This window comes from Pseudomonas sp. D1HM (assembly GCF_019266105.1).
Taxonomy (GTDB): Bacteria; Pseudomonadota; Gammaproteobacteria; order Pseudomonadales; family Pseudomonadaceae; genus Aquipseudomonas; species Aquipseudomonas taetrolens.
On the sequence record NZ_LRMN01000003.1, the window covers coordinates 172,616 to 286,805 of the forward strand.

At 57.8% G+C, this 114,190-nt stretch carries 108 protein-coding genes, 4 tRNA genes, 2 pseudogenes and 1 riboswitch (2 of these 115 cut by a window edge); of the genes and pseudogenes, 47 read left to right on the forward strand and 67 right to left on the reverse strand.

The window, feature by feature from the left end; translation table 11 throughout:
* Positions 1-162 carry the 3' end of a FecR domain-containing protein gene (locus tag AWM69_RS03900; RefSeq protein ID WP_218725816.1) on the forward strand. The gene continues 783 nt to the left of window position 1, outside the view, so only the last 162 of its 945 coding nucleotides appear in the window; its start codon lies beyond the left edge, outside the window; the stop codon is at positions 160-162.
* Positions 163-282: 120 nt separating this feature from the next.
* A complete protein-coding gene (locus AWM69_RS03905) occupies positions 283-2,835 on the forward strand; it encodes a TonB-dependent receptor (protein ID WP_131652787.1) in 2,553 nt (850 codons plus the stop codon).
* A 57-nt stretch (positions 2,836-2,892) separates the two neighbouring features.
* On the opposite strand, the gene AWM69_RS03910 is transcribed toward AWM69_RS03905, so the two are convergent.
* The 10 genes from AWM69_RS03910 to AWM69_RS03955 form a co-directional block, all read right to left on the reverse strand.
* A complete protein-coding gene (locus AWM69_RS03910; protein WP_048379223.1) occupies positions 2,893-3,213 on the reverse strand; it encodes a ribbon-helix-helix domain-containing protein in 321 nt (106 codons plus the stop codon).
* Between the two features lie 15 nt (positions 3,214-3,228).
* Positions 3,229-3,810, reverse strand: a complete 582-nt coding sequence (locus AWM69_RS03915) for a DJ-1/PfpI family protein (RefSeq protein ID WP_048379221.1) — start codon at positions 3,808-3,810, stop codon at positions 3,229-3,231.
* Positions 3,811-3,924: 114 nt separating this feature from the next.
* Complete coding sequence (locus AWM69_RS03920) at positions 3,925-5,142, reverse strand: SAM-dependent methyltransferase (RefSeq protein ID WP_218725817.1); 1,218 nt, start codon at positions 5,140-5,142, stop codon at positions 3,925-3,927.
* Between the two features lie 261 nt (positions 5,143-5,403).
* Positions 5,404-6,255 (reverse strand): hypothetical protein, encoded by an 852-nt coding sequence (locus tag AWM69_RS03925; RefSeq protein ID WP_218725818.1) that lies wholly within the window; start codon positions 6,253-6,255, stop codon positions 5,404-5,406.
* Between the two features lie 2 nt (positions 6,256-6,257).
* A complete protein-coding gene (locus AWM69_RS03930) occupies positions 6,258-6,842 on the reverse strand; it encodes a 2OG-Fe(II) oxygenase (RefSeq protein WP_218725819.1) in 585 nt (194 codons plus the stop codon).
* Positions 6,839-7,339, reverse strand: a complete 501-nt coding sequence (locus AWM69_RS03935; RefSeq protein WP_218725820.1) for a hypothetical protein — start codon at positions 7,337-7,339, stop codon at positions 6,839-6,841. The genes AWM69_RS03930 and AWM69_RS03935 overlap by 4 nt, the downstream gene beginning before the upstream one ends.
* 110 nt (positions 7,340-7,449) lie before the next feature.
* A complete protein-coding gene (locus AWM69_RS03940; RefSeq protein WP_131652782.1) occupies positions 7,450-7,653 on the reverse strand; it encodes a helix-turn-helix transcriptional regulator in 204 nt (67 codons plus the stop codon).
* Positions 7,654-7,916: 263 nt separating this feature from the next.
* Complete coding sequence (locus tag AWM69_RS03945; protein WP_048379213.1) at positions 7,917-8,528, reverse strand: TPM domain-containing protein; 612 nt, start codon at positions 8,526-8,528, stop codon at positions 7,917-7,919.
* 29 nt (positions 8,529-8,557) lie between these two features.
* Complete coding sequence (locus AWM69_RS23010; protein WP_131652781.1) at positions 8,558-9,301, reverse strand: YgcG family protein; 744 nt, start codon at positions 9,299-9,301, stop codon at positions 8,558-8,560.
* 83 nt (positions 9,302-9,384) lie between these two features.
* On the reverse strand, positions 9,385-9,993 hold the full coding sequence (locus tag AWM69_RS03955; RefSeq protein ID WP_131652780.1) for a LemA family protein: 609 nt from the start codon (positions 9,991-9,993) through the stop codon (positions 9,385-9,387).
* Positions 9,994-10,237: 244 nt separating this feature from the next.
* Here AWM69_RS03955 and bglX point away from each other — a divergent pair, with 244 nt between their 5' ends.
* The 6 genes and pseudogenes from bglX to AWM69_RS03985 all read left to right on the forward strand — a co-directional run bounded on the left by bglX (position 10,238) and on the right by AWM69_RS03985 (position 20,429).
* Positions 10,238-12,529 (forward strand): beta-glucosidase BglX, encoded by a 2,292-nt coding sequence (bglX, locus tag AWM69_RS03960; protein ID WP_218725821.1) that lies wholly within the window; start codon positions 10,238-10,240, stop codon positions 12,527-12,529.
* 692 nt (positions 12,530-13,221) lie between these two features.
* Positions 13,222-16,110, forward strand: a complete 2,889-nt coding sequence (locus tag AWM69_RS03965; protein ID WP_218725822.1) for a ribonucleoside-diphosphate reductase subunit alpha — start codon at positions 13,222-13,224, stop codon at positions 16,108-16,110.
* Between the two features lie 357 nt (positions 16,111-16,467).
* Complete coding sequence (gene codB, locus AWM69_RS03970) at positions 16,468-17,730, forward strand: cytosine permease (RefSeq protein WP_131652778.1); 1,263 nt, start codon at positions 16,468-16,470, stop codon at positions 17,728-17,730.
* Positions 17,731-17,768: 38 nt separating this feature from the next.
* Positions 17,769-17,996 (forward strand): annotated as a pseudogene (locus tag AWM69_RS03975) (helix-turn-helix domain-containing protein); the annotation flags it as partial.
* Complete coding sequence (gene codA / locus AWM69_RS03980; RefSeq protein WP_131652777.1) at positions 17,993-19,231, forward strand: cytosine deaminase; 1,239 nt, start codon at positions 17,993-17,995, stop codon at positions 19,229-19,231. The pseudogene AWM69_RS03975 and the gene codA, both read left to right, overlap by 4 nt.
* A 283-nt stretch (positions 19,232-19,514) precedes the next feature.
* Positions 19,515-20,429 carry a hypothetical protein gene (locus AWM69_RS03985; protein ID WP_218725823.1) on the forward strand — a complete coding sequence of 305 codons (915 nt, stop codon included), beginning with the start codon at positions 19,515-19,517 and terminating at the stop codon, positions 20,427-20,429.
* Between the two features lie 109 nt (positions 20,430-20,538).
* Here AWM69_RS03985 and flgE read toward each other — a convergent pair whose 3' ends face one another.
* The 6 genes from flgE to AWM69_RS04015 all read right to left on the reverse strand — a co-directional run bounded on the left by flgE (position 20,539) and on the right by AWM69_RS04015 (position 25,540).
* On the reverse strand, positions 20,539-21,867 hold the full coding sequence (flgE, locus tag AWM69_RS03990; protein ID WP_218725824.1) for a flagellar hook protein FlgE: 1,329 nt from the start codon (positions 21,865-21,867) through the stop codon (positions 20,539-20,541).
* 29 nt (positions 21,868-21,896) lie between these two features.
* On the reverse strand, positions 21,897-22,625 hold the full coding sequence (locus tag AWM69_RS03995; RefSeq protein WP_218725825.1) for a flagellar hook assembly protein FlgD: 729 nt from the start codon (positions 22,623-22,625) through the stop codon (positions 21,897-21,899).
* Positions 22,626-22,640: 15 nt separating this feature from the next.
* Entirely contained in the window at positions 22,641-23,084 is a 444-nt protein-coding gene (flgC, locus tag AWM69_RS04000; protein WP_048379194.1) for a flagellar basal body rod protein FlgC, read from the reverse strand.
* A 3-nt stretch (positions 23,085-23,087) separates the two neighbouring features.
* Positions 23,088-23,495: a flagellar basal body rod protein FlgB gene (gene flgB, locus AWM69_RS04005; RefSeq protein ID WP_048379192.1), complete on the reverse strand. Its 408-nt coding sequence runs from the start codon at positions 23,493-23,495 to the stop codon at positions 23,088-23,090.
* A 239-nt stretch (positions 23,496-23,734) separates the two neighbouring features.
* Positions 23,735-24,562: a protein-glutamate O-methyltransferase CheR gene (gene cheR, locus AWM69_RS04010; protein ID WP_131652773.1), complete on the reverse strand. Its 828-nt coding sequence runs from the start codon at positions 24,560-24,562 to the stop codon at positions 23,735-23,737.
* 45 nt (positions 24,563-24,607) lie between these two features.
* Entirely contained in the window at positions 24,608-25,540 is a 933-nt protein-coding gene (locus AWM69_RS04015; protein ID WP_218725826.1) for a chemotaxis protein CheV, read from the reverse strand.
* Positions 25,541-25,614: 74 nt separating this feature from the next.
* On the opposite strand from AWM69_RS04015, the gene flgA reads away from it, so the two are divergent.
* The 3 genes from flgA (at position 25,615) to AWM69_RS04030 (ending at position 27,370) form a co-directional block, all read left to right on the forward strand.
* Positions 25,615-26,382 (forward strand): flagellar basal body P-ring formation chaperone FlgA, encoded by a 768-nt coding sequence (gene flgA / locus AWM69_RS04020; protein ID WP_218725827.1) that lies wholly within the window; start codon positions 25,615-25,617, stop codon positions 26,380-26,382.
* A gap of 151 nt (positions 26,383-26,533) precedes the next feature.
* On the forward strand, positions 26,534-26,854 hold the full coding sequence (flgM, locus tag AWM69_RS04025) for a flagellar biosynthesis anti-sigma factor FlgM (RefSeq protein WP_048379185.1): 321 nt from the start codon (positions 26,534-26,536) through the stop codon (positions 26,852-26,854).
* Between the two features lie 48 nt (positions 26,855-26,902).
* Complete coding sequence (locus AWM69_RS04030) at positions 26,903-27,370, forward strand: flagella synthesis protein FlgN (RefSeq protein WP_048379183.1); 468 nt, start codon at positions 26,903-26,905, stop codon at positions 27,368-27,370.
* Between the two features lie 8 nt (positions 27,371-27,378).
* On the opposite strand, the gene AWM69_RS04035 is transcribed toward AWM69_RS04030, so the two are convergent.
* Complete coding sequence (locus AWM69_RS04035; protein WP_131652770.1) at positions 27,379-28,722, reverse strand: MFS transporter; 1,344 nt, start codon at positions 28,720-28,722, stop codon at positions 27,379-27,381.
* A gap of 101 nt (positions 28,723-28,823) precedes the next feature.
* Positions 28,824-30,065, reverse strand: a complete 1,242-nt coding sequence (locus AWM69_RS04040; RefSeq protein ID WP_218726006.1) for a glutamine synthetase family protein — start codon at positions 30,063-30,065, stop codon at positions 28,824-28,826.
* 430 nt (positions 30,066-30,495) lie between these two features.
* Between AWM69_RS04040 and AWM69_RS04045 the strand changes: the two genes are divergently transcribed.
* Positions 30,496-31,806, forward strand: a complete 1,311-nt coding sequence (locus tag AWM69_RS04045; protein ID WP_131652768.1) for a histidine-type phosphatase — start codon at positions 30,496-30,498, stop codon at positions 31,804-31,806.
* Positions 31,807-31,937: 131 nt separating this feature from the next.
* Positions 31,938-32,189, forward strand: coding sequence for a hypothetical protein (locus AWM69_RS04050; RefSeq protein WP_048379177.1), 252 nt, complete (start codon positions 31,938-31,940; stop codon positions 32,187-32,189).
* 43 nt (positions 32,190-32,232) lie between these two features.
* Here the strand turns inward: AWM69_RS04050 and AWM69_RS04055 are convergent, their stop codons facing one another.
* Positions 32,233-32,994 (reverse strand): FadR/GntR family transcriptional regulator, encoded by a 762-nt coding sequence (locus AWM69_RS04055; protein WP_131652767.1) that lies wholly within the window; start codon positions 32,992-32,994, stop codon positions 32,233-32,235.
* A 237-nt stretch (positions 32,995-33,231) separates the two neighbouring features.
* Here AWM69_RS04055 and AWM69_RS04060 point away from each other — a divergent pair, with 237 nt between their 5' ends.
* From AWM69_RS04060 to AWM69_RS04095, 8 genes are all read left to right on the forward strand, one after another.
* A complete protein-coding gene (locus tag AWM69_RS04060; protein ID WP_131652766.1) occupies positions 33,232-33,972 on the forward strand; it encodes an SDR family oxidoreductase in 741 nt (246 codons plus the stop codon).
* 52 nt (positions 33,973-34,024) lie between these two features.
* Complete coding sequence (locus AWM69_RS04065) at positions 34,025-34,873, forward strand: fumarylacetoacetate hydrolase family protein (protein WP_131652765.1); 849 nt, start codon at positions 34,025-34,027, stop codon at positions 34,871-34,873.
* Between the two features lie 14 nt (positions 34,874-34,887).
* Positions 34,888-36,165, forward strand: coding sequence for an L-fuconate dehydratase (locus tag AWM69_RS04070; RefSeq protein WP_218725828.1), 1,278 nt, complete (start codon positions 34,888-34,890; stop codon positions 36,163-36,165).
* Between the two features lie 33 nt (positions 36,166-36,198).
* Positions 36,199-37,044 carry an amidohydrolase gene (locus AWM69_RS04075; protein WP_218725829.1) on the forward strand — a complete coding sequence of 282 codons (846 nt, stop codon included), beginning with the start codon at positions 36,199-36,201 and terminating at the stop codon, positions 37,042-37,044.
* A complete protein-coding gene (locus tag AWM69_RS04080; RefSeq protein WP_131652763.1) occupies positions 37,041-37,817 on the forward strand; it encodes an SDR family oxidoreductase in 777 nt (258 codons plus the stop codon). Before AWM69_RS04075 ends, AWM69_RS04080 begins: the two co-directional genes overlap by 4 nt.
* Positions 37,814-38,161 carry an L-rhamnose mutarotase gene (locus AWM69_RS04085; protein WP_218725830.1) on the forward strand — a complete coding sequence of 116 codons (348 nt, stop codon included), beginning with the start codon at positions 37,814-37,816 and terminating at the stop codon, positions 38,159-38,161. The genes AWM69_RS04080 and AWM69_RS04085 overlap by 4 nt, the downstream gene beginning before the upstream one ends.
* Before the next feature lie 167 nt (positions 38,162-38,328).
* On the forward strand, positions 38,329-39,555 hold the full coding sequence (locus AWM69_RS04090; protein WP_218725831.1) for a sugar MFS transporter: 1,227 nt from the start codon (positions 38,329-38,331) through the stop codon (positions 39,553-39,555).
* A 37-nt stretch (positions 39,556-39,592) separates the two neighbouring features.
* Positions 39,593-40,912, forward strand: coding sequence for an MFS transporter (locus AWM69_RS04095; RefSeq protein ID WP_131652760.1), 1,320 nt, complete (start codon positions 39,593-39,595; stop codon positions 40,910-40,912).
* A 77-nt stretch (positions 40,913-40,989) separates the two neighbouring features.
* On the opposite strand, the gene AWM69_RS04100 is transcribed toward AWM69_RS04095, so the two are convergent.
* Positions 40,990-42,270, reverse strand: a complete 1,281-nt coding sequence (locus tag AWM69_RS04100; protein ID WP_131652759.1) for an MFS transporter — start codon at positions 42,268-42,270, stop codon at positions 40,990-40,992.
* A gap of 116 nt (positions 42,271-42,386) precedes the next feature.
* Positions 42,387-43,343 (reverse strand): LysR substrate-binding domain-containing protein, encoded by a 957-nt coding sequence (locus tag AWM69_RS04105; RefSeq protein WP_218725832.1) that lies wholly within the window; start codon positions 43,341-43,343, stop codon positions 42,387-42,389.
* Positions 43,344-43,449: 106 nt separating this feature from the next.
* Here AWM69_RS04105 and AWM69_RS04110 point away from each other — a divergent pair, with 106 nt between their 5' ends.
* From AWM69_RS04110 to AWM69_RS04140, 7 genes are all read left to right on the forward strand, one after another.
* Positions 43,450-44,190, forward strand: coding sequence for an SDR family oxidoreductase (locus AWM69_RS04110; protein WP_218725833.1), 741 nt, complete (start codon positions 43,450-43,452; stop codon positions 44,188-44,190).
* A 140-nt stretch (positions 44,191-44,330) separates the two neighbouring features.
* Positions 44,331-45,179, forward strand: coding sequence for an ureidoglycolate lyase (locus AWM69_RS04115; RefSeq protein WP_218725834.1), 849 nt, complete (start codon positions 44,331-44,333; stop codon positions 45,177-45,179).
* Positions 45,180-45,235: 56 nt separating this feature from the next.
* Positions 45,236-46,207: a D-erythronate dehydrogenase gene (gene denD, locus AWM69_RS04120; RefSeq protein ID WP_131652755.1), complete on the forward strand. Its 972-nt coding sequence runs from the start codon at positions 45,236-45,238 to the stop codon at positions 46,205-46,207.
* Positions 46,208-46,304: 97 nt separating this feature from the next.
* Positions 46,305-47,675, forward strand: coding sequence for an MFS transporter (locus AWM69_RS04125; RefSeq protein WP_131652754.1), 1,371 nt, complete (start codon positions 46,305-46,307; stop codon positions 47,673-47,675).
* Complete coding sequence (locus AWM69_RS04130; protein WP_218725835.1) at positions 47,672-48,556, forward strand: NAD(P)-dependent oxidoreductase; 885 nt, start codon at positions 47,672-47,674, stop codon at positions 48,554-48,556. Before AWM69_RS04125 ends, AWM69_RS04130 begins: the two co-directional genes overlap by 4 nt.
* A gap of 16 nt (positions 48,557-48,572) precedes the next feature.
* Positions 48,573-50,357, forward strand: a complete 1,785-nt coding sequence (locus AWM69_RS04135; protein WP_218725836.1) for an IlvD/Edd family dehydratase — start codon at positions 48,573-48,575, stop codon at positions 50,355-50,357.
* A 17-nt stretch (positions 50,358-50,374) separates the two neighbouring features.
* On the forward strand, positions 50,375-51,562 hold the full coding sequence (locus AWM69_RS04140) for a fumarylacetoacetate hydrolase family protein (RefSeq protein ID WP_218725837.1): 1,188 nt from the start codon (positions 50,375-50,377) through the stop codon (positions 51,560-51,562).
* A gap of 98 nt (positions 51,563-51,660) precedes the next feature.
* On the opposite strand, the gene chrA is transcribed toward AWM69_RS04140, so the two are convergent.
* From chrA to AWM69_RS04155, 3 genes are all read right to left on the reverse strand, one after another.
* Complete coding sequence (gene chrA / locus AWM69_RS04145; RefSeq protein ID WP_218725838.1) at positions 51,661-52,866, reverse strand: chromate efflux transporter; 1,206 nt, start codon at positions 52,864-52,866, stop codon at positions 51,661-51,663.
* Between the two features lie 188 nt (positions 52,867-53,054).
* Positions 53,055-53,432, reverse strand: coding sequence for a cytochrome c (locus tag AWM69_RS04150; RefSeq protein ID WP_218725839.1), 378 nt, complete (start codon positions 53,430-53,432; stop codon positions 53,055-53,057).
* A gap of 355 nt (positions 53,433-53,787) precedes the next feature.
* A tRNA-Arg gene (locus tag AWM69_RS04155) sits at positions 53,788-53,864 on the reverse strand.
* Between the two features lie 433 nt (positions 53,865-54,297).
* On the opposite strand from AWM69_RS04155, the gene AWM69_RS04160 reads away from it, so the two are divergent.
* The gene (locus AWM69_RS04160) at positions 54,298-54,537 is read left to right on the forward strand and encodes a hypothetical protein (RefSeq protein ID WP_218725840.1); all 240 of its coding nucleotides are present in this window, start codon (positions 54,298-54,300) and stop codon (positions 54,535-54,537) included.
* 44 nt (positions 54,538-54,581) lie between these two features.
* On the opposite strand, the gene phnN is transcribed toward AWM69_RS04160, so the two are convergent.
* On the reverse strand, positions 54,582-55,154 hold the full coding sequence (gene phnN, locus AWM69_RS04165; protein WP_218725841.1) for a phosphonate metabolism protein/1,5-bisphosphokinase (PRPP-forming) PhnN: 573 nt from the start codon (positions 55,152-55,154) through the stop codon (positions 54,582-54,584).
* 266 nt (positions 55,155-55,420) lie between these two features.
* Between phnN and AWM69_RS04170 the strand changes: the two genes are divergently transcribed.
* The gene (locus AWM69_RS04170) at positions 55,421-55,747 is read left to right on the forward strand and encodes an Arc family DNA-binding protein (protein WP_048379119.1); all 327 of its coding nucleotides are present in this window, start codon (positions 55,421-55,423) and stop codon (positions 55,745-55,747) included.
* 140 nt (positions 55,748-55,887) lie between these two features.
* Here the strand turns inward: AWM69_RS04170 and mgtE are convergent, their stop codons facing one another.
* The 8 genes from mgtE to ltaE all read right to left on the reverse strand — a co-directional run bounded on the left by mgtE (position 55,888) and on the right by ltaE (position 63,785).
* Positions 55,888-57,330 carry a magnesium transporter gene (gene mgtE, locus AWM69_RS04175; protein WP_131652746.1) on the reverse strand — a complete coding sequence of 481 codons (1,443 nt, stop codon included), beginning with the start codon at positions 57,328-57,330 and terminating at the stop codon, positions 55,888-55,890.
* A gap of 509 nt (positions 57,331-57,839) precedes the next feature.
* Positions 57,840-57,916, reverse strand: a tRNA-Arg gene (locus AWM69_RS04180).
* A gap of 71 nt (positions 57,917-57,987) precedes the next feature.
* A tRNA-Arg gene (locus tag AWM69_RS04185) sits at positions 57,988-58,064 on the reverse strand.
* Positions 58,065-58,171: 107 nt separating this feature from the next.
* A tRNA-Ser gene (locus AWM69_RS04190) sits at positions 58,172-58,262 on the reverse strand.
* A 61-nt stretch (positions 58,263-58,323) separates the two neighbouring features.
* Positions 58,324-58,512 (reverse strand): carbon storage regulator CsrA, encoded by a 189-nt coding sequence (gene csrA / locus AWM69_RS04195; RefSeq protein ID WP_003175645.1) that lies wholly within the window; start codon positions 58,510-58,512, stop codon positions 58,324-58,326.
* 187 nt (positions 58,513-58,699) lie between these two features.
* Entirely contained in the window at positions 58,700-59,935 is a 1,236-nt protein-coding gene (locus AWM69_RS04200; protein WP_131652745.1) for an aspartate kinase, read from the reverse strand.
* 80 nt (positions 59,936-60,015) lie between these two features.
* Positions 60,016-62,634: an alanine--tRNA ligase gene (gene alaS / locus AWM69_RS04205; protein WP_218725842.1), complete on the reverse strand. Its 2,619-nt coding sequence runs from the start codon at positions 62,632-62,634 to the stop codon at positions 60,016-60,018.
* A gap of 146 nt (positions 62,635-62,780) precedes the next feature.
* Positions 62,781-63,785 carry a low-specificity L-threonine aldolase gene (gene ltaE, locus AWM69_RS04210; protein ID WP_218725843.1) on the reverse strand — a complete coding sequence of 335 codons (1,005 nt, stop codon included), beginning with the start codon at positions 63,783-63,785 and terminating at the stop codon, positions 62,781-62,783.
* Positions 63,786-63,998: 213 nt separating this feature from the next.
* A riboswitch (FMN riboswitch) is annotated at positions 63,999-64,167 on the forward strand.
* A 131-nt stretch (positions 64,168-64,298) separates the two neighbouring features.
* Between ltaE and AWM69_RS04215 the strand changes: the two genes are divergently transcribed.
* Complete coding sequence (locus AWM69_RS04215; protein ID WP_048379112.1) at positions 64,299-64,811, forward strand: 6,7-dimethyl-8-ribityllumazine synthase; 513 nt, start codon at positions 64,299-64,301, stop codon at positions 64,809-64,811.
* Positions 64,812-64,887: 76 nt separating this feature from the next.
* Here the strand turns inward: AWM69_RS04215 and astE are convergent, their stop codons facing one another.
* The 14 genes from astE to acs form a co-directional block, all read right to left on the reverse strand.
* Positions 64,888-65,898, reverse strand: a complete 1,011-nt coding sequence (astE, locus tag AWM69_RS04220) for a succinylglutamate desuccinylase (protein WP_048379110.1) — start codon at positions 65,896-65,898, stop codon at positions 64,888-64,890.
* Positions 65,899-65,911: 13 nt separating this feature from the next.
* A complete protein-coding gene (locus AWM69_RS04225; RefSeq protein WP_048379564.1) occupies positions 65,912-66,199 on the reverse strand; it encodes a hypothetical protein in 288 nt (95 codons plus the stop codon).
* 64 nt (positions 66,200-66,263) lie between these two features.
* Complete coding sequence (gene astB, locus AWM69_RS04230; RefSeq protein ID WP_048379107.1) at positions 66,264-67,610, reverse strand: N-succinylarginine dihydrolase; 1,347 nt, start codon at positions 67,608-67,610, stop codon at positions 66,264-66,266.
* A 130-nt stretch (positions 67,611-67,740) separates the two neighbouring features.
* Positions 67,741-69,207, reverse strand: a complete 1,467-nt coding sequence (gene astD, locus AWM69_RS04235) for a succinylglutamate-semialdehyde dehydrogenase (RefSeq protein WP_218726007.1) — start codon at positions 69,205-69,207, stop codon at positions 67,741-67,743.
* Positions 69,204-70,241, reverse strand: a complete 1,038-nt coding sequence (gene astA, locus AWM69_RS04240) for an arginine N-succinyltransferase (RefSeq protein WP_131652741.1) — start codon at positions 70,239-70,241, stop codon at positions 69,204-69,206. The genes astD and astA overlap by 4 nt, the downstream gene beginning before the upstream one ends.
* 55 nt (positions 70,242-70,296) lie before the next feature.
* Positions 70,297-71,316 (reverse strand): arginine/ornithine succinyltransferase subunit alpha, encoded by a 1,020-nt coding sequence (aruF, locus tag AWM69_RS04245; RefSeq protein ID WP_131652740.1) that lies wholly within the window; start codon positions 71,314-71,316, stop codon positions 70,297-70,299.
* 213 nt (positions 71,317-71,529) lie between these two features.
* Positions 71,530-72,750 (reverse strand): aspartate aminotransferase family protein, encoded by a 1,221-nt coding sequence (locus AWM69_RS04250; protein WP_131652739.1) that lies wholly within the window; start codon positions 72,748-72,750, stop codon positions 71,530-71,532.
* A gap of 313 nt (positions 72,751-73,063) precedes the next feature.
* Positions 73,064-74,044, reverse strand: a complete 981-nt coding sequence (gene argR, locus AWM69_RS04255) for a transcriptional regulator ArgR (protein ID WP_131652738.1) — start codon at positions 74,042-74,044, stop codon at positions 73,064-73,066.
* A 126-nt stretch (positions 74,045-74,170) separates the two neighbouring features.
* Positions 74,171-74,935, reverse strand: a complete 765-nt coding sequence (locus AWM69_RS04260; protein WP_218725844.1) for an ABC transporter ATP-binding protein — start codon at positions 74,933-74,935, stop codon at positions 74,171-74,173.
* Positions 74,936-74,958: 23 nt separating this feature from the next.
* A complete protein-coding gene (locus AWM69_RS04265; RefSeq protein ID WP_218725845.1) occupies positions 74,959-76,071 on the reverse strand; it encodes a succinylglutamate desuccinylase/aspartoacylase family protein in 1,113 nt (370 codons plus the stop codon).
* Between the two features lie 3 nt (positions 76,072-76,074).
* The gene (locus AWM69_RS04270; RefSeq protein ID WP_131652736.1) at positions 76,075-76,773 is read right to left on the reverse strand and encodes an ABC transporter permease; all 699 of its coding nucleotides are present in this window, start codon (positions 76,771-76,773) and stop codon (positions 76,075-76,077) included.
* On the reverse strand, positions 76,770-77,459 hold the full coding sequence (locus AWM69_RS04275) for an ABC transporter permease (RefSeq protein ID WP_048379081.1): 690 nt from the start codon (positions 77,457-77,459) through the stop codon (positions 76,770-76,772). Before AWM69_RS04275 ends, AWM69_RS04270 begins: the two co-directional genes overlap by 4 nt.
* Before the next feature lie 91 nt (positions 77,460-77,550).
* Positions 77,551-78,324: an ABC transporter substrate-binding protein gene (locus AWM69_RS04280; RefSeq protein ID WP_048379079.1), complete on the reverse strand. Its 774-nt coding sequence runs from the start codon at positions 78,322-78,324 to the stop codon at positions 77,551-77,553.
* Between the two features lie 530 nt (positions 78,325-78,854).
* On the reverse strand, positions 78,855-80,810 hold the full coding sequence (gene acs / locus AWM69_RS04285; RefSeq protein WP_131652734.1) for an acetate--CoA ligase: 1,956 nt from the start codon (positions 80,808-80,810) through the stop codon (positions 78,855-78,857).
* A 418-nt stretch (positions 80,811-81,228) separates the two neighbouring features.
* Here acs and AWM69_RS04290 point away from each other — a divergent pair, with 418 nt between their 5' ends.
* From AWM69_RS04290 to AWM69_RS04305, 4 genes are all read left to right on the forward strand, one after another.
* Positions 81,229-81,492 carry a DUF2790 domain-containing protein gene (locus AWM69_RS04290; protein WP_048379075.1) on the forward strand — a complete coding sequence of 88 codons (264 nt, stop codon included), beginning with the start codon at positions 81,229-81,231 and terminating at the stop codon, positions 81,490-81,492.
* A gap of 132 nt (positions 81,493-81,624) precedes the next feature.
* A complete protein-coding gene (locus AWM69_RS04295) occupies positions 81,625-81,882 on the forward strand; it encodes a heme utilization protein (RefSeq protein ID WP_131652733.1) in 258 nt (85 codons plus the stop codon).
* A 508-nt stretch (positions 81,883-82,390) separates the two neighbouring features.
* On the forward strand, positions 82,391-83,641 hold the full coding sequence (locus tag AWM69_RS04300; protein WP_131652732.1) for a ribonucleotide-diphosphate reductase subunit beta: 1,251 nt from the start codon (positions 82,391-82,393) through the stop codon (positions 83,639-83,641).
* 244 nt (positions 83,642-83,885) lie between these two features.
* Complete coding sequence (locus AWM69_RS04305; protein ID WP_131652731.1) at positions 83,886-84,203, forward strand: helix-turn-helix transcriptional regulator; 318 nt, start codon at positions 83,886-83,888, stop codon at positions 84,201-84,203.
* Between the two features lie 105 nt (positions 84,204-84,308).
* Here the strand turns inward: AWM69_RS04305 and AWM69_RS04310 are convergent, their stop codons facing one another.
* Positions 84,309-84,632, reverse strand: coding sequence for a DUF2025 family protein (locus tag AWM69_RS04310; RefSeq protein ID WP_048379067.1), 324 nt, complete (start codon positions 84,630-84,632; stop codon positions 84,309-84,311).
* A gap of 230 nt (positions 84,633-84,862) precedes the next feature.
* Here AWM69_RS04310 and AWM69_RS04315 point away from each other — a divergent pair, with 230 nt between their 5' ends.
* The 3 genes from AWM69_RS04315 to AWM69_RS04325 all read left to right on the forward strand — a co-directional run bounded on the left by AWM69_RS04315 (position 84,863) and on the right by AWM69_RS04325 (position 87,370).
* Positions 84,863-85,996, forward strand: coding sequence for a glycerophosphodiester phosphodiesterase (locus tag AWM69_RS04315; protein ID WP_218725846.1), 1,134 nt, complete (start codon positions 84,863-84,865; stop codon positions 85,994-85,996).
* A gap of 106 nt (positions 85,997-86,102) precedes the next feature.
* Complete coding sequence (locus tag AWM69_RS04320) at positions 86,103-86,408, forward strand: PepSY domain-containing protein (RefSeq protein ID WP_048379064.1); 306 nt, start codon at positions 86,103-86,105, stop codon at positions 86,406-86,408.
* Between the two features lie 455 nt (positions 86,409-86,863).
* Positions 86,864-87,370: an N-acetyltransferase gene (locus AWM69_RS04325; RefSeq protein ID WP_218725847.1), complete on the forward strand. Its 507-nt coding sequence runs from the start codon at positions 86,864-86,866 to the stop codon at positions 87,368-87,370.
* A gap of 6 nt (positions 87,371-87,376) precedes the next feature.
* Here the strand turns inward: AWM69_RS04325 and AWM69_RS04330 are convergent, their stop codons facing one another.
* A complete protein-coding gene (locus AWM69_RS04330) occupies positions 87,377-87,868 on the reverse strand; it encodes a GyrI-like domain-containing protein (protein WP_131652728.1) in 492 nt (163 codons plus the stop codon).
* Between the two features lie 193 nt (positions 87,869-88,061).
* On the opposite strand from AWM69_RS04330, the gene alaC reads away from it, so the two are divergent.
* Positions 88,062-89,270, forward strand: a complete 1,209-nt coding sequence (gene alaC, locus AWM69_RS04335; protein WP_218725848.1) for an alanine transaminase — start codon at positions 88,062-88,064, stop codon at positions 89,268-89,270.
* Positions 89,271-89,371: 101 nt separating this feature from the next.
* Here alaC and AWM69_RS04340 read toward each other — a convergent pair whose 3' ends face one another.
* Together AWM69_RS04340 and AWM69_RS04345 are read right to left on the reverse strand one after the other, a co-directional pair.
* Complete coding sequence (locus AWM69_RS04340) at positions 89,372-90,724, reverse strand: GntP family permease (RefSeq protein WP_218725849.1); 1,353 nt, start codon at positions 90,722-90,724, stop codon at positions 89,372-89,374.
* Between the two features lie 85 nt (positions 90,725-90,809).
* Positions 90,810-91,343 (reverse strand): gluconokinase, encoded by a 534-nt coding sequence (locus tag AWM69_RS04345; RefSeq protein ID WP_131652725.1) that lies wholly within the window; start codon positions 91,341-91,343, stop codon positions 90,810-90,812.
* A gap of 229 nt (positions 91,344-91,572) precedes the next feature.
* Between AWM69_RS04345 and AWM69_RS04350 the strand changes: the two genes are divergently transcribed.
* Entirely contained in the window at positions 91,573-92,604 is a 1,032-nt protein-coding gene (locus AWM69_RS04350; RefSeq protein ID WP_048379052.1) for a LacI family DNA-binding transcriptional regulator, read from the forward strand.
* An 83-nt stretch (positions 92,605-92,687) separates the two neighbouring features.
* On the opposite strand, the gene AWM69_RS23075 is transcribed toward AWM69_RS04350, so the two are convergent.
* Positions 92,688-93,260 carry a methyl-accepting chemotaxis protein gene (locus AWM69_RS23075; protein ID WP_373274290.1) on the reverse strand — a complete coding sequence of 191 codons (573 nt, stop codon included), beginning with the start codon at positions 93,258-93,260 and terminating at the stop codon, positions 92,688-92,690.
* Positions 93,237-94,007: pseudogene (locus AWM69_RS23080) on the reverse strand (PAS domain-containing protein); the annotation flags it as partial. The pseudogene AWM69_RS23080 and the gene AWM69_RS23075, both read right to left, overlap by 24 nt.
* 555 nt (positions 94,008-94,562) lie before the next feature.
* On the opposite strand from AWM69_RS23080, the gene AWM69_RS04360 reads away from it, so the two are divergent.
* On the forward strand, positions 94,563-94,979 hold the full coding sequence (locus tag AWM69_RS04360; protein ID WP_131652723.1) for a GNAT family N-acetyltransferase: 417 nt from the start codon (positions 94,563-94,565) through the stop codon (positions 94,977-94,979).
* Here the strand turns inward: AWM69_RS04360 and def are convergent.
* The 3 genes from def to AWM69_RS04375 all read right to left on the reverse strand — a co-directional run bounded on the left by def (position 94,969) and on the right by AWM69_RS04375 (position 96,816).
* Positions 94,969-95,508 carry a peptide deformylase gene (def, locus tag AWM69_RS04365; RefSeq protein ID WP_218725850.1) on the reverse strand — a complete coding sequence of 180 codons (540 nt, stop codon included), beginning with the start codon at positions 95,506-95,508 and terminating at the stop codon, positions 94,969-94,971. The two genes, AWM69_RS04360 and def, sit on opposite strands and share 11 nt — an antisense overlap.
* A 2-nt stretch (positions 95,509-95,510) precedes the next feature.
* Entirely contained in the window at positions 95,511-96,464 is a 954-nt protein-coding gene (locus AWM69_RS04370) for a YihY/virulence factor BrkB family protein (RefSeq protein ID WP_131652721.1), read from the reverse strand.
* 160 nt (positions 96,465-96,624) lie between these two features.
* Positions 96,625-96,816 (reverse strand): CsbD family protein, encoded by a 192-nt coding sequence (locus AWM69_RS04375; RefSeq protein ID WP_131652720.1) that lies wholly within the window; start codon positions 96,814-96,816, stop codon positions 96,625-96,627.
* Between the two features lie 199 nt (positions 96,817-97,015).
* Between AWM69_RS04375 and AWM69_RS04380 the strand changes: the two genes are divergently transcribed.
* Entirely contained in the window at positions 97,016-97,396 is a 381-nt protein-coding gene (locus AWM69_RS04380; RefSeq protein ID WP_131652719.1) for a hypothetical protein, read from the forward strand.
* 73 nt (positions 97,397-97,469) lie between these two features.
* Here AWM69_RS04380 and fadD1 read toward each other — a convergent pair whose 3' ends face one another.
* Complete coding sequence (gene fadD1 / locus AWM69_RS04385) at positions 97,470-99,161, reverse strand: long-chain-fatty-acid--CoA ligase FadD1 (protein ID WP_131652718.1); 1,692 nt, start codon at positions 99,159-99,161, stop codon at positions 97,470-97,472.
* A 353-nt stretch (positions 99,162-99,514) separates the two neighbouring features.
* Positions 99,515-101,206: a long-chain-fatty-acid--CoA ligase FadD2 gene (gene fadD2 / locus AWM69_RS04390; RefSeq protein ID WP_218725851.1), complete on the reverse strand. Its 1,692-nt coding sequence runs from the start codon at positions 101,204-101,206 to the stop codon at positions 99,515-99,517.
* Between the two features lie 209 nt (positions 101,207-101,415).
* Between fadD2 and AWM69_RS04395 the strand changes: the two genes are divergently transcribed.
* Positions 101,416-102,360, forward strand: a complete 945-nt coding sequence (locus tag AWM69_RS04395) for an alpha/beta hydrolase (RefSeq protein WP_218725852.1) — start codon at positions 101,416-101,418, stop codon at positions 102,358-102,360.
* 76 nt (positions 102,361-102,436) lie between these two features.
* Entirely contained in the window at positions 102,437-102,907 is a 471-nt protein-coding gene (locus AWM69_RS04400) for a MaoC family dehydratase (RefSeq protein ID WP_131652715.1), read from the forward strand.
* Between the two features lie 58 nt (positions 102,908-102,965).
* On the opposite strand, the gene AWM69_RS04405 is transcribed toward AWM69_RS04400, so the two are convergent.
* Positions 102,966-103,433, reverse strand: coding sequence for a PA2169 family four-helix-bundle protein (locus AWM69_RS04405; protein WP_131652714.1), 468 nt, complete (start codon positions 103,431-103,433; stop codon positions 102,966-102,968).
* Between the two features lie 207 nt (positions 103,434-103,640).
* Between AWM69_RS04405 and AWM69_RS04410 the strand changes: the two genes are divergently transcribed.
* A complete protein-coding gene (locus AWM69_RS04410; protein ID WP_048379563.1) occupies positions 103,641-103,877 on the forward strand; it encodes a DUF3820 family protein in 237 nt (78 codons plus the stop codon).
* Between the two features lie 12 nt (positions 103,878-103,889).
* Positions 103,890-105,086: an aminotransferase class V-fold PLP-dependent enzyme gene (locus AWM69_RS04415; protein ID WP_131652713.1), complete on the forward strand. Its 1,197-nt coding sequence runs from the start codon at positions 103,890-103,892 to the stop codon at positions 105,084-105,086.
* Positions 105,087-105,217: 131 nt separating this feature from the next.
* On the opposite strand, the gene AWM69_RS04420 is transcribed toward AWM69_RS04415, so the two are convergent.
* From AWM69_RS04420 to zwf, 3 genes are read right to left on the reverse strand one after another with little or no spacing between them, the layout of a single operon-like run.
* A complete protein-coding gene (locus AWM69_RS04420) occupies positions 105,218-105,904 on the reverse strand; it encodes a bifunctional 4-hydroxy-2-oxoglutarate aldolase/2-dehydro-3-deoxy-phosphogluconate aldolase (RefSeq protein ID WP_218725853.1) in 687 nt (228 codons plus the stop codon).
* A complete protein-coding gene (pgl, locus tag AWM69_RS04425) occupies positions 105,901-106,614 on the reverse strand; it encodes a 6-phosphogluconolactonase (protein ID WP_131652711.1) in 714 nt (237 codons plus the stop codon). Before pgl ends, AWM69_RS04420 begins: the two co-directional genes overlap by 4 nt.
* The gene (gene zwf, locus AWM69_RS04430) at positions 106,601-108,070 is read right to left on the reverse strand and encodes a glucose-6-phosphate dehydrogenase (protein ID WP_218725854.1); all 1,470 of its coding nucleotides are present in this window, start codon (positions 108,068-108,070) and stop codon (positions 106,601-106,603) included. Before zwf ends, pgl begins: the two co-directional genes overlap by 14 nt.
* A gap of 205 nt (positions 108,071-108,275) precedes the next feature.
* Here zwf and AWM69_RS04435 point away from each other — a divergent pair, with 205 nt between their 5' ends.
* On the forward strand, positions 108,276-109,136 hold the full coding sequence (locus AWM69_RS04435) for a MurR/RpiR family transcriptional regulator (RefSeq protein ID WP_172601062.1): 861 nt from the start codon (positions 108,276-108,278) through the stop codon (positions 109,134-109,136).
* A gap of 66 nt (positions 109,137-109,202) precedes the next feature.
* Here AWM69_RS04435 and AWM69_RS04440 read toward each other — a convergent pair whose 3' ends face one another.
* The 5 genes from AWM69_RS04440 to AWM69_RS04460 all read right to left on the reverse strand — a co-directional run.
* Positions 109,203-110,066, reverse strand: coding sequence for a D-hexose-6-phosphate mutarotase (locus AWM69_RS04440; RefSeq protein WP_048379024.1), 864 nt, complete (start codon positions 110,064-110,066; stop codon positions 109,203-109,205).
* A gap of 111 nt (positions 110,067-110,177) precedes the next feature.
* Positions 110,178-111,530, reverse strand: a complete 1,353-nt coding sequence (locus AWM69_RS04445) for a carbohydrate porin (protein WP_218725855.1) — start codon at positions 111,528-111,530, stop codon at positions 110,178-110,180.
* Positions 111,531-111,612: 82 nt separating this feature from the next.
* A complete protein-coding gene (locus tag AWM69_RS04450; protein WP_218725856.1) occupies positions 111,613-112,773 on the reverse strand; it encodes an ABC transporter ATP-binding protein in 1,161 nt (386 codons plus the stop codon).
* 3 nt (positions 112,774-112,776) lie between these two features.
* Entirely contained in the window at positions 112,777-113,613 is an 837-nt protein-coding gene (locus tag AWM69_RS04455; RefSeq protein WP_048379017.1) for a carbohydrate ABC transporter permease, read from the reverse strand.
* Positions 113,606-114,190 carry the 3' portion of a carbohydrate ABC transporter permease gene (locus AWM69_RS04460; protein ID WP_048379015.1) on the reverse strand. Its footprint extends 324 nt past the window's final position, so the window shows 585 of its 909 coding nt (coding positions 325-909); its start codon lies beyond the right edge, outside the window — the gene reads right to left on this strand; it ends in the stop codon at positions 113,606-113,608. Before AWM69_RS04460 ends, AWM69_RS04455 begins: the two co-directional genes overlap by 8 nt.

Sequence of the window (114,190 nt, forward strand, 5' to 3'; positions counted from 1 at the left end):
CCCGGCATCATTGAACTGGCTGGCGGCCCGCTCGGCCGTTACAAGGTCTCTGGCAATCTGGATGTCAGTGATCCAATGGCGCTGGTCAACGCTTTGCCCGCGCTTCTTCCGGTAAAAACCGTGCTGTTGAGCAGCGGAAAAATCCGGATTGAACCCCGCTAAAAAAACATATGCGAATATTTTTCATTCGCATATGTGGTTTTTTCAGCGCCCTGCGTCTTCCTTCGGTCTGCGTTGCTAACGCATGTCTTTTTGGCCTTTGTTGCCGCACTGGGGGATTTCATGTTTCGCGCACCACATCACTTCTCGCACGCCTGCATGCGCCCGACGCTGCTCGCGGCGTGCATGGCAATCAGCATTAACGCCCACGCCGAATCGATCCAGCTGCAACTGCCGGCGCAACCGCTGGCCAGTTCGTTGAGCGAGGTGGCGCAGCAGGGAAAAATCCAGCTGTTGTTCGACGAAGACGTGTTGCGCAACGTAAAAGCTCCCGCCCTCACAGGCACTTATACGCCGCAGGAGGCGATCAGCTACCTGCTCCGGGATACCGGTTTCAGCCTGATTCAGGTCGATCGCACCTATGTGGTTCGCCCCACGGAACACGGCACCACCACCAGCTCCCGCCTGGAGCTCGGGGCCGTCAGCGTGGTCGGCAACGGTAACGAGGTCGACTCAAGTAATGTCGGAAAGTCGACCATGGACCAGGCCGAAATCAATCGTTATCAGGCCAATAACATTCCGTCGCTGCTGTCCAGGTTACCGGGCATTAACCTCGGTGGCTCACTGAAACCAGGTGGCCAGACCATCAATATCTGGGGCCTGGGCGAGGCCGAAGACGTTCAGATCACCATGGACGGCGCAACCAAAAGCGGCTTTGAACGCTACAAGCAGGGCACGATTTTCATCGAGCCGGAATTGATCAAAAGCCTTGAAGTCGAGAAAGGCCCGCACGATGTACGCACCGGCAATGGTGGTTTTGCCGGGGTGGTACACATGGAAACCAAAGACGCACCGGACCTGCTCGAAGACGGCAAGAATACCGGGGGCATGCTCAAGTACGGCTACAGCAGCAATGACCACCAACAGGTGTACAGCGGCGCCGTGTATGGTCGCACCGACGACGGGCGCGCAGATGCCCTGCTGTTTTTGACCAAGCGCGACGGCGATGACATGAAGCTGGCCGATAACATGCCTGACCCCGACAATAGCTACCCGATCAACCCCAGACGCCTGCCCAACACCGCTCAGGACCTCGACGCACAGCTGTTCAAACTGAACCTGCAACTCAATGACGAGCACCGTGTCGGTTTCTCGTATTCGCGCTCCAACAACCAGTTGTGGGTGCCCTTCTCGGCCACCAGCTATCCCGCGCCGCCCAGCCAGCACAACATCGACAAGGTCGGCTATGACGCTGCCACCCAGCTGTATCTCTCTGACCGCGTGACCCGCGATACCACGTGGGTCACCCGGTACCAGTACCAGCCCATCGACAATCCATGGATCGATCTGGAGGTGAAGTATTCTTACTCCAACACCGAGCAGACCGACGAACGTGGTGAAAAAGCCTTTGTGCAGCCCACCAGCGGCGGGCGCAAGATGGACACCGGCTACACCGATAACATGTTGCAGCTCACTAACATCAGCCTGTTTGCCACCGGCCCGCTGGATCATGTGGTGACCACCGGCCTGCAAGTTCGCAAGCATGAACGTGATGTGCAAATGTGGATGCCGGGCAAAACCTACGAGGTTGAGAAATACAACTACGGCCACTACCAGCCGGGTTTCATGCCCCAGGGCAAGGTCGATACCAACAGTTTCTATGTTCAGGATGCCATGACCCTGGGCAACTTCACCCTGACGCCGTCCATGCGTTACGACCACGTGCGCAACCGGGGCCAGGCCAACGATGCATCGCTTTACAACCATCCGGAAATGGGCCACGACTACAGCAATAAAACCTACACCGGCTGGTCCCCGCGCCTGTCGGCATTCTGGAAGATAACGCCGCACACCGCCCTGTTTGCCGACTACAGCAAAACCTGGCGTGCCCCGGTGATTGACGAACAATACGAGGTGCAAGGTCTGGGCAGCCGCAGCGCGACCAGCCTCAATCTTGATCCGGAACGCATCACCGGCTGGCGCGCCGGGAACATCACCACCTTCAATGGTCTGTTCGGCGAAAATGACACCGCGCTGATCCGTACAACGCTGTTTCGTAACAAGATCGACAATGAGATTTTCAAAGCCACCGGCGTAGGTTGCGCAGCCCAGCAAGACGCCTCCAGCATGACTGAAGATTGTGGCGACATGATGCCGATGTCGGTGTATCGCAATATCGGCAGCCTCACCATCAAAGGCTTTGAGGTCGAGAGCTTCTACGACTCGACGTATACCTTCGGGTCGTTGTCTTATTCATGGATGACCGGAAAACACCAAGGGGCCTATACCAATCCTTGGGGGCCTGACGTGTGGGCACGGGACATCCCGCCCCCAAAATGGATTGCCGTGCTGGGTGTAAAAATTCCCGACTGGGATGCTCGCCTGGGATGGCAAGGTGAGTTCGTCCGTAAAACCGATCGCTTGCCGAGCGACAAATACGCGCAAGGCTACAACAGCAACTTCGGTGACACGTTCTATAACCATTACGACAATGACGGGTACAACGTGCAGGGCCTGTTCGCCAACTGGAAACCGCGACAGGCTTACCTCAAGGGTACTGAGGTCAACCTGACGGTGGACAACCTGTTCAACAAAAGTTATCGCCCAGCGCTCAGTGGCCTGAACGCCTACAGCCAGGGCCGTAACGCCAAGATCAGCGTGACACGGTTCTTCTAAGCGGGGTATCCAGCCCGTGCCCGGGGGTCGAGGAGACGGCCCGGGTCGGCTCTGGAGTCAGCGTCGGGCTTGCAGGCTGGTCAGGGTGGCAGCGTCCTTCAACGGCGCCGGTTGCACCCGGCGCTGGCTCAAGTAGCGGGTGCAACTCACCCGTAAAAACGAAGCGAAGTTGACCACTTCGCCGCGATAATCCATCACTTCCTCGTAAAGCTTGGCCACCAACTGATTGGTGGTCATGCCATCGGTTTCAGCAATGTCGCTGAGGATGTCCCAAAACTGGTTTTCCAGGCGCAAGGTGGTGACCACGCCGCAAATACGCAATGAACGCGAGCGCGACTCGTAAAGAATCGGATCGGCTTTGACATACAGCTCACACATGGTCGCTCCCCTCTCTTACAGCGTGATGGTCGTGCCCAGCAGACCCAGAAACGCCGCCAGCCACGCAGGGTGCGCAGGCCAGGCCGGTGCCGTGGCCAGATTGCCCTGTACATGGGCCTTGGTCACGTCGATATCGATATACGTGCCGCCCGCCAGACGAACTTCCGGGGCGCACGCCGGATAAGCACTGCACTCACGACCTTCGAGCGTACCGGCCGCGGCCAGCAATTGCGCACCGTGGCACACGGCAGCAATCGGCTTGCCTGCTTTGTCGAAGTCACGCACCAGCTCCAACACCTTTTCGTTCAATCGCAGGTATTCCGGCGCACGACCGCCTGGCACCAGCAGCGCGTCATAATCGCTGGCCTTGACCTTGTCGAAATCGAAGTTCAGTGCAAACAGATGGCCAGGCTTTTCGCTGTAGGTCTGGTCGCCTTCGAAGTCATGAATTGCCGTGCGCACCGTCTGACCCGAAGTTTTGCCAGGGCATACCGCGTGAACCTGATGCCCCACCATCAACAGCGCCTGAAACGGCACCATCACTTCGTAGTCTTCGACGTAATCGCCAACCAGCATCAGAATTTTTTTCGCTGCCATGGTAAATGCTCCTCAGGTAAGACCTTGGGCCAATAAGAGTAGCCAAGGTAACTGCTGAGCGCCCGCATGGGTAATAGCCAAATACTACGTACCCAGCACGGGCGTCTTACATGCTTACTTCAACAAACCATCGGCTCGCAGCAGCGTTTCGAGGCAGTGTTCCTGAATGTGATAGAACGCCTTGAGGGCCTCAATCTTCTCCAGTAATTGAGCCGGATCTACTGGTTCAGCGCGTTTGACCGCAAGGATCATTTTGTTTTTGTTGGTGTGTTCCAGTGAAATGAACTCAAACACCTTGGTTTCGTAACCGCAGGCTTCAAGAAACAGCGCGCGCAGGCTGTCAGTGACCATTTCTGCCTGCTGCCCCAAGTGCAGACCGTATTGCAGCATCGGCTTGAGCAACGCCGGGCTCTGGATTTGCAGGCGAATCTGCTTGTGGCAGCACGGCGAGCACATGATGATCGCCGCCCCTGAACGAATCCCCATATGAATCGCGTAATCGGTCGCGATGTCACAGGCATGCAGCGCAATCATGACGTCGATCGGCGTCGGGGCAAAACTGCGGACATCGCCATGCTGGAAACTCAGCCCCGGATGCTCCAGACGCTGGGCTGCGTTGTTGCACAGGGTGACCATGTCTTCGCGCAACTCGACGCCGGTCACCACGCCTTCGGCTTGCAGGCTGTGACGCAGATAGTCGTGAATGGCGAACGTCAGGTAGCCCTTGCCGGAACCAAAATCCGCCACCTTGACGGGCTGGTCGAGCTTGAGCGGTGAGTTGCTCAAGGCGTGGGAAAACACCTCGATAAATTTGTTGATCTGCTTCCACTTGCGCGACATCGCCGGAATCAGCTCTTGCTGCTTGTTGGTCACGCCCAGATCGACCAGAAACGGCCGTGACAGGTCCAGAAAGCGGTTCTTCTCACGGTTGTGCTCAGCCGACGGCACCTCCCGTTCTTGCTGGCTCTTACCTTTGAACAGCGAGCTTTTGCCCTTTTTGCTGTACTCCAACTGCACTTCGTCGGTCAGCGTCAGCAAATGTGCATTCTTGAATGCTTCCGGCAGCAGGCTTGCAATGATCGCCACACCTTCGTCCAGCGGGAAGTTCTTGGTGATGTCGCGGGTTTTGTAGCGATACACAAATGACAGGCAAGGCTGATCCTTGACCGTGACCTGCTTGATGATGACCCGTTGCAACTCGGCTTCAGCGCCAACGTACTTGGCCAGCACCAGCTTGATAAAAGAGTTCTGGGCCAGACCGGTTTCCAGCAGGCTCAAAAATTGCGCACGGTGATCCGGCACAGACGGGGCGGTGATAGCAGTCACTGACATTGAAAAAGGCGCCTCGGGGGTACAGGAGGGAAAATCAGAAAGGAATGACGGCTATTTTAGGCGTGTTCGCCGTTGAGGGCACGGGGTTATTTTGGGGACACGCTATCGGAGCGCTCGGTACAGGCTCAATGTATGCCTTCCCGAAAAAGCAAAAACGAACGATATGCCGGCCGGCAACAATCCAGACTGCCCCACTCGCGGGACGAAAACTTAACGATGAAAGGTCAGTAATTGAGCTGATTGCTCGCCCAGGTGAAACAACTACATATAACCGTCACTGGTGCCTGTGCAGCATCCATATTGATCACCGGCATCATATGTATGACCTCCAACGATAATACTGAGACCCACATTGCCGACATTATGAGGCGTTGGCGTTGGCGTTGGCGTTGGCGTTGGCGGTGGCGTTGGAATTGTCGGGCCAGGCAGATTGTAAGTACCACCGGACACTGAACCGCCAGCGCTACTGACACCCATGCTGCCAGTCTCATTCGGCACAACCACTGAGGATGACTGCAACTCACCTGTCTCCGATATCCAGTTACAGGACAACATCATGTTGGCATACGCCTGCCTGATGGTATTTCGATCAACAATCCTCATATCAGGCGCACACATATAGTCGAGGTAATTGTCGGAGGGGGTATTACTGAAGAAGTCCTTGGCGGCCACCATGATTTTTTTAAAGGTTTCCGTCTCTCTAATTGACAACAAACTCGCCGCCACGCTAGCACCTGCTAAAAAACCAACGACTAAAGCCCCTCCCCCCGTCAGAACAGCGAACGTAGCAATAATTCCAGCCACATTACCTACAAGGCTATAAATATCGCCAGCCTTTATCTCACGCCCCTCCTTAAGGTCCATGCCTATTTTTAGAAAAGTAATGGTTCCCGCCACTGCATTGCCCGGCATGCTTATTATTGGCACATACGGACCTGCCAACTTGGTGATCGATGTAATACTGGCTATAACAGCTCCCGTCTGGGCCGTCTGACTCAACAATACCATCCCCTGATTATTAGTTATAAACTGGTCTGATATTGCCGTCGCCCCCGAAGCTACGGTCGCCCCCTCATTTATGATACCTACTATTAATTCCACCTTCCCTGCCATCTCTACGCCTCAATGATTGTTTTAAACGCCAGGGTCATTCGAACCTGATCACATTTGACTGACGGTGATCGCGCGGCATGTGGTATTCGCCCATCGAATACCACCACACGCCTTGATTTAGGGAGCACCGCCTTTATAATATTTTCTTTTGAGTCATCGTAAAAAACCAGTTCACCTCCCCAGGAGGTGGGCCAATACTCATTACAAAACACAACGACCGTTAAACCAGGATGTACTTTATTATCCCGATGAATAATCGTGTCCTGACCGAATGTCTGCCCGTTTGCATACACGCCCAACAAGGTGATTTTAAAGCTATGCAATTGTAAAAAACGTGCCCATACACCACTCAAAAATTGCCACGGTTTATTTTCATTCAGTTCCTCCAGGCTTGACTGACCCTGTGGGCGCCCCTTACCTGCAATAAAAACGTGCCAACAGGGCCTGATAAACGGTAAGACCTCGTAGTTCGGCCAGTTATATCGCCAGACAGAACCTTTAAGTAGCACATTAATTTCACGCTCTTCCGCTTCCGTCAGAAAATCATCAATCACATAAATTGACTCATCAATCATCTCTATTTTCATTCGCCGTCCTTTTTATAGTAAAACCTGTTCCAGACCCCACACAAACCCATATTAAAAATGCCATATACGACAATTAGACACGAACAAAAAACCATAAGAAAAGCCACATCATTGCCCTGTTCCGCCCAGTCAACTATTTGCTGACGACTCATCATCAATTGAAACCGATCATCATAGACAGCCCACACAAATTTATTATCGCTGTCCGCATCTATTGCCACCCACAACTTCTTGAATTTATGAACACCCAACAGCCGAGCTTCTCCATTGGGAATGTCAAATGAGTGATCGTACCCCCCTCCCTGTCGTGCCACTTTTATATGCATCTGTGACGTTGACTTAGACACACCAAGTGAATGAGTGACATAGGCATTCCTCAACACTAATCTTTTCGGAACTGACGGGATATCAACCAAGGAGTCCCACATCATAGAACCAAGCCCCGCCATGACTAAAATACAAGCAAACAAAACTATCAACTCACCGATCCCAGCCACATAGCCTCGCGGCGGAATATATATCGATCGCTTTCTCACTTCACTCGTTCGACCTGACGACTTCAAACTAAACCTCCGCCTTCATACTCGCAACCCTACCGTTGTACCCCCTAACGACCATTGTCCAGTCGACCACACACCACCATGAGTGCCAGCCTGCTTTTTACTCCATGCTTAAACAACAAGGATGAAACATGATCACGCACCGTGAAACAACTGATGTTCAGACGCTGCGCTATTTCCTTGTTTGCGTAGCCTTGCATGAGCCAATCAAGCACATCCATTTCCCTGCGAGTCAGCTTCAATCCATTCATTCAAAACCACCTAACTCCATCCAGACAACAACCAACCAACATATTCCCTACGCAAACTAAAACACCAAGACACAATCTAACCTAGCCACCATTTAAATAAATGACAACAATAATTTTCATAAACCGAAAAGTCACAACAAGCAAGAATATATATTACATTCGATTAAGAACTTACTTACAAACAAAAGAGCACTAACAACACACCTTATAACCCGACACTTCTTAGCAAAGTGTCGGAAACATCCAAACCAAACAGCACGTAATTACAACATCACCAACCGATTGGGCAATTGATTGCGCGGCAGGGTTTTGGGCACGGGGTGTGCCAGCAATTCAGCACAGGCTTCGATGCAGGCAATAAAGCCTTCGGCGGTCTGGCCCAGACTGATGCGGCGGATGAAGTCACCGACGATGGTGTCCCAGGCGCCGTTGTCCAGGTGACGCGAAATGCCTTCATCTACCAGGATTTCCACGTAGCGCTCGGCTTCGCTGACAAAGATCAGCACACCGGTGCCGCCTTGGGTGTGGTGCAGGTTTTGTTCGAGAAACTGGCGGCGGGCAAGGTTGCCGGCGCGCCAGTGTCGAATACGGGCCGGTATCAATCGCGTGGTAATGGCCGGCAGGCGGAAGATCAGGCTGAGGAAGATGAAACTGGCCCACTGCACCATCAGCAGCGGGTAGATCTCCAGGCCGCCGATAAAGAAATGCACCAGGCCGGGCACCAGCAAGGCAATCAAGCTGGCCCACAGCAAGGGGATATAAGTGTAATCGTCGGCACGCGGAGCCAGCACGGTGACAATTTCGGCATCGGTGCGCTGTTCCGCCCGGGTGACGGCGTCTGCGACCTGTTGCTGTTGTTGCTGTGTCAATAACATGGGTCTCGATACTCGCTATGTGAGTTGATTTACCAACCGCCAGAGGCTCCGCCGCCGCCAAAGCTGCCGCCACCTCCGCCAAAACCGCCACCGCCTCCCCCGCCGAAACCACCCCCCATTCCGCCAAATCCGCCGGAGCGCGAACCGCCGCCGCCCGAGTTGCAAATGCCATAGAACTGGCACGCGCCGACCACCAGTATGAACAGCACAAACAGCAGCAAGACGAGGCCCGGGTGTTCAGCGACAAAATCGCTGCCATCACCCTGCCCGCTGGCATGGAGCGGTTCGGCCAAGGGATCACCGCCCAGCACTTGCAGTATCGCGGCAACGCCGTCACTGATGCCTTGACTGAAATTGCCGGCCTTGAAGGCCGGAGTAATGACCTGGTTGATAATGACTGAGGACTGCGCATCTGTAAGACGGCCTTCCAGACCGTAGCCGACCTCGATCCGCAGCTTGCGGTCATCTCGGGCAACGATCAGCAAGGCGCCGTTGTTTTTGTCCTTTTGCCCGATACCCCAGGCTCGTCCCAGTTGGTAGCCGAACTCATCAATCGGCGTGCCCTGTAAATCCGGCACGGTGACCACCACCACTTGCTCACCGGTGGCCTTTTCATGGGCCTCCAGGTTTTGCGCCAGTTGCTGGCGCGTGGCCGGGTCAAGCATCTGCCCCTCGTCCACCACCCGCCCGCTCAAGGCGGGAAAGGTCAGCGCTTGCGCGGTGGCTATAAATAGCCAGAGCAGCAAGCCAAACCCCAGTTTTGATACGCGCATCAGCACCTCGGTCAATCAGCGTGAGGGAGTCTGTAGCCGCTGCCGCAGGCTGCACCAGCGGCTACAGAGTCGTGCGTTGCGGTTTAAAACTTCACTTCAGGTGCTTTGTCGGCATCCGGCGTGGTGGCTTCGAAGGTAGGGCGTACCGGCAAATCGCTGTACATCACGGTGTGCCACAGACGCCCCGGAAAGGTGCGGATCTCGGTGTTGTAGCGTTCCACGGCGAGAATGAAATCGCGACGGGCGACACTGATGCGGTTTTCCGTGCCTTCGAGCTGAGACTGCAGCGAAAGGAAATTCTGGTTCGACTTGAGTTCCGGATAACGCTCAGACACCACCATCAAGCGACTCAAGGCCCCCGTCAGCTGGTTTTGCGCGTCCTGGAACTGCTTGAGTTTTTCCGGGTTGTCCAAGGTACTGGCATCGACCTGAATCGAAGTCGCCTTGGCCCGCGCCTCAATCACCGCGGTCAAGGTCGCCTGTTCCTGCTTGGCCGCCCCCTTGACTGTCTCGACCAGATTGGGAATCAGGTCCGCGCGACGTTGGTACTGGTTCTGTACTTGCGACCAGGCGGCCTTGACCTGCTCGTCGAGGGTGGGAATGGTGTTGATCCCGCACCCGGCCAGCATACTGCCGAGGGTTAACAGTACGATGGCTTTCCAGCCCATGATCCCTGCATTCTTGCTGTGCATACGCTTTGTACTCCGCATAACCCGATTAAGTTCATCGCCGCGTGCCGCCCGCAATATCGCAAGATGGCACTGGATTGCTCGTAGTGAATCAGCTAAAAGACTTGCCTTCCATGTATGAATACTGGCTTTAACGATAGGGTAATTTTCCGAGTTAAGCCGCACATACATTCCACACAGAACAATATCGTTTCGAAAGCGCGGCTTTGTCCCACGCTTTAAGCAAGCGACGCGCAGAAGAGTCCTAATGAAAAACATGTGTTTGCTGGGCATTGCCATCAGCCTTGCCAGTCACGCTGCATGGGGTCAGACCCCGTCGGCGCCGCTTCCGGCCAAAGAGGTGTTTGTCGCCGACCTGCTGAAGCAAATGACTGTCGATGAAAAAATCGGCCAGCTGCGCTTGATCAGTATCGGCCCGGAAATGCCCCGTGAGCTGATCCGCAAGGAAATCGCCGCAGGCCGTATCGGAGGCACCTTCAACTCCATCAGTCGCGCCGAAAACCGTCCAATGCAAGATGCGGCTCAACGCAGCCGGCTTAAAATCCCGATGTTCTTTGCCTATGACGTGATCCACGGTCACCGCACCATTTTCCCGATCAGCCTGGCGCTGGCTTCCAGCTGGGACATGGATGCCATTGGCCTCAGCGGCCGCATCGCCGCCAGAGAAGCCAGCGCCGACAGCATCGACATGACCTTCGCCCCCATGGTTGATATCGCCCGTGACCCGCGCTGGGGTCGTACCTCCGAAGGCTTTGGCGAAGACACCTATTTAGTGTCGCGAATCGCCAAGGTGATGGTGCAGGCGTATCAAGGGGCCTCCCCCGCGCTGCCGGGCAACATCATGGCCAGCGTCAAACACTTCGCCCTGTATGGTGCGGTAGAAGGCGGGCGGGACTACAACACCGTCGACATGAGCCCGGTCCGCATGTACCAGGATTATCTGCCGCCTTACCGTGCCGCCATTGATGCAGGCTCAGGCGGGGTCATGGTGGCGTTGAACTCCATCAACGGCGTCCCGGCGACCTCCAATATGTGGCTGATGCAGGACTTGCTGCGCAAGGACTGGGGCTTCAAAGGCGTGGCAATCAGCGACCACGGTGCAATTTTCGAACTGATTAAACACGGCGTCGCCAAAGACGGTCGCGAAGCAGCCAGGCTGGCGATCAAGGCCGGTATCGACATGAGCATGAACGACTCGCTGTACGGGGAAGAACTGCCTGGCCTGCTCAAGTCCGGCGAGGTCCCGCAAAGCGATCTGGACAACGCGGTGCGCGAAGTACTTGGCGCCAAATACGACATGGGCCTGTTTGCCGACCCCTATCTGCGGATCGGCAAGGCCGAGGATGACCCGGCCGAAACCAATGCCGAAAGCCGCCTGCACCGTGCCGAGGCCCGTGAAGTGGCACGCAAGAGCCTGGTGCTGTTGAAGAACCGGGCCGACACCCTGCCCCTGAACAAGCAAGCAAAAATTGCGCTGGTCGGCCCCCTGGCCAAAGCGCCGATCGACATGATGGGCAGCTGGGCAGCCAATGGGCAGCCGGCTCAGTCGGTCACCGTGTATGACGGCATGCGCAATGCGCTCGCCCGGCAGGGCACCTTGATCTATGCCCGCGGCGCCAACATCACCGACGACCCGGCCATTGTCGACTACCTCAACTTCCTCAACTTCGATGCGCCGGAAGTGACCAATGACCCGCGCCCGGCACAGGTGATGATCGATGAAGCGGTCAAGGCTGCCCGGCAAGCCGATGTGGTGGTGGCGGTGGTGGGCGAATCACGGGGCATGTCCCACGAATCGTCGAGCCGTACCAACCTCGACATTCCTGCCAGCCAACGCGCGCTGATCAGCGCCCTCAAAGCCACCGGCAAACCCTTGGTGCTGGTGTTGATGAACGGGCGTCCGCTGTCGATTGACGTGCAACAGCAACAGGCCGATGCCGTGCTGGAAACCTGGTTCAGCGGCACCGAGGGCGGCAATGCCATTGCTGATGTCCTGTTCGGTGATTACAACCCGTCAGGCAAGCTGCCAATCACCTTCCCACGCTCTGTAGGTCAGATTCCTACCTACTACAACCATCTAAGCATTGGTCGTCCTTTCACCCCGGGCAAACCGGGCAATTACACTTCGCAATACTTTGATGAGCCGAACACCCCGCTGTACCCGTTTGGCTATGGCCTGAGCTACACCGATTTCAGCCTGTCGGATGTCAGCCTCTCAGCCGGTACGTTGAAACCGGGCGCAACCCTGACTGCCAGCGTGACGGTAAAAAACACCGGCAAGCGCGCCGGTGAAACGGTCGTCCAGCTGTATATCCAGGACGTCACCGCATCCCTAAGCCGTCCGGTCAAGGAGTTGAAAAACTTCCAGAAGCTGATGCTGCAGCCCGGCGAAGAGAAAGTTGTGCAGTTCAAGATCGATGAGGACGCCCTGAAGTTTTATAACGCGCAACTGAAGTACGCCGCCGAACCCGGTGAATTCAAGGTGCAAATTGGCCTGGATTCACAAAACGTCCAGCAAAACAGCTTCCAGTTGCTCTAACTTCGCGCAATTGCCCGGAAGGTCCCAAGAGGCCTTCCGGGTACTTTCCCCCCCAATCTCCGCTTGACCTTTTCTATCTTTGCCGCCGCCCCAAAATGCGTTCGGACAGCGCTGTTTTTTGTGGTAGGGTTCGCGCCCTCAAAATTCAGTACGGGCAGTTGAATCCGGTAAAAATTGGTGACAAACGGTTCGCCCTAGCAGGTACGCGGCCTACGCAGTTTTTGTGGCTTTCATACACAAAGCGCACCACGTTTCAAGCCCGGATACTACGTTGCACATGCGTTGAAAAACGCATATCTTGTATAAATCCTGCTGAAATACACCACATATAGGGTTTCAGCAAAAAAACCAAACACAGCTCAGCTGAGAATTTCAAGTCCTTTTCTCGCGCCAGTTTGGTTGACAAAACCATTTTGAAACACACCAACCGCCCATGCGGATGGATTCCGTTTTCCAGCCAAAAAAGCCGGAAAGCGGCCTGGATGTTGCAGAGCCGAAGGCAGACTGTCATCCAGCTGGATTAAAGTTTCTGGCAGTACGTTGAGACTCAGGACTTCGCAAGGAAGCGGCCCAAACCCCTTTCTGTACCTTCGAGGTCTTTACACCGACTCAAACCCGGTTGTAGCGCTTCGGACGGAACGGTGGGCACCCATAAGGTGCCCAAACAAACATAGAGAATGTGGAGACACCCCATGCAAACCGACACAACTCGCGAGAACTCGCAGGGCACTGCGTCGCAGGCCGATGATTCCAATCTGGATCTGTCTGCAACTGCACCAGGCCAATTGCGCGTGATCAAGCGTAACGGAACGGTTGTTCCTTACACTGATGACAAGATCACCGTCGCCATCACCAAAGCGTTTCTCGCAGTTGAAGGCGGCAACGCTGCTGCCTCGTCGCGTATTCATGACACCGTAGCGCGCCTGACCGAACAAGTAACCGCGACCTTCAAGCGTCGCATGCCCTCGGGCGGCACGATCCACATCGAAGAAATCCAGGACCAGGTTGAGTTGGCCCTGATGCGCGCCGGCGAACAAAAAGTGGCTCGCGACTACGTGATCTACCGCGATTCGCGTGCCAAGGAACGCGCCATCCGCGCGCCGGCCGAAGACGCAGTCCAGGCTCACCCGTCAATCCGCATCACCCTTGCCGACGGCACTTTCGCGCCGCTCGACATGGGCCGCCTGAACACGATCGTCACCGAGGCCTGCGAAGGTCTGGCTGAAGTCGACGGCGACCTGATCCAGCGCGAAACTCTGAAGAACCTCTACGACGGCGTCGCCCTGACCGACGTCAACACCGCGCTGGTGATGACCGCCCGTACCCTGGTAGAGCGTGAGCCGAACTACTCGTTCGTGACCGCTCGCCTGCTGATGGACACCCTGCGTGCCGAAGGCCTGAGCTTCCTCGAAGTGGCCGACAGCGCCACTCACCACGAGATGGCCAGCCTGTACGCCAAGGCCCTGCCTGCCTACATCGCCAAGGGTATCGAGTTCGACCTGCTGAACCCGGTTCTGGCCACGTTTGACCTGGAAAAACTCGGCCAGGCGATCAACCACGAGCGTGACCAGCAGTTCACCTACCTGGGCCTGCAAACCCTGTACGACCGTTACTTCATCCACAAGGATGGCGTGCGTTTCGAACTGCCGCAGATCTTCTTTATGCGCGTGGCCATGGGCCTGGCGATCGAAGAGAAGCAAAAAGAAGACCGTGCCATCGAGTTCTACAACCTGTTGTCGTCCTTCGACTACATGTCATCGACCCCTACCCTGTTCAACGCCGGTACTCAGCGTCCGCAGCTGTCCAGCTGCTACCTGACCACCGTGCCGGACGATCTCTCGGGCATCTACCACGCGATCCACGACAACGCCATGTTGTCCAAATTCGCCGGTGGCCTGGGCAACGACTGGACGCCGGTACGTGCACTGGGTTCGTGGATCAAGGGCACCAACGGCAAATCCCAGGGCGTGGTTCCGTTCCTTAAAGTCGTGAACGACACCGCCGTGGCCGTTAACCAGGGTGGCAAGCGCAAAGGCGCTGTCTGTGCCTACCTGGAAACCTGGCACATGGACATCGAAGAGTTCATCGAGCTGCGCAAGAACACCGGTGATGATCGTCGTCGTACCCACGACATGAACACTGCCAACTGGATCCCTGACCTGTTCATGAAGCGCGTCTTCGATGACGGCCCGTGGACCCTGTTCTCGCCATCCGAAGTACCGGATCTGCACGACCTGACCGGCAAGGCTTTCGAAGAGCGTTACGAGTACTACGAAGCCCTGTCCCAGTACCCGGGCAAGATCAAGCTGTTCAAGACCATCCAGGCCAAAGACCTGTGGCGCAAAATGCTGTCCATGCTGTTTGAAACCGGCCACCCGTGGCTGACTTTCAAAGACCCGTGCAACCTGCGCAGCCCGCAGCAGCACGTGGGCGTGGTTCACAGCTCGAACCTGTGCACCGAGATCACCCTGAACACCAACAAGGATGAGATCGCGGTCTGCAACCTGGGCTCGATCAACCTGCCGAACCACATCGTCAACGGCAAGCTGGACACCGACAAGCTCAAGCGCACCATCGACGTTGCCGTGCGCATGCTCGACAACGTGATCGACATCAACTACTACTCGGTGCCACAAGCTCGCAACTCGAACTTCAAGCACCGTCCAGTGGGCCTGGGGATCATGGGTTTCCAGGACGCGCTGTACCTGCAGCACATTCCATACGCTTCGCAAGCAGCCGTGGAATTTGCCGACAAGTCGATGGAAGCCGTCAGCTACTACGCGATCCAGGCCTCCTGTGACCTGGCCGACGAGCGCGGCGCTTACGAGACGTTCCAGGGTTCGCTGTGGTCCAAAGGCATCCTGCCGCTGGATTCGCAACAGATCCTGATCGAACAGCGCGGCCAGAAATACATCGATGTTGACCTGAACGAATCCCTGGACTGGGCACCGGTTCGCGCCCGTGTACAAAAAGGCATTCGTAACTCCAACATCATGGCCATCGCACCGACCGCGACCATCGCCAACATCACCGGCGTATCGCAGTCGATCGAACCGACGTACCAGAACCTGTACGTGAAATCGAACCTCTCGGGCGAATTCACCGTGATCAACCCGTACCTGGTTCGCGACCTCAAGGCTCGCGACCTGTGGGACTCGGTCATGATCAACGACCTGAAGTACTACGACGGTTCCGTGCAGCAGATCGAACGCATCCCGCAAGAGCTCAAAGAGCTTTACGCCACCGCGTTCGAAGTCGACACCAAGTGGATCGTTGACGCTGCAAGCCGTCGTCAGAAGTGGATCGACCAGGCTCAGTCGCTGAACCTGTACATCGCTGGCGCTTCGGGCAAGAAGCTGGACGTGACTTACCGCATGGCCTGGTACCGTGGTCTGAAAACCACTTACTACCTCCGTGCCCTGGCTGCAACCAGCACCGAGAAGTCCACCGTCAACACCGGCAAGCTCAACGCCGTATCGAGCGGCAACAAGAGTGAAGACGTCGCCGCCGCACCTGCTGGCCCGGCTCCGGTGCCAAAGGCTTGTGCGATTGACGAGCCGGATTGCGAAGCTTGCCAATAAGCTGAGCTCCCCGGGCGGTTTAACCGCCTGACCAAACCCCCCGCACGACCCGGGCAACAATCGGGTCTGGCGGGGGTTTTGTTTTTTGGGGGGCAATACGTCCATAAGATGTGCACCGGACACTGCGACGGCGGCGACATGGCGTGCATCAACAGTGCAGCCACGCCTCAAAATGAATCACGCTGCCTACCCCGAATCATGCCATCACGCTGAAGATGTTCACTCTGCACAGGTACTTCTATGGCCTGTGCCCGCTTTTTCCTGTTTTAGGCACTACGCTGAACAGGCCCGCTTATTGCTCTAGCCCATGGGTGCCATTGATTACGGCGTCATCCATTCGAGGCGGAGAAATACACCATGAGTTCACCCGGCGACTTTCCTTTGAGCGAAGCCCCGCGTTCAGCACGCAAAGGGCTGCTGTCAATTTCGATGGTGTTGTTCAGCTTCACCTTCTTTACCGGAACCATGTTCGCCGGCGGCAAGCTGGGCATGGCGTTCAATTTCATCGACATGCTATGGATCGCCGCCATCGGTAATAGCCTGTTGGCGCTCTATGCCGCGGCCCTGGCGTTGATCGCCGCCCGCAGCGGCCTGAACACGGTACTGATGGGCCGCTTCTGCTTTGGCGAGGCCGGGAGTCGGCTTTCGGACTTTTTGCTCGGTTTCGCCGAACTGGGCTGGTATGCCTGGGGCACTGCGACGGTTGCGATCGTGCTGGTGAAAATACTGGGACTGGCCGAGGGCTTTACCTTGCCGTTGATGGTCCTGTTCGGCCTGGGCTTCAGTATCACCGCGATCATCGGCTACAAGGGGCTGGATGTTTTGTCGCGGGTGTCAGTGCCGTTGATGTGTGCTCTGCTGGTCATCTCCATGTACATCGCCACTCAACATGTCGGCGGCTTCAAAGGGCTCGCGGCGGTGATCCCGAATGAAACCATGAGTGTCTCTGCCGCTATCACCATGGTCTTCGGCACCTTCGCCAGCGGCGCGACCCAGGCCACCAACTGGACGCGACTGTCGCGCACCGGGCGCATTGCGGTCATCGCCAGCGTGGTCAGCTTCTTGCTCGGAAATGGCTTGATGATCGTTGCCGGTGCCTGGTGCGCCATGGTGTATCAACAAGCCGACATCGTTGAAGTGATGATGCTGCAAGGCTTGTCCTTCGCCGCTGTGGTCATGCTGTGCCTCAACCTGTGGACGATCCAGGGCCCGACGATCTACAACGTCGCGGCAGCGGCTTGCCACCTGGTGCGCAGCGAACGCCGTCGCACGATGACCTTGATCGCCGCCGCCATCGGAGTGGTGCTGGCGATGGGCGGCATGTACGAACTGCTGATCCCGTTCCTGGTATTGCTCGGCTCCATCATTCCACCGATTGGCGGTGTCATCATGGCTGACTTCTGGTATCGCCATCGCGGTCAGTACCCGGCGCTGGCCAGTGTTACGCTGCCGCGCTACAACCTGCTGGGTTTGACCGCTTATGCGCTGGGTGCGCTGCTGGCGTATTGCTCGGCATGGGTCGCGCCGCTGGTCGGGATCGTCGCCTCCGCCGTGAGCTACATCGTGCTGCTGGAAATCAGCCGTCGCTTTCAGTTACCCCGAGCTCAGGAGGAGCATTGACCCTGACTATCGAAGACATGCTCGCCCTGCCCGGCTTGCTAGGCATGTCATTGTGCGCCGGCGCCCGTAACCTGCTGCGTCTGGTAGCCGATGGCGAAACCCTTGACGCGCTGCTGCAGGAAAACGGCAATACCCTCAAGCAACGGATACAACGCATCGAGCACCACAGCGGGCAATCGCTCGACGATCCCCTTTTTCGCATGAACGCTTCGGTCGCCCTCCTCATGTGGCGCATGACCGAAGCCCAACGACAGGACCGAACATGAACATCATCAATGCCACCTTGCGTAAAACCCCAGGCCTGCACACCGTCACCTGCGAAGGTGAGCGCATCAGTGCGATCACCTTGCAATCGGGTACGGTGCTCGCCCGGGCGGGTGATATCGATGCCCGCGGGCAACTGCTGATCGCCCCCCTGGTTGAGCCGCATATCCACCTGGATGCGGCCCTGACCGCAGGTCAGCCCGAGTGGAATTTGAGCGGCACGTTGTTCGAAGGTATCGAGCGCTGGGCCCAGCGCAAGGAAACCATCACCCACGAAGACACCAAGCAACGTGCCCACACCACTCTCCGGATGCTGGCCGAGCACGGCATCCAGCACGTACGCACCCATGTCGACGTGACCGATCCGACGCTGGGGGCGCTCAAGGCTTTGCTTGAAGTCCGCGAAGAAACACGCCACCTCATCGACCTGCAAATTGTTGCCTTTCCCCAGGAAGGTATTGAGTCGTATGCCGGTGGGCGCGAGTTGATGACCCGTGCGGTGGAACTGGGGGCCGATGTGGTCGGCGGTATTCCTCACTTTGAAAACACCCGCGAACAGGGGGTCAGCTCCATCAAGTTCCTGATGGACCTTGCCGAGCGTACCGGCTGCCTAGTAGACGTGCACTGCGACGAAACCGATGACCCGAACTCACGCTTTCTTGAAGTACTGGCCGAAGAAGCACGGGTGCGTGGCATGGGCAGTCGGGTAACTGCCAGCCATACCACGGCCATGGGCTCTTACGACAACGCCTACTGTTTCAAACTGTTCCGCCTGCTCAAGGCATCGGGGATCAACTTCGTGTCATGCCCGACCGAAAGCATTCACTTGCAAGGCCGTTTCGACAGTTATCCCAAACGTCGGGGCGTCACCCGCGTTGCCGAACTGGATCGTGCCGGGATGAACGTCTGCTTTGGCCAGGACTCGATCAAGGATCCGTGGTATCCACTGGGCAACGGCAACATTCTGCGGGTGCTGGATGCCGGATTGCACATCTGCCACATGATGGGGTTTGACGACCTGGCGCGCAGCCTGGACCTGGTCACGGACAACAGCGCGCGAACCCTCAACCTCGGTGAACGCTACGGCATTGCCGTGGGCCGCCCGGCGAATCTGCTGGTGCTCGACGCCGAGAGCGACTACGAAGCGGTACGCCGCCAGGCCAAGGCACGGGTGTCGATCCGCGGGGGCAAAGTGTTGATGACGCGCATACCGGAACAGGTCGAATTCAATGGCTGATTGAATTGCTGCGAGACGACGCCCCGCCTCCCTCACCGGCTCATGACGGTCACCGGGAAGGCCATTGTGGTTGACGGCCAAGTGATACGGCATAATGCCCACCTGCCAAAAACCCGACTCGGGGCGCCCCTCGCACTCTATGGATAAGCATGCACGTATGGATAGCCATCAATTGTTGTATCTGCTCTACGGCGGGAATGAAGTGTACCGCCAGGAAGCCAGGTTCAGCATACTGACTGCGCTTCGAGAGCAGCGCATACCGGGTAGTTTCACGATCAGCGTAATGACTGACGAACCTCAGGCGTTTGATGGCTGGCCCGTCAATGTCATCCCCCTGACCGCCGCCATGCTGGCCGACTGGAAAGGCGTCAACGGCTACACCCACAGACGCAAGGCCTGCGCCATCGCTGCCGGGGTCAAGCTCGCGGACAAAACCATTTTCGTCGACACCGATACGGTCTTTTTTAAAGACCCGGCCACTCTCTTTGAGCGCATCAACGATCAGCAGTATTTGATGGATCAATTTGAGTGGACCTGGCGTGAAGCGGCCAAACGTCCCGTTTATCAGCGTTTTGCCGCTGATCTCGTGGCCCGGGGCAAAGCCCCCGCAGACACCCTGAAACTCTACAACAGCGGTATCTGCGGGATCACCCGCGCCAACGCCGGAATGATGGACGCCGTGATCGCCTTGATCGATGAATGGGCGGACCATGGCAGTACCCTGCATACCATCGAACAGATCGCAGTCTCGTTCATGATGGGAGACTCGAAGGTCGTCACCGCTCGTGACTGCGTGAATCACTACTACGCCAAAAAACGCTATCACCATGCGATGAACAAAGGCTTTTTCGAGACGTATGGCGAGCAGTACCGCACCGACCTGCCGCAACTGTCGGCAACAGTGCCGGTATTTTTCCCCGGGCCGGGACTGGTGACACGAACACTGGCCAAAGTCCGCCTTTTGTCAGTCGCCAAACCCCTGCGTCAGGCAGCCAAGATGATCATCTATGGCCAGGCCATCTCGACCCCCGATTACCTCGAAGCGTATTGCCGCCATGCCCTGTGGAACAGAGCGATCGAATTGATGCAGCAAAAAAACGCCACACCACCGGCCATCGAGCAGGTGATCAATGTCTGCGTCCCGACGGCCCGTCAACCCGAGTTCAAAGCATTGCTGGCGCAACGCACGGCCCTGTGAGGGGCTCCGGCTCACCCGGAGACCGGGCACATGATCGCCCTCGGTACTGCCTCAAAAACCACAAAGCCCCGACGTGTGAACGCCGGGGCTTTGTGCTGCAGCACCGCTATCAGGTCATCTGAATGATGGTCTGCATGATGGTGCTTTGGGTCGAAATGGTTTTGGCGTTGGCCTGGTAGTTGCTCTGCGCCTTGATCAGGTCAACCAGTTCGTTGGTCAGGTTGACGTTGGAGTCTTCCAGCGAGTTGGAGGCGATGGCACCCAGCGAGCCGATCTTGGGTTCGTCGTAACCCGCCTGGCCCGAGGCGTAGGTTTCTTTCCAGGCGGTGCCACCCGCCGGCTGCAGCCCTTGTTCGTTGGTGAAACTGGCCAGCGATATCTGGCCAATGGCGCGGCTCTGGTTGTTGCTGAAGTTGGCGAACATCACCCCTGAACCATCGATGGTCAGGTTGTTGATCTGGCCCGTGGCGTAGCCGTCCTGGGTCGGCGGGTTACGCGAAGTGTCGGTGTTGTACTGGGTGGTTTTGGCCATATTGATGCCAATCCCGGTCCCGTTGGCCGCCGCCCCGTTGGCGACCCACTGGCCGTTGACCGTTGCGCCCGGCATCCAGTCCGCCACGGTCAGGGTGCTGCTGACAATGGGGTCTTCGCCGGCAACCGGACTGGGCGTCGAAACGCTCGACAGCGCACCGGCCGAATCAAACTTCAGGATCGAAGCGATCGGAGCCTTGGCGTTTTCACCGGTCACCGGGGAGCCATCCGGGTTGCGGCCGTCGATCAGGGTGTAGGTTTTCCAGGTGTTGGAATCGGTTTTCACCATGTACTGATCCATCGGGTGCGGATTGCCCTGGGTGTCATAGACGATGGTGTTGAATTTTTTGCTGTAGCTGGAGAGCTCGGAAGGATTAAAAGGGTTGAGCGTCTGATCGATCACTTCAGCGTTGGAATTGAGGTTGATCGTCGAGTCCACCGAACTGCTCGCCTTGGGAGCGAGGTTGGAGGTGTCGATACGCAAGTCCGTCAGTTTGCCGGTGACGATCTTGCCGTCCGCGTCCACGCCGTAGCCCTGTAAGCGCGAAGTGCCGTCGGTGCTGGTCACATAGCCGTCTTTGTCAGGCTTGAACGTACCGGCGCGGGTGTAGCTGAGGGATCCGTTGTCGCTCAGGACGAAGAACCCGCTGCCTTGAATGCCCATGTCCAGCAGGTTGCCGGTGTTGTTGATCGCACCCTGACCAAAATTTTGCGACACGTTGGCCAGGTTGACGCCACTGCCAATGGTCTTGCTGCCCACGCCCAGCTTGCTGGCCGAGTAGACATCGGCGAACTCTGCGCGGGATGCCTTGAAGCCGGTGGTCGCGACGTTGGCGATGTTGTTGCCGGTAACGTCGAGTTGTTTGTTCGCCGCATAGAGGCCGCTAAGGCCGATATTGAATGACATGTTTCTCTCCTTGAGGCGTATGAGTCGGCTTAGAGGCCAATGGTCTGGACTTTGGAAATCCCAATGCTGCCCAGACCCGCGAGGTTGAGCATGATCTCGCCACCGGTCTTGCTCAGGGTCACACTGTTTACCGTGGCTGGCAGGTAAGTCGTCAGCGCCGTGGTGCCGGTGTCGGTTTTGCTCGAGGCGGTAAAGCTGTAGTTGCCCTTGTCCAGCAACAGGCCATCGTCGTCCTTGCCATCCCAGGTGAAGTCCACACTGCCGGCTTTTTGCGTGCCCAGCTCAAGGGTCCTGACCACTTCGCCGTCAGCGTTGGTAATGCTGATGACCGGCCTGGAGTCCGCGTCCGCTACCACGACCGTGCCATTGAAAGGCTTGTCGCTCGAGGGGTCGACGTAGGCTTCGCCGGTTTGAACGATCACCGAGCGGCCCACCAACGACGAGGCCTGCAAGGCCTGCGAAGACTGGAAGTTGCCGGAAATGGCGTTGACCGAATCGTTCAGCGTCGTGATCCCTTCCAGGCTGCTGAACTGTGCCAGCTGTGCCACGAATGCGGTGTTGTCCTGCGGATCCAGCGGGTTCTGGTTTTTCAGCTGGGTGACCAGCAATTGCAGGAACGCGTCCTTGCCCAGCGCCGAACTGCTGCCGGAAACTGCTTTGGAAGCAGCGGCCAGACTGTTGTCGGTGGTCTTGGCCTGGGCAGAGTTGGCGAGCACCTGGTTCAAGGTCGGGCCGCTGATGGAATCGGTCACACTCATTTGCGTCGCCCCTTATCACTGACCGAGGGTCAGGACCTTCTGCATCATGGTTTTGGCGGTGTTCATCATTTCAGCGTTGGTCTGGAACGAACGGCTGGCGGAAATCATGTCGGCCATTTCTTCCACCACATTGACGTTGGGGTAATACACATAGCCCTTGGCGTCAGCAGAAGGATGGTTAGGCTCGTAACGGGCTTCAAGGGTGCTCTGGTCTTCGACCACCCCCAGAACCTGCACGCCTTGGCCGGCAGCGTCCTGGTTCTGGAACAGCGACTCTCCGGTTGCGCTTTGCGCCCCCTGGAACATCGTGGCAAACACCGGGTGACGCGCACGGTACGTCTGGTCAATGCTCGACGATACGGTTTCGGCGTTAGCGATGTTGCTGGCAACGGTGTTCAGACGCGTGGTCTGAGCACTCATGGCGCTACCGGCAATATTGAACACACTGGCTAGAGACATGAATTACTCCCCGCGCAGGGCTGACATAAGCCCTTTGAATTTGCTGTTGAGCAGGGTGAAGCTGGCCTGGAAGTTGACCGCATTCTCTGCGTAACTGGATTGTTCCAGCTGGGCGTCCACGGTGTTTTGGTCAATCGACGGTTGCATCGGCGTGCGATACAGCAACGACTCATCGCTGCCGCTCAGGCCTTGGGCTTCGATATGGCGGGTATTGGTCTTGTTCAGGGCAAAACTGCCGTTCTGGTTTTTATCGTTCTGCGCGGCAAGCACGGAAGCAAAATCCAGATCCCGGGCTTTGTAGTTCGGGGTGTCGGCGTTGGCGATATTGTTCGCCAGCACTTCGGCGCGCTGGGCGCGAAAACCCAGGGCTTGCTCATGGATACCGAGCGCTTTATCGAAGCTGATGCTCATGTCGAAAAACCTTTGTGGGCTGACCTGAGAGATAGGTTCAGGTTTTACATAGGTTGATCAGAGCAAGTGCCGTGCCAGTTTCTACATCGCCGTATTTCAAGGCCTGGCCGGGGGAATTGAAGGCGGCAATGCCAGAAAAGCGGCAATGGCTGTCCGCTGACTGCCGCTTTTCTGCCGCTTTTAATCAGCCTTCTCTGTGCAGGAGCGAGCTTGCCCGCGCCTGCAAAGGATGGCGTTCATTACTTGGCCTGGTAAATAATCCCCGGACTGCACTGGATCATCTGGTAATGATCGGGCAAGCCGTTAAGCGCTTCTGAGGCACCCAAAAACAGATATCCCCCCGGTTTCAGGGTGCTGTGAATACGCAGCAGGATGTCTTTTTTGACCTCGGCCGAGAAGTAGATCAGGACGTTGCGGCAGAACACCACGTCAAATTTGCCAAAGCCGGCGTAGCTGTCCAGCAAGTTGAACGAGCGAAACTCGACACGGTTTTTGATCGGTGCCTTGAGCACCCAGCGCCCCGGTTCCTTGGGATCGAAATACCGCTGCAAACGCTCCTGAGACAAACCGCGACCAATCGCCAGGTTGTCGTACTCACCGGTTTTGCACGTCGAGAGCATCGAGGCCGAGAGGTCAGTGGCCATGATTTGCACCCCCGCCCGCAACTGCCCCAGATTGCTGCGCTCGAACTCGTCGATGGTCATCGACAGTGAAAACGGTTCCTGACCAGACGAACACGCCGCCGACCAGATACGCAAGCGTTGACCCGGGCTAGCCTTGATCAGCTCGGGCAGGACTTTGTTCTTCAGCACTTCGAAGGGATAGGTATCCCGAAACCACAGGGTTTCGTTGGTGGTCATGGCATCGACCACCTGCTCGCGCAGCCCGCTGCGCGGCTGGCTCTGGATCCGCTGAATCAGCTCACCCAGCGACTTGATACCTTGCTGCTCCATCATCTTGTTGAGACGGCTGGAGACCAGGTACTGCTTGTTTTCACCCAGCAAAATGCCACAGGCTTTTTCCAGGAAAACCCGGAACTGTTCAAAATCCAAATTAGCCGTCGACAAATGATCCCGCCTCTTAAATCGTGTTGACCGCCAGGGGCTGCGCCCCTAGCTAAGGTCTGCTGCTTTGATCCGGTCAACTACCCGGGATGCCAGGTCATCAGGTCGAAACTTGGCCAAAAAGTCATCGGCACCGACTTTTTTGACCATCGCCTGGTTGAAGACCCCGGACAACGAAGTATGCAGAATGATGTGCAGGTTGTGCATGCGCGGATCGTTGCGGATCTCGGCAGTCAAGGTATAGCCGTCCATTTCCGGCATTTCGATGTCCGAGATCATCATCAAGAATTCTTCAGACGGATCCTTGCCCTCTTCTACCAGCTTGCGCAAGTAGTTCAAGGCCTGGCGGCCGTCATTGAGCGACACCACCTCAACACCCACCGTTTGCAGGCAACGGCTCACCTGTTTGCGCGCCACCGACGAATCGTCGACCGTCAGTACCCGCAACGCGACCGCCTTGCTTTGGATGTCGACATCCACCACCCCCTGGGAAATGGTTTCAGACGTGGGTGAAACCTCGGCCAGAACCTTTTCGACATCGATGATCTCGACCAGTTGATCGTCCATCCGGGTCACCGCCGTCAGGTAATGGTCGCGCCCGGTGCCCTTGGGTGGCGGATGAATATCCTCCCAGTTCATATTGACGATCCGTTCGACTGATCGAACCAGAAACCCCTGGGTCCGGGTGTTGTACTCCGTGATGATAACGAACGGGTTGCTCTGGTCTTTCAACGCACCGAACCCGGTGGCCATGGCCAGATCAAGAATCGGAATGGTCGTTCCGCGAATACTCGCCACGCCACACACCACCGGATTGGACTTGGGCATGACCGTCAATTTCGGGCACTGCAGCACCTCCCGCACCTTGAATACGTTGATCCCGTAAAGCTGCGGCCCATCCAGACGAAACAACAACAGCTCCAGGCGGTTTTGACCCACCAGTTGAGTGCGCTGGTTAACCGCATCCATCACCCCAGCCATACTCAGATCCTCTTAAAACTTTAAGTTGCGGCGCAAGGCCCACGAAACGGCACGGGCTTTGCTATTTATCCGGCATGAACGCAAAAACGACAAAATCCTGCCACTGGCCACGCGCGCACTCTGTGTACCGTGGCTTGGGCATCGTGACGGCTGCGTGCCTGTTGGGTGCGGGCACTCAGGCCCGCGCCGACGCTTTTACATCGCCTGATCAGCTTATCGGCGTAACCCAGGGCTTTCTTGAATTTGCCGTCGAAGACTATCTCGCCACTCGTCAGACAGAAGGCCGTTACGAGATACAGGTCAACACACTGGACCCGCGCCTGCGCCTGGCCCACTGCGACAAGGAATTGACAGCCAGTCTCGAAAGTCCGGCGCAACCGATGGGTCGCGTGACCGTGCGCATCCGCTGTGACGGCCTCTCGCCCTGGACCATCTTCGTGCCGGCCCAGGTCAAACTGTTCCGCGAGGTGGTCACGGTGGCCCACCCGCTCAAGCGCGGCATGCTGATCGACTACGCCGATGTCACCCTGCGCGAGCGGGATATCAGCCAGATCAATCAGGGGTATTTGACTGCCGTCGAACTGGCGGTGGGGCAAAAACTGTTGCGGCCCATGGTGACCGATCAGGTCTTGACCCTCACCCACCTGGAACAGGCGGCGGCCGTGCGCAAGGGCGATCAGGTCGTGATCAATGCCCGCAGCGGCACGTTAAGTGTCAAAATGCCCGGCGAAGCCCTGTCCGATGGCGGCCTCAGCGAGCAAATCCGGGTTCGTAACCTGAACTCCAAACGCGTGATCCGGGCGCGAATCATCGCACCGGGGCAAGTTGAGGTAGCCTTGTAGGAAAGTTGGCGTCAGTCTCCCTGCTTTCCTACACTGTGACTTGACGCAGATCAGTACCCGTCGGCGCCGACCTATGATTAATCGAGCCTAAAGTTTTCCCGGGTATGGCCGAAAACATGGCAAGCGTCCAAATACCCAGAGGTTTTGCATCATGGTCATCGACTTCAGTCGTCTTAACAGCGCACCGCCCTTAACCGGCAGTACGCGCAGCAGCAACCATCAGGAAGCAGGCAGCGCCACGCAAGCGGCCCCTGCACCCAGCCCTGAGCAAGCCAGCGCTCCGAGCGGGGAATCGGTTCGACTGAGCCCCGAAGCTCAACAGTTGCAGAAAATCGGCGACGCGTTGCGTGAACAACCGGCAGTCGACAGCAGTCGTGTGGCCGAACTGAAACAAGCCATCGCCGATGGCAGCTATAAAGTCGACAGCCAACGGGTCGCCGGCAAATTGCTTGAAATGGAAGCCCAGCGCTAGCCCCACGGCCAGTGCAGGCTTTTGGACGCTTAACTCCCAGAGCCCAGCATGCACGACACCCAATTACTGCAATTGATCAACGACGACCTGGCACCGGCCGAGCAACTGCTTGGCCTGCTGCAGGACGAGCACATCGCCCTCAAGGGCCGCGACATGCAGGTGCTGGAAAAGATTCTGGCACGCAAACAATCGTTGATCATTTTGCTTGAGCAACATGGCCGCAGACGCAGCGAGATTCTGGCGGGCCTCGGCCTGACCACCAACCGCAGCGGCCTCGAAAGCCTTGCCAGCCACTCAAGCGTGGGTCAGCAGTTGCTCAGCCAGAGCGATGCCCTGAATCACCTGCTGGCTCAGTGCCAGGCCGCCAACGTGCTGAACGGGCAATCGATCCAGACCCAGCAGGCAATCACCGCCAATCAGTTGCGCATCCTGCATGGCGGCGAAGCCCCGACGCTGTATGACGCGCGGGGCTCGACGTCGATGCTTAGCAAACCTCGCGCCTACAGCCAGGTTTGAAGCCCGGCCTACACGCGCTCTGACGCGGCCGGATCGGACTCAGGCCCGACCGTTTCACTGTCCGGTTCCGGCTCTGGTTCCGGCTCGATGTTATCCACCATCTGGTCTTGCACCACTTGCTCATCCACACGCGGGTCGAGCGCGGCAACCAGCGGCGAGCTGGACATGCTGTCGGGCATGGCCACGTGATGCAGCGGAGCGTCGTCGACCTGGTGCAGGTTGGTGACTGCATTCGGGCGAATGCGCCACACCAGAATCAGGCTGGCCACGCTGAAAAACGCGTACAGCATCTGGCTGCCCCACACCTTCATCAATACGCCCGCGACCAATGGCCCGATGCTTGCGCCGATGCCGTAGGTCACCAGCAACATCGCGGTCAACGACACGCGGCGTTCCGGTTCGATGTGGTCATTGGCGAAAGCCACCGCCAGCGGATAGATGCAAAACTGCACCAGTGCGCTCAGGCCACCGGCCACGAACAGCACTTCAAGCGGTACCGCCGGCAAGATCGCCAGCGGCAATGAGGCTACCGCCAGCAGGAAGGCGAAGATACGAATCAGCAGCGGCCGGTCATAGCGGTCCGACAACCAGCCCAGCGGCCATTGAGCCACCAGCCCGGCGAAAATGCAGCAGCCCATGTACAAACCGACCAGCTCGGTAGAGAGCCCTTGCTGAGCGGCATACAGCGGTGCCAGACCGTAGAACGCACCGACCAGCAAGCCGGCACCCAGCACCGCAATCAGCGATTGCGGTACGCGCTTCATGAAGAACTTCGGGTCCATCGGCGCCGGGTGCAAGGGCGCCGGGTGAATGCGCCGGGTCATCGCCACAGGCACCAGGCACAGGGCAAAACACAGCGCCACCAGCATCAGCAGCTCAAGCCCCAGGGCCGGGTGAACCACCAGAATCAGTTGCCCCAGCACCAGGCCCAGGTAGGACGCAATCATGTACAGGCTGAAGACCACGCCACGCTGCTTGGCATCAGCCTGCTCATTGAGCCAGCTTTCGATAACCATGTACTGGCACATCATCCCCAGCCCCACGATCACCCGCAGCAGCAGCCATAAAGGCAACCAGTCGCTCAACCCGTGACACAGCACTGCGGCACCGACGATGCCGGCGCACGTGGCATAGGCGCGAATATGTCCGACCCGGGCAATCAGCCGATGGCCAATCTTGCCGCCCAGCACCAGACCAAAATAGTTGGCCGCCATCAAGGCACCGATCCACAGGCCATCGACATTGTCTGCCGCCAGCCGCAGTGCCAGATAGGTGCTCAGAAGCCCCGAGCCGATCAACATCATCAGCGAGGCAAAATATAACGCTCGAAAAGACTTCCAGATTTGGCGCATGGCTTTACGTGCGGCTCCTTGTGCGAGCAGTCAGCCAACAAACGATAGCTGACTGCCACGAGTTCAAACAGTAAAGCCTGAGCCGTTATCTGTCTGAGCGATTAAGCCTGAGCCGCCAGTACGCGACGCTCCCAGGGCGTGATTTCATCATAGAAGCTTGTGAGTTCAAGGGTTTTGGTCGCGACGTAACCTTCAATGAACTCTTTGCCGAACAACGCCTTTGCCAAGTCACTGCGTTTGAGACGCTCAAGGGCGGCATGCAACGTACATGGCAAGGACAACGCCTCGGGCACTTCGAACTGACCCTGAATGGCAGCGGTCGGTTCCAACTCATGTTCGATACCGTGCAAACCCGCCGCCAGACTGGCCGCAATTGCCAGGTACGGATTGGCGTCAGCGCCCGGCAAGCGGTTTTCGACCCGCCGCGCCACTGGCGAGCTGGCAGGTATGCGCAGACCGGCTGCGCGATTATCGTGGGACCAGCACGCATTGTTCGGTGATGCATAGGGGTGGCACAGGCGCTGGTAAGAATTGACGTTCGGTGCAAACAACGCGGTGAAGTCCGCCATGCCGGCCTGCTGCCCGCCGATAAAATGCCGGAACGTGGCCGTCGGCTGCCCCGCCTCGTCGCTGAAGACATTGCGTCCGCTGCCCAGTTCTACCACGCTTTGGTGAATGTGCATCGAACTGCCAGCCGTGTGTGCCAGCGGCTTGGCCATGCAGACCACGGTCAGGCCGTGCTTGAGGGCAACTTCCTTGAGCAGGTGCTTGAACAAAAAGGTCTGGTCGGCAATCAGCAGCGGATCGCCGTGCAACAGGTTGATCTCGAACTGGCTGACGCCCATCTCGTGCATGAAGGTGTCACGCGGCAAACCCAGTGCCGCCATGCCGGCATACACTTCGTTGAAAAATGGGCGCAGGCCGTTATTGGAGCTGATGCTGAAGGCCGAGAAACCGTCCTCACGACGACCGTCCAGGCCCAGGGGCGGACGGAACGGCTGGGTCGGGTCGGTGTTGGGCGCAAAGACAAAGAACTCAAGCTCGGTCGCCACGACCGGCGCCAGCCCGCGCGCCGCATAACGCGCGATCACGGCCTTCAATTGAGCGCGGGTCGACAGGCTCGAGCCCTCGCCAGTCAGTTCATCCGCATCACAGATCGCCAATGCCCGTGGCGGCTCGCTCCAGGGCAAGACATGAATGTGCGCCGGGTCTGGCACCAGAGCCAGGTCGCCATCATCGCTGCCGTAAAAACGTGATTCGGGATAGCCGCCCATGATGCATTGCAGCAATACGCCACGAGCCATCTGCAGGCGTCGCCCCTCGAGGAAGCCCTCGGCAGTCATCACCTTGCCCCGCGGGACGCCATTCAAATCGGGAGTCACGCATTCAATCTCATCAATGCCGGTCAGTCGCTGCGCGAGAGAGCCCTGGCCATCGGTCGTCATGACACTTTCCTTGTTGTTGTACAGGCCGCGAACGGCGACCCGTACAAAATACGCACCACCTGTTCGAGATTTCAAGCAAGTCCCGCACAAAATCCGTCTTTCCCTGATTTACCGGTGTCGATCAATACCCTCATGAGCATGTTATTTCCTCTCACCGGGCCCGACATGTCTGCATACGACACTCACTTGATCGCTGGCTCCACTGCCGTCCATTGAGCGAACAGCTGAAATCTTCGAGCGGTACAATTTGCCGTCTAGACTCAGCGACGCGTGTGTCCAGGAAGACCCGGCAGGCCAACCCTGCGCCGTGTTGCCAAAAGGAAAAACCATGAAGCGATCAGTGTTCCTAGTGCCCCGTCTTTGCGCCAGCCTGATCCTGGCCGGTATGTTCACCCCGATGACGTTTGCCCAAACCGCCAGCAACGAGGCTTACGTGCTGGATAAAGTGGTCCAGGTCAGCCGCCACGGGGTGCGACCGCCGACTGAGTCCAATGAAAAACTGCTGACAGCCGTGACACAACGACAATGGCCAACGTGGCTGGTGCCTTTTGGCAACCTCACGGGTCATGGCTACACCGGTGCGGTTGAAATGGGCCGCTACCGTGGCGACGTGCTGCGCAATGCCGGTCTCATCCCCCAAGGCTGCCCGGACGCCGGACAGCTACTGGCGCACTCCAGCCCCATGCAGCGCACCAAAGCCACTGCACAGGCCTTGCTGGATGGAATGTTCCCGGGCTGCGGCTTCCAGCCAACCTATGTCAGGGGTTCCCAGGACGCCTTGTTTCAGGCCAATGAAATGAAATTTGCCGCCCTTGATCCGGAAAAAGCCAAGGCGGGCATCCTCAAAGCACTGGGTGGCAGTGTCGAAGCCGCCCAGGCCCGCTATAAGCCCTACGAAGACAAGCTGAGGGCCGTGGCCTGCCTGCCCGACGCCGATTGTCCGTACGGTAAGCAAGCCTGGACACTGGAAGAAAACGCCAAGGGCCGTTTTTCGATCAAGGGCCTGAGCGCCGGTGCCAACATGGGCGAAGTGTTCCGCCTGGAATACAGCCAGGGCCTGCCGCTGGATAAAGTCGCGTTCGGCCATGCCCGTAGCGCAGCCGAAGTCTCTAGCCTGATGGTGCTGACCAAAGCCAAATATGATTTCGTTAACGACATCCCCTACATCGCCAGCCGCGGCGCGTCCGAGCTGATGAACCAGATCTCGCTGGAACTCAAGCAAGGCACCCCGCTGGCCAGCACGCGCACTGAAAACACCCCGCCCGATGTACCGCTGATGCTGCTGGTCGCCCACGACACCAACATCTCGTACCTGCGTACCATGCTCGGGTTCAACTGGAAGCAAGGGGATTACATCGACAACAACATCCCGCCCGTGGGGACGCTGCAGTTTGAACGTTACAAGGAAGTCAAAACCGGTGAATACTTTTTGCGCATCGGCTTTGAGGCCCAGTCGATGGATCAGATTCGCAACCTGACCACGCTGAGCGAAACCGCAAAACCCTACCGTACGGACTTCGCAAGCAGCAAGGACTGCCGCACGACGCGCCTCGGCCTGCTCTGCCCCCTCAAAGACGCGATCTCAACCGTTGATAAAAATATCGACCCGACAGCGCTGACGCCTTACACCTTTCAGTAAGCCAGTGCCCCATAAACGCCCTGCCCGCACCCGGCAGGCGTTTACACCAGTAGATACCCTGCAGCGACGTGAGATACATTGAAACGGCTTGTCATCAAAACAACAGCCCGTCATCTCACAAAGGGTGCCTCTTGAATACCAATCAAAAACTGAGAACGTTCGACCTGATTCGCGAAGCCGTACTGCCTGAGTATCGCGACCGCGTTAATGACTACCTGAGCCTCTACGAAGACGCGCTGCACGATGAGCCGGCACAGCCTGAACACGTGCATGCCATCGCCCATCAACTCAGAGGCTACTTGCGCGGCCTGAACACCACCCGGGTGCTGGGCATGGCCGACTGGGAAGAGCTGGACCGCCGCGTGACCGAGTCCTGGCTGTGACGCCAGCGCCCGCTCCGGTGAACGGCCTGACGCGCCGCAGGGTTTATTGAGCGTTACGGCTGAAGATCCGGATCACTTCATCCAGATGCTGGGCCATGGCCTGTCGCGCCGCTTCGGGGTCGTGCTGCTCAAGGGCCTGCAGCACACGCCGGTGCTCATCTTCGGAGCGATGGGGCATATCGCCCGAGGTGTAGTGACTTTGCAAACGCTGGAACATGCTGCCGTAACGATGCCCCAACAGGTGCTGAATCATCAGGGCGTACGCCGGGTTGTCCGATGCCTGCGCAATGCGGATATGGAACAGCCGATCACCGGGATGCGTGTGGGAGCCTTCGCGGTTGTCGCGGGTATTACGCTCGAACGCCTCGCGAATGCCTGCCAGTTCTTCGTCACTGGCATTCACCGCCGCCAATGCCGCGGCTTCAGGTTCGATCAGGCGACGGGCTTGAAGTAACGCAAAGGGCGGAATCTCGGCACTGAAGTCGACTTCAATGCCCAGCTCCGGGTCCAGCTCTTTCCACTGATCACGGGTGGCTTGGGCCATCACAGGCTCATCGGAAACTGCCCTCATGGGCGGTTCACACACCAAGACCCCGTTACCGACGCGCACATCCACCAGACCGATCACCTCCAGAGCAATCATGGCTTCTCGTACCGAGGCGCGACTCACTCCCAGCAACTTGGCCAACTCGCGTTCTGCGGGCAAGCGGCTGCCCGGCGGGAACTCGCCGCTGTCGATCAGTGCTCGCAGCTGATCAGCGATCTGCCGGTAAAGTCTTTGGTTATCAATAACTTGAAATGGCATTGTGGAATTAGCCCTGGTGTTGACAGCGGTCTACGAGCCGTTCTTGAGAAAAAAGACGCTTGTTGAGACGTGAGGTGCATGCTACAAAAGGTTCAATGGCCTGACCATTGAACGTCTAACGTAATGCGATCATAGCAAACCTTATCCCGTTCATTGCCTGGTTTTGCCATTCACTACGCCATTAATGGCCTGACCATTAGGCCAAATAACAATAATGAACACCGTCAGGGAGCACCCATGGATCTTTCCGGCAAACGCGTGCTGATCACCGCAGCCGCTCAAGGCATAGGTCAAGCCACTGTCCAGGCCTACCTCGCCGCAGGCGCCGAAGTCTTCGCCGCCGACATCAATGCAAGCGCACTCGAAGCCCTTGAAGGGGCGCACAAACATCGGCTGGACGTTACCGACGCAGCCGCCATCGAGCGCCTGGCCGCACAACTGGGCCCGCTGGATGTGCTGTTCAACTGCGCGGGTGTCGTACACAGCGGCAACATTCTCGAATGCAGCGAAACAGACTGGTCCTTTGCCCTGGACCTTAACGTCACCGCCATGTACCGCATGATTCGTGCGTTTCTACCGGGGATGCTGAGCAACGGCGGCGGCTCGATCATCAACATGGCCTCGGTCGCCTCCAGCGTCAAAGGCGTGCCCAACCGTTTTGCCTACTGCGCCAGCAAAGGTGCGGTGATCGGCCTGACTCGCTCGGTGGCCGCTGATTTTGTCAGCCAGAACATCCGCTGCAACGCCATATGCCCCGGCACGGTGGACTCCCCTTCTCTGCGTCAACGCATCAGCGAGCAAGCATTGCGCGAAGGTCGCCATGTCGATGAGGTGTATGCCGCCTTTGCCGCACGCCAGCCCATGGGCCGCATCGGTACCGCCGAGGAGATCGCGCAATTGGCGCTGTACCTGGGGTCGAGTGCCAGCGGTTTCACCACCGGCACGGCACAAATCATCGATGGCGGCTGGAGCAATTGATCCAGCAGCTACAGGTTTTTCTGCACTCTCATTATTTGACCAAGGAACACATATGAAACTGCTGCGCTACGGTGAAAAAGGCCAGGAACGTCCCGCCCTGCTCGATAACAACGGCCAACTACGTGATTTGTCCGCAGTGGTCACTGATATCGCAGGCGACACGTTAAGTCCGCAAAACATTGCCCGCCTGCAAGATATCGACCCCTCCACCTTGCCACTGGTTGAAGGTTCGCCACGTATCGGCGCCTGTGTCGGCCAGGTCGGCAAGTTCATTTGCATCGGCCTCAACTATGCCGATCACGCCGCTGAAACCGGCGCCGCCATTCCTGCCGAACCGGTGGTGTTCAACAAATGGACCAGCGCGATTGTCGGCCCGAACGACGACATCGAAATCCCGCGAAACTCCCGCAAAACCGACTGGGAAGTCGAGCTGGGCGTGGTGATCGGCAAAGGCGGCCGCTACATCAGTGAAAGCGATGCGCTTGAGCACGTGGCCGGTTATTGCGTGATCAACGACGTGTCCGAACGCGAATTCCAGCTGGAGCTGGGTGGCACCTGGGACAAGGGCAAAGGCTGCGACACCTTCGGCCCGCTCGGGCCATGGCTGGTGACCCGCGATGAAATCGCCGACCCGCACCAGCTCGACCTGTGGCTGGAAGTGGATGGCAAGCGTTACCAGAACGGCAACACGCGAACCATGATTTTCCAGATCCCGAAAATCGTCAGCTACCTCAGCCAGTTCATGAGCCTGCAACCCGGTGACGTGATCTCCACCGGCACACCGCCCGGCGTTGGCCTGGGTATCAAGCCCGAGCCGGTTTACCTGCGCGCCGGCCAGCACATCCGCCTGGGTATCAGCGGGCTGGGCGAACAACAGCAACGCACCGTAGATGCCGACTGACAGGGAGAGCCACCATGACCACCATTACTGCTGTTCGGGTTGAAGACATTCGCTTCCCCACCTCGCAATCCCTGGACGGTTCTGACGCGATGAACCCGGACCCGGATTATTCTGCGGCCTATGTCATCCTCGAAACCGATACCCCCGGCCTGCAAGGCCATGGCCTGACGTTCACCATCGGCCGCGGCAACGAGATCTGCTGCGCATCGATCAACGCACTGGCCGGCTTGCTGGTCGGGTTGAAGCTGGAGTGGATTGCCGAGGACATGGGGCGCTTCTGGCGCCATGTGACCAGCGACAGCCAACTGCGCTGGATCGGCCCGGACAAAGGGGCGATCCATTTGGCGACCGGCGCCGTGGTCAACGCCGCATGGGATCTGTGGGCCAAGGCCGAAGGCAAACCGGTGTGGCGCCTGGTGGCTGACATGAGCCCCGAGCAACTGGTGCGCTGCATTGATTTCCGCTACATCACCGATTGCATCACCCCGGATGAAGCCCTGCACTTGCTGCGCGAGCGTGCGAAGGGCAAGGCCGAACGCCTGGCTTTGCTCGAAGCCGAAGGTTACCCGTGCTACACCACTTCCGCCGGATGGCTGGGTTATGCCGATGAAAAACTCCGCCGGTTATGCCAGGAGGCCGTGGACGCGGGCTTCTCCCACGTCAAATTGAAGGTTGGCCATGACCTGCAGGATGACATCCGCCGCGTCCGGATCGCCCGCGAAGTGCTGGGCCCGGATCGCCAGTTGATGATCGACGCCAACCAGGTGTGGGAGGTGAACGCCGCCATCGATTGGGTGCGCGAACTGTCATTCGCCAACCCATGGTTCATCGAAGAACCCACCAGCCCCGACGATGTGGAAGGCCATCGCAAAATCCGTCTCGGTGTGGCTCCGGTCAAGGTCGCCACGGGCGAGATGTGCCAAAACCGCATCGTGTTCAAGCAACTGATCATGCGTGAAGCCATCGATGTCGTGCAGATCGATGCCTGTCGCCTGGGCGGGGTCAACGAAGTGCTCGCGGTGATGCTGATGGCCGCCAAATACAATTTGCCGGTGTGTCCGCATGCCGGTGGCGTTGGTTTGTGCGAGTACGTGCAGCACCTGTCGATGATCGACTACCTGTGCATCGCCGGTACTCACGAAGGCCGCGTGGTCGAGTTTGTCGACCATCTGCACGAGCATTTCGAGGACCCTTGCGTGATTCGCAATGCCGCGTACATGCCACCGCAAGCACCGGGGTTTTCGATCCAGATGAAAGCCGCGTCCCGCGAACAATACCGTTACCGGGGTTAAACCAGACGTTTCAGCGGACGGAGTACAACAATAATGTCGTCCCGACACTCACTTCGGCTGGATGCTCACCAGCATTTCTGGCGCTATGACACCGCCAGCTATCCCTGGATTGGCCAGGACATGCCCTGCTTGCGCCAGGATTTCCAGCCGGACGATCTGCGGCCGCTGCTGGATGCAGCCGGGTTTGACGGCTGTATTGCGGTGCAAGCCCGGGCCTGCGAAAGCGAAACCGATCAGTTGCTGCTGCTGGCTGAACGCTACCCGTGGATTCGCGCCGTGGTGGGTTGGGTCGACCTGTGTGCCAACGACCTTGAACAGTCACTGGAACGCTGGGCGCAAGCCCCGGCATTGCGGGGTTTTCGTCATCAACTGCAAGACGAGACCTCGCCCGCCGAGTTTATGCAAAAGGCCGAATTCCAGCGTGGCCTCGCCACGCTGCAACGTCAGGAGCTGGTCTATGAAGTGCTGGTCAAGGCAAAGGATCTGGGCGCGGTCACCGCGCTGTGCCACCAGCATGACCGGCACCATCTGGTGCTCGATCACCTGGGCAAGCCCGATGTTCAAGCCAACGATTTGAACGCCTGGGCCAAACAGCTCGCACCGCTGGCCGCCCTGCCCCATGTCAGTTGCAAGCTGTCAGGGCTGATCACCGAAGCCCATTGGCGGCATTGGCACAACGCGCAATTGACCCCCTACCTGGAAACCGCGCTGGAACTGTTCGGTCCTGAACGCCTGATGTTTGGATCGGACTGGCCGGTGTGCCTGTTGGCCAGCGACTACCAGGCCACCTGCAGCCTGGTCGGTAGCGTGTCACAACACGGGGCCATTTGGGGGGAGACGGCATGCCGCGTCTACAACATAGAAGGAACGACTCGATGAATCTGTATCTGCAAAACAAGGTTTTTATCGTGACCGGCGGCGGCTCGGGGATTGGCGCCGCCATCTCTTTGGGACTGGCCGACGAAGGCGCGATCCCGGTGATTTTCGGCCATAGCCCGCTGTCCGAAGAACTGGCCCGGGAGCTGGATCAGCGTGGTGGCCAAAGCCTGTTCGTGCAGGTCGAGTTGCGCGACGAAGACGCTTGTCGTGCCGCGGTCGCCACCGTGCTGCAACGTTTCGGACGGATCGATGGACTGGTCAATAACGCCGGCGCAAATGATGGTGTCGGGCTGGAGGCCGGGCGTTCAGCTTTTGTGGAGTCTCTGGAAAAAAACCTGATCCACTACTACCTCATGACCCATTTGTGCGTGGACGCACTCAAGGTGACCCGTGGATCCATCGTCAATATCAGCTCCAAAACCGCGCTCACCGGTCAAGGCGGCACCAGCGGCTACACCGCCGCCAAAGGCGCGCAACTGTCGCTGACGCGGGAGTGGGCCACTTCACTGCTGGGCGACGGAATCCGGGTCAATGCCGTGATCCCGGCGGAAGTCATGACCCCGTTGTACGAGCGATGGATCGACACCTTTGCCGACCCCAAGGCCAAACTGGCGAGCATCGTCGAAAAAATCCCTTTCGGCCAACGCATGACCACGGCTGAAGAAATTGCCGACAGCGTGCTGTTCCTGTTGTCGTCACGTGCATCCCACACCACCGGGCAATGGCTGGTGGTAGATGGCGGCTACACCCATCTGGACCGGGCGCTGACATGAACCGCCAATGCATGGCTCTGGACTTGAAGGACGACCCGGCGCTGATCGACGAGTACGAGCGCCTGCACCAGCACATCTGGCCGCAGATCAGCGCCCATCTGCGCCAGCACGGCGTGCTCGACATGCAGATCTGGCGCCTGGGCACGCGGTTGTTCATGGTCATGGACACCGCCCCCGACTTCAACGCCAAGGCCTTTGCCCGGATCAGCGCCAGCGACCCGCAGGTGCAGGAATGGGAAGCGCTGATGTGGCACTTCCAGCAGCCCACACCGTGGACCTTGCCCGATGAAAAATGGGCGCCGATGAGCCAGATTTTCAGCCTGTCGCAGCAGACGGACCCGTAGCCGCTGCCGGGGGCTGCGTCCGAGTGCGTAGCCAGCATAAACCTGAAAAAACGTTTTACCTGTAACACCGAAAATCCTGACTTTACGACGGCTCTGCCGCCGGATGCAGCCTTCGGCGGCGGCGACGGAGCGGTTGAGCACTCACAACAATAAAAAGGAGAGGCGTCATGTCAACCAAGCACCCGAACGTCGCAGCAGCGCCCTTTGCGCGGGAGGTTACTTCCTATCGCTGGGCCCTGATTCTAGTGACCTGCCTGTTCTTTCTCTGGGGGTTGTCCTATGGACTGCTGGATGTGCTGAACAAGCATTTCCAGGAAACCCTGCATGTCACCAAAGCGCAATCCGGCTTGCTGCAAAGCGCCTATTTCGGGGCCTATTTTTTGATTGCCCTGCCCGCCGGTTTCCTGATGGATAAATACGGCTACAAGGCGGGGATTTTGCTCGGTCTGTGCCTCTATGCCACTGGCGCATTACTGTTCATGCCAGCCGCTGCCGCGCAGAGTTTTCAGTTCTTTCTGTTCGCCCTGTTCGTGATCGCCTGCGGCCTGGGCTGCCTGGAAACTGCGGCCAACCCTTACGCCACGGTGCTGGGTGAGCCGGCCGGGGCCGAACGACGCCTCAACCTGGCGCAGTCGTTCAACGGGCTGGGGCAGTTTTTCGGACCGCTGATTGGCGGCGCGCTGTTTTTCAGTGGTGCCAACAGCACCGACACCACGCAATCGCTGCAAATGACCTACCTGGTGATTGCCGGGCTGGTGTTGCTGGTGGCCATTCTGATTGCACGAACGCCATTGCCTGACCTGCGGGAGCAGGAAGCCGAAGTCCAGCAGCACACCCCTAAAACCCTGTGGCAACACCGCGAGTTCGTCACCGGGGTGATTACCCAGTTTTTCTATGTCGGCGCGCAGGTCGGCGTGGGGGCGTTTTTCATCAACTACGTGACTGAACACTGGGCGCAAATGAGCAGCCAGCAAGCGGCGTATCTGCTGTCGATTGCAATGCTCAGCTTCATGTTCGGACGCTTCTTCAGCACCTGGCTGATGGGCCGCATCAATGCCCAGCGCCTGCTGCTGATTTATGCCCTGATCAACGTCGGGCTCTGCGCTCTGGTGGCGCTCGGCCTGGAAGGCGTGTCGGTGGTTGCGCTGGTGGCGACGTTCTTCTTCATGTCGATCATGTTCCCCACCTTGTTTGCCATGGGCGTGAAAAACCTCGGCCCGCACACCAAGCGCGGCAGCTCGTTCATGATCATGGCCATTGTCGGCGGTGCGCTGTTGCCCTACGTCATGGGCCTGGTGGCAGACCACTCCTCCACCGCCGTGGCCTACCTGTTACCGATGGGCTGTTTTGTGATCGTTGCGGTTTATGCCCGTAGCGCCCTGAAGAAAAACTGATTGCTGTACTCCACAAAAAAAATAATCGGAGCACCTCATGTCAAATCCCGTACTGCAACAGGCGCTAAGCAAGATCCGCTGGCGCATCCTGCCCTTTGTCGCACTGATGTTCGCCATGGCGATCATCGACCGCTCCAATATCGGTTTTGCCAAACACGCCTTCCAGGCGGACACCGGCCTCAGCAATGCGGCATTTGCCTTGGGCGCAGGGATTTTCTTCATCGGTTATGCCGTGTTTGAAGTCCCGAGCAACCTGATGCTGCACAAGATTGGCGCCCGCATCTGGCTAAGCCGGATCATGGTCACCTGGGGCCTGGTGTCGGCGGCGATGATGTTTGCCCACGACGAAACCAGCTTCTACATCCTGCGCTTTCTGCTCGGAGTAGCCGAAGCCGGCCTGTCGCCGGGCGTGGTGTTGTACCTGACCTACTGGTTCCCGCAGAACCAGCGCGGCTCGGCCTACGGCATCTACTACTTCGGCGTGCCCGTATCGCTGATGGTCGGCGGGCCCGTGTCGGGCTGGTTGCTGGAAACAGCCCAATTCGGCCTCACCGGCTGGCAATGGATGTTTGTGACTGAAGGCCTCGCGGCTTCGATCATCGGCGTGTTTGCGTTCTTTTACCTGACCGACAAACCCCGCGATGCCAAGTGGCTGAACAACGAAGAAAAGGCCGCGATCGAGCACGAGCTTGAAAAAGAGCACCTGCAAAAAGCCAACAAGGGACCGTCTTCGTGGCGTACGGCAATGATCAACCCTGTGGTGCTGTACTTCACCCTGATCTACTTCACCATTCAGGTCAGCGTGTATGGCGTGCTGTTCTACCTGCCGACCCGGATCGCCGAACTGCTGGGCACCGGCATTGGCTTGAAGGTCGGCTTGCTGACATCGATCCCGTGGATTGCCACCGTGATCATGCTGTATGCAGTCACCCGCTACGCCGACCGCAAAGGCCAGCAAACCCGCTTCGCCGCCATCATGCTGGCACTGGCTGCTGTGGGCATGGTCGGCTCGACCTTGAGCGGCAGCTTGCCGCTGGTGATTCTGGCGTTCTGCATCGCGGCCGCCGGGTTTATCACTGTGCAACCGTTGTTCTGGACCTTGCCTACGCGCTTTTTGGGGGGAGCGGCGGCGGCCAGCGGGATTGCCGTGATCGGTGCGCTGGGCAACCTGGGGGGCTTCCTCGCACCTACGGTCAAGACCTGGGCCGAGGGCTACTTCAATAACGCCCATGCAGGCATGTACTTCCTGGCCGGGACAGCGTTGCTGGGGGCCTTGATGCTGGTTCGCTCAGCCAGGGCCGGGCGTGAGCCGGGCAAGCGGGTTGAAGCAGGCTTGAGCGTCAAAGCGTCTTCCTAGTCTCTGACACAGGCTGCGATGCATCACCACCGCCTAAAAAAACCGGTTCATTGAACCGGTTTTTTTAGGGCTCTGACTCAGGCCGTTGCGGCCTCGCCTTCCAGTGTCGACGCTGACGCAAGCCCCGTCTTCGGCTCTTTGAGCAACGCGAAGTAAGCGAACGCCGAGCAGACGGCGACCACTGCACTGATCACGAATGCGGTGGAGAACGAGCCGCTCTGCTGCACGCTGAAACCAGTGAGGATCGGGGCGATGGAGCCTGCCAGGTAGCCGCCGAAGTTCTGGATTGAGCCGAATGACGCCACCCGCTCCGAGGGCACGATGGTGTTGACGATCATCCATGCCGTGGCACTGGAGATGTTGATAAAGAACATGGTCAGGCACAGCAACACGACGCAGGCCACGACGTTGGTGGTGAAGGCCACGATCAGGGTGAACAGTGCCCCGCCCAGCAGGCCCAGAATCACCATCAGTTTGCGGCTCGCCAGTACTTTCATGCCGCGTGCGACCAACCGGTCGCAGCACTTGCCGGCGACGATGGTGCCCAGCGCGCCAAACAGGTAGGCCAGCGACACCACCCAGGCGGTGCGGTACAGATCCAGCCCGTGCTCGCGCTCGAAGTAGCCGGGCAACCAGGTGAGATTGAGCCAGATCATGTAGATCACGCCCATGAACCCGAGGAACGCGCCCCAGGTATTGCGATCCTTGAACAGCGAGGTCCAGCGAACTTTCGGTGCTGCCGCTTGCTGCGCCGGCACCGGTTCGGCACGGCCGGTCTCAGCCATGTACTGCGCCTTGCTTTTGTAGAATTTGAACCAGCACACCGCCAGCAGCAAGCCCATGACACCGGTGAGGATGAACATGCCGCGCCAGCCCAGATGCACCATGAACAGGGTCAGCAAAGGCGGTGCCAGGCACGGGCCGATGCAGGTCGAGGACCAGACCCAGCCGGTGGCCGTGCCACGTTCCTGAGTATCAAACCACTCTGATAACGCCTTGGCCGCCGAGGGAAACACCGGCGCTTCGCCAATCCCCAGCAACACCCGCAGGCCGACCAGATGACCGTAGCTGCTGAACAGGCCAAAGGCCGCCTGCGCCACTGACCAGACCACCAGCGATCCGCCCAGCGCCAGTTTGCTGCCCAGTTTGTCGATCAAGGCGCCCAGAGGGAGTTGCGAAAATGCGTAGGCAATTGAAAAGGCCGAGAGCATCACGCCCATTTGCATCGGGCTGATGGCCAGGTCTTTTTGGATGGTGGTGTTAGCGATGGACAGTGCGCTGCGGTCCAGGTAGTTGACCACGCCAATCAGGAACAGGAAAAAAATCGTCAGCGTCTTGTAGCTTTTTATTGTTTTCATAAGCGCCTCTAGTGAGCGATTGCGCCTCTACCTGTCAGGTGGGGCGAGGCTCACTCTAGAGGGCCGCTCAATGGCTGCCTAATCACAAGTTCCCATCAGACGATAACCACGAGTTATCAAGCGCTCTGACGAGCACCACGCAGCGCGTCGGGGCCGCTGAGCAAGGCGTCGATAAAGGCCTGTGCAGACCACCGTGGCGGTTCGTTGCGGCGGGTGATAATGCCGTAATCCGCCAGCACCAGAGGAAACGGCAGCGCCAGGCGGGCCAGGCGACCGGCCTGAATTTCCGGCTCCACCATCGACTCAGCCAGCATCGATACCACGGGGGCCGTCTGCAGCAATTGCATGGTGGTTTGCAGAGAGACCGTTTCTACGGTGTTCTCCGGCGTCTGCATGCCCGCCTCGACAAATGCCCGCTCCAGCCGTGCACGCATCGGGGTGCCGGTGGGATAGACCACCCACGGCCAACTGCCGAGTTCGGCCAGTGGCACCTCGCTGGCACCGGCCAACGGATGCTGGCTGCCAGTGACCAGGCACAGCGGCTCCGGCGCCAACGGCTGGAAATCGAACAGTTCACGGTGCCGGTCGAGCGTAAACCGGGCAACCACCACGTCCAGTTCCTTGTGCTCAAGCATGCTCAGCAAGTTGGCGCTGGTGCCTTCGAGTATTTCCAGGGTCAGCAATGGCCAGCTGTGTTTGACGTCGACAATCGCCGCCGGCACCGCCACCGCCGTGGCCGCATAAATAGTGCCTACCTTGAGCAGGCCATGCCCGCCCTGGCGCAAGTGGTTGATCTGGCCAACGAACTGCTGCGTGTCGTTCAGGGCGATCTGGGCAAACCGGGCCACGTGCCGACCGAGGTCGGTGAGCGACATGCTGCGCGGCAAACGCTGGAACACATCGAAGCCCAGTTGATGCTCGATCTCGCGCAGCATCTTGCTCACCGCCGGCTGGCTGATGCTCATCTCCTGGGCTGTGGCGTGCATGTTTTGCGTGCGTGCGAGGGTGTCGATCAACACCAGATGACGAAAGCGCAGCCAGTTGCACAGTTGATTAAAACCTACGTCCGCCATCCGATAACCTCCGGTTATTAAGGCTTGAGAATATCTCATTGGCGATTATCGGAAAGCAACATTAGGGTGGTGCCGTTGCGCTAAATAATAACAATGGACATCCCCCATGAACCTCGCCAACAAACGCGTTCTGATCACCGCTGCGGCACAGGGTATTGGTCTGGCATCGGTGCTGGCCTTTCGTGACGCGGGCGCCGAGGTCATCGCCACTGATCTGAACATTGAAGCCCTGCAAGACATCCCCGGCATCCAGGCCTTGCCACTGGACGTGACCAGCCCGACAGCCATCGCTGCGACCTGCCAGCAGGTCGGCACGCTGGACGTTCTGTTCAATTGTGCCGGTTACGTGCACAGCGGTGCGTTGCTCGAATGCGACGAACAGGCCTGGCAGTTCTCCTTTGATCTCAATGTCACCGCCATGTACCGCATGATCCGCGCATGCCTGCCCGGCATGCTGGCCGCCGGCGGCGGCAGTATCGTCAACATGGCCTCGGTGGCCTCCAGTGTCAAAGGCGTGCCCAACCGTTTCGCCTACACCGCCAGCAAGGCCGCCGTCATCGGCCTGACCAAGTCGGTCGCCAGCGACTACGTGCGCCAGGGCATTCGTTGCAATGCCATTTGCCCGGGCACGGTGGACTCCCCTTCCCTGCGCCAGCGCATCGCCGAGCAGGCCCGCGAACAAGGGCGCTCGGAGGCTGAGGTGTACCAGGCATTTGTCGACCGCCAGCCCATGGGCCGCATCGGCACCGCCGAAGAAATCGCCCGGCTCGCGCTCTACCTGGCCAGCGATGCCAGCGGCTATACCACCGGTGGCGTGCATGTCATCGATGGCGGGATGAGTAATTAAACGCAGACGCATCCCGTAGGAGCGAGCTTGTTCGCGATGCAGACGACGCGGTTTGTCTGAAGCACCGCGGTGATGCAATCGCGAGCAAGCGCTCTCCCACAAAGAGCATTGATTTCTACGTTTTGGATAAAGGAGCTTTTATGAAACTGCTGCGCTACGGCGAAAAAGGTCAGGAAAAACCCGGGCTGCTGGACGCCCAGGGCAACATTCGCGATGTGTCGGCGCATATCGCCGATGTCGCCGGCAAGGCGCTGGACCCGGCCAGCCTCCAGGCACTTAGCAACATCGACCCTTCAACCTTGCCCCTGGTCCCGGGCTCGCCACGTATTGGCCCCTGCGTCGGACAGGTGGGCAAGTTCATCTGCATCGGCCTTAACTATGCCGACCACGCAGCCGAGTCGGGCATGGCCGTGCCCAGCGAGCCGGTGCTGTTCAACAAGTGGACCAGCGCCATTTGCGGACCGAACGATGATGTCGAAATCCCTCGCGGGTCGACCAAGACCGACTGGGAAGTCGAACTCGGCGTGGTGATTGGCAAGGGCGGTCGCTACATCGACGAAAGTAACGCCATGGAGCACGTGGCCGGTTATTGCGTGATCAACGATGTATCTGAACGTGAATGGCAGCTGGAACGCGGTGGCACCTGGGACAAGGGCAAGGGTTTTGACACCTTCGGCCCGATCGGCCCGTGGCTGGTGACCCGTGATGAAATCACCGACCCGCACCAGCTCGACCTGTGGCTGGAGGTCGACGGCCACCGCTACCAGAACGGCAACACGCGCACCATGGTGTTCCAGATTCCGGCGCTGATTGCCTATTTGAGCCGCTGCATGTCCCTGCAGCCAGGCGACATCATTTCCACCGGCACACCACCGGGTGTAGGCCTGGGCATCCAGCCTGAGCCGGTGTTCCTGCGTGCCGGCCAGCAAATGCGCCTGGGCATCGCCGGCCTCGGAGAGCAATCCCAGCGCACGGTTCAGGCTGACTGATTCACCCGCCGAACACTCTCCACCGACATAAGAACGATAAGAAACAGGAGCAACACATGCGAATTCTCATCACTGGCGGCACCGGCTTTATCGGCAAACAACTGGCTCAGCGCCTGCTCGACCTCAACAGCCTGAGCCTCGAAGGCCAGGCACCGCGCACCATCGAACGCATCGTGCTGTTCGACGCCTTTGCCGGTGAAGACGTGCCCAATGACCCGCGCATCGAGCTGGTCACCGGTGATGTCGCCGACCCGGCAGTGATTGCCCGGGTCACCGATGGCGTGGATCTGGTGTGGCACCTGGCAGCGGTGGTCAGTTCGGCAGCCGAGGCCGATTTCGACCTGGGCATGCAGGTCAACCTGCACGGCCTGATGCTGCTGCTGGAAACCCTGCGCAAACAGGGCAACGCCACCCGCCTGGTTTACGCCAGCGGCTTCGCCGTGTTTGGCGGCACGTTGCCGGAAGTGGTCAATGACGACACCGTCCTCACCCCGCAATCGTCCTACGGCATGCAAAAAGCCGTCGGCGAGCTGCTGGTGGCCGACTATGCGCGCAAGGGCTTTGTCGATGGCCGCGTGCTGCGCCTGCCAACCGTGGCCGTGCGCCCGGGTAAACCGAACAAGGCCGCCTCGACTTTCTTCAGCTCGATCATTCGCGAACCGCTGGTAGGCCTGCCTGCCGTCTGCCCGGTGCGTCCGGATACGCAGGTGTACCTGACGTCGCCACGACGCATCATTGAATCCATGCTGCTCGGCATGACCCTGTCCCCGCAGACCCTGGGCAATCAACGGATCATTCCCCTGCCGGGCGTGACCACCACGGTCGCCGACATGGTCTCGGCCCTGCAACGCGTGGCCGGCGACGATGTGACCAAGCTGATCCGCTGGGAGCCGGACGCCACCATCCAGCGCATTGTCGAAAGCTGGCCAAGCCGGGTTGAGGCGCCGCGTGCCCGCGCCCTGGGCTTTACCGCCGATCCTGATTTCGACGCCATCGTCCAGGCCCACATCGAGGACACCGCTGTCTGACAGCAGTACCCACCTGCAGGAGTGAGCAAGCTCGCTCCTGCAGAAAGCAAACCCCGTTCGCGTTACTCACAACAATAAAAAATCGAGGCCGTGCGACATGACCACCCCATCGCTCCCCGATGTCTCGGACATCGAACAACAGACGATCAAACGCGTAACCAAACGCATGATCCCCTTTCTGGTCCTGCTGTTTGTCGTTGCCTTTCTGGACCGCAACAACGTTGGTTTCGCCGCGCTGCGCATGAACGAGGATATCGGCATCAGCCAGACCATTTATGGCCTGGGCGCGGGTATTTTCTTCCTCGGTTACTTTATGTTCGAAGTGCCGAGCAACATTTTGCTGCACCGCTACGGCGCCCGGGTCTGGATCGCGCGGATCATGGTGACCTGGGGCATCATCGCCGGCGCCATGGGCTTTTTGCAGACGCCGGTGCACTTCATCTCCCTGCGGGTGCTGCTGGGCATTGCCGAAGCCGGGTTCTTCCCGGGCGTGATCTATCTGCTGTCGCTGTGGTTCCCGAGCCGTTACCGCGCCCGCATGATCGCCTCCTTCTACCTGGGCGTACCCATCGCACAAATCATCGGCGCCCCGCTGTCGGTGGGTCTGATGGAAATGGGCGATGCCTGGGGCTTCGTCGGCTGGCGCCTGATGTACATCGTCGAAGCCGTACCGGCGGTGATCCTTGGTGTGGTGTGTTTCTTCTACCTCACTGACCACCCGGCTGATGCTCACTGGCTGACCGAAAAACAGCGCACCTGGCTGATCAACACCCTGGCCCAGGAAGAGCGCAACAAACCGCTGGTGGTGGGCGTTCAACCGACCAAGGGCCAGATGATCCGCAAGGCCCTGTGCAACCGTCAGGTATGGATGCTGGCGCTGGTGTATTTCGGCATCACCTCGGGCTCCAACGCGATGAACTTCTTTATGCCAACAGTGCTGGCATCGTTCCGCGGCACCTTCGGCCTGGAGATCGGCCTGATGCAGAACGGCCTGATCACCGCCATCCCCTACGCCGTCGCCGCCGTCGCCATGATCTGGTGGAGCCGGCGCTCCGACCGTCTGCAAGAACGCCACTGGCACGCGGGCGGTGCCGCCATGCTTGCGGCGCTGTCCATTGCCGTAGCGCTGTGGCTCAACCAGCCGTGGATCATCGTCATCGGCTTCATCCTGCTGGCGATGGGCGTCTACAGCGCGATCAACGTGTTCTGGGCCGTACCGGGGCAAGTGCTGACCGGCGTGGGCGCTGCCGTGGGCATTGGCCTGATCAACTCCATCGGTAACCTCAGCGGCTTCATCGGCCCTTACCTGACTGGCTATCTGTTCACCGTGACCGGCAGCTACACCCCGGGCTTCCTGGTGATTGCTGCGCTGGTCGGCCTTGGTGGTCTGGGCATGGTGATGATGCCGCGCAACAAGGTGTCGCAGATTGGCGCAGAACTGGCCCCGGCCGCAGGAGGTAAAGCATGAGTTTGCCAACCGTAGCCTTTATCGGCACCGGGATCATGGGCCAGCCCATGGCCCGCAACCTGCTGCAAGCCGGCTATCCGGTGCGGGCCTGGAACCGCTCGATCGCCAAGGCCGATGCACTGGCCGGCCACGGCGCCGAGATTTATCAGACCCCGACCCAAGCGGCAAACGGCGCGCAGGTGTTGATCTGCATGCTCAGCGATGGCCCGACCTGTGACCAGGTGCTGTTTGGCGAAGGGGGCGCGGCGCTGGTTCTGGCCCCGGGGGCGCTGGTGATCGTGATGAGTTCGATTCCGGTCGACAGCGCCGTCGAGCACGCCCGGCGTTGTGCCGAACGCGGTCTGCATTACCTCGACGCCCCGGTGTCCGGGGGTGAGCGTGGGGCCCGCGAGGGCAGCCTGGCGATCATGGTCGGCGGCGAAACACCCGCCTTCCACCTCGGTCGCGAGGTACTCGCCGCCATGGGCCGGCCGGTGCATGTCGGCCCGGCCGGTACCGGCGAGCTGTCCAAGCTGGTCAACCAGTTGATCGTTGCCAGCACCATCGCCACGGTCGCCGAGGGCCTGCTGCTGGCCGAACGCGGCGGTGCCGACCCGGCCAAAGTGCATGAAGCGCTGCTGGGCGGGTTCGTCGACTCACCGATCTGGCGCCAGCATGGCCAACGCATGATCAACAACGACTTCACACCCGGCGGTCCGGCCAAATGGCAACTCAAGGACACCCGGACCGCCCTCGCCCAGGCGCAAAAACTGGGCCTGAATCTACCGGTAGGCAGCCTGGTCGACGGACTGTTCCAGGCCATGGTCGAGGCTGGCGACGGCGAACTCGACCATGCCGGGCTGATCCGCCAGCTGCGCCGCAACAACCCATTGCCCGAATAATTTGATGGAGCCTGTCATGACCGATTCAACCCCACGCCGCCTGCGCAGCCAGCAATGGTTTGATGACCCCAGCCACGCCGACCTCACCGCGCTGTACGTGGAACGCTACATGAACCAGGGCCTGACCCGCGCCGAGCTGCAATCGGGTCGCCCGATCATCGGCATTGCCCAGACCGGCAGTGACCTGACGCCCTGCAACCGCCATCACATCGAGCTGGCCAAGCGGGTCAAGGACGGCATCCGTGACGCGGGTGGCATCCCGATGGAATTTCCGGTGCACCCGATCGCCGAACAATCGCGCCGCCCGACGGCGGCCCTGGACCGCAACCTCGCCTATCTGGGCCTGGTGGAAGTGCTGCACGGCTATCCGCTGGATGGTGTGGTGCTGACCACCGGCTGCGATAAAACCACCCCGGCTTGCCTGATGGCCGCAGCGACCACCGACTTGCCTTCCATCGTGCTCTCCGGCGGGCCGATGCTCGACGGCTGGCACAAAGGCCAGCGCATCGGCTCCGGCACCGTGCTGTGGCATGCGCGCAATTTGCTCAGCGCCGGCGAGATCGACTACGAAGGGTTCATGACCCTGACCACCGCTTCATCGCCTTCAATTGGTCACTGCAACACCATGGGCACGGCGCTGTCCATGAACGCTCTGGCCGAAGCACTGGGCATGTCGCTGCCCGGCTGCGCCAGCATCCCGGCACCTTACCGCGAGCGCGGGCAGATGGCCTATGCCACCGGCATGCGTATCGTCGACCTGGTGCGCGAAGACGTGCGCCCGTCGCAGATCATGACCCACGCCGCCTTTGAAAACGCCATTGCCGTCGCCTCGGCGCTGGGCGCTTCCACCAACTGCCCACCGCACCTGATAGCGATTGCCCGCCACAGCGGCATCGACCTGTCACTGGAAGACTGGCAGCGCGTCGGCGAAGACGTGCCGTTGCTGGTCAACTGCATGCCGGCCGGCGAGTACCTGGGCGAAGGCTTCCACCGCGCTGGCGGCGTACCGGCCGTGATGCATGAACTGGACAAGGTTGGACGCCTGCACCGTGACTGCCGCTCGGTGAGTGGCCGGAACATGGGTGAGATCGTGGCCGACGCCATGACCGGCGACCGCGATGTGATCCGCTCCTATGAAGATCCGCTGATGCACCGCGCCGGGTTTATCGTCCTGAGCGGCAACTTCTTCGACAGCGCCATCATGAAGATGTCGGTGGTGGGCGAAGCCTTCCGCAGTACGTACCTCAGCGACCCGTTGCAGCCCAACAGTTTTGAAGCCCGGGCCATCGTGTTCGAAGGGCCGGAAGACTACCAGGCGCGCATCAACGACCCGACGCTGGACATCGACGAGCGCTGCATTCTGGTGATTCGCGGCTGCGGCACCGTTGGCTTCCCGGGCAGCGGCGAGGTGGTGAACATGACCCCGCCGTCGGCGCTGATCAAGGCCGGCATCGATTCGTTGCCGTGCATGGGCGATGGTCGCCAGAGCGGTACCTCGGCGAGCCCGTCGATCCTCAATATGTCGCCGGAATCGGCCGTGGGCGGAGGCCTGTCGCTGCTGCGCACCGGTGATCGTCTGCGCGTCGACCTGAATGCGCGCAGCGTCAATCTACTGGTGGATGAGGCCGAACTGGACGCCCGCCGTCAGGAACCGCTGCCTCCCCTCGCCCCGTCGCAAACGCCGTGGCAAGAACTCTACCGCCAACTGGTCGGCCAACTGTCCACCGGCGGCTGCCTGGAACCGGCAACCCTGTACTGGCGCGTCATCCCGGAAAACGGCCCACCTCGCCATTCTCACTAAGCCCAAGGACGAGCCTTATGAAATCTCTGCAATTAACCGTAGAAAACTCTCTGCCCCACGACTGGCAACGCGCAACGCTGGTCGGTCGGGTGTGGCTGCCGGGCACGTCCGGCGGCCCCGCGGTGGTCGTGGTGCGTGACGGTGAAGTGATCGACTGCACCGCACGCTTCTCCACCCTGAGCCTGTTGCTGGAAACGCCGTCACCGCTGCAAACCGTGCGCGAAACCCGCGGTACTTCGCTGGGCACCCTTCAGGCCCTGCTGGCCAACAGCGGCGAACAGCGTGATCCGGCACAACCTTACCTGCTGGCCCCTGCCGACCTGCAGGTGATCAAGGCCGCCGGCGTGACCTTCGCCGCCAGCATGATCGAGCGGGTGATCGAGGAAAAAGCCGGCGGCGATGCCCTGCGTGCCGAACACATCCGTGCCCTGGTGCAGGACGTGATCGGCGACAACCTGCGCGACCTGCGCCCCGGATCACCGGAAGCCATGCGCCTCAAGCAGGTGCTGATCGAGCAGAACATGTGGTCGCAATACCTGGAAGTCGGCATCGGCCCAGACGCCGAAATCTTCACCAAAGCGCCGATTCTGGCGGCGGTGGGCAGCGGCAACGCGATCGGCGTCCATCCCGGTTCCAGCTGGAACAACCCTGAGCCGGAAGTGGTGCTGGCGGTGGACAGCCAGGGCCGGATCCACGGCGCAACCCTGGGCAACGACGTCAACCTGCGCGACTTCGAAGGGCGCAGTGCGCTGCTGCTGAGCAAAGCCAAGGACAACAACGCTTCTTGTGCATTGGGGCCGTTCATTCGGCTGTTCGATGAGCATTTCAGCCTGGATGACGTGCGTCGTTGCGAAGTGACCTTGCGGGTCGAAGGCCAGGACGGCTACGTGCTCAACGGCAACAGTTCAATGAGCCAGATCAGCCGCGACCCGGCGGACCTGGCGCAGCAGACACTCAACGCCAACCACCAGTATCCGGACGGCTTCGTGCTGTTCCTCGGCACCCTGTTCGCCCCCACCGACGACCGCGATCAACCGGGTCAGGGCTTTACCCATAAGGAAGGGGATGTGGTGAGCATCTCGTCCCCTGCCCTCGGCGCGCTGCATAACCGTGTCACCGGCAGCGACCAGGCGGCGCCCTGGGCATTCGGGGTCGGAGCCCTGATGAAGAACCTGGCGCAACGCGGCGTACTCGGACAGGCATGAGCGAGGGCGCTCACCCCTGAGCGCTGATGCGAAAAAGCCCCGCCGGAGACATCCTCCAGCGGGGCTTTTTTATTCTGGCCGGGTACCTGGCATGTTCATCACATAACGCTCAGCCCCCAACCTGCGACCCCGCTGCCGAGCACCACCAGCCATGGCGGGAGTTTCCAGAACATCAGCGCGACCAGGGCAAGGAGCGCCAACGCAAAATCTTCAGGCCGCAGAATCGCACTGGTCCAGACCGGCTGATACAGCGCGGCCAGCAACAGACCGACCACCGCCGCATTCACCCCGGCCAGTGCCGCCTGTGTACGCAAGCTACGGCGCAACTGCTCCCAAAAAGGCAAGGCGCCGATAATCAACAAAAAGGAGGGCGCGAAGATCGCCAGCAAACACACCATGCCTCCTGCCCAGCCTGAAGGCGCGAGGTTCATGGACGCCCCGAGAAAAGCGGCAAAGGTAAACAGCGGTCCCGGCACCGCTTGCGCAGCCCCATAACCGGCCAGGAACACGTCATTGCTGACCCAGCCCGCAGGCACCACCTCTGCTTGCAACAAGGGCAACACCACATGGCCGCCACCGAATACCAGCGACCCCGCCCGGTAGAATGCATCCACCAGGGCCACGGTCTGATTCGGCAAGCGTTCTGCCAAAAGCGGCAGGCCGACCAGCAACAGCACAAACAGCGCCAGGCAGATGATTCCTGCCCGTTGACTGACCGGCATCGGCAGCGGATCGTGCACGTCGCGCCGTTCCGGTTTGAACAGCAACAGCCCGGCAACCCCCGCCACAACAATCACCCCGACCTGCCCCCACGCTGAGGGCTCGACCAACACCACGCAGGCGGCCAGCATCATCAGGGTGACTCGCCGCACGTCCGTGCACAGGGTGCGCGCCATACCCCAGACCGCTTGAGCCACCACCGCCACGGCCACCACTTTAAGCCCGTGCAAGGCGCCGGATGAAATGGCAGTGCCGTAATGGGAAATACCCAGTGCAAACAGGATCAGGACAATCGCCGACGGCAAGGTAAAACCCGCCCACGCCGCCAACGCCCCCCCGTACCCCGCCCGCGACAACCCCAGCGCGATACCGACCTGGCTGCTGGCCGGTCCCGGCAAGAATTGGCAGAGCGCCACCAGATCCGCATAACTGCGATCCGTCAGCCACTGCCGCCGCGTCACAAACTCCTCGCGAAAATACCCCAGATGAGCAATTGGCCCACCGAAAGACGTCAGCCCAAGGCGCAAAAAAACCAGAAACACAGCCCATGCACTACTGCGTTGATTGATACCCGAACTGACCATGCAAACGCCTCATGCTTGAACTGGACACATCCTGCTGAACACGCACCCTGTCACCCGTGCAAAATTATAGGCTCAGGGTATAAACGCATGCAGGCAACCAGGCGGTGAGTTGCTGCCTGTGCAGCTCCCGAGGTCCGCCAATGGGTTCCTGAAGACTTTACTGAGTGCAGGCCTGGTGCCTCTCAAGATCATGGACTTTTTGAAATCACACCGCTCATGTATTCATTCAAATCACGCAGATCCTTAACACTCCAGGCATGCGCCGGTAGCTTCACACCATTCTCTTTCAAGGTCCTTGGAATCAAGTCTCCATTGGGACGAAGTATGATCGATGACACAATAACGCCCGGATAGTCCTTGAGACGCTTCTTGAAAGTTGACCGGGTAAGGTCAGGCGTCGCAGGCGTGCTTTTATTGGCCAACGGCCCTGTTCCCTTGAGGTTTAGTCCGTGGCACATCATGCACCTCTGCGAATAGAGCTTTTTCCCATTAACATTATCCGCAAAGGACAGCGAGAGTTGAGTGAGGGATAAAAGCCCTAGCAAAGCGATACATAATAATTTCATTTATTACATGGCCTTATCGTTAATTCAGAGCCGAATAGAGGCAGACCCGGAGGGACTGCTGCAACACGCAAGAGTGTCGGTATTTTGAACAGCGATTCGTTCGCACGCGCAAGAGATCAACTGGCTCGCTGGCATTGCCGCGCATCTGCTGCTGAATGCCGCAGGCGAAACAACAGCTGTTGCAGCACGTAATAAGAATTGCGCAGGTCTTTCCAACAGCATCTTCCTTGAGCCGTGAATACGAAAAAGCCCCTCCAGATCATTCTGAAAGGGCTTTATTTATTCCTCCTGCCGGTACGCTGCTGTCACAGAGAAACGCCGTCGTCAGGAGGATGGCCAGAAAGGCCCAATTATATGGTGTCCCAGGCGGGGTTCGAACCTGCAACCTTCCCCTTAGGAGGGGGATGCTCTATCCAATTGAGCTACTGAGACACACTTTTTGCATCGCACAAGACGTGCGCTGCAATCAACGGCGTGCATGGTAACGGCCGGGCCCTGGTTTGTCATGTCGTCCGTGGGCTTTTTAGCTGTCGGCACCCACCAGGTGGCCTTGGCGCTTGCGTCTTAGCCACCATAAAAGCCCTTGGGCCGAACGCTTTGTCCGCTCTAAGGGAGGTGTTGCCTGCAGGGTTATGGTCGCAGTAATCACCCCCTTCAATCTGGCCTGCCTGCACCCGGACTCACAAGCATCGTGCAAATTGCACTACCCCAAAAAGCCATCATTGCAAGATGCAACCCAACAGCACTCAAAATAAAACATAACATATTGATTTATAAGGATTTTTTACAAAAAAAACAGTTGGCACGAAGCCTGCTCTAATCAGTGCAACTCTTTACTCCGCCCACCCCTTCAGGGATGACCACCATGAACAGCGCCCTTTTAGTCTTGAATGCCCTCGCTCTGGCCGTGCTGCTGGTGTCCCACTATCAACCCGTCACCTCCACGGCGGCCACGGAGGTCGAGGTTGCAGGTACTTACACAAAACCACTGAAACCGCAGCCCCAATGGGCTGTGATGACGGGCGCCAACGGCTCCGCGGCCCATTTGGCCACCTCACAACCTGTGGTCAACCAGACCACCCAAAGCGAACATTGGGTATTTTGATCAGAGCCCGGCTCGCACCCTGACTGAGCGGACGCCGGGCGCTGTTACGCCGAGGGCGCTAGCGCGGCATCGATCAACTCCAACAAGGTTTGAACCCCTGCTTCCAACGTTGACGAGTTATCCAGACGCTGCACCGGGCCGCCACTCGAAGCGCCCTCACCGTCAATAAACAATTCATTTCGCTTGAGCCGGGTGCTGATTTCATCCGGCGTCTCGCGACCACGCGCCAGTAAACGCCTTTGCAGCACCCCGGCATCCACACTTACCCTGATTGCCAGCAAATCCGGGTAACGGGCGCGAGCGTGTTCAAGATGCGCCCTCGATCCGTTGATCAGCACGTGGCGCCCAGCTTGCAGCCAGTCGTCAATCTGGACAGGGATCCCATACTCCAGGCCGTTGGCCTGCCAGTCCAGGGCAAAGGCCCCTTGCACCTTGAGCGCACGGAACACCTCACGCGAGACGCCCTGTGCATCCTCGCCGACGGCCTCTGCCGAGCGCGTAATCACCCGCCGCACCACTTCACATCCGCGCGTTGCCAGTTCTGGGCGCGCTGCATCGATCAAGCTGTCTTTGCCCGAGCCCGAAGGTCCCATCAAATAGATCAACTTACCTGGCACTTTTTGCCTCTCCCACAGTGTTTAGATGAGCAAAAAGCCCGTGAACGAATCAAAAAAATCGTTCTCTAGTACCCATCACTACTGGCATAACGCCTTACTCCGGTTCAATATTTGTCACAGAATTGACGCCAATGAAGTGTCGAGCTTGAGGCATGATGCTCGCCTCCTAGCAATTCAGGTTGAACATTTGGCCGTAAAGATGGTCTTAAAACACATCGTGCGGCCAATCCCCCAGAACCGCTCCCCTGAACTAACCGGTTAATTATATGCGCCCATTGAAACAGGCAATTTATTCTAGCCGTACGGCTGACAAGTTCGTCGTACGCCTGCCAGACGGAATGCGCGAGCGCATTGCTGAAGTGGCCCGCAATCACCACCGCAGCATGAACTCTGAAATCATTGCCCGCTTGGAGCAGAGCCTCATTCAGGAAGGCGCACTGGGTGAAGAACTCAGCATGCGCATGGACAGCCCCGAGCTCTCACTGAATGAACGCGAATTGCTGCAACGCTTCCGCCAACTGTCCCACCGCCAGCAAAACGCCCTGGTTTCGCTGATTGCTCATGATGCCGAAGCCACATCCAGCGCATCCTGATATAAACCAGACACTAAAAAGCCAGCACTGCGCTGGCTTTTTTTATGGCCGCGATTCAGCGCCCACTTCACAACAAATACGATAGTGTTCCGCAACCTGATCGGCCTGAACCGATAGTGATCCGTTCAGGCCGTTGCTCATCAGAGCAGGAAGATTGTCGCCAGCCCCAGAAAGATAAAGAAGCCGCCACTGTCAGTCATGGCGGTGATCATCACGCTCGCCCCCATGGCCGGGTCACGCCCCAACCGGGCAAGGGTCATGGGGATCAACACGCCCATCAAGGCGGCCAGCAGCAGGTTGAGGGTCATGGCCGCGGTCATGACCACTCCCAGTGACCAACTGCCGTAAAGCAGATACGCAACGACGCCGATCACCCCGCCCCACACCAGGCCGTTGATCAACCCCACGGCCAGCTCCTTGCGCATCAAGCGCGAGGTACTGCCGGTGTTGACCTGATCCAGCGCCATCGCGCGCACGATCATGGTAATGGTCTGGTTGCCCGAGTTGCCGCCAATCCCGGCCACAATAGGCATCAGAGCAGCCAGCGCCACCAGCTTTTCGATCGAGCCTTCAAACAGGCCGATGACCCGCGAAGCGATAAAGGCTGTGACCAGGTTGACTGCCAGCCAGGCCCAACGGTTACGCAGGGATTTCCAGACCGAAGCGAAGATGTCTTCTTCTTCGCGCAGACCGGCCATGTTGAGAACTTCGCTTTCGCTCTCCTCACGGATCAGGTCAACCATTTCATCGATGGTCAAACGACCAATCAACTTGCCGTTCTTGTCGACCACCGGGGCCGAGATCAAATCGTAACGTTCAAATGCCAGCGCTGCGTCGTAGGCGTCTTCATCCGGATGAAAGCTCACCGGATCATTGGCCATGACTTCAGACACTTGTTTTTCAGGGTCGTTGACCAGCAGACGCTTGATCGGCAGCACACCCTTCAGCGCACCGTCGTAATCCACCACAAACAGTTTGTCGGTGTGGCCCGGCAACTCCTTGAGACGACGCAGGTAACGCAATACCACTTCTAGGCTGACGTCCTCACGGATCGTTACCATCTCGAAGTCCATCAGGGCGCCGACCTGATCCTCGTTATAGGACAATGCGGAGCGAACGCGCTCACGCTGCTGGCCATCGAGGGTTTCCATCAGCTCATGGACGACGTCCCGTGGCAGCTCAGGGGCCAGATCCGCAAGCTCGTCGGCGTCCATCTCCTTGGCTGCGGCCAGGAGTTCATGATCGTCCATGTCGGCGATCAGGGTTTCACGCACAGAGTCAGACACTTCAAGCAGGATGTCGCCATCGCGATCAGCCTTGACCAACTGCCAGACCGTCAGGCGGTCGTCCAGTGGCAATGCTTCAAGGATGTAGGCAACGTCCGCGGAGTGCAGGTCTTCCAGTTTGCGCTGGAGCTCAACAAGGTTTTGCCGATGGACCAGGTTTTCAACCCGATCATGGTGCTGGCCTTCCTGACGATGAGTCAGGTCTTCGACCACACGCTGGCGATTAAGCAGCTCAATAACTTGAGCGAGGCGGCTTTGCAGGCTGTCTTGCGTTTTCTTTACTTCAACTTCGGTCATAGGCGAACTCCACTCCCAGCAGCAGGGCACGCCGGAAGGATCAATCAGTCAATTCGTGATTGGAAAAACGGGATGCTGAATTACTACTGGGTAAGTCCATGGAGGTATTCCACAAGCCCCGGCGGGGCTGACGGGCGCAATCATACACGGCTTCAAAATTAATGAGGCAAAAATCTCGGGATAACAAATGCTTGGAGGGACGTTACGGGATTTTGTCTGCCTGACAGGCTATGCGACGCCGAGTCATCGTAGCGGAGCACAAAAGCTGCACCTCAACCACATATGTAGCCGCTGCGGCAGACCGCGATGAGCGGCATGGCAACCCTGCTGCTTTAAAAGCGAAACCCCTTCAGGCCTTTTATCGCAGCCTTCATACCGCGCCAGCCGCTACAGTAATCATCAGACAAGTCTGTGACGTTACAAGTTCGCGCTGATCTGCAGAGGCATGGGCGATCCACTCAAATCGCAGACAGCAAAAAGCCCGCATTGGATGCGGGCTTTTTGGTGTTTGGTGCACTCGACAGGATTCGAACCTGTGACCGCTCGGTTCGTAGCCGAGTACTCTATCCAGCTGAGCTACGAGTGCAAGTTGTGTTTGTTAGACCAGACCACCGCTGGTTGAAGCAAAGTTAACTGCCTGGGCAACTAACTCTTAAATGGTGCACTCGACAGGATTCGAACCTGTGACCGCTCGGTTCGTAGCCGAGTACTCTATCCAGCTGAGCTACGAGTGCATTTGAAGCTGCGTATTATAGACCGTTGAATCTCTCTGCCAAGTACTTTTTTCAATAAATTCAACAACTTACTGAAATGGCTAGATTCGAACGTGCTACATGAATAATGGCGGAGAAGGGGGGATTCGAACCCCCGACACCCTTTTGAGATGTACTCCCTTAGCAGGGGAGCGCCTTCGGCCACTCGGCCACCTCTCCGCAACACGGGGCGTATAATAACCAGCCTTTTCCCCGTATGCAACCAAAAACTTAAATAAAATTAGAGACTTGGTTCTTCATCCTTTTCTTTCTTGATCCGGAGGTAGATTTCCTCACGGTGTACAGCCACTTCCTTGGGAGCATTCACACCAATTCGCACTTGGTTTCCTTTGACGCCCAGCACGGTCACAGTAATTTCGCCGTCGCCTATGATCAGGCTTTCTGCGCACCGGCGAGTCAAAATCAGCATACGTTTCTCCTCACGCAATTCATTTCAGGAACAACAGTCTGCAAAAAAAAAGGGCGGCGGACTACTAGCTAAACAGCTAAAGCCCTCCGCTCCTTCGTATTGATCAGCGTGACGAAACGAAAGGTATCCGAACACGCTCATCAAAAAAACAAAGGGCGCGGATCAACCGCGCCCTTCGGGCAACGCGTTACTCACCCTGTCGGGCAGGTGCATCCAGTTCAAAAGCGGTGTGCAGGGAACGCACGGCCAGCTCCAGGTACTTCTCTTCAATAACCACAGAGACTTTGATCTCGGAGGTCGAGATCATCAGGATGTTGATGCCCTCTTTGGCCAGGGACTCGAACATGCGGCTGGCAACGCCTGCGTGAGAGCGCATGCCCACACCGACAATCGACACCTTGGCAATGTTGGTATCACCCACCACTTCGCGCGCACCGATCTCACGGGAGGTGTTTTCCAGGATCAGCATGGCTGCCTGGTAGTCATTGCGGTGAACCGTGAAGGTGAAGTCGGTGGTGTTGTCGTGTGCAACGTTCTGCACAATCATGTCGACTTCGATATTGGCCGCACTGATCGGGCCCAGGATCTTGAACGCCACGCCCGGAGTGTCTGGCACGCCACGGATGGTCAGCTTGGCTTCGTCGCGGTTGAAAGCGATGCCAGAAATGATCGGCTGTTCCATGGATTCCTCTTCATCAATAGTAATGAGGGTGCCCGGACCCTCTTTGAAGCTGTGCAATACGCGCAGCGGAACGTTGTACTTGCCTGCAAACTCGACAGCACGGATCTGCAACACCTTGGAACCCAGGCTGGCCATTTCCAGCATTTCTTCAAAGGTGATCTTTTCCAGACGCTGCGCCTGTGCCACAACCCGCGGGTCAGTGGTATAGACGCCGTCGACATCGGTGTAGATCTGGCATTCATCAGCCTTCAAGGCTGCCGCCAGTGCAACACCGGTCGTATCGGAGCCACCGCGACCGAGGGTCGTGATATTGCCCTGCTCATCAACACCCTGGAAGCCTGCCACCACCACCACACGACCGGCCTTGAGATCAGCGCGAATCTTCTGATCATCAATGTGCAGGATCCGGGCCTTGGTGTGCGAGCTGTCGGTGAGAATGCGCACCTGGCTACCGGTGTAGGACACCGCAGGTACGCCACGCTTGTTCAGCGCCATGGCCAGCAAGCCGATCGTTACCTGCTCACCGGTGGATACGATCACATCCAGTTCACGCGGCAACGGCTGATCGCTGATCTGTTTGGCCAGCGCAATCAGGCGATTGGTTTCGCCACTCATCGCTGACAGGACAATAACCAGGTCATTGCCGGCTTCGCGAAACTTCTTAACCTTATCGGCGACCTGCTCGATTCTCTCGACAGAGCCTACCGAGGTGCCTCCAAATTTCTGTACGATCAAAGCCATTTCAAAGCAGCCTCAGCCCATAAAGGGCGCCCATTTATCATTCAAACAACGCGCCGCCACCAGACGACGCGTGCTGGACCTCAGATACCCTGTTCGACAAATGGCACAGTCAGGGCCAACGCAGCGTCCAGGGCCGCAGCGTCAACACCGCCACCCTGCGCCATATCCGGACGACCACCGCCCTTCCCGCCCACTGCCGCAGCAGCCTGCTTCATCAAATCACCGGCTTTGAGTTGGCCAGTCAGGTCCTTGGTTACGCCTGCAACCAATACAACCTTGTCCTCATGAACACTGCCGAGCAGGATCACTGCACGGCCGAGCTTGTTCTTCAGCTGGTCTACCAGCGCCAGCAGCGCCTTGCCATCCTGACCGTCCAGGCGAGCGGTCAGCACTTTCACGCCTTTTACGTCCACTGCCGAGGATGACAGATCGTCGCCGGCAGCGCTTGCGGCCTTGGCCTGCAATTGTTCGAGTTGCTTCTCCAGCTGGCGATTGCGCTCCAGCACGGACGACAACTTGTCGAGCAGGGTTTCACGGGAACCCTTGATCAGGGTTGCCGCTTCCTTGAGCTGCTCTTCGGCTGCATTGAGGTAGGCCAGTGCCGCAGCACCGGTAACGGCCTCAATCCGGCGAATACCCGAAGCGACACCGCTTTCGCTGATGATCTTCATCAGGCCGATGTCACCGGTGCGCTTGGCGTGGATACCGCCGCACAGTTCGACCGAGAAAGCGCCGCCCATGCTCAGCACGCGTACGCTGTCGCCGTATTTCTCGCCAAACAGCGCCATGGCGCCTTTTTGCTTGGCGGTCTCGATGTCGGTCTCTTCGGTCTCGACCGGGGTGTTCTTGCGAATCTCGGCGTTGACGATATCTTCCAGGGCCTTGATCTGCTCTGGCTTGATGGCTTCAAAGTGGCTGAAGTCAAAACGCATGCGCTGACTGTCGACCAGCGAGCCCTTTTGCTGAACGTGCTCGCCCAGCACCTGACGCAAGGCGGCGTGCAACAAGTGGGTCGCCGAATGGTTCAACGCCGTGGCGTGACGCACATCGGCATCCACACGGGTTTCTACGACTTCGCCGACCTTCAGGCCGCCTGCAGCCACCATACCGTGGTGCAGGAAAGCGCCACCGGCTTTTGTCGTGTCGCGCACGTCAAAACGGGCAGCACCCGCTTGCAGATAACCGCAGTCACCGACCTGGCCGCCAGACTCGGCGTAGAACGGGGTTTGATCGAGAACAACCACACCCTCGTCGCCTTCATTCAAGCTGGCAACCGATTGGCCGTCTTTATAGAGTGCTACGACCTTGGCCGAGCCCTGGGTCGCACTGTAACCGATGAACTCGGTTGGCACATCGACCTTGACCAGTGTGTTGTAGTCCAGCCCGAACGAGCTGGCCGAACGTGCGCGAACACGCTGGGCTTCCATCTCGCGCTCAAAGCCTTCTTCGTCCACGGTCAGATTACGCTCACGGGCGATGTCGGCCGTCAGGTCCATCGGGAAGCCGTAGGTGTCGTAGAGTTTGAACACGACATCGCCCGGTACCACGGTGCCCTTGAGCTCAGCCAGATCCAGCTCGAGGATTTTCAGGCCCTGCTCCAGCGTCTTGGAGAACTGCTCTTCTTCTGCTTTGAGTACGCGTTCGATGTTGGACTGTTCGCGCACCAGCTCCGGGAAGCTGCCGCCCATCTCGGCCACCAGGGCCGCGACGATCTTGTAGAAGAAGTTACCGGTCGCGCCCAGCTTGTTGCCATGACGGCATGCGCGGCGAATGATGCGACGCAGCACGTAGCCGCGACCTTCGTTGGAAGGCAGTACACCATCAGCGATCAGGAAGCTGCACGAACGGATGTGGTCAGCCACAACCTTCAGCGACGCCTGGCCTTCATTGGCACAACCGATCGCTTCAGCCGACGCCTTCAGCAGGCTCTGGAACAGGTCGATGTCGTAGTTGGAGTTAACGTGCTGCATGACCGCACTGATCCGCTCCAGGCCCATGCCGGTGTCGACCGATGGAGCTGGCAACGGATGCAACACGCCATCGGCGGTGCGGTTGAACTGCATGAACACGTTGTTCCAGATTTCGATGTAGCGATCACCGTCTTCGTCTGGCGAACCCGGCGGGCCACCCCAGATTTCAGGGCCGTGATCATAGAAAATCTCGGTGCACGGGCCACACGGACCGGTATCGCCCATGGTCCAGAAGTTGTCCGATGCGTACGGGGCGCCCTTGTTGTCGCCGATACGGATCATGCGCTCGGCAGGCACACCGACGCCCTGGGTCCAGATATCGTAGGCTTCGTCATCGCTGGCGTAGACGGTCACCCAGAGTTTGTCTTTCGGCAGCTGCAATACGCCGGTCAGGAAGGTCCAGGCGAAATTGATCGCGTCCTTCTTGAAGTAATCGCCAAAGCTGAAGTTGCCGAGCATTTCAAAGAAGGTGTGGTGACGCGCGGTGTAACCGACGTTTTCCAGGTCGCTGTTCTTGCCGCCGGCTCGCACGCACTTCTGGCTGCTGGTCGCTCGGGTGTAGGCACGTTTTTCTTGACCCAGGAAACAGTCCTTGAACTGGTTCATCCCCGCGTTAGTGAACAGCAGGGTCGGGTCGTTATTCGGGACCAAGGAGCTGGAAGGGACACGGGTGTGACCTTGCTCCTCGAAGAAGCGAAGGAAGGCTTCACGGATTTCTGCGCTTTTCATAGGTTCTTCCACGGAGGCTGCGGCCAGAGGCAAGTAAATCACGTCAATCGACAGTGCGACTCGCAAAGGGCCGCATTATATCGGCCCTTCGCCCCGGGTACAGCGTGTTTATACGATAGCGACAAGCAATTGGACGGATTGCAAGCTCATTGGCGGGAAAAATCAGCAAAAACGTCGACCACTTGCTCAATCTGCGCACGACTGACATCCATGTGCGTCACCATGCGCAGTCGCGCAGCCGCACTCAAGCGAATGCCGCGTGCAGCAGCGAAGGCTTTGAGCGCGTCACACCGCTCACCCACCTGAACGTACACCATATTGGTCTGTACCGGCTCGACCGCATAACCCGAGGCGCGCAAGCCGTCCGCCAGCAACCGGGCATGGACATGGTCATCGGCCAGACGCTCCACCTGATGATCCAGCGCATACAGCCCGGCAGCCGCCAATTGACCGGCCTGGCGCATGCCACCCCCGACCATTTTGCGCAAACGCCGGGCTCGTGCGATCAAGTCAGCCGTGCCGCACAGCACCGACCCCACAGGCGCGCCCAGCCCCTTGGACAGGCACACCGACACCGAGTCGAAATGCCGGGTAATTTCTTTCGCTTCCACGCCCATTTCTACCGCCGCGTTGTACAGCCGCGCGCCATCAAGGTGCAGCGCCAGGCCATGTTCGCGGGTCAGGCGACTGGCGGCGGCCAAGTACTCGGCGGGCAGCACTTTGCCTTGCATGGTGTTTTCCAGCGCCAGCAAGCGGGTGCGGGCGAAGTGGAAATCGTCGGGTTTGATGGCCGCGGCCACCTGCCCCAGGTCCAGCGAACCATCCGCCTGGACTTCCAGCGGCTGCGGCTGAATAGAACCCAGAACGGCCGCACCGCCGCCTTCATATTTGTAGGTATGGGCCTGCTGACCGACGATGTACTCATCGCCACGTCCGCAATGGGCCATCAGGGCCAGCAAATTGCTCATGGTTCCCGACGGCACGAACAGCGCCTCGGCAAACCCCAGGCGCAATGCCAGCTCGCTTTCCAGCCTGTTCACCGCCGGATCCTCGCCATACACATCATCCCCAAGCGGGGCCTGCGCCATAGCCTCGCGCATGCCGACGCTAGGCTGGGTCACTGTGTCACTGCGAAGATCGATGTCAGTCATTTGGAAGCCTCGGCCATGTCAAAGGAGCCTTGATGCTAATCGCCCGAATCCCTGTCTAACAAGAGGACGGCAGCCCATAACCGTCACATTTCGGGCATTGCGGGTCATGCGCGGACAAACCGATCTGAAATCTTGATGGCTATTAGCAAAAAGCATCGATGCATCCGTGAAATATATGTGATACAAAATGTCCGCCGCCAGAAAGGCTGGTGGCAACGTTCTCAGGGCGGGGTGTAACTCCCCACCGGCGGTAATGGCGCGCAATGCGTCTAGCCCGCGAGCGCTTGACAGGCCGACAGCTTTGGCTGAGGCATGGCAAGGTCAGCAGACCCGGTGTGATCCCGGGGCCGACGGTCATAGTCCGGATGAAGAGAGAACGGGATTGGCGCCAAAGGGCCGTCAATCAGGTGGGGATGTACCGATGCAGAATCGCTCTGTATGACCCGCCTGAACGCACCCTTAAATCCCATTCGATTCATATGCCCTGTTTTTCACACAAACAGGAGTCAGAACATGCAACCCACCGCAATCGACAGCAAAAGCAAAAACCACCACAACGAGCGTGTAGCGTTTATCCAGGCCTGCTGGCACAAAGAGATTGTCGACCAGAGCCGCAAAGGCTTCCTGGCCGAAATGCTGGTGCAGGGCTATCAGGAAAGCGATATCGATTTCTATGAAGTGGGTGGCGCGTTTGAAATCCCGCTGCACGCCAAGCTGCTGGCCAAGACCGGCCGCTATGCCGGTATCGTCGGGGCCGCACTGGTGGTCGATGGCGGCATCTACCGTCATGACTTCGTTGCGCAGTCTGTCGTCAGCGCGCTGATGCAGGTTCAACTGGAAACCGAAGTCCCGGTATTCTCGGTAAGCCTGACACCGCATCACTTCCATGCCGGTGAAGAACACCAGAATTTCTACTTTGAGCACTTCGTGCACAAAGGCCAGGAAGCCGCAAAAACCTGCGTCGATACCCTGCAGAAAATCCGCAACATCAAGCGCATGGATACCCAGCAAAAACGCGCAGTGTAATTTCCCTGCCAACAAAAACAGGCCCTTTCAGGGCCTGTTTTTGTTTGTGGACACGGCCGGGTATTGGCCGAAAGAACTAGGCAAAAGCCATCGAACTCACGGGTTCGATGATCATGCCGGCACGCAGGCCATTCTTCACCTTGGGGTTGGGGAAGATAATCCGGGCGCCCTCTTCTTCAATGACCCAGCGGGTCTGAGGCGTGTCCTGCGCCAAGAGATAGCCTTTGGGCAGCTCACTGAAATTCTCGACATCCGCCGGCAAATGCAGAATAAACGCATCACTGTGCTTGATCACTTCACGGGCCACGCTGAACAGCTGCAAGCCCTCCAGGGATTCATCCGCCAAAGGCGGCTCCGTCCCTTCGATGATCTGCTCCAGACGTCGCTCGAGTCGCGTAACGTTGACCCCCGCGTTCTGCCCGAACGGTCGTGCCTTGCCCAGCTCAAGGGTGAACGCCTCGACGCCGAGCCGATCGTAGGTGTAGGCACTGAATACAATTGAAGGCTTGTTCTGCAACAGCACCGCTTCCATGCCGGCAGCGCGCAGGCGGGCCAGTTCTTCGCGAGAGTGCGCACGCCCCTCTTTATAAGGGTAGAGCGCAAACTGTTCGATTTTCGAACCCCGAATCGCCGTGTGCAGGTCGTAGTGAAGTCGGGTGCGGTCCGGCTGGCTGAAAAACGTTTCGGCCAAATGCTCAAGCTCGCACGCACGCAAGGCCTCCGGGCCACTGCTGTTCTCGTGGCGACCGTTGAACAGCCGATTGAGGTCTTCTTCGACAAACCTTGCGCCAGTGCGCATGGCCGCAGGGTTGCCAAACAAAAACAGAATTCGTGCACGGGGCTTTACATCGCCCCGTGCGATGTCATGCAACAGACGATCGAGCAACTCGATCGGTGCTGTTTCATTACCGTGGATGCCGGCCGACAACAGCACATCCATGCCGTTGTCGCGGGCCTCGGGAGGGCGCACTTCAAGTGCCCCCTCGGCCAGCCAGCGCATCCGCACGCCGTCGACAGTCAGTTGAGTCTTCTCGGCCGGTTCACGTCCGGCCAGGGTCAGTTCAAGCAGTTTGCCGAGAGCGAGCATAGTCCTTCCTTAATCAGTGATTGCAGTCTGGACCGTGCACGTGACCGTCTTCGTCATCACTCAGGTCTGCCGGTTCCATCTCCAGTTGCAGGCTGACAAGGTTAGTCGCTAATGGGCGCAGCAGCAGGTTGGCGTATTCAGCATCACCTTCCTCAACGTCTACGCCAATCAGCAGCTGGCCACGGCCGTCTTGCTGGATCCACAACTCTTTGCCCTGCCACATGACGGCGACACGGGTGCAGGAAGTTTCCAGCTGGGTGCCGTCGGTGTCTTCAAGGATCAGCTTCAGGGTATCGCTCATGATTTCGTTCTCGTTCGGTGAAAAGGCGTGCCCAGGTGCGCCAAACGCACAGGCACGCACAGGCTCAATTGATCTGGAAGGGGTAAACCGCGCCCAGTTTAAGGATTTGCGTCAGTTCATCCAGTGCCGTACGGCATTCAATCAACAATTGCGGGTCCGCCAGGTCGCTTTCACGCAGGGCATCGCGGTAGTGCCTGTTCACCCACCCGGTCAGCGTGTCGTACAGCGCAGGGGTCATGATAACCCCCGGGTTAACCGCTGCCAGCTCGGTTTCATTGAGTGCGACGCGCAACCGCAGGCAAGCCGGACCACCGCCGTTCTGCATGCTCTGCTTGAGATCAAACACCTTGACCTCGCGAATCGGACCACCCGCGGCCGTCAAGCCTTGCAGATACTGCCAGACCCGCGGATTGGCGCGACACTCCTCGGGGACGATCAGCAGCATTGAACCGTCAGGGCGACTCAGCAGCTGACTGTTGAACAGGTAGGAACGCACCGCGTCCTCCACCGCCACCTGATCGCGCGGCACACAAATGGACTGGAAGTTGCCGCCCCGGGCAGCCAGCTTGCCGTGCAATTCGGCCAGCATCTGATCGGTGTTGAGGAATGCATCCTGGTGATGGAACAGCAGCTCGCCATTGCCGACCGCGATCACATCGTTATGGAACACGCCCTGATCGATTACGTCCGGATTTTGCTGGGCGAATACCACGCCCTCCTCGCTCAGGCCGTGCAGTCGAGCCACCGCCTGAGAGGCTTCGAGGGTCTGGCGCGCCGGGTATTTTTGCGGGGCCGGGTAACGGCTATCGAACGCACTGCGCCCGAACACAAAGAACTCAACGCCCGCTTCGCCGTAATCCCGGCAAAAACGCGTGTGGTTGGCTGCACCCTCATCACCAAATTGAGCCACTGCCGGCAACGCCGCGTGGTGCGCAAAATGCTGTTGATCGGCAAACATGGCACCCAGCACCCGGCTAGTGGTCGGATGCTCGATGCTGCGGTGGAATTTGCAATTGAGGTTGGCTGCGGTGAAGTGCACCCGACCGTCAGCCGTATCTGCGCTCGGGCTGACCGTGGCGGCGTTGGCCACCCACATGCTCGAGGCCGAGCAACTGGCAACCAGCAGCGGCATAGCCTGTTTGGCCGCCTGGGCAATGACCTGTGCATCGCTGCCGCTGAAGCCCAGGCTACGCAAGGCTCCGACATCCGGACGCTCTTGCGGGGCCAGCACGCCCTGGACAAAACCCATGTCCATCAGCGCTTTCATTTTTTCCAGGCCTTGCAGCGCCGCTTCCTTCGGGTTGGAAGCCTGCTGGCTGTTGCTCTGGGAAGCGACGTTGCCAAACGACAAACCGCCATAGTTATGGGTCGGCCCCACTAAACCGTCAAAATTGACTTCAAATGATTTCATCGGTGAGGCTCCAGCAAACAGTTAAATTGTGTAGCGACTGGCGCAGGCGGCGATGCATCGGGGCGTGACCCGGGCCCTGAAACAGGGCCCGGGATCGTGCGGACTTAGCTCCCGCGACGACCCGGTCTGCTTACAATCGCACGCCCGGGGTCAGGGCCGCAGGCAAGGTCAGGGTCGGGGTTTCCAGGGATGCCACCGGGTACGCGCAATAATCCGCCGCGTAATAGGCGCTGGCGCGATGATTGCCCGAGGCTCCCACGCCGCCAAACGGTGCGCTGCTGGCGGCACCGGTGAGTTGCTTGTTCCAGTTGACGATCCCGGCGCGGCTTTCGAGCCAGAACTGCTGATAACGCGCTTCGGAGTCCGACAGCAAACCCGCCGCCAAACCAAAGGCCGTGTTGTTCGCCTCAGCAATCGCCGCATCAAAGTCAGCGTAGCGAATCACTTGCAGCAACGGCCCGAACAGTTCTTCGTCCGAGCGCTCGCTCACCTCGGTCACATCGATAAGACCCGGCGTCAGCAACGCGGCATTAGCGTCTGGCTGGGTCATTTCCAGCAAGGACACCGCGCCATTCGCCAGCAAGACTTCCTGGGCCTCCATCAAGGCGCGCGCGGCACCGAGGGAAATCACCGAGCCCATGAAAGGCGCAGGTTGCTGGTCAAATGCACCGACTTCAATGCTTTGGCTGACCTCAACCAGGCGCGTCAGCAGGCTGTCGCCCCACGCGCCCTGCGGTACCAGCAAACGACGGGCACAGGTGCAACGCTGCCCGGCCGAAATAAACGCTGATTGAATGATGGTGTAGACCGCGGCGTCCAGATCGGCCACCTGATCGACCACCAGCGGGTTATTGCCGCCCATTTCCAGCGCCAGGATTTTGTCCGGGCGACCGGCAAACTGCTGATGCAATGCATTGCCGGTACGGCTGGAGCCAGTGAAAAACAAGCCATCGATGCCCGCATGGGCCGCCAGCGCGATGCCGGTTTCGCGTGCGCCTTGCAGCAGGTTCAAGACGCCGGCCGGCAAGCCCGCCTCGATCCAGCATTTGACCGTCAGTTCTGCCACCGCCGGGGTCAGTTCGCTGGGCTTGAACACCACGCTGTTACCCGCGAGCAACGCCGGAACGATATGCCCGTTGGGCAAGTGCCCCGGGAAGTTGTACGGACCAAACACCGCCACAACGCCGTGGGGCTTGTGCCGCAACACTGCCGTTGCATCCCCCAGCGGGCCACTTTTTTCACCGGTGCGCTCACGGTAGCTTTGTACCGAGATCGCGACCTTGTTGATCATGCTGGTGACTTCGGTGGCCGATTCCCACAACGGTTTGCCGGTTTCGGCACCGATGCAGCGGGCCAACTCGTCAGCATGATTTTTCAGGCTGGCAGCGAAAGCTTCGAGCACGCTCAGACGCTCTTCGAAAGAGCGCCGGGCCCAGGCCGGAAATGCCTCGCGGGCTGCCTTGACGGCAGCTTCGACCTGGCCGGCATCTGCGCCGCGACCGGTCCACAGCACCTGTTGCGTCACCGGGTTCAGCGATTCAAAGGCTTCGCCCTGCCCGTCCTGCCAGGTACCTGCGATATACAACGTGCTCATTATTTCGACTCCCGTGGGGCAACTGGTTGAGCAGACAACGCAACTGCCCGCACTTGATCGCCGGCGCTCAGTTGCAAACGCTTGGCGGTCAGTTTGTCGACCACCAGCGTGCCTGCAGCCAACCGCGCAGGGGCTGCGGTGATGCGGCACTCTTCGCGCTTGCGGTTGTGGATCAGGTAGGCCGGGGCATCATCACCCGGCGTGCCGATGGACAACACCAGCGCTTCGCTGTCGCGAACGGCGCGGATCTTGCTGGTCTCGCACTCCACGGCCGGGCCGGCGTCGAAAATATCGACATAACCCTGATAGCTGAAGCCTTCGCTCTTGAGCATGTTCAAGGCGGGCTCAGTGTCGGTGTGCACTTTGCCAATCACTGCGCGGGCATCCGGCGACAGGAAGCAGGTGTATACCGGGAATTTTGGCATCAACTCGGCGATGAAGGCCTTGTTGCCCACGCCGGTCAGGTAGTCAGCCTGGCTGAATTCCATTTTGAAGAAGTGCCGGCCCAGGCTTTCCCAGAACGGTGAACGACCGGACTCGTCGGACATGCCGCGCATTTCGGCAATGATCTTGTTGCCGAACAACTCAGGGAACTCGGCAATAAACAGCATCCGCGCCTTGGCCAGCATGCGGCCGTTCAGGCCGGTGCGGTAATCGGCACTGAGGAACAGCGAGCACAGCTCCGAGTTGCCGGTCAGGTCATTGGCCAGGAACAGCGTCGGAATCTCACGATAAATACTCAGCTCCTGAGAGGCGCTGACGGTCAGTCCGACCCGGAAGTTGTACCAGGGCTCACGCAGGCCGACAGCGCCGGCGATTGCCGAAATACCGACCACCTTGCCGTCGTCGTCCTCGAGCACGAACAGGTAATCCGCATCGCCGCGTTCGGCTTCGCCACGGAAGGTTTTTTCAGCCCAGCCAACACGGTGCGACAGACGCTCTTCATTGGCCGGTAACGTGGTCAGGCCGGTGCCCGTGCTGCGGGCCAGCTCGATCAGAGCCGATAAATCGCTATTGCGTACAGGACGAACGATCATGCTATCTCCTCAAACAGGGCTCGCTGACGAACCCCGCGAAACTCGCTCAAAGGCGTTAAACCGCAACCACTCGTACACTGGCACCTTCGCCAACACCGAGTGCTTCGGCCGCTTCCAGGTCCAGCGTGACCGGCTTGCCTGGCGCCCAGTCCAGCTCCAGCAACACGGCGCGGTAGTCCTGTAACTGGGCATTGGCCACCAGGTACTGTCGCCCACCGCCCTTGATCAGCTCACCGATCCGGACCGGGACCACACGGCTTTGGGCGATCGAACGAATGCCCGAAACCCGGGCATGCAGCGTCGGCCCGCCATCGAAAATATCAATGTAGTGATCGGTCTCGAAGCCTTCGCGCATCAGGATGTCGAAGGTGATTTGCGCACGCGGGTGAACTTGCCCCATCGCCTCTTGGGCGGTATCAGGCAGCAACGGCACGTAAATCGGGTAATGCGGCATCAGCTCAGCGAGGAAGGTGCGGCTTTTCAGCCCGCACAAGCGTTCGGCGGCGGCATAGTTCAAGTCGAAGAAGTTGCGGCCAATGGCGTCCCAGAATGGCGAATCACCGTTCTCATCGCTGTAACCGACGATTTCAGTCACCACCGAGTCGGCAAACCGCTCCGGGTGATTGGCCACGAACAGCAGGCGGCCGCGGGAGTTGAGTTCGGACCAGGCCGAACCCACCAGCTGCGGAACCACATAGAAACTGGTCAGCAGGCTATTCCCGGTGAGGTCATGGCACTGCGACAGAACGTGAATCTTGTTGTGGATTTTCAGTTCACGGGAAGCATGGACGAAGGTCTCGTTACGGAAGCTGTAGAACGGCTCCGAGTAACCGGCCGAGGCCACGATGGCCGAACAGCCCACCAGCTTGCCGCTGGCGGTGTCTTCAAGCACAAAGAAATAGCTCTCTTCGCCATTGAAGCTGACTTCGGCCGCAAAAGATGTTTCGGACGCAGCGATCTTGTCACGCAGGCGTTCGATATCGTCCGGCAATGAAGTGACACCAATCGGGCTGTCCGCAGCCAGACGCTGTACCTCGTCCAGGTCAGCCATTTGCGCGGGGCGCATCACCAGCATGGTGTCACTCCTTAATCCTTTCACTACATAGGAAAATACCGAGCAGGATTTCAACCAACCCTGTAGGCGCGAGCTTGCTCACGATGGAGATAACGACCAGAGACGCTACCGCGAGCAAGCTCGCTCCTACAGGGGTATTTGAATGAAATGAGAATCAGGCTCGGCACATAAAATTCGGTTCGACGCCCGGAAGTCCGGGCGTCGAGATCACACTCAGGCTTGAGTCAGCGCTTTCGCAGCACGCTCAAAACGCGACAGACCTTCTTCGATATCCGCATCTTCGACCACCAGGCTTGGCGCGAAACGCACCACGTCGGGGCCGGCCTGCAAAATCATCAGGTCTGCTTTTTCACAGGCATTGAAAATGTCTTTGGCGCGGCCTTTCCAGGCATCGCTCAATACGCAACCGATCAACAGGCCCAAACCGCGGACTTCAGTGAACAGGCCGTATTGCTGGCCAATCTGTTCCAGGCGGGTTTTGAACTGCTGGTGCTTGGCTCTCACGCCGCCCAACACTTCAGGGGTGTTCACCACGTCGATGACCGCGTTCCCCACGGCACACGCCAACGGGTTGCCGCCGTAAGTGGTACCGTGAGTACCGACCACCAGGTGCTTGGCCAGCGCTTCTGTGGTCAGCATGGCGGCAATCGGGAAACCACCGCCCAGGCTCTTGGCGCTGGTCAGGATGTCCGGGGTGACGCCGTAATGCATGTAGGCGAACAACTCGCCGGTACGGCCCATGCCGGTTTGCACTTCGTCGAACACCAGCAACGCATCGTGCTGATCACACAGATCGCGGGCACCTTGCAGGTAAGCCAGCTCGGCCGGCAGCACGCCGCCCTCACCCTGAATCGGCTCCAGCACCACGGCGCAGGTCTTGTCCGAGATCGCCGCTTTCAGCGCTGCGAGATCATTGAACGGTACATGGGTGATGCCGGTAATTTTTGGACCGAAACCATCGGAATACTTCGACTGCCCGCCCACGTTCACGGTGAACAGCGTACGACCGTGGAAGCTGTTGAGTGCGGCAATGATTTCGTATTTCTCGGCACCAAAACGATCGTGGGCAACACGACGGGCCAGCTTGAAGGCGGCCTCGTTGGCTTCGGCACCGGAGTTGCAGAAGAACACGCGCTCGGCGAACGTCGACTCGACCAGCTTCTTGGCCAGGCGCAGTGCCGGCTCGTTGGTGAAGACGTTGGACACGTGCCACAGGTTATTGGCCTGCTCGGTCAGCGCTCCCACCAGGGCAGGATGTGCATGACCCAAGACGTTAACGGCAATGCCACCCGCGAAATCGATCAGCTCTCGGCCCGCCTGGTCCCATACTCGGGAACCGGCACCGCGCACAGGAATAAAGGCCGCAGGTGCGTAGTTAGGAACCATGACCTGGTCGAAATCGGCGCGTTGCACCGGGGCTTGCTCAACGGACATCGGAGTCTCCTGAAGAGGAACGCCTGCCTAAAATGGCGAGCGATGGGGGGATTGTAAGGACAGATGATGCTGCGGCCTTGTCGCCAAGCGACAACTTCTTATAGCGCCAAACCACGGTTTCACCGGGTTTACGGCAATGCGACATATTTCGTCGCAAAGGCGCAGTTTAAACGCTGAGAGTACGGAGAAAAGACTTTTGTCTCGAGAATGTTCCGGGGCAAAGCCCGCGTCGCACGCTGCTCACTCCTTGAGTCGGGGCCGATCCTGAGGAGCGAACCGCCTGCGACTCAAGCCACGTGCAAACCTTGCGGGCCTAGCCGCGTTCGGCCGGGGCCGAAGACAGCTCAAACGGGCTGCTGCTGCGGCGCTGGTTGCGGTCTTCGCGAGGCGTAGCGCCAAAGAAGTTGCGATAGGCACTGGAGAAATGCGGCCCGGAAGAGAAACCGCACGACAAACCGATCTGAATGATCGACTTGCTGGTTTGCATCAGCATTTGTCGCGCCTTGTTCAGACGCAGCTCAAGGTAATACTGGCTTGGCACGCGATTGAGGTACTGCTTGAAGATCCGCTCCAGTTGCCGACGGGAGACACAGACGTGCTGGGCAATTTCATCGGTGGTCAGCGGCTCTTCGATATTGGCCTCCATCAACAACACGGCTTGGGTCAACTTGGGATGACTGGAGCCAAGACGGTTCTGCAACGGAATGCGCTGACGCTCTCCCCCCTCACGAATACGCTCCACCACCAACTCTTCAGATACCGCTCCCGCCAGCTCGGCCCCATGATCACGAGCCAGCACCGCGAGCAGCAGATCCAGCACCGACAACCCGCCGCAGGCACTCAAACGATCACGGTCCCAGTCAAACAAATGGCTGGTGGCGATCACCTTGGGGAAGCGCTCGGCAAAGTCATCCTGCCAGCGCCAATGCACCGCAGCCCGATAACCATCAAGCAGGCCCAGTTGCGCCAAGGGGTAAACCCCGGCCGAAAGCCCGCCTATCACACAGCCAGCACGCACCAGCTGTTTGAGCGCACTGCTCAAGGCCGGCGCTATGCCGCCTGGCGGCTCATCAGCCAGCAGGAACAGTTTCTGACACCCTTCGAGCTTGCCGGCCCACGGCTCACCGGGTAACTGCCAGGCACCCTCGGCAGGTGGTTCGGCCTGCAAGAAAAGCAGTTCGTATACGACTTCAGGATGCACGCGCTGAGCAACACGCAACGCTTCCTCTGCCAGCGCCAGAGTCAAGGCTTTGGTGCTGGGCCAAATGAGGAAACCAATTCGATGGGCGGTCATAGCGTGCTATCCGGAACGAAAACGGGGGGATAAAAACCAAATGCGCCAAACACCCAGCCTAGGCCAGCTGCGCAGGATGCGGAGCATGACCTATTTTGGTGCACAACGGCAGTCTTAAGAGTGCGGTTATTTCAGGCTGCCAGACAGGAACTGCTGCAGTCGCTCGCATTGCGGGTTGACCAGCACCTCACGCGGGTTGCCACTTTCTTCAACGATGCCCTTATGCAGAAATACCAACTGGTTCGACACTTCGCGGGCAAAGCCCATTTCGTGAGTTACCACCACCATGGTCCGGCCTTCCTGAGCCAGGTCCTGCATCACCTTCAATACATCACCGACCAGCTCCGGGTCGAGGGCTGAGGTCGGCTCGTCAAACAACATGACTTCGGGCTCCATCGCCAGCGCACGGGCAATGGCCACGCGCTGCTGCTCACCACCGGACATGTGCCCCGGGTAAGCGTCCTTGCGATGAGCAACACCGACCTTGTTCAGGTAATGCTCAGCCTTGTCCCGCGCCTCGGACCTGGACATGCCCAGTACATGCACCGGCGCTTCCATGATGTTTTCCAGCGCCGTCATGTGTGACCACAGATTGAAATGCTGAAACACCATCGACAGCCGCGAACGCATGCGCTGCAACTGCTTGGGATCAACAGCCTTGAGCGCGCCGTCCTTGTTGGCAACCAGCCTGAGCTCTTCACCATTGAGGAGGATTTTGCCGGCATGCGGCTGCTCGAGCAGGTTTATGCAACGCAAAAAGGTGCTTTTGCCTGAACCACTGGAACCGATGATGCTGATGACATCGCCAGCTTTGGCGGCCAGAGACACACCTTTGAGCACTTCGTGACTGCCATAGCGTTTATGCAGGTCTTGGACTTCAAGTTTGTACATGCTGTCGGTTCTCACAAAAACAGTCAGTCGTTGAGCAAGCGCCCGTGACGCAAAGGCTCGCGCCCCGCCACTTTGGCCAGCCAGAAACCGGGTTGGGCATAACGCAGTCGCTCAACGGCAAATAATACGCCGGCCGTGCCTGCGCATACCGTACTGACCCGGTCAGATAAAGGATCAATCACTTCAAACAGCGGCTCGCCGGCTTCAACCCAGGCGCCCGCCGGGCGTAAAAAACTCACCACACCGGGGTGCGGTGCAAACAACAACTCAGTCCCTTCAAAAGGCACACCTTCACAGGCTTCGTACTGTGGCTCAGGCCAGTCCCCGGAGATCAGGCCCTGCTCGGCCAGAAACGCCAGAATACCTTCAGCATAGGCTTCGGCTTCTGCTCGCCCGGTGTCTGCCTGCCCACCCAGCTCAAGGGTGGTGGCCATGCAGGCCAAAGGAATCTGCGCCTCGCCGAACTCGCGCTGCAACCGCAGCCACGGCAAAGAACAAGCCTCATCGAACGAACTCCCGCCCGAATCCTCGGCGAGCAAGCCAACCCGCATATTCAAATGCGCTGCCAGCGAACGCCATTGCGGCCAATGCTGAGGCAAGGCATACATGTGCAATGCGGCTTCCGCGTCGCAATGCAGGTCGAGCACGATATCGGCGTTACAGGCATGGCTCAGCAAGACGCGCTGCATGCCCTGGAGCTGATTGGCCGCTGGTGGCAGTTCAGCCAGCACCTCCAGCATCGTCTGACGAATCAAACGGATATTGGCATGCGGGTCATCGCCCAATCGCCCTTGCAGCCTGTCCGCCACCGGCTCACTCAACTCAACGAAATCGCGGTTGAAGTTCTTGCCACTGGAGTACTCGAAGCGCCCCTGATGACTGCCCTGCAATAGCTGACCAAGGCCCAGCGGATTGGCCACGGGCACCAATTCGATCACACCGTTCAGGGCACCCAGAGCCTCAAGCTCGGCCAGGCGTTTTTTCAGTTCCCAAGCGCAGCGCATGCCCGGCAGCTCGTCCGCGTGCAGACTTGCCTGAATGTAAGCCTTGCGCTCGCCGACACCGAAACGAAACACCGACAACCGGCGCTCACTGCCCAGGCTGCTCCACGGCAACAGATGATCGATCCGTTCCATGGGTCAGGCCTTGCGCGGGGCCATATAGCCCAGCCAGCGGCGCTCGGCCAGTTTAAACAGGCGCACCAGAATGAAGGTCAGGCACAGGTAGATGACACCCGCGGTGATGTAGGCCTCGAACGGCAAGTAATACTGCGCATTAACGGTACGAGCAGCCCCGGTGATGTCGATCAGGGTCACGATGGACGCCAGACTGGTGGTCTGCAGCATCATGATCACTTCGTTGCTGTATTGCGGCAACGCCCGGCGCATGGCCGATGGCAGCAGGATACGGCGATACATTTTGGCGCGTGACATGCCCATCGCCTTGGCCGCTTCGATCTCGCCATTGGGTGTGGCCTTGAGGCTGCCGGCAATGATTTCAGCGGTGTAGGCGCTGGTATTGATAGAAAATGCCAGGCACGCGCAAAAAGTTGCACTGGACAGCAACGGCCACAGGACGCTCTCGCGTACCGCTTCGAACTGAGCCAGCCCGTAGTAGATCAAGAACAGCTGCACCAGCATCGGCGTGCCACGGATCACGTAAGTGAACAACCAGGCCGGAAAGTTGACCCAGGCATTTTTGGATACCCGCATCAGCCCCAGCGGGAGCGCTGCCAGCAAACCGAAAAACAGCGAGATACCCAACAGCTTCAGGGTCTCCAGCATTCCGTTCAGGTACAGCGGCATGCTGTCCCAAATGACGTTGTAGTCGAAGATCATAGATCAGCCGCCCTTACGCCTACCGAGTAGCGCTTCTCAAGTTGTCGCAATGCCAGCAGCGAAACACTGGTCAGTACCAGGTACATCGCTGCAACGGCCAGGAAGAAGGTGAACGGCTCGCGAGTGGCATCTGCCGCCTGCTTGGCCTTGAACATCATGTCTTGCAGGCCGACCACCGAAATCAGGGCCGTGGCCTTGGTCAACACCAGCCAGTTATTGGTAAACCCGGGAATCGCCAGGCGAATCATCTGTGGCACCAACACCCGGAAGAACACCTGAAAACGACTCATGCCATACGCCATCCCGGCTTCGGCCTGACCCTTGGGGATCGCCATGAAGGCCCCACGAAAGGTCTCGGACAGGTAGGCACCGAAGATGAAGCCGAGGGTGCCGATACCGGCCGCCAACGGATTCAAATCAATGTAGTCGTCGTAGCCCAGCATCGGCCCGACGCGGTTCAGCAAGTCCTGGCCGCCGTAGAAAATCAGCAGGATAAGTACCAGATCGGGAATCCCGCGGATTACCGTTGAGTACAAATCGCCCAGCCAGGCCAGCCAGCGCACTGGCGACAGGCGCAATGAAACACCAATCAGACCTAGAACTATGGCCAGGGCCATGGACGACAAGGCGAGCTGAAGCGTCAGCCAAGCGCCATCGAGGATGACAGCCCCGTAGCCTTTCAACATGATTCAGGTCCTCGAAAATTAAGATGAAAAAATGGCGCAAACTTCAGAAACTCTGCTGCTTGCGCCATTTCGGACGTACCGCTGCGATGTATTACTGACCGTAAATATCGAAGTTGAAGTATTTGTCCTGGACTTGCTTGTATTTGCCGTTCGCACGAATGGCATCAATGGCAGCGTTGATCTTGTCTTTCAGGGCGTCGCCCTTGCGCACAGCGATACCCACGCCATCACCAAAGTATTTGACGTCGGTGAACGCTGGACCTGTGAACGCAAAACCTTTGCCGGCGTCGGTTTTCAGGAAACCGTCTTCCAGCAAGGTGGCATCGGCCACGGTGCCATCAAGGCGACCGGCCTGCACGTCAAGGTAGATTTCGTTCTGCGAACCGTAAGGAACAACGGTGGCACCTTTAGGCGCCAGCACTTCCTTGGCGAAACGGTCATGGATCGAACCACGCTGCACGCCGATTTTCTTGCCCTTGAGCTCATCAAGGCTGTCACCGACCACTACGCCTTCCTTCATCACCAGACGTGCCGGTGTGAGGTAGTACTTGTTAGTGAAGTCGACAGACTTTTTACGGTCTTCGGTAATGGACATCGAGGACAGGATCGCGTCGATCTTGCGCACTTTCAGTGCCGGGATCAGACCATCGAATTCTTGCTCGACCCAAACGCACTTGACCTGCATCTGCTCGCACAGCGCGTTACCGATGTCGTAGTCAAAGCCCACGATACTGCCATCCGGCGCTTTGGAAGCGAACGGAGGGTAAGCGGCTTCAATACCAATTTTCAGAGGTTTTTGATCAGCGAAAGCCTGCAGGGACAGCACGGACAGTGCCAGGGCGCCAAGAAGCACGAGTTTCTTCATCTTAGGACTCCATCGGTAAGGGCAATAAATGCAGAGTGAGCAAAAGCCCAATGTGCGGAGGTTAAACCGGGAATGCGGCGCCACGTCCTACTGGCGTTGCACTGTGAACAGTACAACATCGACGAGCGAGTGATCGGCATTCTAACGACAGGCTTCAAGCCGTTATTTCTTCAATGCGACAACAAATTACAGATGCACCGAGAAAGGCGACCCCAAGCGTTGACAGCTCTTCAAATTTATGCAAGAGCAAAAGACATAGAACCTATGTGAGTTGCAAATAGCGGGCCTATTATTCGCAAAGCCTTCTATTCCGGCAAGTGTAGCGTTTCATCTTATTCACATACGCACTTAAAACAGCTCTAAAACAGTGCTTTGGGTGTAGCAAGGCCCCGTTTTCGTGCGCACGGTTACACCGTCGGTAACACCACCCTCCACCTCGCGCCTGCAGAGGTAAGACGCAGCACATCTTCCGCCCAGCAAAAAGCCCCGCCCGGCATGACCGGACGGGGCTCCATGAAGTACAGCTGGTGTTACGCGGCGTTCATCGACTTGTGCGTCTCGATCAAATGCTGCACCACACTCGGATCGGCCAGGGTCGAAATATCGCCCAGCCCTTCATATTCACCGGTGGCAATCTTGCGCAGGATGCGACGCATGATTTTGCCGGAGCGCGTTTTCGGCAACCCCGGCGCCCACTGAATGACATCCGGCGAAGCAATCGGACCGATCTCCTTGCGCACCCAGTTTTTCAGCTCAAGACGCAACTCCTCGCTCGGCGCTTCCCCGCCATTGAGGGTGACATAGACATAAATCCCCTGCCCCTTGATATCGTGAGGCACACCGACAACCGCCGCCTCTGCCACTTTGGGGTGAGCCACCATCGCGCTTTCGATTTCGGCGGTCCCCATGCGGTGACCCGAAACGTTGAGCACGTCATCCACGCGCCCGGTAATCCAGTAGTAACCGTCTTCGTCACGACGCGCGCCGTCACCGGTGAAGTACATGCCACGGAAAGTCTTGAAATAGGTATCGACGAAACGGTCGTGATCGCCATACAGCGTTCGTGCCTGACCCGGCCATGAATCCAGGATGACCAGATTACCCTCGGCCGCACCTTCTATAAGGTTGCCCAGGTTATCCACCAACGCCGGTACCACACCGAAAAACGGACGTGCCGCAGAACCCGGCTTGAGTGCGTGCGCACCCGGCAGCGGACTCATCATGCAGGCGCCGGTTTCGGTCTGCCACCAGGTATCAACGATCGGGCAACGCTCTTTGCCGACAGTGGTGTAGTACCAGTTCCAGGCCTCCGGATTGATCGGCTCGCCTACCGACCCCAGCAAACGCAAACTGGAGCCGTCAGCGCCCTTCACCGCTGCCTGGCCTTCAGCCATCATGGCGCGAATGGCGGTAGGCGCGGTGTAGAGGATGTTGACCTTGTGCTTGTCGACAATCTTCGAGACACGGGTGATATCCGGATAGTTCGGCACCCCTTCAAACAATACGGTGGTCGCACCATTGGCCAGCGGCCCGTACACGATATAAGTATGGCCCGTGACCCAGCCCACGTCGGCGGTGCACCAGTAAACCTCACCCGGACGGTAATCGAACACGCGCTCATGGGTCAGCGCCGCATACAGGAGATAACCGCCCGTCGTGTGCTGCACGCCCTTGGGCTTGCCTGTGGAGCCGGAGGTATAAAGGATGAACAGGGCCTCTTCAGCACCCATCTCTTTCGGGGCGCAATGGGTCGAAGCCACAGCCATCAGATCGTGGTACCAGATGTCACGGTGCTTGTACCAGGCGATATCACCACCTGTGCGCTGGAACACAATGATCTTCTGCACGCTGGAAGTGTCGGGGTTGGTCAGTGCCACGTCGACATTGGCTTTGAGTGCCGTGCGCTTGCCACCACGCAGGCCTTCGTCAGCCGTAATCACCACTTTGGATTTGCAGTCGATGATCCGGCCTGCCAGTGCTTCGGGAGAAAAGCCGCCGAAGACCACCGAATGGATGGCACCGATGCGGGTACACGCCAGCATGGCGACCACGGCTTCGGGAACCATCGGCATATAGATCGTCACTACGTCACCGCGGTGAACGTCCTGGCCGCGCAAGGCGTTGGCAAGCTTGCAGACTTCTTCATGCAGCTCACGGTAGGTAATGTTGCGCTGCTCGGAAGGGTCGTCGCCTTCCCAGATGATCGCGATCTGGTCACCGCGCTCGGCAAGGTGGCGGTCCAGACAGTTGTAGGAAACGTTGAGAGTCCCGTCAGCGAACCATTTGATATCGACATGATGGTCATCGAAAGAGGTTTGCTTGACGGTAGTGAAAGGCTTGATCCAGTCGAGACGCTTGGCTTGCTCGCGCCAGAAACCATCGGGGTTGACGACGGATTGCTGGTACATCGCCTTGTAGGTCGCCTCATCAGTCAGCGTATTGGCTGCGACTTCAGGGCGTACGGGATACAGGGAAGCGGCACTCATGTTTCATACCTCAATGTTTGTAGTTGTTGTTTTATGACCCTGTTGTAGCCGGGCCAAGGCCTGAGAACCATTCGACGTTGGTAGTAAGAAACACGTAGAAAAACCGTGGTTTTTCTTGCGAAGGCTCAAGAACAGCACTTGCAGCGTTTCAGCGTTCAGCACAACACCGACACACCCTCACTACGCCCTCCCGTTTTCAACGATTGTTACGGAATCTGTCAACAGTCTTTATCAAAACCCCCTCTATATGCCTGCCCGGCACAGGCCTAAAATTCATCTCGCCAACCAAGGCACTGCGATTAACGCAAGTTACAGCCCCCACGAAGGCATGTTTAGTCGCTCTTAACTACTTCAGTTTCACACGTAGCCTCACAAGGGCTGCGTGACCCCACTCGCCCCAAAAACAGGTAATCAAGAAATGAAAGCGTTGTTAGTTCTGGCCCTCAGCAGTGTGTGCTTTACCGCCATGGCTGATGAAGTGAACACTCAAGTTTCCAGCCAGCAACCTGCCGTTGAACAGTATTCCTACTCTTCGGAACTGGATATCGCCAAAGTGATTTCCATGAGCGAAATCCCGAGTGTGTGCGAGGTCGTACCGGCCCAGATGGTCTACGAAGACTCTCAAGGCAAGCAGCACACCTTGGAATATCGCGTGATGGGCAACGGCTGCTCCAACGGTTGATTGATTACCTGAACATAACAATCAACTCACGTAATTAAGCGATCCCCCATGGCGCTTAACTGCAACTTTCAATGCAACTTGATGGCCGTTGAACAGTTGCCTGCCTGCGCCTTTATCGCCAGGAACTATTAAATGAAACGCTCTTATCTTTTGGCTTTAAGTTTGTCCGTTCTCGCCAGCGCCGCCTTTGCCGCTGACGGTTATGACCGCACCCACTCGGCTTCTTTTGCCGAAGATGGCTACGACAACACCCGCTCGGCTTCTTTTGCTGAAGACGGCTACGACAACACTCGCTCGGCCGGCTTTGCTGAAGACGGCTACGACAACACCCGCTCGGCCGGCTTTGCTGAAGATGGCTATGACCGTACCAACGGTGCTCGTCTGAGCTGATAAACCCCGTGAGCCTGATGCCCGGTTTCGACCGGGCAGCGCCCATCTCCCCCTTCAACACGCAGCACCGGCCACAATCAAACCACCGTCATTCGACATTCCTGATCTGCTGCGAAAAGACTTGCTTTCGCCCAAAGCCGCGCCCAGCCTAAGCCATACACACCCCTCGCAAGATTTAGGGCATTTCGTCGCACGCCTCGAAAAAAAACTGGCTGAAATACCCTGTGCAAAAGCCGTATACTGGCGCCTTCAAACGAGCTTGATTTATCCCTTTAAAGGGCTATAACCCCACGCTGCCCGGCCCTCTCGGGCAAGGTTGAGATGCACAGACCGATGCATCCCCTCAGCAGCGCTAATGGGCAAGCCAATCAACACATTCATGTTTTTGCGTGAGCACACCGCTACTGCAAGCAACATTTCTTAGATCCAAGTGGCCTTATGGCCGTGTGACAACCAATCATCAGTGTTACCACACGGGCACAGGCCCTCACGCAGGAGACGACACGTCATGCTGAGCTGGGACGAATTCGACAAAGAAGACGAAGGCGAAGTCGCCGTTAAAGGCGCCAACGCAGGCCACGCAACTGAAGCCAACATGGACCGCCTCGACGCCGCTGGCGGCGTAGCAGCCCAGGAAGCCCGTGCCGTAACGGCCACCGACTCGGCAGCGATCATTCGCGCCAAGGCCGCACTGGATAACCTCGACGTGGCTGAAGGCCTGGCCGAACTCGAAGGCGCCAGCGCCCGCGTTGCCGTTGACGAAAAGATGATGATCAACTGCCGCGCCGACCTTAACCAGCTCGTACCGTTCAAGTACGACTGGGCCTGGCAGAAGTATCTGGACGGTTGCGCAAACCACTGGATGCCGCAAGAAGTCAACATGACCGCCGACATTGCCCTCTGGAAAAACCCGGAAGGCCTGACCGACGACGAGCGTCGCATCGTGATGCGCAACCTGGGCTTCTTCTCCACCGCCGACTCCCTGGTTGCCAACAACCTGGTGCTGGCCGTGTACCGCCTGATCACCAACCCCGAGTGCCGCCAGTACATCCTGCGCCAGGCGTTCGAAGAAGCGATCCATACCCACGCCTATCAGTACTGCATCGAATCGCTGGCCATGGATGAAGGCGAGATCTTCAACATGTACCACGAGATCCCGTCGGTCGCCAAAAAAGCCACCTGGGGCCTGAAATACACCCGCTCGATCTCCGATCCGAAGTTCGAAACCGGCACCGTCGAAACCGACAAAGAGCTGCTGCGCAACCTGATCGCCTACTACTGCGTTCTGGAAGGCATCTTCTTCTACTGCGGCTTCACCCAAATCCTGTCGATGGGTCGCCGCAACAAGATGACCGGCGTCGCCGAGCAGTTCCAGTACATCCTGCGCGACGAATCCATGCACCTGAACTTCGGCATCGACGTGATCAACCAGATCAAAATCGAAAACCCGCACCTGTGGGACGCCGAAATGAAGGAAGAAGCTTCGCAGATGATTCTGCAGGGCACCCAGCTCGAAATCGAATACGCGCGCGACACCATGCCGCGCGGCGTGCTGGGCATGAACGCGGCCATGATGGAGGACTACCTCAAATTCATCGCTAACCGCCGCCTGTCGCAAATCGGCCTGAAAGAAGAATACCCGGGCACCACTAACCCGTTCCCATGGATGAGCGAAATCATGGACTTGAAGAAAGAGAAAAACTTCTTCGAGACACGGGTCATCGAGTACCAGACTGGCGGCGCTTTGAGCTGGGATTGATCTCCGGCCTGGCGATACGCTGAACAAGAGGGCTGCCTGCGGGCAGCCCTTTTTTTCGGCTGGCTTTTATCAGCCATGATCGAAATCTTCGACGCGGGGCACCTCCTGAAACACCCGAAAAAGCAGAATGAAAGCAGATTTCACCGGCCAGCACTCATCAACAAATTGAGTTTGATCCGCGCTAAAAACAACTGTATAAAAACACAGTGTTTTTTTCAAGACGACTCAGCCCCGGAGAATCCCCATGCCTCATTCAGCCATGCGCAGCACGTTCGAACGCATCATCATTAATCAATTTACGCCACTGCACTGCGCGCAAGCTCGCGAAATGCTTGGCTGGAACTTCGAGCAACTGAGCGAGCAATCAAAAGTCTCAGTGCCGGCCATTCAACGCTTCGAAGCCGGAGAGCCGGTGCGCGACGTCACCCGGCTGGCGCTGGCTTATAGCCTGGAAGCCGAAGGCCTGGTGTTCTTTCCAGGATTTGCTCCCGGGCGCGGCGGCAATATTCGTGGCACCACACCAGACCCAATGGGCCGTGAAGACTTCGCCCTGATCGAGTAATCCTCGCTGCATAGCCCCTGTATAGCTGCAACAGGGGCCTCTCTCAGCCATATCGCGACAATGAGTACAGGCAGATACCGAGTGCATGCAATGCCATGTCGACATTCAGCTGATGCAACGACGCTCGGCCGATATTTCGGGGACGTCCTCACGCTGCATGTATACCCGCAAGGGTTCGGTAAGGTTCAGGCGGTCGTCGATATTCTGATCCAGCAACAACTGAATCAACTCTCGCTTGAGAGTCATGGTGTGGGCAATGCCGGGCTGCCAGACAAACTCGCGCGCGGGCGTAATGGAGTCATCCGCAACGTCCATCCCGAAGGAATCCTCACTAAAACGAACAATGTGGCGGCCTGTCTTACGATTGAAACCAACAAAACCGTTAAGTAGATCAGCGGCCTGACAGATCAACTGCGAAGTGATGCGCATGGTAAACCTCACTGACGAGCCTGGAAGGCTCAAATGACGATGGTTTACACACAAGGCTTCGCACGCATCCCTCTGCCGGGAATGCTGATGAGTTCAAGAATACTGCACAAGCAGGCGCAATAGCGCTGAATAATAAAATACAGTGCAGCCTGCCTGCGAGCACTCAGCCCCTGAGTACGGTTGACCGCCAGCCCCGCTCACTGTCTTTTTCAATACCAAGGACCTCAACGATGCCTCTCCCCTTTGCCAAGAGCGCTCTTCTGCTAAGTCTGCTGCTGGTCATGTCCGGCCCGCACGCAGCCAGCGCGCCAGCCTCCTCTGCAGCCACGCTGACCAATGCCCACGGTATCCCGCTACCTGCCGTTATTGCTCATCGTGGAGCGTCTTTCGATGCACCTGAATCCACAGCGCCAGCCTACATGCTCGCCCGCGACCTGGGTGCCGATTACCTGGAAATGGATTTGCAGCGCAGTAAAGACGGCGTGCTCTTTGCGCTGCATGACAACAGCCTGTTGCGCACCACCGATGTCGCCAAAAAATTTCCGGAGCGTAAAAACAGCCCGGCCAGTGCGTTCACCCTGGCCGAACTGAAAACCCTGGATGCTGGCAGCTGGTTCAACCAGGCCTATCCGGAGCGCGCTCGACCGTCGTATGTCGGGCTGCAAATCCTGACCCTTGATGAAATCATCGATATTGCCCAAGGCAACCCGCAGCACAAGCCGGGCCTGTACATTGAAACCAAGGAGCCCCAGCAGTTTCCAGGTCTTGAGCACGACTTGAAAAACCAGCTGAGCGCACGCGGCTGGCTCAAGCCTGCGGCCTCAGCATCGGGCGATGCCCAACCGCAAACCGGCGAAGGCAAAGGTCGGGTCATACTGCAAACCTTTGACAAGAACAGCCTCGCGTTGCTGCAACAAGAAATGCCGGACACGCCCAAAATCCTTCTACTGTGGGTCGGTGAAGGGGGCATGGCGCCTGACAACACCGTCAGCTTCGCCAACTCCGGCGAGAAGGACAAAGCGGCGTACTACGCCAGACAGCAACCCAAGGACAAGGCCGAGTTCATTCGCTGGCTCGATATTGCCAAGAGCAACGGCGCCATAGGCACCGGCCCATCCGCAGCGTTGGCCCACGGCGGCGATCAGAGTTATTTCGATCTGATAAAACCCTGGATGAACAAGGCCACCCATGACAAAGGCCTGCTGGTACACGTCTACACCCTTGACCAGGCCGTGGACTTCAAGGCTGCCATGAATGCAGGTGTGGACGGCATCTTTACCAACCGTGCCAGCGAACTGCTCTCGTTCTACCAGCGTCCGCTGCCCCGGAGCGTTAACGAACTTCTGAAGCAGAATGGCTATTAACCCGTCTCATCCAGAGTTCCAGGGCTCACCGCTGAAATTAAGGATAAATTAAGTTGCGCCGGGTAATCTGAACCCACTTAAACAGTTCACCCCAAAGGGATTAAACATGAAAGCACTTAACGTAATGTTCGCCACTGTAGCCCTGACACTGACTGCCGGTCTGGCCCAGGCCGATGTGCGTCCTGACCAGATCCCGGAGCTGCTCAAGTCCGGTGAAATCACCTCGTTCGAGAAGCTTAATCAAGCGGCCATTGCCAAGCACCCAGGTGCAACTATCCTCGACACCGAGCTTGATCACTCCTACGGGAAGCTGGTTTATGAAGTTGAACTGCGTGACACCAAGGGTGTTAAGTGGGATGTCGATCTGGACGCCAAAACAGCTGAAGTCCTGCAAGACAAACAAGATACTTAAGTTCACCTGAACTTTATTAAACACCGCGCCCCTTTCTATAAAGGGGCGCGGTTTTTTTATGCCTTCTGTCTCGACGCTAATCCCATAATCCTTGCAGGTGCCCCCATCGACACCGCGCTCTGGCACGTTGAAGCAACTATAGCCTTTGCGCTGCTCACTGGTAGGTCCTGGCGGGCTGGGGCCTGGTATTAATCGCCACCTTTATGATCAGTCACCTGGAGTTGTTTGGTATCAAGCCGTCATTCAAGGACTTGGTTTGTGAGAAAACGCTGAGCTCCTCGTGGGTGACAAGTACCGGCACTATCAGAAACCGTCCGCATATTGCTGCACTTTCCAGGCCGCTAGCGCTGATAAATCTGTATTCGGACCCGGGATGGGTAGACACTGGCGCATTGATCCACGGTCAGCACCAAGCCGTGCCAGTAAAGCCCATCACGCACCGACAGAACCTCAGCATGAACACTCGCCTTTGCCTCTATGAAGACCTGATGCCCCTCCAGCGCGAACAACTGCGCATGCTTGAGGTTCACCCCGAACAGATCGTCTTCTCAGGGGATATTGTCTGCGCCCTGTATTCATTGCCTGCTCAGCCTGACCCCGCCATTAAAGGTTTTGTATTGCTGAACGATGAGCTGCCCGTGGCTTTTTTTCTCCTCAAGCGACGCGCTCTTCTGGCCCATTGGGCCGAACCAGACAGCGCCACGTTGCATGCCTTGCAGGTCGACAGGCGCGTTCAAGGCCAGGGGTTCGGCAAAGCCTGTTTGCGTGAGCTTCCTGCGGCAGTCAATAAGCTCTGGCCCGAGATTCGCCAATTGATGCTATCGGTCAGCCCTTTCAACGTTACAGCCCTGGCCTTTTACCAAGGCATGGGCTGGATTGAGCACGGCGAAGCCTACAGCGGCGAGCGACGCTTGGTATTGCCACTGGCAGACGCCATTGCCGATCCCCGACAAGCCGGCTAAGTCGGTTCAAAGGCGCTTTTTGACCGGTATCCATATCTCGAGCACACCCGCGCCTGTATGAGGGTCAAACTCGGCGCTGTACCGTTCAAACTCCGGTGCATCCACCGCTTCGAAACCTGATTGTGGCAACCAGTCTTTCCAGATCGCTTGCATGGTTTGCCGAAGGCCGGCCAGCGCCCCTTGATGCTCGAACACCGCATATTCCTGCGCAGGCAGCTCGACCCAGCGGTACTGCTCAGGCAAGTCATCGAGCTTACTGATGGCCACCCCTGCAATGTACTCAAACCCGCCCTGTCCATCCGGATGACAGCAGACTCCGTAGGTTTCGCAGCCTGTTTGTCCTGGGATAGTGCCGATATGGGGAAGCAGCTTTTTCCATAATTCGGGAATGCCACCCAGCGTGTCCTGAGTGAAACGCTCACCCAATCCCGCAATCAGCTGAAACGGCCCGTGGGTAAACCGTGGTTCCGGCAGCGCGAACTTCGTCATATCGTCCATACGGGGATACTCTGTAAATAAGTAGGCAATGTGGCTATGGAGTATAGGAAAAAACAAACATCACGCTTTATCCAGTTTTTTGCCTCACGGCACCTATACAAAAGGCCATCACCGGACGTATTGTCTGCTCCAGACCACCACAGTGGTCAACGTCGCTCGGACGGTTCCGGGCGCTTACGTACCAGAGGCACACATGGCAGACCAAGGTTCGCCGCGACGCTTTGCGCGCATAGATCGACTCCCCCCCTACGTATTCAACATCACCGCCGAATTGAAGATGGCCGCGCGACGTCGTGGCGAAGACATCATCGACTTCAGCATGGGCAACCCCGACGGCCCGCCCCCCCCGCATATTGTCGAAAAACTCTGCACGGTCGCACAGCGTGAAGATACTCACGGCTACTCGACATCCCGCGGGATCCCGCGTCTGCGCAGGGCCATTTCTCGCTGGTACGCCGATCGGTATGACGTTGAAATTGACCCCGAGCATGAAGCCATCGTGACCATCGGCTCCAAGGAAGGTCTTGCGCACTTGATGCTGGCCACCCTGGATCAAGGGGACACTGTGCTGGTGCCCAACCCCAGCTACCCGATTCACATTTATGGGGCCGTGATTGCCGGCGCCCAGGTGCGATCGGTCCCGCTGATTCCAGGTGTGGATTTTTTCGCCGAGCTGGAAAAAGCCATTCGCGGCTCAATCCCCAAGCCAAAAATGATGATTCTGGGTTTCCCGTCCAACCCGACGGCACAATGTGTTGAACTGGATTTTTTCGAGCGTGTGGTGGCCCTGGCCAAGCAATACGATGTGCTTGTCGTGCATGACCTGGCTTACGCCGATATCGTCTACGACGGCTGGAAAGCACCTTCAATCATGCAAGTGCCCGGCGCCAAGGATATTGCGGTGGAGTTCTTCACGCTGTCCAAAAGCTACAACATGGCAGGCTGGCGTATTGGCTTTATGGTGGGGAACGCTGAACTGGTCAACGCCTTGGCGCGGATCAAGAGTTACCACGACTACGGAACATTCACCCCGCTGCAGGTGGCGGCAATTGCCGCGCTGGAAGGCGACCAGCAATGCGTGAAGGACATTGCCGAGCAATATCGTCAACGCCGTAACGTTCTGGTCAAGGGTTTGCACGAACTGGGATGGATGGTCGAAAACCCGAAAGCCTCGATGTACGTCTGGGCGAAGATTCCAGAAGCCTATGCCCATCTCGGCTCACTGGAGTTTGCCAAGAAGCTGCTGGCGGACGCCAAGGTGTGCGTTTCACCGGGAGTGGGATTTGGCGAATACGGGGACGATCATGTGCGCTTTGCCCTGATCGAGAACCAGGATCGCATCCGTCAGGCCCTGCGCGGCATCCGCAGCATGTTCCGTGCGGACGGCGTGAGCGCCAGCTGACAAACGCTGATCACCGCTGTCGCAAGGCAGCGGTGATCGGTAGAGACTACCGCTGACCACGTCTGGCGACGCATTCAGCGGCAGTCGATTACAACGATCCGTTAAACCACCAGCGACAGCAGCAGAATAAAGATCAAACCGACGATCGACAGGATGGTTTCCATCGCTGTCCAGGTTTTGAAGGTTTCAGCCACGGTCATGTTGAAGTACTGCTTCACCAGCCAGAAACCCGCATCGTTCACGTGGGACAGGATCAACGAACCCGCACCGGTCGCCAGTACCAGCAACTCGCGATTGACACCCGGGATCAGATCCACCACCGGCAACACAATCCCCGCCCCGGTAATGGTCGCCACGGTTGCAGAACCGGTTGCGATACGAATGACCGCAGCCACCAGCCAGGCCAGCAAGATTGGCGAGATTTGCGCGTTCACTGCCATATGGCCGATCACATCACCCACACCACTGGCCACCAGCATTTGCTTGAAGCCGCCACCGGCACCAATGATCAAAATGATGGCCGCGGTCGGTGCCAAACTGGCATCGAGCAACTTGAGGATGCGCTTGGAGTCGATCCCTTGCTTGGCGCCAAAGGTATACAGCGAGAGCAACAGCGCCAGCAACAAGGCACTGATCGGGTGACCGATCATGTCCATCCAGACACGGAAGAAATTGCCATCCGGCAGGGCAACGTCGGCAAACGTCTTGAGCAACATCAGGAACACCGGCAACAGTACGGTTGCCAGGGTGATGCCAAAACTCGGCAGACTGCTGGACTCAGGCTCGCTCGCCAGTTGATCCACCAGTTCCTGGGAAGGGTTGCCTGGAATGTACTTGGCAATAAAGGTCCCGTAGATCGGACCCGCAATAATCGCCGTCGGCAACGCCACGATCAGACCATACAAAATGGTTTTACCGATATCGGCACCAAACACGCCAATGGCCAGCAGCGGGCCCGGGTGCGGCGGCACAAGGCCGTGTACCGCCGACAGGCCGGCAAGCAACGGAATGCCGATCTTGATCAGGGACACGCCAGTACGACGCGCGACGATAAAGACCAACGGAATCAACAGTACGAAGCCGATCTCGAAAAACAGCGGAATGCCCACCAGGAAGGCGGCGAACATCATCGCCCATTGCACCCGTTCCTTGCCGAAGGCACGAATCAGCGTGCGAGCGATCTGGTCGGCCCCACCGGAGTCGGCCATCATTTTGCCAAGCATGGTGCCCAGCGCCAGGATGATCCCGACAAAGCCCAGAACCCCACCGAAGCCGTCCTGAAACGATTTGATGATCTTGTCAGCAGGCATGCCGGCTGTCAGACCCAAAAAGGCGGAAGCAATAATCAGGGCAATAAACGGATGAAACTTGAAGCGAGTGATCAGTACGATCAGCCCGATAATGGTCACCACTGCATCAAGCAGTAGAAAGGTGTTTTGGGACATGCCTAGCATGGGGCGTCTCCTGCCTTGTTTTTGTTATAAAGTTCGAATGTGCAGCCGTAGCTGGCGCGGATAGCGCTATCTTTTTGAAGCAAAATCATAAGGTTGCCAGCAAGGTGTGCTCATGCCACCAATCACGGGCGGCACTGGCCAGTTGATCGATGTCCTGGACGGCTGCATTGAGTGTCAGTACGAGAGGTTCGCCAGACGGCGATTCAAGAGTAGCGAACTGGCTGTCGATCAGGGTCTTGGGCATGAAATGCCCCGGACGGTCAGCCACTCGCTCAGCCGCTACTTCAGGGGTGAGTTCCAGAAACACAAAGCCCAGCCCGCCCACGGCACCGCGCAGGCGCTCGCGATAACGCAGTTTAAGTGCCGAGCAGGTCAGAACCGGACGCTGGCCACTGGCAACGACTCGACGCAACTCATCGCACAGGCTGTCAAGCCAGCCGGCACGGTCTTCGTCGGTCAGAGGGATACCCGCACTCATTTTTGCAATGTTGGCCGCAGGATGAAACGCATCGCCTTCAATCGGGGTGGCGCCATTTAGCTGGCACAGCGCCTGGCTCACGCTGGATTTGCCACAGCCGGCAACACCCATGATGACCAGAGCAGTGATAGGTTGACTCATGAAACACCTCAGTCCGTAGACAGCGCTGTCTTTGTCCATGCGTTCAATACTTGAAAGCAAAGCACAAAGTCGGAGCTACCGACGTCTATTTCTCATTTTTGTGGGGAGACGCGGTGACGTTCTCGACATACAAAGCTGGGGGAGCAAACATACATACAATCAGGCAATTGCGGGTACGCTTGGACAGCGCTACCTTAGTGACTTGTTTTTTGTTTGGCAAGCCGCCCCGATGACCTCCTCTAAAAACGACAAAAATACCCGAACCACGGGCCGCCCTACCCTTAATGAAGTCGCACGACTTGCCGGGGTCAGTCCAATTACTGCATCGCGAGCTTTGCGCGGCATCAGTAGCGTTGCCACCGAGCTGGCAGAAAAGGTCCGCAAGGCCGCCGACGAACTGAACTATGTAGTCAATCCTGCCGCCCGGGCACTCGCTTCGGCGCAAAGCCACTCTGTTGTGGTTCTGGTTCCGTCACTGTCCAACCTGTTGTTTATCGACACCCTTGAAGCCATTCATGCCGTGTTGCGGCCCAAGGGTTTTGAAGTGCTGATCGGCAACTTTCACTATTCGCGCGACGAAGAAGAAAACCTGCTGCGCAATTACATGGCCTATCAACCTCGAGGCCTGCTGCTGACCGGCTTTGACCGCTCCGAAAGCTCTCGACTCATGATTGAAGCCAGCAATGTGCCCTGTGTATACATGATGGAGCTGGACAGTGGCGCCGGGCTGAACTGTGTCGGTTTTTCGCAGTTAAAGGCGGGCGAGACCGCAGCTCATCACTTGATCTCGCGCGGGCGCCGACACCTGGCCTACATTGGCGCGCAACTCGATCAACGTACGCTCTTGCGTGGCGAGGGCTACCGTCGCGCCCTGCAGGGAGCCGGGCTTTACAACCCGGAGCTGGAAGTACTGACCCCTCGCCCCTCCTCGGTAGGTCTCGGTGGCGAAATGTTTTTGCAGCTACTGGCGACTCATCCGCAGGTCGATGCGATCTTTTTCGGCAACGATGACCTTGCCCACGGAGCACTTCTGGAAGCGGCACGTATCGGCATCAAGATTCCTGAGCGAATCGCCATACTGGGCTTTAACGACCTGCCTTCCTCCGAGTTCATGGTGCCCCGCCTCAGCAGTATTCGTACGCCACGAGAAGCTATTGGTCGCCGAGCTGCCGAACAGATGCTCACACTCATGGCCGGTAACAGCGTGGCAAACCCCATACAGGACATGGGCTTTGAACTGATGGTCCGCGAAAGCAGCTAGTCCTGTCCTGAACTCCACCCGCTATAGCGCTGGCAAGCGAAGCACGCTTGAGGTCTGCCAGAAGGGCTATGTGCGGGGGCCGATCAGTGCAGCTGTAACGTCGAGTTGAACTGACTGATAGCATCGACCACGTGCCTGGAGCCCTGCTGGATCTCCAGGATCGCCTCCCCCGCCTCGTTGGCCAGTTCGACGCCCAATCCAGTTCGGCTCAGGCTCGACTGCATGCTGGTGACAGCACTTATCGATAAATCATGGTTTTTGCGCACCACTTCGACAATCTCGACGGTGGCAGCACTGGTTCGAGCCGCCAGGCTCCTGACCTCATCCGCCACAACGGCAAACCCGCGCCCATGCTCGCCAGCCCTGGCCGCCTCAATCGCGGCATTGAGCGCCAACAGGTTGGTCTGATCGGCAATCCCGCGAATGGTCTGAACAATTTTGCCAATAATTTCCGACTGCTTGTTCACAGCATCGATACTTTGCGCCGCTTCATTGAGATCCCTGGAGATGGCCTCAATGATTTGCACGGTCTGCTGAACCACCTGCGAACCTTTCTGCGCACAGGCGTCGTTTTGCACCGAGGTGGTGTGGGCCGATTCCGCGGCGGTCTGCAAGCTGGTCACTTGAGCTGTGATATTGCTGGCGAACTTCACCACTTTATACAACCGGCCATTGGTATCAAAAATCGGGTTGTATGAGGCTTCGAGGTAAACCGTTTGCCCGTACTTGTCGACCCGTTCAAACCGACGGGAATGATACTCCCCGCGATTCAGAGACGCCCAGAAGGCTTTATAACCGGCGGATTCACTCTCGCTGCGGCGGCAGAACAGGCTGTGATGCTGCCCTGCAATTTCGCTCAGTCCATAGTGCATGGTGTCGAGAAAGTTCTGATTGGCGTTTAGGACGCGACCGTCGGGGGAGAATTCGATCACCGCCATCGAGCGACCCAAGGCATTCACGATGCTCTGGTTTTCGTGCTCTTTGATGATCCGTTGGGTAATGTCCGAGGCCACTTTTATCACGCGAGTGACCTGCCGATCAGCATCGATAATCGGCATGTAACTGGCTTCCAGCCAGACCTCACGGCCGTTTTTGTCGAGCCGTAAAAAGGTCCCACTCAAGGCTTCGCCGTTTGCCAGGGCACGCCAGAAACGGGCGTACTCATCCCCTCTGGCATAAGCCTCTTCGCAAAAAATCCGATGATGCTTACCGCGAACCTCTTCAGCGGTGAACCCCATCACTCGGCAAAAATTATCGTTGGCCTCCAGGATGGTGCCATCGGGTGAGAACTCAATCATGGCCATGGATTGACTGATAGCCCGCACTTTGGCGGCCATGTCATTTAATGAAGTGTTTAGCCGCTGATTCTCAAGCAGGTCAGTTTTGCGATGCCGATTAAACATGGCTCAATCCCTGGAGTTACTGCACGGTTAATCATTCGCGCTAACGAAAGCACGATGAGCACGCTGGGGATTAAAGCATTCGCCCCTTCAAGAGGGAGCATAGACAGTCAAATAACACATGCAAGCCATTTGCCACCAGTGTGTGACGAAACGCTCATGTTCAGAAAAGTTAACAAATGGGGGATGTATTTTTTGTACAAAAGGAGGGGATCCTGGACTGAATCCCCCGGACAATCACTCAATGCCCAAACAAGCCGGTCTCGGTTTTTTTGCTCTTTTTGTCGGCGCGCTTTTCATCGGCGGTTTTAGCCGGTTTTTTCTTCGCGGCTTTTTTTGAATCCATGCCTTTTGCCATGTTATACGCTCCACTGTTCAGGGATGTAGAGTCAGGTATAACACTGATTGCACAGGAACTTTTATTTAAACGCCTTTATTTCATATAAGCGCGATAAAGCCGCAAATTAACCTCTCATACTCACTGATCCTCACCCGGCGTCACGATCAACACGCCCTGTTTGTATATACTGCGCGCCCAAGACCAAAGCCCGTGGACTTATGACTGCCATTGCTTACGCCCTGCTCGAAACACCCTTATGGCCTTTGATGAACAAGTTTTATCGGTCCCATCAGTCATCGATGAAAGCGAGTAAAGAGGCACAGTTGTGGGTCGCTCGCCAGGAGCAAATCATTGCAGGGTTGTGTTTGCGGCCGGCCGCCCACGGACACTGGTTGACCGGTCTGTTCGTCGCACCGGCATCCCGGGGACAAGGCATTGCCGCCAGACTGGTCAATTGCGCAGTGTCGGCCTGTGAAGGGCCTGTGTGGTTGTTCTGCGACCCTGAACTGCAAAAGTTCTATGAGGGCCTCGGGTTTAGCCTGGATGTCGAATTACCGTACGCATTGCACGAACGGCTGGTTCGCTATCAGCGCAACAAGGCGATGATAGCGATGCAGCTAACGCCTACTCCTTGATACCGGGTTCCAGGTCAGGGAACAGCACGTCGATAAAGCCGAACTTGTTGAAATCCTTGATTCGCGAAGGGTACAGGCGACCGATCAGGTGATCGCATTCGTGCTGTACCACCCGTGCGTGAAAATCTTCTGCCACTCGCACGATCGGCTCACCTTTCGGGGTAAAGCCTTCATAGCGAATCTTCTGATAGCGCTCGACCGCCCCACGTAATCCAGGCACAGACAGGCAACCTTCCCACCCCTCTTCCAGCGCAGGACTCAGCGGTGTGATCAGCGGGTTGATCAAAATGGTTTGCGGCACCGCTTCGGCGTCCGGATAACGCTCACTGTGTTCGAAACCGAAGATCACCATCTGCAGGTCAACGCCAATTTGCGGTGCTGCCAGGCCCACGCCGCCCACGTGTTCCATGGTCTGCAACATATCATCGAGCAACTGCCAGAGCTCCGGTGTGTCGAACATTTCGGCCGGCACCGGGCGGGCCACCTGCAACAGACGCTCATCGCCCATTTTCAAGATTTCACGAATCATAGTCAGGCTTCATCAGAAGTGGGTTTAAGGGAATGGTCACGGCCAAGACCGGAAACATGCTGTTTGGGGTCAGAGTCTTCGGACTCATCAAACGTTTTCTGCCCCGGGTCCTTGCCTTCAACTGACATGTGTTCGATCACGGCGTTCATTTCAGCGCCCAGCAGCAATACGGCGGCCGAAATGTAGAAATACAGCAACAACACAATAATTGCACCGATGCTGCCATACATGGCGTTGTAGTCCGCGAAGGTTTTGACATAAAAGGCAAAACCCAGCGACGCCACAATCCACACCACCACGGCCAGTACCGACCCGGGCGTGATAAAGCGGAATTTTTGCTCTACATCGGGCATCACGTAATAAATCACGGCCACCGCCACCATCAGCAACAGAACGATGACCGGCCACCGCAGAATCGTCCACAGGGTAACGACGAACTCCTCAAGCCCTACCTGCCCGGCAAGCCAGCTCATCACCTGCGGGCCGAGCACCATAAGCGCCGCCGCGGCCAGCAGCATTCCGGCAATCCCGACGGTGTAGAAGATCGACAGCGGGAAGCGCTTCCAGATGGGCCGCCCCTCAACCACATCGTAGGCCGCATTCATCGCGCTCATCATCAACCGTACACCGGCCGAAGCCGTCCACAGCGCAATCACGATACCCACCGACAACAATCCACCCTTGGACTGCTGCAATTGATCGATGACCGGGTTGACCTGCTCCAGCGCTTGAGGTGGCAATACCAGCTCAGATTGCAGGCGCAACCAGCTAAAGAAATCAGGCAGATGCAGGAAACCGATCAATGCAATCAGAAACAGAATGAACGGGAACAACGAGAACAACATTTGATAAGCCAATGCCGAGGCATAGGTCGACATTTCATCGTCGATAAACTCTTTGACCGTGCGGATCAAGACTTTGCCCAAGGGCAGGCCGTTCAAGACCGGAAAAAACATAGCGTCTCCTTTCGCCGCCTGTAAATCGCTTCAATACATTCAAGGGTGGGGTTTTACCTCAAAAGTGCCCGTGCTGGCGACTCTGGAAACACTTAATGCCTGAATCTGCAAAAACGGCCATCCCGGGGATGACCGTCTTGATCTGTTGCGGCAGATGCTATCAGGCTTCGTCTACAGTCTTTTTCACTGCATCTTTAACTTTACCGACCGCTTGCTGGCCTTCCCCTTTCAACTCCTGGGCTTTGCCCTCTGCCCGCAACTTATCGTTATCTGTCGCCTTGCCTACAGCTTGTTTGACATTGCCTACTGCTTCGTTCGCCATTCCTTTGATCTTATCGCCAGTGCTGCTCATGGGATTTCTCCTGATGAAATTTCGGAAGTCATAACATCGACCAACGTGTTGACTCACCCTTCCCGCGCAGAGTTTCATTTTTTTCTGTGATTCATTTCGTCGATCAACGCAGGTTGGGCTTTATGTTTGCCCGCGAACCCCCGAGAATGCGCGACGTATTCAGGCTATGGCGCTGAAGATCCAGAATTGTAGGAAGGTTATGAAACTCGATAAAAAGCTGGCCATTGCCCGCAGAAACCAGGAACTCGGCGGTGCGGTACTCGGCGTCAACAACTGCCATTTCGCAGCGCTGAACACCAACAAGAACATCTGGTGGTTCGATATTCCATTGGCCCGTCTGGCCATTGGTCAATACGAATGGGTGCATCTGTTGTTGCACACCCCAAGCACTGATGAGCTGCTGCATGTGAAGGTGACCACAGCATTCCTGCGGGAAAAGCGTGAAGGTATGGTCGTGCGTGCCACCCACAAACGCACGCCAACCATGAGCCTTGAGCTGAGCGCAGACAAAGACTCCTTCCTGCAGGACGTTCGTCCGACAGGTACCGGCGTTAATTTTGCGTCTTTCCTGCAAAAGTAAGCGACCGCCTCAATCGCTGGTCCCTGAAACGACAAAGCCCTGCATATGCAGGGCTTCGTCATTTCAGGGCAGGTTACTTCTTGAGGCCCAGCTTTTTCAGTTCCTCGTCACGCAACTCACGACGCAGGATCTTGCCCACGTTGGTGGTCGGCAGACTGTCACGGAACTCTACAACCTTCGGTACCTTGTAAGCTGTCACATTGGCGCGAATATGCGCCATGACTTCTTCCTTGGTCAGGTTGACGCCCGGTTTGGCGACAATAAAGACTTTGATCAGCTCACCGGTTTTCTCATCCGGAATACCAATCGCTGCTGATTGCAGCACCCCGGGCAACGACGCCAGTACGTCCTCCAGCTCGTTTGGATATACGTTGAAACCTGATACCAGAATCATGTCCTTTTTACGGTCAACAATGCGCATGAAACCATCGGGCTGGATGATTGCGATATCGCCCGACTTCAACCAGCCCTCACTGTCCATGATTTCAGCCGTTGCATCCGGACGTTCCCAATAGCCCTTCATAACCTGTGGGCCTTTGATGCACAGCTCTCCAATTTCACCGAGCGGCAACTCTTCACCGGCGTCATTGATCACTTTGCACAAGGTCGACGGAACCGGAATGCCGATAGTGCCGACCTGGATATTCTGGATCGGGTTGACCGTAGCCACGGGGCTGGTTTCGGTCATGCCGTAACCTTCGCAGATCGGGCAACCGGTCACGGTCTTCCAGCGCTCGGCCACCGACAGCTGCAACGCCATACCGCCTGACAACGTCACCTTGAGGGACGAGAAATCCAGCTTGCGGAAGGCTTCGTTATTACACAGCGCCACAAACAGGGTATTGAGACCGACAAAGCCGCTGAACTTCCATTTCGACAGTTCCTTGACCATGGCAGACAGATCACGCGGGTTGCTGATCAACACGTTGTGATTGCCGATCAGCATCATCGCCATGCAATGAAAGGTAAACGCGTAAATGTGATACAGCGGCAATGGCGTGATCAGGATTTCGCAACCTTCATTAAGGTTGGAGCCCATCAGCGCCTTGCACTGCAACATGTTGGCGATCAGGTTGCGGTGGGTGAGCATCGCGCCCTTGGCCACGCCGGTGGTACCACCGGTGTATTGCAGCACAGCAACGTCGCTGCTTTGCGGGCTGGCTTCGTTGACAGCCTGCCCTTGCCCCTTGCTCAGCACATCATTGAACTTGATGGCTTGGGGCAAGTGATAGGCAGGCACCATCTTCTTCACGTACTTGATGACACTGTTGATCAGTACGCGCTTGAACGGAGACAGCATGTCCGCCACTTCGGTGACGATCACATGCTTGACTGACGTTTGAGGCACAACCTTTTCGGCCAGATGCGCCATGTTCGCCAGGCACACCAATGCCTTGGCGCCCGAGTCATTGAACTGGTGTTCCATTTCCCGCGCGGTGTACAGCGGGTTGGTGTTGACCACGATCAAGCCGGCGCGGATGGCTCCGAACACAGCGATCGGGTATTGCAGCACGTTGGGCAACTGAACAGCGATTCGATCACCGGGTTGCAGGTCGGTGTGCTGCTGCAGGTAGGCGGCAAAGGCACCTGACAACTCGTAAAGCTCACCGTAGGTGAGGGTTTTGCCGAGGTTACTGAACGCCGGTTTGTCGGCGAAACGCTGGCAAGATTCCCGCAGTACCGTCTGAATGTTTTGATATTCATCCGGATTGATTTCAGCAGCAATCCCAGCTGGGTACTTATCCTTCCAAAAGCCTTCAATCATGGAAGCCCACTCCTCAGCGTCGCGAATTCTTCACCGCATTTGATGCGGTTATTATTTGTTTGATTTTTATAATGGATAGTTCTGGCTTTACCTACCGAGAAGTATCAAAGCGCGCCGAGAGTAGCAGCTTTGCCAAAGGCCGCCTAGAGCCAAAAGAAGGTGCAACAGTTACGAACCTGACTGTAGGACAATCTGAAGTCATAATTAGATCAAAAACTCTAATCTCGACAAAACCCCTCTAAACAGGGGGTTACAACGCATCACAAACGCTTTTTGTTTAGTCACCGGGGGGATTTATCCAACAAAAAAGCCCGCTCACTGAACGTGAGCGGGCTTAGTGATCGCCATGACAGCTATGAGGGAATGTTACGCAACTCGCGGCGTAAGATTTTGCCCACAGGTGTCATGGGCAATGAACTACGCAACTCAATCTGTTTCGGTACCTTGTACCCCGTGAAGTTGTCTTTGCAGTAAGCCTTCAGTTCTTCAATGCTCACACCGCCCTCGCGTGCGACCACGAACAACTTGACCGCCTCCCCCGTACGTTCGTCAGGGACGCCGATCACCGCGCAGTTCGCCACTTTGGGATGCGCCATGACAATGTCTTCAATCTCGTTGGGGTACACATTGAAACCCGAGACAATGATCAGGTCTTTTTTGCGATCAACGATGCGCACAAACCCATCGGGATCAATCACCGCAATATCACCGGTCTTGAACCAGCCTTCGGCGTCCAGAACCTCAGCCGTGGCCTGCGGATTGCGCCAGTAGCCTTTCATGACCTGCGGCCCTTTTACGCAGAGTTCGCCACGCTCGCCCAGCCCCAGATCGATGCCATCATCACTGATGACTTTCATCGCCGTGCCAGGAACCGGCATGCCGACCGTGCCCAGCCTGGCCAGAGAACCGCAGGGATTGGCGCTGGCAACCGGTGAGGTTTCGGTCAGGCCGTAACCTTCGACAATGCGGCAACCTGTGATTTTTTCCCAACGTTCAGCCGTGGCCTTGACCAGAGCCGTGCCTCCCGAGTTGGTGACTTTAAGCCCGGAAAAATCCAGGGTCTTGAAGTCGGGGTGATCCATCAGCGCCACAAATAACGTGTTGAGCCCCAGCAGCGCAGTAAAGCGCCAGTTTCTCAGCTCTTTGATAAAGCCTTTGATGTCACGCGGGTTGGTGATCAATACGTTGTGATTGCCTGTCACCATCATGCACATGCAATTCGCCGTGAAAGCATAGATGTGATACAGCGGCAACGGTGCCACCATGATTTCGCGACCATCTTTAAGGATCGGCAGGCCATCGGCATCATGCTGGGACAGGCACGCACGCACCTGCAGCATGTTGGCAACCAGGTTGCCATGGGTCAGCATCGCGCCTTTCGGCAACCCGGTGGTGCCGCCGGTATATTGCAGAACGGCGATGTCATCGAGTGTCACTGTCAGCGGACGGATGACCTGACCCGAGCCTCGATGCAGGGCACTTTTAAACGGTATTGCCCGGGGCACTCGATAAGCAGGCACCAGCTTTTTAACCTTGTCGACCACCAGGTTGGTGATCCAGCCTTTGGCAGCAGGCATCAGGTCACCCATGCGGGCTTCGATCAAATACTCGATTTCGGTGTCCTGTAGCACCTCCTCCACGCGCTTGCCAAACATATTCAAATACACCAGGGCACGGATATCAGCGCTTTGAAACTGATGGCGCATTTCACGCGAGGTATAGAGCGGGTTGGTGTTGACCACCACCAGGCCTGCCCGCAGCGCGCCAAATACGGCGATGGGGTATTGAAGGATATTGGGCATTTGCACGGCAATGCGATCACCGGGCTTGAGGTCAGTGTGCTGCTGCAGATATCCGGCAAACGCGGCGCTGTGACGCTCAAGCTCGGCATAGGTCAGGGTCACGCCAAGGTTACTGAAGGCAGGACGGTCAGCGAACTTCTTGCAGGAGCGTTCAAACACATCGACGACCGAGGTGAAGGCCGTCATATCGATGTCCAGCGGGACACCGGCGGGGCGTTTGTCATTCCAGAAATCAGGTTGCATTATTTTTATCCTCATACCTGAGCATGTCTGGCCGCGTATTTCATAGGATGAACAGCGGAACGTACGGACGTTAACAGTAATCAAGTTGTAGGCAAATACAGCGAACTTCGCCATTAACATCTTGAATCTTATTACCCGGACTTCATCCGGTCGGTGGCTCACTGGCAAATGCGCTATACACTGCTACAACCCTGCACAAAGGAATCGCCATGATCCACGAGACTTTTTGGCTGGAAGCAAATGACCGCAGTGGACTTTTCGTTAACCAGTGGCTGCCTGAAGGCATGCCCAAAGCCATAGTGTTGCTGGCTCACGGCATGGCCGAACACAGCGGGCGCTATACCCGCCTGGCGAACGCCTTGTGCAACGCCGGGTTCGGACTTTATGCACACGATCAACGGGGTCACGGCAAAACGGCCGAACGCGGGACGCTGGGGTATTTTGCCGACAACGACGGCTGGTCTGCGGTGGTCAGTGACGTCGCCAGCCTGAACCAGCATATCGGGCAGGCACATCCGGGCGTGCCGATCTTTTTGCTCGGCCATAGCATGGGCAGCTATATCGCCCAGGCGTATTTACTGCATCACAGCGCCAGCCTGCAGGGCGCCATTCTCAGCGCCTCCAATTTCCAGCCCGTGTTGCTTTACCGCAGCGCCAGCCTGATCGCACGTTTCGAACGCTGGCGTCAGGGCCCCAAAGGGTGCAGTGCGCTCATCGAGTGGCTGTCCTTCGGCTCCTTCAACAAAGCCTTCAAGCCCGCCCGCACGCGCTATGACTGGCTCAGCCGCGATCCGGCCGAGGTCGATGCTTACGCCCGCGACCCTTTGTGCGGGTTTCGATGCACCAATCAGCTATGGATAGATCTGCTCGGCGGGTTGCAGCAAATCAGCAAAGCGTCCAATCTCGCTCAGATAGATCCGGGCCTGCCCCTGTTGGTGATGGGGGGCACATGTGATCCGGTCAGTGAGGGTAAACGTCTCAATGATCTGGCAAAGGCATTACGCGACGCCGGGAATCGTCAGTTGCAGTTGAACCTCTATCCGCAAGCGCGGCATGAACTCTTCAATGAAACCAACCGCGACACCGTGGTGGCCGATCTCATCGACTGGCTCAACAAGACGTTGCAACAGCCTCGCGCCCCGCACAATGAATGATTAGCCCCAAATGGCTCTAAAAAGCTTTTAAAATCATGGTTTTAAATTCAAACACTCGTCACAGGACATGCGCTAGATGACCCAGGTTACCAACACCCCGTATGAAGCCCTCGAAGTCGGCCAGACCGCCAGCTACAGCAAAACCGTCGAAGAGCGCGATATCCAGCTTTTTGCGGCCATGTCCGGTGACCACAATCCGGTGCACCTCGATCCCGAGTTTGCGGCTGCAACCATGTTCAAAGAGCGTATCGCTCACGGTATGTTCAGCGGTGCGCTGATCAGCGCCGCCGTGGCCTGCGAACTGCCTGGCCCGGGCACGATTTATGTCGGCCAGCAGATGAGCTTTCAAAAGCCGGTGAAAATTGGCGATACCCTGACCGTACGCCTGGAAATCCTGGAAAAGCTGCCGAAGTTCCGCGTCCGTATTGCGACCCGCGTGTTCAATCAGCGTGATGAGCTGGTTGTCGACGGTGAGGCCGAGATCATTGCCCCGCGCAAACAACAGACTGTCAACCTCACCGCGTTGCCAGCGATCAGCATTGGCTAACCGCCAGGCATAAAAAAACGCCGGCTCGCCGGCGTTTTTTTATTCAGTGACAAGCCACTCAGGATTGAGCGCGCGCCTGGTTGCGCAGGGCTTTGACCTGATCGTGATTGCGTTGCACGCCATGATACTGGCGCTCGACCAGATCACGAATATTCACCAGGCCGTGCTTGTTGATGCTTTCGATGGCTTCTTTATAAGCCTTCAGCGCATGGTCTTCCCCACGCTCGGCTTCGTTGAGAATTGCCTCATCGCTCTTGCCGGTAACCAGTGACTTCAAGTCAACCCAACGACGGTGCAGATCGCCAGCCACGCTGGTACTGGTCTCTGGATCACCGCCCAGCTCCCGGACCTTGGCCTGCAACTCGGAGGCCGCAGTGGCGCAATCGGCAGAGCGTTTGGCAAAAAACGTTTTGAGTTCTGGGTGCTTGATGTCTTCAGCGCAGGTTTTAAAACCCTCCTGACCATCTTTACTGGTTTCGATCAAATCGTTCAGGACAGAGATGGCTTCTTTATTAAGGTCAGTCATTGTTCAATTCCTTCCACAGTTGAGGATCGTGCCATAGAGATTGCACGCCTCATGCCAGCTTCACGAATAATAAAAAATGCTTATAAATCAATAGCTTAATAATTACCTAAAAATCTGTATCCGGTTTTTTTGCATGATCTGTCAATTGGCCTGCATGCAGAATGCCTGTATTTTTCATTCCAATGCTTCACGCTCTCGAAGGCTTCCATGAACCCCGAAAAACTCGAACTGCTGGTGACACGCGAAATGCCCTTTGGCAAATACAAGGGTCGGATCATCGCCGACCTGCCTGGCCAGTACTTGAACTGGTTTGCCCGAGAAGGCTTTCCCAACGGAGAGCTGGGTGGCTTGCTGGCACTGATGCAAGAGATTGACCACAACGGGTTGTCGGATCTGCTCGACCCGTTGCGCGCCAAACACGGAAAACCCAAACCCCGACACTGATAGAGTTGCCCCATGCCAAGGATTGAAGAGAACGCACGCGACGAAAACTTCTGGCACGCCATTGCCCAGCGCTATGACCTGGAGCACGGGCCGATCAATCTGGAAAACGGCTATTTCGGGCGAATGACCCGCAGCGTGGCCCAGGACTATCAACACCAGATCGACTTTATAAACCGCATCAACTCGGTGCATGTCCGCCAACAATTCGATGACACCCAAAGCACTGAAATCCGCAACCGGCTGGCGGATCTGCTGGAGGTCGATCACGCCAGTATCGCCCTCACCCGCTGCGCCTCCGATGCTCTGCAATCCTTGATTGGCAATTACAACGGCCTGCAGCCCGGCGATCAATTACTGATCTGCGATCTGGAATACCCCAGCGTCGAGTACGCCATGCGTTGGGTCGCCCGGCAACGCGGACTTGAAATCATCGAGATCACCCACTCGCACCCCGCCACCTATGAAAGCCTGATCGCCCGTTATCGCGAGGCATTCGAACGTCATCCGCGGATCAAACTGATGGCCCTGACCCATGTCACACACCGCACCGGGTTAGTGTTGCCGGTTCAAGCAATTGTGCAACTGGCAAAAGAACATGGGGTGGATGTGGTGCTTGATGGTGCTCACGCCTTGGGCCAAATCGATTTTGACCTGCAAGCGATGGGCGTGGCCTTTGCCGGCTACAACCTGCACAAGTGGATAGGCGCACCGCTGACACTGGGCTTTATGTACATCGACCCCAAGCGCCTGAGCAGTATTGACCCTGATATGGGCAACCAGCGACTTCCCGAGCCGGATGTCCGCAACCGTGCGCCCTATGGCACGGTCAATATCCCGGCCTGGCTGACGCTGCCCAAGGTACTCCAGGAGCATATTGAGCTGGGTGGTTCTGCAGTCAAGGGCGCACGCCTCAACTACCTGCGCAATTTATGGGTTAGCGAAGCACGTCAGCTGCCGGGTATCGAAGTACTGACGCCGGACGACCCACGACTGCACTGCGCCATCACGTCATTCCGTTTTACGCATCTGGACGATCAGCAGCCAATGGTCGAGCGCCTGCTCAACGACTACAACCTGTTTACGGTTGCCCGCAGTGGCTCGGCTTGCGGCAGCTGTATCCGGATCACCGTGGGCTTTGCCACTACGCTGCAAGACATCAATCAGCTGATCAAGGCGTTGCGTGAGCTTTCCTGCAACACCAGCGCGTGACCTGAGGCCATCGCGAGCAAGCTCGCACCTTGTAGATGTACAGGGCGCGAGCAAAAAAAAGGCAAAAAAAAGGTGCGCCGACCAAGCGCACCGAAAACCGTAGAACACACAACAAATTCGTTACAACTGCATCAGTCCAGCAGCGCCAGTGCTTCGGCGGTGCATTCCTGGATTCGGGCCCAGTCGCCGTTCTTGATCCATTCGCTGTCGAGCATCCAGCTGCCGCCCACACACATGACGTTTTTCAACGCCATGTAGTTGCGAATGTTCGCAGGGCTAACACCACCGGTCGGACAGAATTTCACTTCGCCGAACGGTCCGCCCAACGCCTTGATCGCTGCCACACCGCCGCTGACTTCAGCCGGGAACAGCTTGAATCGACGGTAACCCAAGCCGTAGCCTTCCATGATCCCTGAGGCATTGCTGATACCCGGCAACAGCGGAATATCGCTGTCGACACTGGCTTCAAGCAAGTCACGGGTAATACCAGGGGTCACAATGAATTGCGAGCCAGCTTCTTCAGCGGCTGCCAGCATATGCCGATCAAGCACCGTACCGGCGCCTGTCACCAGCTCAGGCCGTTGCTCACGCAACACACGAATCGCCTTGAGGCCAAACTGGGAACGCAGGGTTACTTCCAGCGCGGTCAGACCACCCGCCGCCAGCGCATCGGCCAGCGGCAGAATGTCTTGTTCGCGAGCGATGGTAATCACCGGCAGAATTCGCGCGGTGGCGCACAATTCATCGATCAGGGCGATTTTTTCCGCCATCGAAACGTTCGCAGTTTTTATTGTCATGGCAGCTGATCCTTGGCTCATGGGCACCAGTAAATCTCTAACGTAGGTTGCAGAAAGGCACGAATCGGCAAGGCAGCAACATCATTGCCAGCCAGTGCGTCATTTAGGGTATTCAATTTGGACTGCCCTTGAATCGACAGCACCGTGGTTTTGGCACTCGCCAACAAACTACGGCTCATGCTCAAGCGTTGATGCGGTACGGTCGGTGCCAGCATCGGCCAGCAACGGCGCGGGTTGTCCAGTTGCAAGGCCTGATCCAGGTTCGGGCTGTCCGGGAACAGCGACGCGGTATGGCCGTCATCACCCATGCCCAGAATCAGCACGTCAATCGGTGGCAACTCGGCCAACAACCGGTCAGCCTGTTCTGCCGCATCCTCAAGATTGGCCGCCACGTTGTACAAGCCGACAAAACGCGCGTTGGCGGCAGCACCTTGCAGTAGATGCTTTTTAAGCAACCCGGCATTGCTGTCGACGTGTTCCACCGGAACCCAGCGCTCATCAGCAAGGCTCACCACCACTTTCGACCACTCGAGCGGTTGTTCACGCAGGTGCTCAAAAAAAGCCACGGGGCTACGACCGCCTGAGACCACTAGCGTTGCCTGGCCAGTCCCGGCAATGGCTGCACTCAACTGCTCAGCGACTTTTTTCGCCAGTTCACGGGCCAAAGCCGCCGAATGCTCGAAGGTGTGCGCAGTGACACCTTCAGGCAGTTTCAAATCAGATATCGCCATACCATGACCTCCCGTCTCGCGTAATCAATGCAATGGAACTCATCGGCCCCCAGGAGCCCGCCGCGTACGGCTTGGGCGCATCGCCAGACTTTTTCCAGCCGGCGATCAACTGGTCACACCATTTCCATGCCGCTTCAATTTCGTCTTTGCGTACAAACAGGTTCTGGTTGCCGCGCATGACTTCGAGCAACAGACGCTCATAGGCATCCGGGATCCGCTCACTGCGATACGTATCGGAAAAATTCAGTTGCAACGGGCCGCTGCGCAGCTGCATGCCTTTGTCCAGCCCCTGTTCCTTGGTCATCACACGCAAGGAAATACCTTCGTCCGGTTGCAGGCGAATAATCAGCTTGTTGCCGATTTGCAGACGCTGCTCGGGCGCGAAGATGTAATGCGAGGGCTCTTTAAAATGGATCACGATCTGCGACAGCTTCTGCGGCATGCGCTTGCCGGTGCGCAGGTAAAAAGGCACACCTGCCCAACGCCAGTTGCGGATGTCGGCCCGCAGGGCGACGAAGGTTTCGGTATCGCTCTGGGTGTTGGAGTTTTCTTCCTCCAGGTAACCCGGCACCGACTGACCTTCGCTGTACCCGGCAATGTATTGACCGCGCACTACCTGGGTGGTCAGACCTTCGGCACTGATCGGGGCCAGCGCCTTGAGGACTTTGACTTTCTCGTCGCGAATGCTGTCTGCCGAAAGATCCGCAGGCGGGTCCATCGCAATCAGGCACAGCAACTGCAGCAAGTGATTTTGAATCATGTCCCGCAGTTGACCTGCCTTGTCGAAATAGCCCCAACGGCCTTCGATACCGACCTTCTCGGCCACAGTGATTTCAACGTGCGAGATATAGCGCTGGTTCCACTGGGTTTCGAACAGGCTGTTGGCAAATCGCAGGGCAATCAGGTTTTGTACGGTTTCTTTGCCCAGATAGTGGTCGATACGGTAGGTGCGGTTCTCCGGGAAGAACTGCGCCACGGCATCGTTGACCTTGCGTGACGAGTCGAGGTCGGAGCCGATGGGCTTTTCCAGCACCACTCGGGTGTTTTCGGCCAGACCAACTTTCGACAGGTTCTCGCAAATCGCCCCGTAAACCGCTGCGGGGGTGGCGAAGTAAGCGATCAGACGCTGTTCGGTACCGGCTTCTTCAGCCAGGGCCAGATAATCTTCAGTCTTGAGAAAGTCCACATGCAGGTAGCTCAAACGCGCCAGAAAGCGGTTCAGCACGTCATCTTCGATTTCCCGGGCGCCGACAAACTTGCGCAACTGGCTGTCGATATGGGCCAGGTGCACAGAGGCCTCACCGGGCTCCCGCGCCAGCGCGATGATGCGCGTGTCGGCATGCAGCAGACCGGCGCGATCCAGTTGGTACAAGGCAGGAAACAGCTTGCGCAAGGCCAGATCGCCCAAGGCGCCGAACAGGGCGAAGGTGCAAGGTTCAACCATAATCGAAGACATGATGTATGTTCTTTTATCAAGTTAAGCTACAAATACCTTTTTTCAAGGCATCACTCAAGGAAAAATGTAGTAATAAACACAACATTTTCTCAAAATACAGATTCTTGCTAGTGGTCGTATCAGGCCATCAGTAGGATAGGCCTCCTTCCAGAGCTGCATTAGTGCGCTCTTTGCATCGCCGAACCAAGGAACATAAATGGACCGCGTGCGCAATTTACTCGAACAGATCAAGGGTCGCCTTGAAGAACTGAACAAGGCCGAGCGTAAAGTCGCCGAAGTCATCCTGCAGAATCCGCAGCAGGCGACCCGTTTCAGCATCGCAGCACTCGCTCAGGCGGCCTCCGTCAGTGAGCCCACGGTTAACCGTTTCTGTCGCTCCTTTGGTGTCAGCGGCTACCCTGAATTAAAGCTGCAATTGGCGCAAAGCCTTGCCAGTGGCGCGGCCTATGTCAGCCGCGCGGTCGAGGCCGACGATGATCCACAGGCCTACACCCAGAAAATCTTCGGCAGTGCCATAGCCTCGCTGGACAGTGCCTGCCAGGCCCTGGACCCGAACCTTATCAGCCGCGCAGTCGATTTGCTGATCCAGGCACGCCAGATCCACTTTTTCGGGCTGGGCGCTTCAGCGCCGGTGGCGCTGGATGCGCAGCACAAGTTCTTCCGCTTCAACCTCGCTGTCACCGCCCATGCTGACGTGCTGATGCAGCGCATGATTGCGTCGGTGGCCCACACTGGCGAGCTGTTTGTGATTATTTCCTACACGGGGCGTACCCGGGAGCTGGTCGAAGTCGCCCGTATTGCACGGGCCAACGGTGCCTCGGTCCTGGGTCTGACCGCAGAGAACTCGCCGCTGGCCAAAGCCAGCACCTTGAGCCTGAATATTCCGCTGCCTGAAGACACGGACATCTATATGCCGATGACTTCGCGCATCATCCAGCTCACCGTGCTCGATGTGCTGGCAACCGGCATGACCTTGCGCCGGGGCGTGGACTTCCAGCCGCACTTGCGCAAAATCAAAGAAAGCCTCAATGCCAGCCGCTACCCGGTAGGGGATGAGTTCAACTGACTGGCGCTGCTGAAAGCTAAGTCTACGACCGGACAGAGCGTGGTCGAGCGCATGCCTGCAGCGCCTTTAAGCCTCCACCAGCCCCGCCCGCGCCTGCAAGCTCAAGTGGGCTTGCTCGCCGGGGGCCAGGCTCTGGCTCCTGGCCCCACCACTGGTGGATTCGACGCAGACAAAACCCATCACTTCATTCCAGCTCACACCCAGCAGCGGGCGCTTGCCCGGATGCCAGACCACGGTATTGGCCCGGTCACCGGTATCAATGCTCAACGCGCGCCGCCAGGCATGGTCATTGAGCTGCATTTCACCGTCATGCTGAAACACCCGCTGACAGCCGCCATCAACGCGCAATTCGCCTTTTTGCTGGCAAACCTCGCGATTGAGCTGGTCATAGCCGTGCGCACCGTCCAGGCCGGACAGCGCTACCTCTGCGACATCGCCAATACGCCAGTAAGCACGCAAAGCCTGGCTCAGCTGGCACGGTTCGTCGTCCTGATGTTCGGTACTCAGGCGCAGCTCCATGTCTTCGCCCAGACGCGCGTGGAGGTCGACCTGCCAGTCACACAGCTGTAAACGCCAATGCAGGCTCACGCCCTCTTCGTCAAAGCTGCTGTCCAGCAGCTTCCAGTCGATCAACCGCGCCCAACCATGGGATGGCCATGCGTTCTCACTGGGATGACGGCCGTACCACGGCCAGAAGATTGGAACCCCGCCCCGAATCGCACCCACCTGTGGCCACTTGGCCGCACACCACAGCCACGGCTTTTGCCCGGTTGGCTGGAAGTGCAGCAACTGAGCCCCCTGACGACTGAACACCGCCTGACAATGCGGATGGTCGATCACCAGTACATCGCGCAGCTGGAAGCGTTCCCACTGGAAAACCGGTTGTTCGCGTTTGGATTTGAAAAAACGGTGAAGCGGATGCTCATGCATGTGCCGCAGTCCTGAAAATCATGCAGGTCAGCCCGCAGGGGTGTGCAGACCCGAAAAAAAGCGGACAGCAAAAGCTGTCCGCCAGATACACACAAGAGTAAACGAGACTGACTAGAACACCGACTGAATTTTCAGACCGGCCACCAGAGCGTCGTCGACTTCATTCACGCCACCCGGATGAGTGATGTATTGCAGGTTTGGACGCACCGTCAGCCAGTTAGTCACGTGGAAGCCGTAGTTGAGCTCGTAGTTGTACTCGGTGTTACGCAGAGGCGTGTACAACGGATTGTCATAGTTGCTGACACCAATGGCGGCGTTGGCCAGCTCAGCGTTTTTCTTCACGTCATCGTTGACATGGATACGGGCGAAACCGATACCGATGTCATCTTTTGGACGCGCATCGAACGGCCCCTTGTACACAAACATCAAGGACTGGTAGTTGTCGACGATGTTGGTGTCCTTGTCGTGGAAAGTGGCATTGGCCGCCACGTTCAAGCCACGCGTAGCATCGCCGTTGTGGGTGGTCAGCTGTTGTTGCGCCACAAACCAGTAGCCGTGCTTGCTGTCGCGAACACGATAGTCATCACCGGTGGTGGCCGCGTTCCCGCCGTTTACGTCTTCGATCACATCATCGGCAGAGGCCGTGCTTTTGTAGTAACCGACACGGTATTCGCCCGGCAAGTTGTTGACCTTGGGCGACCAGACCAGTTCGACCGGCAGGACGGTGCCTTTGGTACCGCTGCCACTGAGTTTGAAGCCGTTGCCGTGCTCCAGCTGTGACGGGTTCTGGTTGTATGCGCCGATCTGCGCATACAGCTCAGGCGTGATGTTGTACTTCACGCGCAGTGCAGCCTGGCTGACCGGCCAGTTGTACCAGATGTTGGTGGCCCAGTTGCCCACCTGGGAACCGCAAAACGCCAGGTTCTGGAATTCGCACGGGAAGGTGTTGAAGTCTTCACCCTCGCCAAAGTAGCCGGCTTTAACGTCCAGCTTGCCGTCGAGGAATTGATGCTGGATATACAACTGGGTCAGGCGAACCATGTGACCACGGCCATAGACTTCCTGGGAGGAACTCAAGGTACCTGCACGCGGGTCGCCAATACGGTCATTGGAAATATTCTGACCGTTACGGTTGGTGATCTGGATCTTGGCCTGGGTGTTGTCCCAGCCGAGCAGTTTTTGCAGATCGAACGCAGCACCCAGACCGAACTGGTCACTGTAACGTGCCGTTTTGTTGTCGTTGTAGCCGCCGTGCAGGTTGGCGCCCATTTCACCGACATAATCCATTTTGATGTCGATACCCTGCTCGATCAGCCGGGTCCGCTCGCCCCCCCAGTCACCGGTCATCCAGGGCGAATCAGCGCTGAACGCTTCGGCGGCATAACCACTGCCAGCCCCCAGGCTGAGTGCAGCAATTGCCGACAGCTGGCAAGCCAGGCGGGTACGGGTCATTCTTTTAGTCATCCCTTTATCCTCGTTGTTTTTTTATTGGCTTTGTATAACGCGGCACAGCTCAAGCAGCTCAAAAGCAGCTCCTTGTTCAGATTTAACGACCCTTGAATTGCGCCACGTTATCAGCCCGGACTTGATCCTGAAGCGAATGCATCACGCCCAGACGTTCACCCGTATTTGCATCAAACAGTAGCACTTTAGCTGGATCGAACTGCAAATTCAGACTTTGGCCCACCTCGGGCGCATCGTCCGGGGCCATCCGGCAGCAGACCTTGCTGCCATTGAGGTTCACGAATACCAGGGTATCCGGACCGGTAGGTTCCACCACTTGCACCTCGGCGCGAATCGTTGGCAAACCATTGGGTTCACCTGACGCCAGCACAATTTGCTCAGCGCGAATGCCGACAATCACATCGCGATCCTCAAGGCCCGGGTCACGCGCACCCAGCGGCAACTCGCACCGGGCCTGCCCGCTGTCGAGCAGCGCCAGCAAACGACCTTCCTGACGTTGCAGACGCAAGGGAATGAAGTTCATCGGCGGCGAACCGATAAAGCTGGCGACAAACAGGTTGGCCGGATCGTTGTAGATCTGTTTGGGAGTGCCGAACTGTTGAATGATCCCGTCCTTCATCACCGCCACTTTGTCGCCCAGGGTCATGGCTTCAATCTGGTCGTGGGTCACGTAGACCGTGGTGGTTTTAAGGCGCTGATGCATCAGTTTCATTTCAGTGCGCATCTCGACCCGCAGTTTGGCGTCGAGGTTGGACAGCGGCTCGTCGAACAGATAAATCTTCGGCCGCCGCGCCAACGCCCTGCCCATGGCCACACGCTGCTGCTGGCCGCCCGACAGCTGGCCGGGTTTGCGGGTCAGCAAGTGTTCGATCTGCAACAGCTTGGCGACCCGTGCCACTTCTTCATCGATCGCCGCAGCACTCATTTTGCGGATCTTCAGACCGAACGCGATGTTGTCGCGCACGTTCATGGTCGGGTACAGCGCATACGACTGAAACACCATGGCGATGTCGCGATCTTTCGGGCTCATGCCGCTGATGTCGGCGTCGTCTACCAGAATCGATCCGCCGCTAATGCTTTCAAGTCCGGCGATACAGTTCATCAGGGTCGACTTGCCGCAGCCCGAAGGCCCCACCAGGATCAGAAACTCGCCATCATCGATTTTCAACTCGATGTCTTTGAGTGTGTCCGGCAGCCCTTTGCCGTAGGTTTTGTTGACGTTGCGTAATTCGAGAGTTGCCATGCGTTACCCCTTGACCGCGCCGGAGGTGAGCCCGCGCAGGAAATACTTGCCCGCAAAGATGTAGACCAACAGTGTCGGCAGCCCGGCGATCATGGCTGCGGCCATGTCGACGTTGTATTCCTTGGCGCCGGTACTGGTGTTGACCAGATTGTTCAGGGCCACGGTAATGGGCTGCGCATCGCCACTGGCGAACACCACGCCAAACAGAAAGTCATTCCAGATTTGAGTGAACTGCCAGATCAGACACACCATCACTATCGGGATCGACATGGGCAGCAGGATGCGGCCGAAAATCGTGAAGAAGCCGGCTCCGTCCAGCCGTGCTGCCTTGACCAGCGCATCCGGGATACTCACGTAGTAGTTACGGAAAAACAGTGTGGTGAAGGCCAGGCCGTAGACCACATGCACCAGCACCAGGCCGGTGGTGGTGTTGGCCAGGCCGAGTTTGCCAATGGTGAACGAGGCTGGCAGCAACACGGTTTGAAACGGCAGGAAGCAACCAAACAGCAGCAAGCCAAAAAACAACTGCGAACCGCGAAAACGCCACATCGACAAGACGTAACCGTTCATGGCGCCGATAAAGGTCGAGATCAAGACCGCCGGTACAGTGATTTTGACTGAGTTCCAGAAATACCCGCCGACCGAGTCCCAGGCCTTGATCCAGCCAATCCCCTCGATCACTTGTGGCCAGCTCAGCAAGTTGCCGGTCCGAATGTCTTCCGGGCTTTTGAAACTGGTGAGCAACATCACGACCAGCGGCACCAGATAGATCGCTGCCGCGAAAATCAGCGTGGCGTAAATGGCCAGACGGCTGAAGGTAAAACGCTGTGCATTAATCATGGCGCTTGTTCCTCAGCTCGGAGTACAGGTAAGGCACAAGAATGGCCAGAATCGCGCCCAGCATCATGATCGCACTCGCAGAACCGATACCCATTTGCCCACGGCTGAAGGTAAAGGAATACATGAACATCGCGGGCAGATCCGAGGAGTACCCCGGCCCGCCTGCCGTCATCGCGGACACCAGGTCGAAACTCTTGATCGCTATATGCGCCAGAATCATGAAGGCACTGAAAAACACCGGACGCAGGCTCGGCAACACAATGCGCAGGTAGATCGTAGGCAGGCTTGCACCATCGACCTGGGCAGCACGAATGATCGATTGATCGACACCGCGCAAGCCCGCCAGGAACATCGCCATCACAAAGCCCGAGGCCTGCCAGACGGCGGCAATCACCAGACAGTAAACCACCCGTTCCTGATCCAGCAGCCAGTCAAAGCGAAAGCCTTCCCAGCCCCAGTCGCGAAGCATTTTGTCCAGGCCAAGTCCCGGGTTTAACAGCCATTTCCAGGCCGTACCGGTGACGATCATCGACAATGCCATCGGGTACAGATAAATCGTGCGGATAAAGCCTTCCTT

Excerpts from the sequence above, each read along its gene's own strand:
- ltaE (WP_218725843.1), bottom strand. The coding sequence starts at position 63,785 with ATGACTGACATCGATCTTCGCAGTGACACAGTGACCCAGCCTAGCGTC.
- AWM69_RS04380 (WP_131652719.1), top strand. The coding sequence starts at position 97,016 with ATGAAACTCGATAAAAAGCTGGCCATTGCCCGCAGAAACCAGGAACTC.
- AWM69_RS04065 (WP_131652765.1), top strand. The coding sequence starts at position 34,025 with ATGAAACTGCTGCGCTACGGTGAAAAAGGCCAGGAACGTCCCGCCCTG.
- AWM69_RS04080 (WP_131652763.1), top strand. The coding sequence starts at position 37,041 with ATGAATCTGTATCTGCAAAACAAGGTTTTTATCGTGACCGGCGGCGGC.
- AWM69_RS03940 (WP_131652782.1), bottom strand. The coding sequence starts at position 7,653 with ATGAATGGATTGAAGCTGACTCGCAGGGAAATGGATGTGCTTGATTGG.
- codA (WP_131652777.1), top strand. The coding sequence starts at position 17,993 with ATGAACATCATCAATGCCACCTTGCGTAAAACCCCAGGCCTGCACACC.
- AWM69_RS03905 (WP_131652787.1), top strand. The coding sequence starts at position 283 with ATGTTTCGCGCACCACATCACTTCTCGCACGCCTGCATGCGCCCGACG.
- mgtE (WP_131652746.1), bottom strand. The coding sequence starts at position 57,330 with ATGACCGAAGTTGAAGTAAAGAAAACGCAAGACAGCCTGCAAAGCCGC.
- AWM69_RS04340 (WP_218725849.1), bottom strand. The coding sequence starts at position 90,724 with ATGCTAGGCATGTCCCAAAACACCTTTCTACTGCTTGATGCAGTGGTG.
- AWM69_RS04280 (WP_048379079.1), bottom strand. The coding sequence starts at position 78,324 with ATGAAGAAACTCGTGCTTCTTGGCGCCCTGGCACTGTCCGTGCTGTCC.
- AWM69_RS03910 (WP_048379223.1), bottom strand. The coding sequence starts at position 3,213 with ATGTGTGAGCTGTATGTCAAAGCCGATCCGATTCTTTACGAGTCGCGC.
- AWM69_RS04160 (WP_218725840.1), top strand. The coding sequence starts at position 54,298 with ATGAACAGCGCCCTTTTAGTCTTGAATGCCCTCGCTCTGGCCGTGCTG.
- AWM69_RS04320 (WP_048379064.1), top strand. The coding sequence starts at position 86,103 with ATGAAAGCACTTAACGTAATGTTCGCCACTGTAGCCCTGACACTGACT.
- AWM69_RS04310 (WP_048379067.1), bottom strand. The coding sequence starts at position 84,632 with ATGCGCATCACTTCGCAGTTGATCTGTCAGGCCGCTGATCTACTTAAC.
- AWM69_RS04135 (WP_218725836.1), top strand. The coding sequence starts at position 48,573 with ATGACCGATTCAACCCCACGCCGCCTGCGCAGCCAGCAATGGTTTGAT.
- AWM69_RS04140 (WP_218725837.1), top strand. The coding sequence starts at position 50,375 with ATGAAATCTCTGCAATTAACCGTAGAAAACTCTCTGCCCCACGACTGG.
- AWM69_RS04125 (WP_131652754.1), top strand. The coding sequence starts at position 46,305 with ATGACCACCCCATCGCTCCCCGATGTCTCGGACATCGAACAACAGACG.
- AWM69_RS04415 (WP_131652713.1), top strand. The coding sequence starts at position 103,890 with ATGCCAAGGATTGAAGAGAACGCACGCGACGAAAACTTCTGGCACGCC.
- flgE (WP_218725824.1), bottom strand. The coding sequence starts at position 21,867 with ATGTCATTCAATATCGGCCTTAGCGGCCTCTATGCGGCGAACAAACAA.
- AWM69_RS04440 (WP_048379024.1), bottom strand. The coding sequence starts at position 110,066 with ATGCATGAGCATCCGCTTCACCGTTTTTTCAAATCCAAACGCGAACAA.
- AWM69_RS04040 (WP_218726006.1), bottom strand. The coding sequence starts at position 30,065 with ATGACTGCCGAGGGCTTCCTCGAGGGGCGACGCCTGCAGATGGCTCGT.
- AWM69_RS03965 (WP_218725822.1), top strand. The coding sequence starts at position 13,222 with ATGCAAACCGACACAACTCGCGAGAACTCGCAGGGCACTGCGTCGCAG.
- AWM69_RS03930 (WP_218725819.1), bottom strand. The coding sequence starts at position 6,842 with ATGAAAATAGAGATGATTGATGAGTCAATTTATGTGATTGATGATTTT.
- fadD1 (WP_131652718.1), bottom strand. The coding sequence starts at position 99,161 with ATGATTGAAGGCTTTTGGAAGGATAAGTACCCAGCTGGGATTGCTGCT.
- AWM69_RS04105 (WP_218725832.1), bottom strand. The coding sequence starts at position 43,343 with ATGGCGGACGTAGGTTTTAATCAACTGTGCAACTGGCTGCGCTTTCGT.
- def (WP_218725850.1), bottom strand. The coding sequence starts at position 95,508 with ATGATTCGTGAAATCTTGAAAATGGGCGATGAGCGTCTGTTGCAGGTG.
- argR (WP_131652738.1), bottom strand. The coding sequence starts at position 74,044 with ATGACCGCCCATCGAATTGGTTTCCTCATTTGGCCCAGCACCAAAGCC.
- AWM69_RS04030 (WP_048379183.1), top strand. The coding sequence starts at position 26,903 with ATGCACGACACCCAATTACTGCAATTGATCAACGACGACCTGGCACCG.
- AWM69_RS04260 (WP_218725844.1), bottom strand. The coding sequence starts at position 74,935 with ATGTACAAACTTGAAGTCCAAGACCTGCATAAACGCTATGGCAGTCAC.
- AWM69_RS04400 (WP_131652715.1), top strand. The coding sequence starts at position 102,437 with ATGACCCAGGTTACCAACACCCCGTATGAAGCCCTCGAAGTCGGCCAG.
- AWM69_RS04055 (WP_131652767.1), bottom strand. The coding sequence starts at position 32,994 with ATGCCATTTCAAGTTATTGATAACCAAAGACTTTACCGGCAGATCGCT.
- pgl (WP_131652711.1), bottom strand. The coding sequence starts at position 106,614 with ATGGCGATATCTGATTTGAAACTGCCTGAAGGTGTCACTGCGCACACC.
- aruF (WP_131652740.1), bottom strand. The coding sequence starts at position 71,316 with ATGCTGGTGATGCGCCCCGCGCAAATGGCTGACCTGGACGAGGTACAG.
- AWM69_RS04300 (WP_131652732.1), top strand. The coding sequence starts at position 82,391 with ATGCTGAGCTGGGACGAATTCGACAAAGAAGACGAAGGCGAAGTCGCC.
- fadD2 (WP_218725851.1), bottom strand. The coding sequence starts at position 101,206 with ATGCAACCTGATTTCTGGAATGACAAACGCCCCGCCGGTGTCCCGCTG.
- AWM69_RS04345 (WP_131652725.1), bottom strand. The coding sequence starts at position 91,343 with ATGAGTCAACCTATCACTGCTCTGGTCATCATGGGTGTTGCCGGCTGT.
- flgB (WP_048379192.1), bottom strand. The coding sequence starts at position 23,495 with ATGAGCATCAGCTTCGATAAAGCGCTCGGTATCCATGAGCAAGCCCTG.
- denD (WP_131652755.1), top strand. The coding sequence starts at position 45,236 with ATGCGAATTCTCATCACTGGCGGCACCGGCTTTATCGGCAAACAACTG.
- astE (WP_048379110.1), bottom strand. The coding sequence starts at position 65,898 with ATGCTCGCTCTCGGCAAACTGCTTGAACTGACCCTGGCCGGACGTGAA.
- AWM69_RS04075 (WP_218725829.1), top strand. The coding sequence starts at position 36,199 with ATGTCGTCCCGACACTCACTTCGGCTGGATGCTCACCAGCATTTCTGG.
- AWM69_RS03985 (WP_218725823.1), top strand. The coding sequence starts at position 19,515 with ATGACTGACGAACCTCAGGCGTTTGATGGCTGGCCCGTCAATGTCATC.
- AWM69_RS04150 (WP_218725839.1), bottom strand. The coding sequence starts at position 53,432 with ATGAAATTATTATGTATCGCTTTGCTAGGGCTTTTATCCCTCACTCAA.
- astB (WP_048379107.1), bottom strand. The coding sequence starts at position 67,610 with ATGAAATCATTTGAAGTCAATTTTGACGGTTTAGTGGGGCCGACCCAT.
- csrA (WP_003175645.1), bottom strand. The coding sequence starts at position 58,512 with ATGCTGATTTTGACTCGCCGGTGCGCAGAAAGCCTGATCATAGGCGAC.
- AWM69_RS04330 (WP_131652728.1), bottom strand. The coding sequence starts at position 87,868 with ATGGACGATATGACGAAGTTCGCGCTGCCGGAACCACGGTTTACCCAC.
- AWM69_RS04250 (WP_131652739.1), bottom strand. The coding sequence starts at position 72,750 with ATGTCCGTTGAGCAAGCCCCGGTGCAACGCGCCGATTTCGACCAGGTC.
- AWM69_RS04090 (WP_218725831.1), top strand. The coding sequence starts at position 38,329 with ATGTCAACCAAGCACCCGAACGTCGCAGCAGCGCCCTTTGCGCGGGAG.
- AWM69_RS03945 (WP_048379213.1), bottom strand. The coding sequence starts at position 8,528 with ATGTTATTGACACAGCAACAACAGCAACAGGTCGCAGACGCCGTCACC.
- AWM69_RS04110 (WP_218725833.1), top strand. The coding sequence starts at position 43,450 with ATGAACCTCGCCAACAAACGCGTTCTGATCACCGCTGCGGCACAGGGT.
- AWM69_RS03915 (WP_048379221.1), bottom strand. The coding sequence starts at position 3,810 with ATGGCAGCGAAAAAAATTCTGATGCTGGTTGGCGATTACGTCGAAGAC.
- AWM69_RS04305 (WP_131652731.1), top strand. The coding sequence starts at position 83,886 with ATGCCTCATTCAGCCATGCGCAGCACGTTCGAACGCATCATCATTAAT.
- AWM69_RS04200 (WP_131652745.1), bottom strand. The coding sequence starts at position 59,935 with ATGGCTTTGATCGTACAGAAATTTGGAGGCACCTCGGTAGGCTCTGTC.
- AWM69_RS04295 (WP_131652733.1), top strand. The coding sequence starts at position 81,625 with ATGAAACGCTCTTATCTTTTGGCTTTAAGTTTGTCCGTTCTCGCCAGC.
- AWM69_RS04215 (WP_048379112.1), top strand. The coding sequence starts at position 64,299 with ATGCAACCCACCGCAATCGACAGCAAAAGCAAAAACCACCACAACGAG.
- AWM69_RS04290 (WP_048379075.1), top strand. The coding sequence starts at position 81,229 with ATGAAAGCGTTGTTAGTTCTGGCCCTCAGCAGTGTGTGCTTTACCGCC.
- AWM69_RS04265 (WP_218725845.1), bottom strand. The coding sequence starts at position 76,071 with ATGGAACGGATCGATCATCTGTTGCCGTGGAGCAGCCTGGGCAGTGAG.
- AWM69_RS04045 (WP_131652768.1), top strand. The coding sequence starts at position 30,496 with ATGAAGCGATCAGTGTTCCTAGTGCCCCGTCTTTGCGCCAGCCTGATC.
- AWM69_RS03955 (WP_131652780.1), bottom strand. The coding sequence starts at position 9,993 with ATGCACAGCAAGAATGCAGGGATCATGGGCTGGAAAGCCATCGTACTG.
- bglX (WP_218725821.1), top strand. The coding sequence starts at position 10,238 with ATGAAAAACATGTGTTTGCTGGGCATTGCCATCAGCCTTGCCAGTCAC.
- AWM69_RS04085 (WP_218725830.1), top strand. The coding sequence starts at position 37,814 with ATGAACCGCCAATGCATGGCTCTGGACTTGAAGGACGACCCGGCGCTG.
- flgM (WP_048379185.1), top strand. The coding sequence starts at position 26,534 with ATGGTCATCGACTTCAGTCGTCTTAACAGCGCACCGCCCTTAACCGGC.
- AWM69_RS04015 (WP_218725826.1), bottom strand. The coding sequence starts at position 25,540 with ATGGCTGGGGTGATGGATGCGGTTAACCAGCGCACTCAACTGGTGGGT.
- codB (WP_131652778.1), top strand. The coding sequence starts at position 16,468 with ATGAGTTCACCCGGCGACTTTCCTTTGAGCGAAGCCCCGCGTTCAGCA.
- astA (WP_131652741.1), bottom strand. The coding sequence starts at position 70,241 with ATGATCGTTCGTCCTGTACGCAATAGCGATTTATCGGCTCTGATCGAG.
- AWM69_RS04370 (WP_131652721.1), bottom strand. The coding sequence starts at position 96,464 with ATGTTTTTTCCGGTCTTGAACGGCCTGCCCTTGGGCAAAGTCTTGATC.
- AWM69_RS04035 (WP_131652770.1), bottom strand. The coding sequence starts at position 28,722 with ATGCGCCAAATCTGGAAGTCTTTTCGAGCGTTATATTTTGCCTCGCTG.
- AWM69_RS04325 (WP_218725847.1), top strand. The coding sequence starts at position 86,864 with ATGAACACTCGCCTTTGCCTCTATGAAGACCTGATGCCCCTCCAGCGC.
- AWM69_RS04130 (WP_218725835.1), top strand. The coding sequence starts at position 47,672 with ATGAGTTTGCCAACCGTAGCCTTTATCGGCACCGGGATCATGGGCCAG.
- AWM69_RS04070 (WP_218725828.1), top strand. The coding sequence starts at position 34,888 with ATGACCACCATTACTGCTGTTCGGGTTGAAGACATTCGCTTCCCCACC.
- alaC (WP_218725848.1), top strand. The coding sequence starts at position 88,062 with ATGGCAGACCAAGGTTCGCCGCGACGCTTTGCGCGCATAGATCGACTC.
- AWM69_RS03925 (WP_218725818.1), bottom strand. The coding sequence starts at position 6,255 with ATGGCAGGGAAGGTGGAATTAATAGTAGGTATCATAAATGAGGGGGCG.
- AWM69_RS04375 (WP_131652720.1), bottom strand. The coding sequence starts at position 96,816 with ATGAGCAGCACTGGCGATAAGATCAAAGGAATGGCGAACGAAGCAGTA.
- AWM69_RS04450 (WP_218725856.1), bottom strand. The coding sequence starts at position 112,773 with ATGGCAACTCTCGAATTACGCAACGTCAACAAAACCTACGGCAAAGGG.
- AWM69_RS04270 (WP_131652736.1), bottom strand. The coding sequence starts at position 76,773 with ATGATCTTCGACTACAACGTCATTTGGGACAGCATGCCGCTGTACCTG.
- zwf (WP_218725854.1), bottom strand. The coding sequence starts at position 108,070 with ATGTCTTCGATTATGGTTGAACCTTGCACCTTCGCCCTGTTCGGCGCC.
- AWM69_RS04420 (WP_218725853.1), bottom strand. The coding sequence starts at position 105,904 with ATGAGCCAAGGATCAGCTGCCATGACAATAAAAACTGCGAACGTTTCG.
- chrA (WP_218725838.1), bottom strand. The coding sequence starts at position 52,866 with ATGGTCAGTTCGGGTATCAATCAACGCAGTAGTGCATGGGCTGTGTTT.
- AWM69_RS04445 (WP_218725855.1), bottom strand. The coding sequence starts at position 111,530 with ATGACTAAAAGAATGACCCGTACCCGCCTGGCTTGCCAGCTGTCGGCA.
- flgC (WP_048379194.1), bottom strand. The coding sequence starts at position 23,084 with ATGTCTCTAGCCAGTGTGTTCAATATTGCCGGTAGCGCCATGAGTGCT.
- AWM69_RS04360 (WP_131652723.1), top strand. The coding sequence starts at position 94,563 with ATGACTGCCATTGCTTACGCCCTGCTCGAAACACCCTTATGGCCTTTG.
- AWM69_RS03920 (WP_218725817.1), bottom strand. The coding sequence starts at position 5,142 with ATGTCAGTGACTGCTATCACCGCCCCGTCTGTGCCGGATCACCGTGCG.
- AWM69_RS04350 (WP_048379052.1), top strand. The coding sequence starts at position 91,573 with ATGACCTCCTCTAAAAACGACAAAAATACCCGAACCACGGGCCGCCCT.
- AWM69_RS04395 (WP_218725852.1), top strand. The coding sequence starts at position 101,416 with ATGATCCACGAGACTTTTTGGCTGGAAGCAAATGACCGCAGTGGACTT.
- flgA (WP_218725827.1), top strand. The coding sequence starts at position 25,615 with ATGAACGCAAAAACGACAAAATCCTGCCACTGGCCACGCGCGCACTCT.
- acs (WP_131652734.1), bottom strand. The coding sequence starts at position 80,810 with ATGAGTGCCGCTTCCCTGTATCCCGTACGCCCTGAAGTCGCAGCCAAT.
- AWM69_RS04060 (WP_131652766.1), top strand. The coding sequence starts at position 33,232 with ATGGATCTTTCCGGCAAACGCGTGCTGATCACCGCAGCCGCTCAAGGC.
- AWM69_RS04315 (WP_218725846.1), top strand. The coding sequence starts at position 84,863 with ATGCCTCTCCCCTTTGCCAAGAGCGCTCTTCTGCTAAGTCTGCTGCTG.
- AWM69_RS04225 (WP_048379564.1), bottom strand. The coding sequence starts at position 66,199 with ATGAGCGATACCCTGAAGCTGATCCTTGAAGACACCGACGGCACCCAG.
- AWM69_RS04095 (WP_131652760.1), top strand. The coding sequence starts at position 39,593 with ATGTCAAATCCCGTACTGCAACAGGCGCTAAGCAAGATCCGCTGGCGC.
- AWM69_RS03995 (WP_218725825.1), bottom strand. The coding sequence starts at position 22,625 with ATGAGTGTGACCGATTCCATCAGCGGCCCGACCTTGAACCAGGTGCTC.
- AWM69_RS23010 (WP_131652781.1), bottom strand. The coding sequence starts at position 9,301 with ATGCGCGTATCAAAACTGGGGTTTGGCTTGCTGCTCTGGCTATTTATA.
- AWM69_RS04410 (WP_048379563.1), top strand. The coding sequence starts at position 103,641 with ATGAACCCCGAAAAACTCGAACTGCTGGTGACACGCGAAATGCCCTTT.
- AWM69_RS04100 (WP_131652759.1), bottom strand. The coding sequence starts at position 42,270 with ATGAAAACAATAAAAAGCTACAAGACGCTGACGATTTTTTTCCTGTTC.
- AWM69_RS04455 (WP_048379017.1), bottom strand. The coding sequence starts at position 113,613 with ATGATTAATGCACAGCGTTTTACCTTCAGCCGTCTGGCCATTTACGCC.
- AWM69_RS04275 (WP_048379081.1), bottom strand. The coding sequence starts at position 77,459 with ATGTTGAAAGGCTACGGGGCTGTCATCCTCGATGGCGCTTGGCTGACG.
- AWM69_RS04170 (WP_048379119.1), top strand. The coding sequence starts at position 55,421 with ATGCGCCCATTGAAACAGGCAATTTATTCTAGCCGTACGGCTGACAAG.
- AWM69_RS04405 (WP_131652714.1), bottom strand. The coding sequence starts at position 103,433 with ATGACTGACCTTAATAAAGAAGCCATCTCTGTCCTGAACGATTTGATC.
- alaS (WP_218725842.1), bottom strand. The coding sequence starts at position 62,634 with ATGAAAAGCGCAGAAATCCGTGAAGCCTTCCTTCGCTTCTTCGAGGAG.
- AWM69_RS04115 (WP_218725834.1), top strand. The coding sequence starts at position 44,331 with ATGAAACTGCTGCGCTACGGCGAAAAAGGTCAGGAAAAACCCGGGCTG.